Annotated in this window: 77 protein-coding genes, 5 pseudogenes and 1 riboswitch (1 of these 83 cut by a window edge); of the genes and pseudogenes, 38 read left to right on the plus strand and 44 right to left on the minus strand. The window is 71.1% G+C overall.

The genetic code is table 11. The features are described from left to right. Window positions 1–325, plus strand: the 3' end of a protein-coding gene (locus tag AB0M26_RS07730) for an anthranilate synthase family protein (RefSeq protein WP_365256149.1). It extends 1604 nt beyond the left edge of the window; 325 of the gene's 1929 nt are visible here — the last part of the coding sequence; the start codon falls outside the window, past its left edge; its stop codon occupies window positions 323–325. Window positions 326–508: 183 nt separating this feature from the next. Here AB0M26_RS07730 and AB0M26_RS07735 read toward each other — a convergent pair whose 3' ends face one another. From AB0M26_RS07735 to AB0M26_RS07750, 4 genes are all read right to left on the minus strand, one after another. Continuing rightward, window positions 509–1537 carry a 6-phosphofructokinase gene (locus AB0M26_RS07735; protein ID WP_365256152.1) on the minus strand — a complete coding sequence of 343 codons (1029 nt, stop codon included), beginning with the start codon at window positions 1535–1537 and terminating at the stop codon, window positions 509–511. A 252-nt stretch (window positions 1538–1789) separates the two neighbouring features. After that, entirely contained in the window at window positions 1790–2434 is a 645-nt protein-coding gene (locus tag AB0M26_RS07740) for a response regulator transcription factor (RefSeq protein ID WP_365256384.1), read from the minus strand. Between the two features lie 53 nt (window positions 2435–2487). Continuing rightward, window positions 2488–3759: a DUF5931 domain-containing protein gene (locus AB0M26_RS07745; RefSeq protein WP_365256387.1), complete on the minus strand. Its 1272-nt coding sequence runs from the start codon at window positions 3757–3759 to the stop codon at window positions 2488–2490. A 53-nt stretch (window positions 3760–3812) separates the two neighbouring features. Beyond that, entirely contained in the window at window positions 3813–4619 is an 807-nt protein-coding gene (locus AB0M26_RS07750) for a lysophospholipid acyltransferase family protein (RefSeq protein ID WP_365256153.1), read from the minus strand. Window positions 4620–4802: 183 nt separating this feature from the next. Here AB0M26_RS07750 and AB0M26_RS07755 point away from each other — a divergent pair, with 183 nt between their 5' ends. Further along, entirely contained in the window at window positions 4803–5588 is a 786-nt protein-coding gene (locus tag AB0M26_RS07755; protein ID WP_365256156.1) for an alpha/beta fold hydrolase, read from the plus strand. Next, on the plus strand, window positions 5581–6327 hold the full coding sequence (locus tag AB0M26_RS07760; protein ID WP_365256159.1) for a hypothetical protein: 747 nt from the start codon (window positions 5581–5583) through the stop codon (window positions 6325–6327). The genes AB0M26_RS07755 and AB0M26_RS07760 overlap by 8 nt, the downstream gene beginning before the upstream one ends. A gap of 72 nt (window positions 6328–6399) precedes the next feature. Here AB0M26_RS07760 and AB0M26_RS07765 read toward each other — a convergent pair whose 3' ends face one another. The 6 genes from AB0M26_RS07765 to AB0M26_RS07790 form a co-directional block, all read right to left on the minus strand. Then, complete coding sequence (locus tag AB0M26_RS07765; RefSeq protein ID WP_365256161.1) at window positions 6400–7167, minus strand: endonuclease/exonuclease/phosphatase family protein; 768 nt, start codon at window positions 7165–7167, stop codon at window positions 6400–6402. A 384-nt stretch (window positions 7168–7551) separates the two neighbouring features. Continuing rightward, a complete protein-coding gene (locus AB0M26_RS07770) occupies window positions 7552–8493 on the minus strand; it encodes an ROK family glucokinase (protein WP_365256164.1) in 942 nt (313 codons plus the stop codon). 108 nt (window positions 8494–8601) lie between these two features. Further along, entirely contained in the window at window positions 8602–9081 is a 480-nt protein-coding gene (locus tag AB0M26_RS07775) for a DUF5304 domain-containing protein (RefSeq protein WP_365256167.1), read from the minus strand. Window positions 9082–9142: 61 nt separating this feature from the next. Further along, window positions 9143–10669 carry an ArsA-related P-loop ATPase gene (locus tag AB0M26_RS07780; protein ID WP_365256169.1) on the minus strand — a complete coding sequence of 509 codons (1527 nt, stop codon included), beginning with the start codon at window positions 10667–10669 and terminating at the stop codon, window positions 9143–9145. 2 nt (window positions 10670–10671) lie between these two features. Beyond that, window positions 10672–11121 carry an SRPBCC family protein gene (locus AB0M26_RS07785; RefSeq protein WP_365256172.1) on the minus strand — a complete coding sequence of 150 codons (450 nt, stop codon included), beginning with the start codon at window positions 11119–11121 and terminating at the stop codon, window positions 10672–10674. A 248-nt stretch (window positions 11122–11369) separates the two neighbouring features. Further along, window positions 11370–12158, minus strand: coding sequence for a metallophosphoesterase (locus AB0M26_RS07790; protein WP_365256175.1), 789 nt, complete (start codon window positions 12156–12158; stop codon window positions 11370–11372). Window positions 12159–12418: 260 nt separating this feature from the next. Between AB0M26_RS07790 and AB0M26_RS07795 the strand changes: the two genes are divergently transcribed. Further along, entirely contained in the window at window positions 12419–14215 is a 1797-nt protein-coding gene (locus tag AB0M26_RS07795; RefSeq protein ID WP_365256178.1) for an AMP-dependent synthetase/ligase, read from the plus strand. 112 nt (window positions 14216–14327) lie between these two features. Here AB0M26_RS07795 and AB0M26_RS07800 read toward each other — a convergent pair whose 3' ends face one another. Both AB0M26_RS07800 and AB0M26_RS07805 read right to left on the minus strand, forming a co-directional pair. Next, window positions 14328–15953 (minus strand): GMC oxidoreductase, encoded by a 1626-nt coding sequence (locus tag AB0M26_RS07800; protein ID WP_365256181.1) that lies wholly within the window; start codon window positions 15951–15953, stop codon window positions 14328–14330. Between the two features lie 276 nt (window positions 15954–16229). Beyond that, window positions 16230–17372 (minus strand): glycosyltransferase family 4 protein, encoded by a 1143-nt coding sequence (locus AB0M26_RS07805; protein WP_365256184.1) that lies wholly within the window; start codon window positions 17370–17372, stop codon window positions 16230–16232. A 106-nt stretch (window positions 17373–17478) separates the two neighbouring features. Here AB0M26_RS07805 and AB0M26_RS07810 point away from each other — a divergent pair, with 106 nt between their 5' ends. Beyond that, window positions 17479–18756, plus strand: a complete 1278-nt coding sequence (locus AB0M26_RS07810) for a glycosyltransferase 87 family protein (protein ID WP_365256186.1) — start codon at window positions 17479–17481, stop codon at window positions 18754–18756. A 50-nt stretch (window positions 18757–18806) separates the two neighbouring features. Here AB0M26_RS07810 and AB0M26_RS07815 read toward each other — a convergent pair whose 3' ends face one another. From AB0M26_RS07815 to AB0M26_RS07830, 4 genes are all read right to left on the minus strand, one after another. Next, a complete protein-coding gene (locus AB0M26_RS07815; protein WP_365256189.1) occupies window positions 18807–20102 on the minus strand; it encodes a hypothetical protein in 1296 nt (431 codons plus the stop codon). A 62-nt stretch (window positions 20103–20164) separates the two neighbouring features. After that, the gene (locus AB0M26_RS07820; RefSeq protein ID WP_365256192.1) at window positions 20165–21214 is read right to left on the minus strand and encodes an NlpC/P60 family protein; all 1050 of its coding nucleotides are present in this window, start codon (window positions 21212–21214) and stop codon (window positions 20165–20167) included. A gap of 287 nt (window positions 21215–21501) precedes the next feature. Then, complete coding sequence (locus AB0M26_RS07825; protein WP_365256195.1) at window positions 21502–22530, minus strand: NlpC/P60 family protein; 1029 nt, start codon at window positions 22528–22530, stop codon at window positions 21502–21504. Window positions 22531–22807: 277 nt separating this feature from the next. Further along, window positions 22808–24169, minus strand: coding sequence for an NYN domain-containing protein (locus tag AB0M26_RS07830; RefSeq protein ID WP_365256389.1), 1362 nt, complete (start codon window positions 24167–24169; stop codon window positions 22808–22810). A gap of 391 nt (window positions 24170–24560) precedes the next feature. Between AB0M26_RS07830 and AB0M26_RS07835 the strand changes: the two genes are divergently transcribed. Together AB0M26_RS07835 and AB0M26_RS07840 are read left to right on the plus strand one after the other, a co-directional pair. Then, window positions 24561–25370 (plus strand): rhomboid family intramembrane serine protease, encoded by an 810-nt coding sequence (locus AB0M26_RS07835; RefSeq protein WP_365256198.1) that lies wholly within the window; start codon window positions 24561–24563, stop codon window positions 25368–25370. Next, a complete protein-coding gene (locus AB0M26_RS07840; RefSeq protein WP_365256201.1) occupies window positions 25367–25648 on the plus strand; it encodes an Lrp/AsnC ligand binding domain-containing protein in 282 nt (93 codons plus the stop codon). Before AB0M26_RS07835 ends, AB0M26_RS07840 begins: the two co-directional genes overlap by 4 nt. 433 nt (window positions 25649–26081) lie before the next feature. Here the strand turns inward: AB0M26_RS07840 and AB0M26_RS07845 are convergent, their stop codons facing one another. The 6 genes from AB0M26_RS07845 to AB0M26_RS07870 form a co-directional block, all read right to left on the minus strand. Further along, entirely contained in the window at window positions 26082–27509 is a 1428-nt protein-coding gene (locus AB0M26_RS07845) for an aminotransferase class V-fold PLP-dependent enzyme (protein ID WP_365256204.1), read from the minus strand. Window positions 27510–27864: 355 nt separating this feature from the next. Continuing rightward, window positions 27865–27982: riboswitch (SAM riboswitch) on the minus strand. 130 nt (window positions 27983–28112) lie between these two features. Continuing rightward, the gene (gene trpD / locus AB0M26_RS07850) at window positions 28113–29180 is read right to left on the minus strand and encodes an anthranilate phosphoribosyltransferase (RefSeq protein ID WP_365256207.1); all 1068 of its coding nucleotides are present in this window, start codon (window positions 29178–29180) and stop codon (window positions 28113–28115) included. A gap of 351 nt (window positions 29181–29531) precedes the next feature. Continuing rightward, on the minus strand, window positions 29532–31157 hold the full coding sequence (locus tag AB0M26_RS07855) for a cytochrome bc complex cytochrome b subunit (protein ID WP_365256210.1): 1626 nt from the start codon (window positions 31155–31157) through the stop codon (window positions 29532–29534). Further along, window positions 31154–32221 (minus strand): Rieske 2Fe-2S domain-containing protein, encoded by a 1068-nt coding sequence (locus AB0M26_RS07860; RefSeq protein ID WP_365256212.1) that lies wholly within the window; start codon window positions 32219–32221, stop codon window positions 31154–31156. Before AB0M26_RS07860 ends, AB0M26_RS07855 begins: the two co-directional genes overlap by 4 nt. Further along, window positions 32218–33027, minus strand: coding sequence for a c-type cytochrome (locus AB0M26_RS07865; protein WP_365256215.1), 810 nt, complete (start codon window positions 33025–33027; stop codon window positions 32218–32220). The genes AB0M26_RS07860 and AB0M26_RS07865 overlap by 4 nt, the downstream gene beginning before the upstream one ends. An 85-nt stretch (window positions 33028–33112) precedes the next feature. After that, a complete protein-coding gene (locus AB0M26_RS07870) occupies window positions 33113–33733 on the minus strand; it encodes a heme-copper oxidase subunit III (RefSeq protein ID WP_365256218.1) in 621 nt (206 codons plus the stop codon). A gap of 135 nt (window positions 33734–33868) precedes the next feature. Here AB0M26_RS07870 and AB0M26_RS07875 point away from each other — a divergent pair, with 135 nt between their 5' ends. After that, complete coding sequence (locus AB0M26_RS07875) at window positions 33869–34270, plus strand: hypothetical protein (protein ID WP_365256221.1); 402 nt, start codon at window positions 33869–33871, stop codon at window positions 34268–34270. Between the two features lie 47 nt (window positions 34271–34317). On the opposite strand, the gene AB0M26_RS07880 is transcribed toward AB0M26_RS07875, so the two are convergent. From AB0M26_RS07880 to coxB, 4 genes are all read right to left on the minus strand, one after another. Beyond that, entirely contained in the window at window positions 34318–35550 is a 1233-nt protein-coding gene (locus AB0M26_RS07880) for an Ig-like domain-containing protein (RefSeq protein WP_365256223.1), read from the minus strand. A gap of 114 nt (window positions 35551–35664) precedes the next feature. Then, window positions 35665–36063 (minus strand): cytochrome c oxidase subunit 4, encoded by a 399-nt coding sequence (locus tag AB0M26_RS07885; RefSeq protein WP_365256226.1) that lies wholly within the window; start codon window positions 36061–36063, stop codon window positions 35665–35667. Further along, window positions 36060–37790, minus strand: coding sequence for a cytochrome c oxidase subunit I (gene ctaD, locus AB0M26_RS07890; RefSeq protein ID WP_365256229.1), 1731 nt, complete (start codon window positions 37788–37790; stop codon window positions 36060–36062). The genes AB0M26_RS07885 and ctaD overlap by 4 nt, the downstream gene beginning before the upstream one ends. Beyond that, on the minus strand, window positions 37787–38749 hold the full coding sequence (gene coxB, locus AB0M26_RS07895; RefSeq protein WP_365256232.1) for a cytochrome c oxidase subunit II: 963 nt from the start codon (window positions 38747–38749) through the stop codon (window positions 37787–37789). The genes ctaD and coxB overlap by 4 nt, the downstream gene beginning before the upstream one ends. A gap of 601 nt (window positions 38750–39350) precedes the next feature. On the opposite strand from coxB, the gene AB0M26_RS07900 reads away from it, so the two are divergent. Beyond that, window positions 39351–40883 carry an aminotransferase class V-fold PLP-dependent enzyme gene (locus tag AB0M26_RS07900; protein WP_365256235.1) on the plus strand — a complete coding sequence of 511 codons (1533 nt, stop codon included), beginning with the start codon at window positions 39351–39353 and terminating at the stop codon, window positions 40881–40883. Window positions 40884–41046: 163 nt separating this feature from the next. Here AB0M26_RS07900 and AB0M26_RS07905 read toward each other — a convergent pair whose 3' ends face one another. Further along, window positions 41047–42021, minus strand: coding sequence for a carbohydrate kinase family protein (locus AB0M26_RS07905; protein WP_365256238.1), 975 nt, complete (start codon window positions 42019–42021; stop codon window positions 41047–41049). Between the two features lie 215 nt (window positions 42022–42236). Here AB0M26_RS07905 and AB0M26_RS07910 point away from each other — a divergent pair, with 215 nt between their 5' ends. Both AB0M26_RS07910 and AB0M26_RS07915 read left to right on the plus strand, forming a co-directional pair. After that, complete coding sequence (locus AB0M26_RS07910) at window positions 42237–42452, plus strand: hypothetical protein (RefSeq protein WP_365256241.1); 216 nt, start codon at window positions 42237–42239, stop codon at window positions 42450–42452. Between the two features lie 93 nt (window positions 42453–42545). Then, window positions 42546–44183, plus strand: coding sequence for a hypothetical protein (locus tag AB0M26_RS07915; RefSeq protein WP_365256244.1), 1638 nt, complete (start codon window positions 42546–42548; stop codon window positions 44181–44183). Between the two features lie 154 nt (window positions 44184–44337). On the opposite strand, the gene AB0M26_RS07920 is transcribed toward AB0M26_RS07915, so the two are convergent. Beyond that, entirely contained in the window at window positions 44338–44694 is a 357-nt protein-coding gene (locus AB0M26_RS07920; RefSeq protein WP_365256247.1) for an iron-sulfur cluster assembly accessory protein, read from the minus strand. A gap of 293 nt (window positions 44695–44987) precedes the next feature. Between AB0M26_RS07920 and nadA the strand changes: the two genes are divergently transcribed. Then, entirely contained in the window at window positions 44988–46166 is a 1179-nt protein-coding gene (nadA, locus tag AB0M26_RS07925) for a quinolinate synthase NadA (RefSeq protein ID WP_365256250.1), read from the plus strand. A gap of 189 nt (window positions 46167–46355) precedes the next feature. Here nadA and AB0M26_RS07930 read toward each other — a convergent pair whose 3' ends face one another. The 6 genes from AB0M26_RS07930 to AB0M26_RS07955 all read right to left on the minus strand — a co-directional run bounded on the left by AB0M26_RS07930 (window position 46356) and on the right by AB0M26_RS07955 (window position 54119). Beyond that, window positions 46356–49595 carry an efflux RND transporter permease subunit gene (locus AB0M26_RS07930; RefSeq protein WP_365256253.1) on the minus strand — a complete coding sequence of 1080 codons (3240 nt, stop codon included), beginning with the start codon at window positions 49593–49595 and terminating at the stop codon, window positions 46356–46358. Between the two features lie 302 nt (window positions 49596–49897). Then, window positions 49898–50365 (minus strand): Pycsar system effector family protein, encoded by a 468-nt coding sequence (locus AB0M26_RS07935; protein ID WP_365256256.1) that lies wholly within the window; start codon window positions 50363–50365, stop codon window positions 49898–49900. A 45-nt stretch (window positions 50366–50410) separates the two neighbouring features. Beyond that, window positions 50411–51097 (minus strand): response regulator transcription factor, encoded by a 687-nt coding sequence (locus AB0M26_RS07940; RefSeq protein ID WP_365256259.1) that lies wholly within the window; start codon window positions 51095–51097, stop codon window positions 50411–50413. Then, window positions 51094–52650: a histidine kinase gene (locus AB0M26_RS07945; protein WP_365256262.1), complete on the minus strand. Its 1557-nt coding sequence runs from the start codon at window positions 52648–52650 to the stop codon at window positions 51094–51096. The genes AB0M26_RS07940 and AB0M26_RS07945 overlap by 4 nt, the downstream gene beginning before the upstream one ends. Before the next feature lie 342 nt (window positions 52651–52992). After that, window positions 52993–53271 (minus strand): hypothetical protein, encoded by a 279-nt coding sequence (locus AB0M26_RS07950; RefSeq protein WP_365256265.1) that lies wholly within the window; start codon window positions 53269–53271, stop codon window positions 52993–52995. A gap of 62 nt (window positions 53272–53333) precedes the next feature. Then, the gene (locus AB0M26_RS07955; RefSeq protein WP_365256392.1) at window positions 53334–54119 is read right to left on the minus strand and encodes a PspA/IM30 family protein; all 786 of its coding nucleotides are present in this window, start codon (window positions 54117–54119) and stop codon (window positions 53334–53336) included. A gap of 266 nt (window positions 54120–54385) precedes the next feature. Here AB0M26_RS07955 and AB0M26_RS07960 point away from each other — a divergent pair, with 266 nt between their 5' ends. Both AB0M26_RS07960 and AB0M26_RS07965 read left to right on the plus strand, forming a co-directional pair. After that, on the plus strand, window positions 54386–54982 hold the full coding sequence (locus AB0M26_RS07960) for a DUF3043 domain-containing protein (protein ID WP_365256268.1): 597 nt from the start codon (window positions 54386–54388) through the stop codon (window positions 54980–54982). Between the two features lie 38 nt (window positions 54983–55020). Further along, window positions 55021–55851, plus strand: coding sequence for a methyltransferase domain-containing protein (locus AB0M26_RS07965; RefSeq protein ID WP_365256395.1), 831 nt, complete (start codon window positions 55021–55023; stop codon window positions 55849–55851). A gap of 154 nt (window positions 55852–56005) precedes the next feature. Here the strand turns inward: AB0M26_RS07965 and AB0M26_RS07970 are convergent, their stop codons facing one another. Next, window positions 56006–56242 (minus strand): hypothetical protein, encoded by a 237-nt coding sequence (locus AB0M26_RS07970; protein ID WP_365256271.1) that lies wholly within the window; start codon window positions 56240–56242, stop codon window positions 56006–56008. A gap of 136 nt (window positions 56243–56378) precedes the next feature. Between AB0M26_RS07970 and AB0M26_RS07975 the strand changes: the two genes are divergently transcribed. The 3 genes and pseudogenes from AB0M26_RS07975 to AB0M26_RS07985 form a co-directional block, all read left to right on the plus strand. Then, entirely contained in the window at window positions 56379–57584 is a 1206-nt protein-coding gene (locus AB0M26_RS07975; RefSeq protein WP_365256274.1) for a bifunctional adenosylcobinamide kinase/adenosylcobinamide-phosphate guanylyltransferase, read from the plus strand. Between the two features lie 141 nt (window positions 57585–57725). Next, window positions 57726–58814 carry a nicotinate-nucleotide--dimethylbenzimidazole phosphoribosyltransferase gene (gene cobT / locus AB0M26_RS07980; protein WP_365256276.1) on the plus strand — a complete coding sequence of 363 codons (1089 nt, stop codon included), beginning with the start codon at window positions 57726–57728 and terminating at the stop codon, window positions 58812–58814. Window positions 58815–59308: 494 nt separating this feature from the next. Then, window positions 59309–59554 (plus strand): annotated as a pseudogene (locus AB0M26_RS07985) (hypothetical protein); the annotation flags it as partial. A 26-nt stretch (window positions 59555–59580) separates the two neighbouring features. Here the strand turns inward: AB0M26_RS07985 and AB0M26_RS07990 are convergent. Further along, a pseudogene (locus tag AB0M26_RS07990) lies at window positions 59581–59679 on the minus strand (bifunctional ornithine acetyltransferase/N-acetylglutamate synthase); the annotation flags it as partial. 3 nt (window positions 59680–59682) lie between these two features. On the opposite strand from AB0M26_RS07990, the pseudogene AB0M26_RS07995 reads away from it, so the two are divergent. Beyond that, a pseudogene (locus tag AB0M26_RS07995) lies at window positions 59683–60003 on the plus strand (hypothetical protein); the annotation flags it as partial. A gap of 77 nt (window positions 60004–60080) precedes the next feature. Here AB0M26_RS07995 and AB0M26_RS08000 read toward each other — a convergent pair. Further along, complete coding sequence (locus AB0M26_RS08000) at window positions 60081–60818, minus strand: hypothetical protein (protein WP_365256279.1); 738 nt, start codon at window positions 60816–60818, stop codon at window positions 60081–60083. A gap of 170 nt (window positions 60819–60988) precedes the next feature. On the opposite strand from AB0M26_RS08000, the gene AB0M26_RS08005 reads away from it, so the two are divergent. From AB0M26_RS08005 to AB0M26_RS08025, 5 genes are all read left to right on the plus strand, one after another. Next, on the plus strand, window positions 60989–61837 hold the full coding sequence (locus AB0M26_RS08005; RefSeq protein ID WP_365256282.1) for an adenosylcobinamide-GDP ribazoletransferase: 849 nt from the start codon (window positions 60989–60991) through the stop codon (window positions 61835–61837). A 507-nt stretch (window positions 61838–62344) separates the two neighbouring features. Then, a complete protein-coding gene (locus AB0M26_RS08010; protein WP_365256285.1) occupies window positions 62345–63889 on the plus strand; it encodes a leucyl aminopeptidase in 1545 nt (514 codons plus the stop codon). A 389-nt stretch (window positions 63890–64278) separates the two neighbouring features. After that, window positions 64279–65667, plus strand: a complete 1389-nt coding sequence (lpdA, locus tag AB0M26_RS08015) for a dihydrolipoyl dehydrogenase (protein ID WP_365256288.1) — start codon at window positions 64279–64281, stop codon at window positions 65665–65667. Between the two features lie 49 nt (window positions 65668–65716). Further along, the gene (sucB, locus tag AB0M26_RS08020) at window positions 65717–67471 is read left to right on the plus strand and encodes a 2-oxoglutarate dehydrogenase, E2 component, dihydrolipoamide succinyltransferase (protein ID WP_365256291.1); all 1755 of its coding nucleotides are present in this window, start codon (window positions 65717–65719) and stop codon (window positions 67469–67471) included. 241 nt (window positions 67472–67712) lie between these two features. After that, window positions 67713–68819, plus strand: coding sequence for a WYL domain-containing protein (locus tag AB0M26_RS08025; protein WP_365256294.1), 1107 nt, complete (start codon window positions 67713–67715; stop codon window positions 68817–68819). 191 nt (window positions 68820–69010) lie between these two features. Here the strand turns inward: AB0M26_RS08025 and AB0M26_RS08030 are convergent, their stop codons facing one another. Continuing rightward, window positions 69011–69940, minus strand: a complete 930-nt coding sequence (locus AB0M26_RS08030) for an SDR family oxidoreductase (protein WP_365256296.1) — start codon at window positions 69938–69940, stop codon at window positions 69011–69013. Between the two features lie 270 nt (window positions 69941–70210). On the opposite strand from AB0M26_RS08030, the gene AB0M26_RS08035 reads away from it, so the two are divergent. Beyond that, window positions 70211–70729: a DUF4240 domain-containing protein gene (locus AB0M26_RS08035; RefSeq protein ID WP_365256398.1), complete on the plus strand. Its 519-nt coding sequence runs from the start codon at window positions 70211–70213 to the stop codon at window positions 70727–70729. A gap of 21 nt (window positions 70730–70750) precedes the next feature. Here AB0M26_RS08035 and AB0M26_RS08040 read toward each other — a convergent pair whose 3' ends face one another. Further along, window positions 70751–71254 (minus strand): GNAT family N-acetyltransferase, encoded by a 504-nt coding sequence (locus AB0M26_RS08040; protein ID WP_365256299.1) that lies wholly within the window; start codon window positions 71252–71254, stop codon window positions 70751–70753. A gap of 60 nt (window positions 71255–71314) precedes the next feature. Here AB0M26_RS08040 and AB0M26_RS08045 point away from each other — a divergent pair, with 60 nt between their 5' ends. Beyond that, complete coding sequence (locus AB0M26_RS08045) at window positions 71315–72220, plus strand: TIGR01777 family oxidoreductase (protein ID WP_365256302.1); 906 nt, start codon at window positions 71315–71317, stop codon at window positions 72218–72220. Between the two features lie 282 nt (window positions 72221–72502). Then, the gene (locus AB0M26_RS08050) at window positions 72503–73834 is read left to right on the plus strand and encodes an NAD(P)/FAD-dependent oxidoreductase (RefSeq protein ID WP_365256305.1); all 1332 of its coding nucleotides are present in this window, start codon (window positions 72503–72505) and stop codon (window positions 73832–73834) included. Between the two features lie 283 nt (window positions 73835–74117). Here the strand turns inward: AB0M26_RS08050 and AB0M26_RS08055 are convergent, their stop codons facing one another. Then, entirely contained in the window at window positions 74118–75584 is a 1467-nt protein-coding gene (locus AB0M26_RS08055; protein ID WP_365256308.1) for a regulator, read from the minus strand. 375 nt (window positions 75585–75959) lie between these two features. Between AB0M26_RS08055 and lipB the strand changes: the two genes are divergently transcribed. From lipB to AB0M26_RS08075, 4 genes are all read left to right on the plus strand, one after another. Beyond that, complete coding sequence (lipB, locus tag AB0M26_RS08060; RefSeq protein WP_365256311.1) at window positions 75960–76796, plus strand: lipoyl(octanoyl) transferase LipB; 837 nt, start codon at window positions 75960–75962, stop codon at window positions 76794–76796. Window positions 76797–76929: 133 nt separating this feature from the next. Then, window positions 76930–77898, plus strand: coding sequence for a lipoyl synthase (gene lipA, locus AB0M26_RS08065; RefSeq protein WP_365256314.1), 969 nt, complete (start codon window positions 76930–76932; stop codon window positions 77896–77898). A gap of 395 nt (window positions 77899–78293) precedes the next feature. Then, complete coding sequence (locus AB0M26_RS08070; RefSeq protein ID WP_365256317.1) at window positions 78294–78503, plus strand: hypothetical protein; 210 nt, start codon at window positions 78294–78296, stop codon at window positions 78501–78503. A gap of 10 nt (window positions 78504–78513) precedes the next feature. Next, entirely contained in the window at window positions 78514–79203 is a 690-nt protein-coding gene (locus AB0M26_RS08075; protein ID WP_365256320.1) for a DUF4191 domain-containing protein, read from the plus strand. A gap of 219 nt (window positions 79204–79422) precedes the next feature. On the opposite strand, the gene AB0M26_RS08080 is transcribed toward AB0M26_RS08075, so the two are convergent. Continuing rightward, window positions 79423–79890, minus strand: coding sequence for an RDD family protein (locus AB0M26_RS08080; protein WP_365256323.1), 468 nt, complete (start codon window positions 79888–79890; stop codon window positions 79423–79425). A gap of 246 nt (window positions 79891–80136) precedes the next feature. Here AB0M26_RS08080 and glnA point away from each other — a divergent pair, with 246 nt between their 5' ends. Next, a complete protein-coding gene (glnA, locus tag AB0M26_RS08085) occupies window positions 80137–81546 on the plus strand; it encodes a type I glutamate--ammonia ligase (protein WP_365256326.1) in 1410 nt (469 codons plus the stop codon). A gap of 212 nt (window positions 81547–81758) precedes the next feature. Here glnA and AB0M26_RS08090 read toward each other — a convergent pair. Together AB0M26_RS08090 and AB0M26_RS08095 are read right to left on the minus strand one after the other, a co-directional pair. After that, window positions 81759–81887, minus strand: a pseudogene (locus tag AB0M26_RS08090) (site-specific integrase); the annotation flags it as partial. 40 nt (window positions 81888–81927) lie between these two features. Continuing rightward, window positions 81928–82026 (minus strand): annotated as a pseudogene (locus AB0M26_RS08095) (IS5/IS1182 family transposase); the annotation flags it as partial. Between the two features lie 217 nt (window positions 82027–82243). Here AB0M26_RS08095 and AB0M26_RS08100 point away from each other — a divergent pair. Next, the gene (locus AB0M26_RS08100) at window positions 82244–84094 is read left to right on the plus strand and encodes a hypothetical protein (protein ID WP_365256329.1); all 1851 of its coding nucleotides are present in this window, start codon (window positions 82244–82246) and stop codon (window positions 84092–84094) included. A 536-nt stretch (window positions 84095–84630) separates the two neighbouring features. Here AB0M26_RS08100 and AB0M26_RS08105 read toward each other — a convergent pair. Further along, window positions 84631–85587, minus strand: coding sequence for a GNAT family N-acetyltransferase (locus tag AB0M26_RS08105; protein WP_365256332.1), 957 nt, complete (start codon window positions 85585–85587; stop codon window positions 84631–84633). 385 nt (window positions 85588–85972) lie between these two features. Here AB0M26_RS08105 and AB0M26_RS08110 point away from each other — a divergent pair, with 385 nt between their 5' ends. The 6 genes from AB0M26_RS08110 (at window position 85973) to AB0M26_RS08135 (ending at window position 93365) form a co-directional block, all read left to right on the plus strand. Next, on the plus strand, window positions 85973–86347 hold the full coding sequence (locus AB0M26_RS08110) for a VOC family protein (protein WP_365256334.1): 375 nt from the start codon (window positions 85973–85975) through the stop codon (window positions 86345–86347). A gap of 252 nt (window positions 86348–86599) precedes the next feature. Further along, complete coding sequence (gene glnII, locus AB0M26_RS08115) at window positions 86600–87619, plus strand: glutamine synthetase (protein ID WP_365256337.1); 1020 nt, start codon at window positions 86600–86602, stop codon at window positions 87617–87619. Between the two features lie 564 nt (window positions 87620–88183). Continuing rightward, window positions 88184–88918, plus strand: coding sequence for a winged helix-turn-helix domain-containing protein (locus tag AB0M26_RS08120; RefSeq protein ID WP_365256340.1), 735 nt, complete (start codon window positions 88184–88186; stop codon window positions 88916–88918). 407 nt (window positions 88919–89325) lie between these two features. Then, entirely contained in the window at window positions 89326–90588 is a 1263-nt protein-coding gene (locus tag AB0M26_RS08125) for a sensor domain-containing protein (RefSeq protein ID WP_365256342.1), read from the plus strand. A 171-nt stretch (window positions 90589–90759) separates the two neighbouring features. Beyond that, complete coding sequence (locus tag AB0M26_RS08130) at window positions 90760–91407, plus strand: response regulator transcription factor (RefSeq protein ID WP_365256345.1); 648 nt, start codon at window positions 90760–90762, stop codon at window positions 91405–91407. A gap of 158 nt (window positions 91408–91565) precedes the next feature. Further along, window positions 91566–93365, plus strand: coding sequence for a DUF1996 domain-containing protein (locus tag AB0M26_RS08135; RefSeq protein ID WP_365256348.1), 1800 nt, complete (start codon window positions 91566–91568; stop codon window positions 93363–93365). The last annotated feature ends 111 nt before the right edge of the window (window positions 93366–93476 follow it).

The following is a 93476-nucleotide window of genomic DNA, read 5'->3' on the forward strand; positions in this document are numbered from 1 at the left end:
CCTGGGGCACGAACTGATCGCGGCAGAGCTGGGGATGGACGTCGTCCGCAAGGATGTGCCGCACCAGGGCGCGCAGGAGCGGATCGACTACTTCGGGCGCGAGGAGGTCGTGGGCTTCTACAACACCTTCACCGCGCGCTGCGACGCCGCGGCGGAGCCCGAACTGGCCATGCACCGGGTCGAGTTGAGCCGGGATCCGGTCTCCGGTGATGTGCATGCGCTGCGCGGCCCCGGCTTCGCGGGGGTGCAGTTCCACCCGGAGTCGGTGCTGACGCTGGACGGTGTGTCGATCACCGCTGCGCTGCTGGCCGCCGTCCTGGTCTGAGGCCGCCCGTTCGCCGCGTGCTGCACGGGTGCCGCCCGTCCCGGAGGACCGGAAGAGTCCGGTCCTCCGGTGTGACCGGAGTGGGGCGAAGAGGGCCGCCGACGGGCGGAGGCGGCTGCCCGACGGGCCGGGCGGAGGCTGCTGCCTACGTGCGGGGGCAGGAGGGTCGACAGCCGAAGACGATCAGCCGAAGAAGACGCCGATCTCCTTGTAGAGCTCGGGGTCGACGGTCTTGAGCTTCGCCGTTGCGTCGGCGATCGGAACCCGGACGATGTCCGTGCCGCGCAGCGCGACCATCTTGCCGAAGTCCCCGTCGCGTACGGCATCGATCGCGTGCAGGCCGAACCGCGTCGCGAGCCAGCGGTCGAACGCGCTCGGGGTGCCGCCGCGCTGCACATGGCCCAGTACGGTCGTCCGGGCCTCCTTGCCGGTCCGGCTCTCGATCTCCTTGGCCAGCCACTCGCCGATCCCGGAGAGCCTGACGTGCCCGAACGAGTCCAGCGAGCCGTCCTTCAGCACCATGTCGCCGTCCTTGGGCATGGCGCCCTCGGCGATCACCACGATCGGTGCGTAACGGATCTTGAAGCGGGACTCGACCCAGGCGCAGACCTCGTCGAGGTCGAAGCGCTGCTCGGGGATGAGGATGGCGTTGGCGCCGCCGGCCAGGCCCGAGTGCACGGCGATCCAGCCCGCGTGCCGGCCCATGACCTCGACTACGAGCACGCGCATATGGGATTCGGCCGTGGTGTGCAGACGGTCGATGGCCTCGGTCGCGATGTTGACGGCCGTGTCGAAGCCGAAGGTGTAGTCGGTGGCCGAGAGGTCGTTGTCGATCGTCTTGGGCACGCCGACGCACGCGATGCCGTAGTCGTCGGACAGGCGCGCGGCGACGCCGAGGGTGTCCTCGCCGCCGATCGCGATCAGCGCGCCGACCTCGTACTTCTTGAGGTTCTCCTTGATGCGGCGGATGCCGTCCTCGGCCTTGAGCGGATTGGTGCGCGACGATCCGAGGATCGTGCCGCCGCGCGGCAGGATGCCGCGAACGGCCGGGATGTCGAGCTGGACGGTGTCGGCCTCGAGCGGGCCGCGCCAGCCGTCGCGGAACCCGATGAAGTCGTAGCCGTACTCCTGGACGCCCTTGCGGACGATGCCGCGGATGACCGCGTTGAGCCCGGGGCAGTCGCCGCCACCGGTCAGAACTCCGACCTTCATGGATCCTTCCCTTCTCCCTCGAAGACCCGCTCGCGGCACACGCTAACGGTGATCCAGCTCACGACGGGATGGGGCGAACCGACGAATCCGGTGAATTCCGTGTGACCGTGTGGACGGCGTATCACTCGTACGAGGGCCGGGACGTACGAGGCGGATGTGACATACGTGACAGCATTCACGGCAGTGCCGTGGCTCAGCGACGCCCGGAGTGCGCCTGGGTCGGCGCCCTTGGCGGGGGCGCCACCAGCGGCGTCAGTCGTCGTCCAGACCGCGCTCGATGGCGTACCGCACCAGCTCGACGCGGTTGTGGAGCTGCAGCTTCCCCAGGGTGTTCTGGACGTGGTTCTGCACGGTGCGGTGCGAGATGACGAGGCGCTCGGCGATCTGCTTGTACGAGAGCCCCTTGGCGACCAGGCGCAGCACCTCGGTCTCGCGGTCGGTGAGCCGGGGCGCGCCCGGCTCGTCCGGTGCCGAGGGCGGCGAGTCGGAGGCCAGCCTGCGGTACTCGCCGAGCACCAGGCCCGCGAGACCCGGGGTGAAGACGGGATCGCCGACGGCCGTCCGGCCCACGGCGTCCAGCAGTTCCTCGGTGCTGGCGGACTTCAGGAGATAGCCGGTGGCACCGGACTTGACCGCCTCCAGGACATCGGCGTGCTCACCGCTCGCGGACAGAACGAGCACGCGCAGGGTCGGGTCGGCGCCCACGAGTTCCTTGCAGACCTGAACTCCCGGCTTTCCGGGGAGGTTGAGGTCGAGGACCAGAACGTCGGGTGCCGCGGCCGTGGCCCTGCGCACCGCCTGCGGGCCGTCGCCCGCGGTCGCCACCACATCGAACCCCGCCGCGGCCAGGTCCCGGGCCACCGCGTCCCGCCACATCGGGTGGTCGTCGACCACCATCACCTTGACGGCCGCGCCGCCTTCCTCCCCGGCCGTCGCCTCCTTCTGATCATTCACCGCTTCGCCTCGCTCCCCCGGGAAGCCACCGGCTCCCTTGGAACCCTCAACTCGACCTCCGTGCCCTGGCCTGGGACGGACACCAACTCGGCGGCCCCGCCCAGCTCCCGCAACCGGCCACGGATGGACAGCGCGACACCGAGGCGGCCTTCGCGCTCGGCCGCCGCGAGCCGGCCCTCCGGTATGCCGGGACCGTCGTCCCGTACGGTCACGAGCACCGCATCCGCCTCGTCCTCCACCAGGATCCACGCCTGCGCACCGTCGCCCGCGTGCCTGCGCACATTGTCCAGAGCGGCACCGACGGCGGCCGCCAACTCCCCTGCCACCGCGGCCGGGAGAAGAACCGGAGCCCCGGGCTGGGCCAGGGACACCCGGGCTCCGGCGTACGGCGCGAGCAGGGCGCGTACGTCGCACACACCCCTCGCGTCCCGCGGGCCGCCGTCGCCCGGAACCGTGTCCACCGGCGGCGGAACCGGGCCGTCGAACTCGTCGGCTCCGGCCACTGCGGCGCTCTCCGTACCTCCGGCGGCGCTGCGCGCAGCGGGGACCGGTCCTCCCGTCACCAGGGTGCGCAGCGCGATCTCCTGCTCCCCCGCCATCCTGCCGAGTTCGTCCGCCTCGCCGCCGATCTCCGCCCCGCGCCGCTGCACCATCGCGAGCACCTGGAGGACGCTGTCGTGGATGTCACGGGCGAGCCGCTCGCGTTCGCGGGTGGCGGCGTCGACCTGGAGGGCGCGGGCGAGGGTGCGTTCACTGGCCCGCGCCACCTCGACGACGTAGCCGATGGCGACGCTCGCCACCCACACCAGCAGGACGTTGTGGACGGTGTCACGGGCGAAACTGCCGCGCTCGACGACGTTGGCCACCGCCACGAGCGCCGAAGCCACGGCCGCCCAGCGCCAACCGCCCTTGATCGCGAAGCCCAGCACGGCCCCCGCCGTCCAGATCGACGGCAGGGTGGCGGCGCCGTCGGCGATACGGGCCTGGGTGTCGACGAGGGGCGTGAGGAGGATGCCGGTCAGCGCGATGGTGAGGTCGGCGATCAGGAAGCGCTTGGTGCACCGCTCGGGCGAGGTCACCCGGTTCCAGGTCAGCAGCATCCAGGCCACGAGCACGGCCGTGTAGGCCCAGGCCCCGATCGGACGGGCGTAGTGGTCGCGGGCGAGAACGACGAGGGTGACCGCGTAGACGCAGGTGAGGATGCGGTATCCGGTCAGAGCACGCCAGAGCGGCAACTCGACCGACATGCGCAGGACTTTCCCTCCCATGTGCGGCTCGCGCTTCTGCTGCGCCATTCCCCCCGACTCCCTCCCCGCGGTGGCTAGGCCCCGTCGCTCCGGTTGCCCTTGCCCGTGTCCTCGCCGCCCTCGGCCGCTACCGTGCCACCGCTGCCCGCCTTTTCGTCGTCGGCCTGCCGCTTGGCGTCCTCAGCCTGCCGCTTGGCGGTCTCGGCGATCCTTCGCTTGGCCGCGGTCGCGTAGATGTCGACGTACTCCTGACCGGAAAGCTTCATGATCTCGTACATGACCTCGTCGGTCACGGAGCGGAGGATGAAGCGATCGTGCTCCATCCCCAGGTAGCGCGTGAAGTCCAGGGGCTTCCCGATGCGGATGCCGGGCCTGATCATCTTCGGAACGACCTGGCCGGGCGGCTGGACCTTCTCGGTGTCGATCATCGCTACGGGGATCACCGGGGCGCCGGTGGCGAGCGCGACGCGCGCGAGGCCGCCGGGCTTGCCCCGGTAGAGGCGGCCGTCGGGCGAGCGGGTGCCCTCGGGGTAGATGCCGAACAGCTCGCCGCGCTCCAGCACCGCGATACCGCTCTTGACCGCCGCTTCCCCGGCGCCGCGCGCACCGGAGCGGTCCACCGGGAGCTGGCCGACACCCTTGAAGAAGGCTGCGGTGAGCTTGCCCTTGACCCCGGGTGAGGTGAAGTACTCGGACTTGGCGATGAAGGTGACCTTGCGGTCGAGCACCGCGGGCAGGAAGAAGGAGTCCGAGAACGAGAGGTGGTTGCTGGCCAGGATCGCCGGACCCTCCGCGGGGACGTTCTCCAGCCCCTCCACCCAGGGTCTGAAGGCGAGCTTCAGCGCACCCCCCACGGACAGCTTCATCGCGCCGTACAGCAACCGAGGACCTCCTAGTCCGACGAACAGACCTTAACCTGCTGCGACCTGCCGCGGCGCTGGTCCCACCCCCCGAGTGCGGCCTCCGGACCTACCCGGGTGTCGGTCCCGTCGCGTACGGTGAATGCCACACCGAGACTCACACCGGACATCCACGTTCCCACCACGACGAATGGAGACCCGAAGGTGCCGGTCCTCCCCGGAGCCGAGCCGTTCCGCCACGAGGGCGGAGAGGTCGGCGTCCTCCTGTGCCACGGTTTCACCGGCTCACCGCAGTCGCTGCGCCCCTGGGCCGGGTTCCTGGCCGAGCGCGGGCTGACCGTTTCGCTGCCGCTGCTGCCCGGGCACGGCACGCGCTGGCAGGACATGCAGCTCACCAGCTGGCAGGACTGGTATGCCGAGGTGGACCGCGAGTTGCGCCTGCTGTCCGAGCGGTGCCGGCAGGTCTTCGTCCTCGGTCTCTCGATGGGCGGGGCGCTCGCACTGCGGCTCGCCGCGAAGCACGGTGACGCGATCAGTGGCGTCGTGGTCGTCAACCCGGCGAACAAGATGCACGGCCTGGCACCGCATGCGCTGCCCGTCGTGCGGTATCTGGTGCGGTCGACCAAGGGGCTGGCGAACGATGTCGCGAAGGAGGGCGTGGACGAGATCGGCTACGATCGCGTGCCACTCCACGCGGCGCATTCGCTCCGCCGGTTCTTCCGTGTCGTGGACTCCGAACTGCCGCAGGTCACCCAGCCGTTGCTGCTGCTGCGCAGCCCGCAGGACCACGTCGTGCCGCCCGCCGACTCCGCCCGCATCCTGAGCCGGGTCTCGTCGAGGGACGTCACCGAGACGGTGCTGGAGCGGAGTTACCACGTGGCGACGCTGGACCACGACGCCGAGCGGATCTTCCGGGACTCCTACGAGTTCATCGGGCGGCTCGCGCCCGACGCCGGTGAGAAGAGCAAGGAGACTGCGAGCGGTGGCTGAGCGGGACGCCGGGCCGGGGCGCGACGAGGAAGGTCGCGAACCGCTCGACGAAGACGCCGCGTGGGCGGCGATTGTGGCGGCCTACGGCGAGGAACCGCCCGACCCGGACATGTCCGCGGATCCCGGGGACGGCCCGGGCGGGGGCCACTCCGGCAAGGACGGCTCGGGCACGGCCGGACCGGGCCGGGACCGTACGAGCAGTGGCCTGGGCAGAGGTGATGACCTGGGCAGAGGTGATGACCTCAGTGCGGGTCTTGACCCAGGGGCACGTACGGACACCGGAGCGAACCGGGGAGGCGACGGGGACTCCGCCGGAGACGGGGAGGACGCCGAGGCCTCGTCCGGAACCGGCAAGGAAGCCGAGGAGACCGGGAAGGCTCCACGGCCGGGCACGGGCCGGCCACTGGGTTCCAGTGTCACCATCCACCCCGCGATCGGGCCGCGCGACTGGTCGGCGGCCGGGCCCAACGACGACGACGAGAGCGACGAGGGGCACTTCGTTCCGCCGGAGCCGCCGCCGCTTCCCGAGGCGGACACCACGGCCAAGTTCGCCTGGCTCGCCGTCATCGGCGGCCCGTTGCTCCTGCTGCTCACTGTGCTGCTGCAGTGGAACATGACGTGGTGGATCACCACCCTTGGGGTGGGCGGATTCCTCGGTGGCTTCGCGACGCTGGTCATTCGTATGGGTGACAGTGACGAGGACGACGATGACGATCCGGGGCGCGGCGCGGTCGTCTGACCGTCGCACGACGCCGGAGGTGCTCTCATCCGGCGAAGCCTCAGCCGACGGTGCCGCAGAGGCGCAGGTCCGTCAGGCAGGAGTCGCGGGGACGCGAACCGCGGCCAGCACCGGCAGGTGATCGGTCGCGGCCCGCAGGTCCGACTCGGTGACGCCGGGCAGCCCCCGTGGCACCCCGCAGCCCAGCATCTCCGTACCGCGCGTGGCGAAGATCGCGTCGATGCGCTGCGGCGGGTCACCGGGACGGGTGGTGTGCTCCCCGCCCCAGGGCTGGACCGACCAGCCGTCCTGCAGTTCGGCGGCGAGCCTGCGGAACGTACGGCCGCCGGGACGGTCGTTGAGATCCCCGGCCGCGATCGCGTGGGGCACACCGAGGTCCGCCAGGCGCTCCAGCAGCAGTCCGCCCTGCGCGAAGCGCTCGTCCGCCCGCATGCTCAAATGGCAGCTGAGAACGCCGAGCCGGGCGGTGCCGAACCGCAGGACGGCGGTGGCGAAGCCCCGTTGGTGCAGTCCGGGCGTCCGTGGCAACAGGACGTCCTCCGCGCCCTGCACATGGGCACGCAGCGAGGCCAGGATCATCGATCCGGCAGCGGTCGCCCCGCCGGTGACGCGGACCAGGGCCGACTCATGGGCGAGCCAGGCGGCATGCTTGCGCCAGCGGAAGAACCGCGGTGCCTCCTGGACGCAGACGACATCGGGGGCACAGCCACGGATGACACGGGCGAGCGCGGCCCGGTCGTCGCGCATCGAGCGGACGTTGTAGCTGAGTACGCGGACCACGGCGGAGCCATCCGGCTCGGTGCGGGACGCCGGGAGGTCCGGCAGCACGGAGGAACTCATGCGCCCTCCCTACCCCGTTACGCCCGGAAACCGCGCCAGGCACGGAGGGATCCGCGCCCGACGGGCGGAAGGGCCGCGGTCACGACACCTCCGGGCGCACGGACCAGTGCAGCGCACGGACCAGTGCAGCGTACGGAGCGGCGTACGACCCCGTGCGGCGACCGGCGACCGCGTACGGACCGGGAGCCGGTACCGACCGGGAGCCGGTACGGCCAGGAAGCGCATGCAGCGCGACCGATGCGTACGACCCGGCTGGTTCGTACGGCCGGGCAGAGCAGCACACGCCAACGGGGCCCTCGGCGCCCCACCTGGTGCCCTGTGGCACCGGGGTCACGACCGCGCCGGCGGACCGTGCGGCCGTGACCCCGGCGACCGCGGCATGGATCAGCCCTGGCGGGCCAGGTCGGCCGCGCCCACCAGTCCGGCCTTGCCGCCGAGCTGGGCGGCGAGCACCTGGGCGTGCGGCCGGTACTGGCCGCCGACCAGCCAGCGGCGGAAGGACTTGCGGATCGGGTCGAGCACGAGGTCGCCCTCGTCGGAGACACCGCCACCGACGATGAACGCCGACGGGTCGAACAGCGAGGCCAGATCGGCCAGGCCCGCGCCCGCCCAGCGGGCCAGTTCCCGGAAGGAGTCGACGGCCACCGGGCATCCCAGACGCGCGGCCTCGCTCACGTGCTTGCCCTCGATACCGGCGGGAGTGCCGTCTCCCATACCGAGCAGAAGCGTGGCGTTCTCGGGGGTGGCCTGGGCGCGCTGCTTGGCGTACCGGACGAGGGCGCGCCCCGAGGCGTACTGTTCCCAGCAGCCCTGGCTGCCGCAGCCGCACAGCAGACCGTCCGGCACGACGCGGATGTGGCCGAACTCGCCCGCGACGCCGAAGCGCCCGCGCCGCAGCTTGTTGCCGATGATGATGCCGCCGCCGAGCCCGGTGCCGAGGGTGATGCAGATGACGTCGTCGTGGCCCTGGCCCGCGCCGAACCTGTACTCGCCCCAGGCAGCGGCGTTGGCGTCGTTCTCGACGACGACCGGGAGGCTGACGCGCTTCTCGACCTTGTCCTTGAGCGCTTCCTGACGCCAGTTGATGTTGGGCGCGAAGAGTACGGTGGCCCGCTTGTCGTCCACGTACCCGGCGGCGCCGATGCCGACGGCCTCGACCTGGTGCCCCCGGCCGACCCGGCGGACCGCGTCCGCGATGGCGTCGACGACTCCTTCGGGCGTGGGCGGGGTCGGTACCGTGCACGTCTCGAGAATCGAGCCCTCTTCGTCGACCACGCCGGCCGCGATCTTCGTGCCGCCGATGTCGACGCCGATGGTGAGTCCCATGTGTCCCTCAGTTATTCGGTCGATCCCCGCCGCGACCAACCGTACCGGAGGGCAACGGGTGGAGGATTTCCGTGCCGATCCGCGAGACGGCCCCATGGACCGGTCGCGTCAGTCGAGGTCGATGCGCTCAGTGCCGGAGGGTCCCTCGGGGCCGTCGGGGCCGTCGGGGCCGGTGGTGCCACGGGGGCCCTCCGGGGTGCCCGCGGAACGGGTCCAGCGGCGCTCCTGCCCCTCGACGACGGCGCGGTAGGCCGCGAGCAGTTCCGATCCGGCCGCGGCGAGGTGGTCGAAGACCTGCGGGTTCCGCTCGACGACCGGCTCCACGGCGGCCTTGGCCTGCGCGATGAGCTGCTGTACGGCACCGGCCGCGGTGGCTCCGGCGTTCGGGACCTGAATGGAGGAGAGCCTTTCTGCGACCGCGTCGGCCAGCTTCCGCAGTTCGTCGGCGGCGCTGCCGGTCGGAGCCCCGTACTGCGCGCGCCGCCGCGCGCGCTCGGCGGCGAGGTCCTCGGCGCAGGCCTTCGCCCACGCGTCGGCCTGGGGTGCTTCGGCTGGGTCGGCGCCAGGGCGCTTGGTGGCATCGCTCATCGCGGGCTCCTGCATACGGCTCGGGAGGTACCTCGACGTTACCCGAACAGAGGGCCGCCGTTCACGGGCCGTCGGGCATGCGTGGCCAAAGGGCGGGATCCGGCGTGAAGCGGATCCGCAGGGCACCGTCGGTGAGCCCCGCGCCGAACACCGAGCACCGACGCAACGCGGACGGGAGCGGAAGGATGCGGCGGAACGGGCCCACACCGAGGACGAGTTCGTCACCGCGCCGTACGAGCTCCAGCTCGTCCCGCCGTGCCCCGGGCAGCGGCACGCTCCATACGAGAACGCCCTGGTCGGCGAGGTGGTCCTCGACGGATCCGAGGGTGGGGGCGGGGGCGACGCCGGACGCCCCCTCGGCCCGTTCTCTCGCGGCCTCCCGAGAAGCGCCGTCCGGAGGGCCGACCGGACAGCCGTCCGGAGAGCTTCCCCGAGCACGGCCCGCAGTGCCGCTCGTTGCGCCCCGCCCGGCGCCACGTACGGCGTTCCGCCGCGCGTACTGCTCCGCGAGCTGCTCGGCCAGCGTGCCGAGATCGTCGCAGCCACGGGGTTCACGGCCCAGATGGGGCAGCTCGCACACTGCCGCCTCGCCCGCCTGCTCCTCGTGCAGCGCCTTGAGCGCGGCCTGCTGGCGGCCGGAGGCACCGGCCAGCCAGGGGTCGGTCGAGCCGGTGGGCAGCAGCCGGTTGGCGATCACGGCGTCGATGGGCAGCCCGTGCAGCGCGAGCCCGGCGCGGGCGATGCGCAGCGCGCCGGCCGCCGCCGGGCCGGGCTCGATCACCAGACGAACGCACGTCGCGACATCGTCGAACACGGCCTGGGCGGTGGCGAGTTCGTCCGCGCAGCGGTCCGCGACCTCGTACAGCAGCTCGGCGGGCATCGGCACACCGGCGAGCTGGGCGAGCACCGGCCGCAGGGCCCGGGCCGCCTGCCGCTCGGGCGGCAGCAGTCGGCGCAGATAGCGCCGGAGCTGCTCGGGCAGGGCGACCAGGGCCACGGCCTCCGTCACCGGCGGCAGGTCGACGACCACCACGTCCCAGCCTGCGCCCGGGTCCGTACGGTCCGGGCGGGCGCTCTCGGCGGCGCCTTCGTGGAGGTACTTCAGGGCGTGGAGCAGGGCGAGTTGAGGGGCGCCGGGGAGTTCGGTGAGTTCGTCACGGTCGAGCGGACGGGCCCCGAGCAGTCCGAGCAGGGTCGCGCAGCGCTCCTGCAGGGCGAGCAGTTCGGTGCGGAAGTGCTCGCCGGAGTCGACGCGGGCCGCCCACAGCCCGGGTGCCGCCTCGACGGGCGGGGTCCACGGACGGGAGGAGCCCGGCGCGAGCGGCTGGTCGTCGGGGTCGCGGCGGGGCGCGGGGACAGAGGGGGCGGTGTGTGCCGTGTGTGCCGTGTGGGCGATGTGTGCCGTGTGGGCCGTGTGGGCGGCCCCGCCTCGTGGCGCGACCACGCCGAGCGCCGCTTCCGCCGAGCCCAGGCGGTCGGTGGTCAGCAGCAGGGTTCGCCGCCCGCTCCTGGCTTCGGCGAGGGCGGTCGCGGCGGCGACCGTCGTGCGCCCGGCGCCACCGGCGCCGGTGACCAGGACGGTGCGCACGCTCAGGACTGGATCTCGCTCTCGACCCGCTTCTTCAGACCGGCGAGCGCCCGGTCGATGATGACCTTCTCCGCCTTGCGCTTGATCATCCCGAGCATCGGGATCTTTACGTCCACGGTGAGCTGGTAGGTCACCTCGGTACGGGCGCCGTCCTGCACCGGGGCCAGGCTGTACGAGCCGTCGAGGGCGCGCAGCATCTGGGACTTGACCAGCGTCCAGCTCACATCGTTCTCGCCGGTCCAGGTGTACGACAGCGTGTGGTCGTCCTTGATCGCGCCGGCGTCCAGCAGCAGCCGGACCTGCTCGGCCCGGCCCTGCTCGTCCTTGGCGAGGACCTCGGCCTCCTTGACCTCACCGGTCCACTCCGGATAGCGGTCGAAGTCGGCGATGACCGACATCACCTCGGAGGGTGCCGCGTCGATCGTGATGCTCGAGCTGGTGTGTTCCGCCATCGCCGTGGCTCCTCCACTACGGTCCGGTCCGCGGCCTGTGTGCCTGCGGCTGAAGGCTACCGCGCGCAGGTGGGAGGCAGGAGCACGCCCTGCGTCACCTTTTCACCGGCCGTCACCGCCGGGCGCGCGTCCCGGCCGGCGCGCGCCGGCGCCCGAGAGAGCCCCGGCCGCGTTCAGCATGGAAAGGCCCCTTCACCGGGGAAAGGCACGGTCACCACGGAAGGCGCGTCCACCGCTGATGGGCACGTTCACCACTCAAGGACCCACGGACTGCCGGTCGTGGCGAAGTGCCCGACGTTCACGCACTCGGTGGCGCCGATCCGCATCCGCTGCGTCAACGGCTGGTGAACATGACCGAAAAGGGCGTATCGCGGCCGGGTTGCGCGGATCACCTCCAGCAGTGCGGAGCTGCCCCGCTCGAAGCGGCGCGCCACCGTGTCGTAGCAGAGCTCGGGCACATCGGGCGGAATGTGGGTGCAGAGGACGTCCACCTCGCCGAGCGCGGCGATCTTCGCGGCGTAGGCCTCGTCGTCGATCTCGTACGGGGTACGCATCGGGGAGCGGAGTCCGCCACCGACGAAGCCGAAGACGCGGCCGCCGATCTCCACGCGCTCGCCGTCGAGGACCGTGATGCCCTCATGGGCGTACTCGGGCCACAGATGCGGGATGTCGACATTGCCGTAGGTGGCGTACGTCGGCCGGGGGAAGGCGGCGAAGAGTTCGCCGTACTGCTTGCGTACCGCTTCCTCGATGGTGGCCGCGCGGTCGAAGTGCTCCTCCCCCGCGGCGCGGGCGACGCGGGTCCAGAGTTCCGCTCCGAACGCACGAGCCTCCTCGAAGCGCCGCGCGGTGCGCAGTTCGACGATGCGGTCGGCGTTCTCCGCGCCGAAGAGATCGGGGAAGATGCCGCGGGTGTGGTCGGCGTAGTCGAGGAAGAGGACCAGGTCGCCTAGGCAGACCAGAGCGTCGGCGCCGTCCCCTGCCCGCGCGAGGTCCCGGCTGTTGCCGTGCACGTCACTGACCACATGGACTCGCATGGCCAGACCCTACGCCGTGGCTCCGGATCCTGGGAGGCTGCCCCCACCTGCGGTTACTTCCGAGTCCCCGAAAGCTGGACTAACCTGCGCTGAGCCACACGCAGCGGTATGTGACGCATGGAACATCTGACCGGACCCCCCTACCGGGAAGCCAGTACCGATGGGTAACGTCCGGGCAGTCCACACCCCCTGCCTGACACGGACCGCAGTCGGCGCACCTCCACACGACCCATGCCGCCGGCGCCCGACGAGGAGCAGTCTTGCGCGAGTTCAGCCTTCCGGCCCTGTACGAGGTCCCCGCGGACGGCAATCTGACGGATCTGATCCACCGTAATGCCGCGCAGCATCCGGACGTTCCGGTCATCGCTCGCAAGCGCGGGAGCCACTGGGAGGACGTGACCGCGACCGCCTTCCTCGCCGAGGTCCGTGCCGCCGCCAAGGGCCTGATCGCGGCCGGCGTGCAGCCGGGCGACCGCATCGGACTGATCTCGCGCACGCGCTACGAGTGGACGTTGTTGGACTTCGCGATCTGGAGCGCGGGCGCGGTCACCGTGCCCGTCTACGAGACGAGTTCGCCGGAGCAGATCGCCTGGATACTGGGCGACTCGGGCGCGGTGGGCTGCTTCGGCGAGACCTCGGTCCACGAGGCGGCCGTCGAGTCGGTGCGCGACCGGCTGCCTGAGCTCAAGAACATCTGGCAGATCGAGGACGGCGCCATCGAGCAGCTGCGGAGCGAGGGCGCGCACCTCACGGACGGGGAGGTCGACGAGCGCAGCGCGATGGCGAACGCCGACTCGCCCGCGACGATCGTCTACACCTCCGGCACCACGGGCCGCCCCAAGGGCTGTGTCCTCACCCACCGCAACTTCTTCGCCGAGTGCGGCAACATCGTCGAGCGGCTGCGTCCCCTCTTCCGCACCGGCGACGCGTCCGTGCTGCTCTTCCTGCCCGTCGCGCATGTCTTCGGGCGTCTGGTCGAGGTCGCCTCCGTGCTGGCGCCGATCAAGCTCGGCCATGTGGCGGACATCAAGAACCTCACGGACGAACTCGCCTCGTTCCGGCCGACCACGGTGCTCGGCGTGCCCCGCGTCTTCGAGAAGGTCTACAACTCGGCGCGGGCCAAGGCACAGGCGGACGGCAAGGGAAAGATCTTCGACAAGGCGGCGGACACGGCCATCGCGTACAGCCGCGCGCTGGACGCCCCCTCGGGTCCGTCGCTGGGCCTGAAGTTCAAGCACAAGGTCTTCGACCGTCTGGTCTTCAGCAGACTGCGGACGGTGCTCGGCGGCCGCGGCGAGTACGCGATCTCCGGCGGCGCTCCGCTCGGCGAACGCCTCGGCCACTTCTACCGCGGCATCGGGTTCACGGTGCTGGAGGGCTACGGGCTGACCGAGTCCTGCGCCGCCACGTCCTTCAACCCCTGGGACCGCCAGAAGATCGGCACGGTCGGCCAGCCGCTGCCCGGCTCGGTGGTGCGGATCGCCGACGACGGCGAGGTGCTGCTGCACGGCGAGCACCTCTTCGCGGGCTACTGGGGCAACGAGGCCGCGACCGCCGAAGCGATGTCGGACGGCTGGTTCCACACCGGTGACATCGGCACGTTGGATGAGGACGGCTACCTCGCGATCACCGGCCGCAAGAAGGAGATCATCGTGACCGCGGGCGGCAAGAACGTCGCCCCGGCCATGATCGAGGACCGAATCCGCGCCCACGCGCTGATCGCAGAGTGCATGGTGGTCGGCGACGGGCGGCCGTTCATCGGCGCGCTGATCACCCTGGACGAGGAGTTCCTGCCGCGCTGGGCCGAGGACCACGGCAAGCCGGCCGGTGTCACCCCGGCCGAGCTGCGCAACGACCCGGATCTGCTGGCCGCGGTCCAGCAGGCGGTCGAGGACGGCAACGCCGCGGTGTCGAAGGCGGAGTCGGTGCGCAAGTTCCGCATCCTGCCCGCCGCGTTCACGGAGGAGTCCGGGCACGTCACGCCGTCCCTGAAGCTCAAGCGCAATGTGGTGGCCAAGGACTTCGCGCACGAGATCGAGGCCATCTACACCGCCTGACCACCACTGCCCGACAACCCCGCCTGACCACCACTGCCGCCTGATCACCACCGCTTGATCACCGAATCCGACCTGACCGGGCCGGGGATGCTGCTCTCCGGCCGGGACGCGTTCAGGAACCGACACCGTCCTCGGCGAGTACGCGCGCGAGATTGCGCTCGGCGAGAGCGGTGATCGTCACGAACGGGTTGACGCCGATGGAGCCGGGGATCAGCGCTCCGTCCGTGACATAGAGCCCGGGGTGGCCGCGCACCCGCCCGTAGTCGTCGGTGGCCTCCCCGAGTACGCAGCCGCCCAGCGGGTGGTAGCAGAAGTCGTCGGCGAAGGCCTTGTTGCCGCCGAAGAGATCGTGGCGGTAGACGGTGGCGTTCCGCCGGTTGATGCGGTCGAAGAGGTTCCTTGCCGCGGCGACCGAGGGCTCGTTCTGCTCGCGCCGCCAGTTCAGCCGGGCGCTGTCGGTGGCGCTGTCGTAGGTGAATGTCGCGCGCTCCCGGCTCCGGGTGATCGCCAGGTAGAGACTGATCCAGTGCTCGAACCCCATGGGCAGGGGTGCGATCTCGGCGAACACGGGATTGTCCGGGTTGTTCCAGTCGTCGATGGCCAGCGCCGGGATCGTCGACTGCTGCGCGCCCGTGGTGTCCCAGATGTGGTTGGCACGCGCCGTCATGATGTTGCCGTTCGTGCCCCAGCCGGTGCCGACGCGCGGGTCGAGCCCGGGCAGGGTGCCGGTCTCGCGGGCGCGCACGAGCAGTTCGGTGGTGCCCAGGCTCCCGGCGCCGAGGAAGAGATGGCGGCAGCCGATCTCGCGGGTCTCGATCACCCTGCCGGTCTCGTCGGTACGGTCGGCGGTCAGGACGTAACGGCCGTCCGGCTCGCGGCGGATGGCCCTCACCCGGCAGAGGGTCTCGATGGTGACGCGGCCCGTGCCGAGGGCGTCGGCCAGATAGGTGCGGTCGAGGGTGCGCTTGCCGTGGTTGTTCCCGTAGATGACCTCGCCGTCGAGCGCGGACCGGGCGACCTCGCCCGCGTCCTCGCGCCGCATGTACGCGAAGTCGTACACGTTGGGCACGAACGTCGTCCGCAGTCCTGTCCGTTGGGCGTGGGTGCGCGAGACCCGGGCGAAGCGGTACCAGGGCGTGGACTCGAACCAGTCGGGTGGCACGTTGTTGACGCCCAGCGTGCGGACGGCGAGCGGGAAGTACCTGTCGTACATCTCGGCCGCGTCCACGCGCGGAAGGACCTCGGAGAAGTACGCGCGCGCCGGCGTCACCGCCATGCCGCCGTTGACGAGTGAGCCGCCGCCGACGCCACGGCCGACGTAGACGGACATGGCGTCGAACCGGATCCGGTCCAGGACGCCGGGGTACGGATCGATGTCGCGGTTGACCACGTCCAGCCAGAGGAAGGTGGCCAGCGGCGCCTCGGTGCGGGTGCGGAACCACATGGACCGGCGGTCCGGGGTCCGGGTGGAACAGAAGATCCGGCCGTCCGGGGCGGGTTCGTGCCAGAGCCGCCCCATCTCCAGGACCAGGGTGCGTACCCCGGCCTCGCCGAGCCGGAGCGCTGCCACGGCGGCGCCGTAGCCGGAGCCGATGACGACGGCCGGGGCGTAGTCCGGCGGCGCGGCCGTCGAGGAGAGCGCCGCGGCGGGGGCGGCGATACGGGTGAGCCCGAGGGCGGCAGCCGTCTGGAGGGCGGCGAGTCCGAGAAAATGACGACGCGTCAGATATGAGGTCATGCGCGCATGATGAGCGGGAAACCGTGAATCGCCCATAGCCATGCACATGACCTTTTCGAGCACGCGTGAATACGCGATGTCGGGCCCGTCCTCCGGGGTCGGCCGGGACAAACAGCACGTTCGCACCGTGGCGCCGCCCGGGACAGCAGCGCCGCCCCAAAAGCGGTGCCGCCCCAAGAGCGGTGCCGCCCCGACAGCAGCGCTGCCCCTAAGGCGGTGCCGGCCCAACAACACCGCCGTCCCAACAACACCCCCGTCCCAACAACACCCCCGCCGCTACAGCAGCGCCGTCAGCCGCTCCGCGAGGATGTCCCAGCGCCAGCGCTCCTCCACCCAGGCGCGGCCCCGCTCCCCCATGCGGCGGCGCAGTCCGGCGTCCCGCAGGAGTGCCGCGACGCGCTCGGCCGTCTCCTCGGCCGAGCCGCCGCGGACCACCCATCCCGTCTCGCCGTCGAGCACCGCGTCCGGTGCGCCGCCCGAGTCCCCGGCGACCACCGGCAGTCCGGTCGCGGACGCCTCCAGATAGACGATGCCGAGGCCCTCCACGTCGAGGCCCCCGCGCCGCGTACGGCACGGCATGGCGAAGACGTCCCCGGCCCCGTAGTGCGCGGGCAGTTCCTCCCACGGGACGGGCCGGGTGAAGCGTACGGAGCCCACCACCCCCGTCTTCCGCGCCAGCTTCTCCAGGTCCTTCGCGTACGGGCCTCCGCCGACGATCAGCAGCACTGCGTCCGGCACCGCGGCAAGCACCCGGGGCATCGCCCTGATCAGAGTGTCCTGCCCCTTGCGCGGCACCAACCGCGAGACGCAGACGACGACGGGGCGCTGGGCCAGTCCCAGCCGGGCCCGGATCTCGTCACCGCCGGAGGCGGGGTGGAAGGTCTTCTCGTCGACGCCGGGCGGGAGTTGGACCATGCGCCCGGCGGCTTCCGCCGTCAGTGCCGGGGCGATCCGCGAGCGGGTGTACTCGCCGAGGTAGGTCAGTGTGTCGGTGGACTCCCCGATCCGCCGCAGCAGTTGACGCGCGACGGGGAGCTGCGCCCACCCGGCCTCGTGTCCATGTGTCGTCGCGACCAGTCGCCGGGCGCCCGCCTTCCGCAGCGCCGGGGCCATCAGCCCGAGCGGTGCCGCCGCCCCGAACCAGACCGAGGTGCAGCCGTGCTCGCGCAGCAGCTCCGCCGCCCGCCGGGTCACGCGCGGGGTGGGCAGCAGCATGGTCGTACGGTCTCGGACGACGGTGAAGGGCTGCTCGGCGTCGAAGCGGGCCGTGGCCTCCAGGCCCTCGCGGTCACGCTTCCAGGTGGAGGCGTAGACGACGACCCGTGCCGGGTCCAGACGCAACGCGATGTTGTGCAGGAACGCCTGGATGCCGCCCGGCCGGGGCGGGAAGTCGTTGGTGACGATCAGGGTCTTGTCCATCGCATGCCGACAGTAGCGGGTCCGCGCGGGTCGCCCGCCCGCAGCCCGTCCCGTACGTCATGATGCACCGAACAGTGCCGAATACGACAGAACGGGACGAGGCTCCATGGAGCAGGCGACCGTGACCCCGGGCAGACGGCAGGCGCTCACGGCACCGCTGGTGGTCTGGGCGGCGACCCGGGCCCTCCTGCTGCTGTACGTGTTCAAGGTGCTGGTCCTCCCGGGCCCCGACCTGACCAGTGACGTCTCGGTGATCTACCGCGGCTGGTTCGAGGTGCTGCGCTCCGGCAGCTTCCCTGTGGACGACGTGACATGGCAGTACCCGCCCGCGGCCGCTCTCGCGATCCTCTCCCCGTCCCTGCTGCCGTTCCTCGGCTATGCCTCCGCGTTCTTCGTCCTGGCCTGGCTGACCGATGCCGTGGTCCTGGCCCTGCTGCTGCGTGCAGGCCGGGCACCGGGCCGCCAACTGGCCGGAGCCTGGGTCTGGGTGGCGGGTGTCCCGCTGCTCGGCCCCACCGCGTACGCCCGTTACGACGTGATGGTGACGACGGTCGCCGTGGCAGCGCTTCTCGTCCTGCCACGCAGTCCGCGCGCGGCGGGTGCGCTCGCGGCTCTCGGAGCGCTGCTCAAGGTCTGGCCGGTCCTGCTGCTCGTCGGCCTGCGGCGGGGCCGCGTCGCCCGGATGTGCTGGACGGCGGCCGCGGTGACGGCGGCCTGCGTCACCGTGCTCTTCTCCGCGGCGATGCCGGGCGCCCTGGCGTTCCTCACCTTCCAGCGCGACCGCGGCACGGAGATCGAGTCGCTGGGCGCGCTGGTCTTCCACGCGGCGCGGCACGTCGGCTGGGAGGGCCGGGTGCTCCTCAACTACGGCTCCGTGGAGTTCCTCGGCCCGTATGTGCAGGAGGTGAGCCGTCTCGCGCTCGTGCTCACCGTCCTCGCGCTGATCTGGCTGCTGGTCCGGCGCCGGCTGGCGGCGGAGGCCGGTCCGGGCACGCCCTGCGACGCCGCGCTCGCGGCCGTGCTGCTGTTCACCACGACGAGCCGGGTCATCAGTCCGCAGTACCTGCTCTGGCTCCTCGGCCTCGCGGCGGTGTGCCTGACGCTACGGGGCAGCCGTCAGTGGCCGACCGCGCTGCTGGTGCTCGCGGCGACTGCCGTCACACAACTCGTCTTTCCCGTCTGGTTTTCGCATGTGGTCGTGAGCGACCCGCTGGGCATCGCCGTTCTGGCGGTCCGCAACGGGCTGCTCGTCGCCGCGACCCTGGTCTGCTGCCGCCGCCTCTGGCGGCAGACTGTGACCGAACCCAGGCTGCGTGCCACCACCGGCAGAACCGTGCTCCCGCGCCCCGCCGGGGCGGGCGCGTCCGAGAAGGTCCCCCGCTGAGCCCCTGAGCCGCCCGCCCCCACACTGCCGAGCCCGGCTCCGCGCACTCCCTACGCCGTGCGCCCGCCCGCGGCCAGCTCCTTCTGGACGTAGACGCGCCACCGGGCCGTGAACGCCTCGGGGCCGATGCCCAGCACGTCGTGGAGCGCCCGCTCCACCGCGCCCTGACGCGTCTTCTGCGCGCCCACGGCCCGGTAGAACTGGCGGAGTTTCTCCTCGCCCCACTGACCGGCGACCATCCGGCAGGCCAGCCACCCGCCTTCGTACGCCGCCGCGAGCCGGCCGTCTCCCCCTCCGAAGCCGAAGTCGTCGTCGCCGGGCAGCTCCCGGGGCAGCCGGCCCTCGGCCGCGTCGCGGCTCAGCTCGGACGCGATCTCCTGCACCGTGCGGCCCGTACCGCGGTAGCCCGCCCAGTCGGCGAAGCCCTCCGACAGCCACAGCGGCGTGGCCGCCGAGGTGCCCTCCCTCGTCGCCACGTGCGCCGTCTCGTGGGTGATCACGACGCCCTGTCCGGTGTCGCCGAGCAGCCCGTACGCATCGGGGTTGACGACCACGCGGTCCGCGGGCGCGCGCCGGCCGCCGCCCGCTTCGCCGGTGGTCACCGCCGCTATCCCCCGGTACGCGGTGGCGGGCGCGCCCAGCAGCGCGCTCATCCCCTTCAGCGACCCGGGGACGAGGACCACCACGCGCCGCGCCCATCGCCCCCGCCAGGCGTCGTCCACCGCGGGTACCGCCCCGTCCGCAGTCCGTGCCACGCGCCGCAGCAGCCGCTCGTCCTGGCCGACCCCCAGCAGCAGGCTGCTTCTCCCGCGGACGACCGTGACGTCGCCCTGCTCCCACAGCGGGCGCGCACGGAGCTTGCCGGTGGCGGTGCGCGAGTCTTCGGCGGCGACGTACCAGCGGCCGTCCCGCTCGGTGAGGGTCAGCCGCTGCACGGACTCCACGGGCGCCGTGTCGTAGTCCTCAAGCCGGTAGTCCAGCCGGACTTCGGCGGCGACCCGGTGCCCGTCGCCCGCCGCGGGGCGGAACCCGCCGGTGCGAACGAGGCGGTAGCGCCAGCCGTCCAGCGGTACGTCGGCGAGATTGCGGAAGACCTTGCGCTGCTGTGCGCGGTAACCGGTGGCGCGGGGATCGACGGAGGCGAGGAAACCGCGCCCGTCCCGGTCCAGGAGCGCTTCGGCCCGCCGGTCCAGCATCCGCTGGATGCCGCGGCTGTCGGGTGCGCGGGAGTCGGTGGTGCCGGTCGATCCGCAGCCGGCCAGCGCTCCGGGGCCGGACAGCAGGACCACCACCAGTGCCACGCACCGTGCGGCCCGCCGCCTCGCCCCTGTTACCTGCCCTGCCACGCCCTCGATCGTACGAGCCCGGCTCGGCTCCCGGGCCCGGGCGTCCGGTATCGGACCGGGGCTCAGACACGGGTCACGGTGGGGCCGGGGATCATGCCGACGGGGTCGTAGCGCACCCGCGCCCCCGGGTAAGGCGCGTGCACCACCTGCCCGTTGCCGACGTACATCCCGACATGGCTGGCGTCGGAGCGGTAGGTGACCAGATCACCTGGCCTGGCCTGGCTCAGCGGCACTTGCTGCCCGGCGACGCGCTGCCCCTGCGAGGTCCGCGGAATGGCCATCCCCGCCTGCCCGTACGCCCAGTAGGTCAGACCCGAGCAGTCGAAGCCGCCCGGCCCGGCCATGCCCCAGATGTACGGTGCGCCGACCGCACGCCGGACGGCCGCGACAGCCGCGGCGGCACGGGAGGAGGAGGGCGCCGCCTCCCCCCACGACCCGCCCGGGAGGCCGTCGGTGCGGCCGCCGGAGCGCGACGCCCTGGTGTACGCGGCCCGCTGGTCGAAGGGCAGGGAGTTGAGGAGTGTCCGCGCCACCGCGAGCTTGCGCTCGACGGCCTTCTTGCCGCGGGCCACATCGGCGCGGCTGCGCTCGAGTTCGGCGAGTTTCCTGCTCGCCTCCTGACGCTCCTGCTGCAGGAGTCGCTGGGCCTCACGGAGGGCGCGCAGCCGGCCGGCCTGACGGTTGCCGATCCGGTCGAGCGTGGACGCCTTGTCGAGATAGCTCTCCGGGTCCTCGGAAAGGATCAGTGAGAGGGCGGGGGCGATGCCCCCGGAGCGGTACTGGGCTCCGGCGAGCGTCGCCAGCCCGTCCCGCAGGCGGTTGACCCGCTCCTGGCCGCGGGCCACGCGGTCGCGCAACCGCTCGGTCTGTTCGCTCAGCCTGTCATGGTGCTCGTCAGCCGCGTTGAAACGCTCCGTGGCGAGCTCCGCCTCCTCGTAGAGGCGGTCCACCCGCGACGTCACATCGGTCGGAGTGTCGCGCGGGTCCGCGTCGGCGGATCCGGCGGAGAGCGCCGCGGCGGCGGTGGCCGCGGCGGCGGACAGGACGGAGACCCTGCTGGTCCGGGAGGTCCGGTCGGAACCGGACCGTGGGGGACGGCGATGGGAGGCCACTGCGGCCGCTCTCCCTTCCGCTGATGGCCCCGCCGCCCGGTGGGCGGAGCTGGGGCCGACGACTGGCGGGCAGAGAGTAGCCGCATGATCGCGCAGCGTTCAAAATCGGGAAGCGGCACGGAACGTGACACTCCGCCGGACAACGCAGGTCACCGGCGGGGCGCGGAAACTTCTCGGGGGCGCCGATTCCCCCGGATGGGCGGTGTGCGGACGCGGCGCACCAGGGGTGCACGGCGACGGCGGACGATGATGAACCACCCGCCGTCGGCGGGGGATTCGCGCCGGGATCAGACGCGTACGCCGAACTGGAACGGCATGTTGTTGATCGACTCGTACCGCACAGTGGCACCCGGCTTCGGGGCGTGCAGGATCTGGCCGTTGCCGGCGTAGAGACCTATGTGGTGCAGGTCGCCGTAGAAGAGCACCAGGTCGCCCTTCTTCAGGGCGCTCTGGCTGGAGATCCGCTGGCCTGCGTTGGCCTGCGACTGCGAGGTGCGCGGCAGGGAGACACCGGCCTGCGAGTAGGCCCACGAGGTGAGGCCGGAGCAGTCGAAGGAGTTCGGTCCGGTGGCGCCCCAGACGTACGGGGAGCCGATCTTGGACTGGGCGGCGGAGAACGCCGCGCCGGCGCGCTGCGAGGACGGCAGGGCGTTGCCGAGGTCCGCACGGCTGCTGGCACGGTTGGCGCGCTCGGCCTCAGCGGCGGCGAGCGCCGCACGCTCCTTGGCGGTCAGGGAGTTGAGGAGGGCCTGCGCCTTGGAGAGCTTGCCCTGGATCTCTTTCTTGTTCTCCCCGAGCGCCTTACGGGTCTCCGCCAGCTCCTCGAGCTTGGTGGAGGCCTCCTGGCGCTGCTGCTTGAGCGTGCGCTGCTTGTCCGCGATCTTGCGGAGCGCCTCGGCCTGCTTGGTGCTGAGCTGGTCGAGCGTGGACGCCTTGTCGAGGTAGGAGTCCGGGTCCGAGGAGAGCATGAGCTGCACGGACGGGTCGATGCCGCCGGTGCGGTACTGGGCCGTGGCCATCGAACCGAGGCCGTTGCGAAGCTCGTTGAGCTCACCCTGCCCGCGGGCGACCTTGTCCTGGAGTTCGCCGACCTGCTTCTCGAGCCTGTCCTGCTTCTCCTTGACCCCGTTGAACTTCTCGGTCGCGTGCTCGGCCTCTTCGTAGAGCTTGTCAACCTTGGCCTTGACCTCTTTCTTGGTCGGCTTCGGGTCGGCCTGCGCGGCCTGGGTGGTCAGGGCGACGGCCGCGGCGGCGGTCGCGGTGAGCACGGTCACGCGCGTGCGGCTCGGCTGCTTGGGTCGACGGTGGGACGCCACGGAGGCGAGCTCCTTCTTCCTCAGCCGCCTGCCGGGTGAGTGGGGAGTGGAGCGCTGACGCGTGCCCCGGACTCGGCGGTTCCTCCACGGTCATCCCGGATGGACGATCGACCGCGCGGAGGTTCGAGCCAGACCATAGTGACCTTCCTGTGATCGCTTCAAATCCTCATCGGAAAAAAGTCTGGGGCCACGCCCATTCTTTACACACGCCACACGGGCAGTAACGGGCACCTGACGCACCGCTGTCCCCAATTCGGGCAATGAGCCCAGGAGTTGCTCAGGTACGCGAAAGCCGTTTGAGCAGCAGAGCGGAAGCAACGGGGCGCGCGCCCGCGCGTGCGACCCCGTCGGCGACCTCGCGGTCGGTCGACACCACGACGACCGGACGGCCCGGCGGTTCCGCGCGGACGAGGCGGCGGATCAACTCATCCGCGGTTTGCCCCGGTTTGCTGAACAGCACGCGAACTCCGCGCGGTGGTGCGAGAAGCACCGGTGCGGCAAGTTCCGCGCCGTCGAACACACAGGTCATCTCGGCACCGGTCTGTGCCGCGAGCCCCGCGAGCCCGCCGAGCAGCCGCAACCGCTGCTTCTCCAGCGGCATCGTGGGATAGCCGGTCTTGGTGACGTTGTACCCGTCCACCACCAAGTGGGCCTGGGGCAGGGCGAGGAGCTGGTCCAGCAGCGCGGGGTCGGTGTCCGACAGCGCGCGGCTGGCCACGTCCTTGGGCGTCATCCGGCCCGGCTCGACCGCGTCGACGGTGTCGGCCGGGTGCATCGACGCGGGCGGAAGCGCCAGCTCGCGCCGCAGCCCCTGCGCCGCGTCCAGCACCGTGTCCAGCAGCAGCCGCACCCGCATGTCCTCGACGCTGCGGCCCTCCCGCGCCGCCCGCCGGCTCGCCTCCAGCGCGGACTCCGTCTCGGCCAGCCGCGCCTTCAGCCGTCTGGCCTCGGTCTCGGCGGCGGACTTCTCCGTCGCCGCGGCCTCCCGTACGGAGTCCAGCTCCACGGCGGCCTTGCGCAGCGCCGCCTCGCCGCGCCGTACGTCGTTCTCCACGCTGCGGAGCTTGCGCTGCAGCCGGTCGGCCTCCTTGCGCGACGCATCCAGCTCGGTGCGCATGCGCTCCGTCTCCTCGCGCGCGGCCGAGCGCGCAGCGGTCAGCTCCTCGCGCAGCCGCTGCAGTTCCCGGGCCGTGTCCTCCTCCGCCTTCTCGGCCTGCGCGCGCTGCACCTCCTCGCCCGCGGCGGCGACCAGCTTCACCCAACCGGGGGGACGCAGCACGTACGCCGCGGCCGCCACGTCCAGCGGATCGGCGGCCGCCGGTACGGACCCCGCGTCCAGTGCCTCGGTCAGCTCCGGCTGCGCCTCGCGGACCAGCTCGCCGACCCGCTGCCGGAAGAGCGTGTGGCTCTCCAGCGCGGAGGCCATCGCGTTGCCCGCGAACTTCGCACGCCGGGTGGGGGTGAAACGGGCGTACTGCCGCAGCTGCGTCGGGAGTTCCGCCACGGTGAGGTCGCCGAAGGCATCCGCGACCAGGCCGATCACCTTCCGCCGTACGCCCTCGGGCAGGGGGCGGTCGAGCACCTCGGCGGCACCGGCGGCCTCGTCGGCCCCGGCAGCGCCGCCTTCGCTACGCTCCACCACCTGTCACCGCTCCGTTCTCAGGCACTCACGCCCGGGCGGTCCACCAGTCCGGTCCGGTCCACCGCGTCGCATCAGCGGCAGCGCACCGTTCCGATGGTCCCACCGACGACGTCACTCTCCCCGGCCCCGCTCTCACCTGCCGGGCCGAGGTGAACGTACCGGACCGCCCGGGTCGTACGGGGGACGCCGGAACACGTGCGAACGCCGCTCGGGGTGCGGTGCCGGCGGGTTCCGGCCGCCTGCTGCGGAACGCCCATGGATGTCGTCCTTCTCCGGGTGCTTTCCGTCACCCTACGACCTGGCGGGCAGGGGACGCCGAGGCCGGGCGGCGAACGGGGCACGGCGAGGCGCTCTGGGCAGTTCGGCCCGGTTGCGCCATGCTCAGTTCATGATCAGCAAGGCGATCGCGGTGCAGCGGGCCCGGGTGGCATCCGCCCGACGGCTCCTCCCCCGGGCGCGGCGCGGGCCCGAGCCCGTCGTGACGTACGCCCTGATCGTCGTGTGCTTCGTGATCTTCGTCGCGGGGCCCTGCTCCGGGCTGAACCCCGCGTACGGCAGGGGGGCAGATCTGCATGCGGCCCAGGTGGCGTACTTCGAACGGTGGGGCGTCGTCCCCCGCGACCTGTGGACGGGCTCCGCCCGCGCGCTGCTCGCCCCTTTGACGGCCCTGTTCGTGCACGGCAGCTGGCTTCATCTGCTGGGCAATCTGCTGTTCCTCTTCGTCTTCGGCGGAATGGTGGAGCAGCGTATGGGGAGGGCCGGGTACGCGCTCTTCTACCTCGCGACCGGCTGTCTGGCGCTCGCCGGGTTCGCGATCGCGTACTCCGGCTCGACCCAGACCCTGGTCGGGGCGTCGGGCGCGATCGCGGCGGTGCTGGGTGCATTCCTCTATCTGCTGCCGACGGCCCGGGTGACGAGTCTCTTCCCCTTCCTCTTCTTCCTCCCTCTGCGCTTCCCCGCCTGGATGGTGCTGATCTTCTGGTTCGTCCTCCAGTGGCTGGCCGCGCGCACCTCCACGACCCGGCCCGGCGTCGCTTACCTGGCCCATCTGATCGGCTTCTGCCTGGGCTTCCTCTACGCCTGGGCGCGTTACGGACGCGGGCCGAGCGGGGGCGGGGCCGCGGGGCGTGGGAGCGAGGACGGTGAGGCTAGAGTGAGCAGCGCAGCCAGGGCGACCGAGGGAGAGAGCCAGCCGTGATCACCGCGATCGTGCTCATCAAGACCAGCGTGGACCGGATTCCCGAGATCGCCGAGACGATCGCCGCTCTGGAGAGCGTCAGCGAGGTCTACTCGGTCACGGGGAACTACGACCTGGTGGCGATGGTCCGCGTGGGTGAGCACGACGATCTGGCGGACATCATCCCGGGGCGGATCAGCAAGATCCCGGGCGTCGAGGTCACGGACACGCATGTGGCGTTCCGGACGTACTCCCAGCACGACCTGGAGGCGGCGTTCGCGATCGGCCTCGACGCGTAGCGGCTGGAAGACCTCGTCCCGCGGCGCGCAGCGGCTCGGGGTCTGACTCGCCGCGCGGTGGCTCATGGTCTCCGGCCGTCCGCAGGGCCGCAGCCTCGGCGCGGGTGGTCGTGCAACCCTCGGTGCGAGGTTCGTCGCCTCGTCACGCGGCGCGGGACCGGCAGCGGGGCGGGCGCCCCGGGCTCCCCTCCGGCCGGCAGCCCCGCGGGACGCGGCGGCCCCGCCGAACGCGGCACCTCGCCGAGCGGCGGCGCGGTGCCATCTCCGCCGCCGCCGGACGAGCCCTCGCGCGCCCGTCTCACCCCAGCATTCCGCGCGCCACGAGCACCGCGGTCGGCGGGCGTGATCCTGCCGCTGCACCCCGTGGCCGCCGCCCCGCCCCCCGCTCCCGCCCCCACCGGACGAATGCCCGCGGGGGCGGACGCCCGCCTCGTCACGCGTCGCGGTCCGGGACGCAGCGGCCGTCCTCCGTGCGGTACGTCCACTGCGCGCCGTTCGCGACCAGTTCCTTCACCGCCGCGACGAAGCGGTCCACATGCTCGTCCGGCGTGCCCGCTCCGAAGCTGACGCGAATCGCGTTGAGCGACCTCTCCCCCGGTGCCGCCTCCGGCGCCCCGCACTCGCCCGGCTCGTCCGCCTGGCTGCCCAGCAGCGTCCTGACCAGTGGGTGTGCGCAGAAGAGCCCGTCCCGTACGCCGATGCCGTACTCGGCGGACAGCACCGCGGCGACATGCGAGCTGTTCCAGCCGTCGACGACGAAGGACAGGACGCCGACCCGGGGGGCGTCGTCGCCGAACAGCGACAGCACCCGCACCTCCGGCACCTCCGCCAGACCTTCCCGAACCCGCGCGACCAGCGCCTGCTCGCGTTCCACGAGGGCGTCGAAACCCGCCTCGGTCAGCGCCTTGCAGGCCGAGGCGATCGCGTAGGCGCCGATGACGTTGGGCGAACCGGCCTCGTGCCGCGCCGCCGTCGTGTGCCACTCCACGTCGACGCCACCGTCCGAGCGGCGGGCGACCGTACGGCTCGCGCCACCACCCGCGAGGTACGGCTCGGCCTCCCGCAGCCAGTCGGCCCGCCCGGCGAGGACGCCCGAGCCGAACGGCGCGTACAGCTTGTGCCCGGAGAAGGCCACCCAGTCCACGTCCGACTCCGCGATGTCCACGGGGTGGTGGGGGGCGAGCTGGGCGGCGTCGAGCACGATGCGCGCGCCATGGGCGTGAGCGGCGGCGGTCAACTCCCGTACGGGCCACAGCTCGCCGGTGACGTTCGACGCACCCGTCACGCACACCAGCGCCGGGCCATGCGGCTCCCTGGCCGCGAGGGCCCGCTCCAGCGTCTCGACGGCCTGCCGGGGCGTGCGCGGCGCGTCGAGGACGGAGACCTCGTCACCCGAGGCCTGCTGCCAGGGGAGCAGGGACGCGTGGTGCTCGGTTTCGAAGACGAACACCTGCGTGCCCTGCGGGAGCACGGATGCCAGCAGGTTGAGCGAGTCGGTGGTGGAGCGGGTGAAGACCACCTGGTCGTCCGCCCGGCAGCCGAGGAACTCGGCGACGGCGGCACGGCTGTTCTCGAAGAGGTCGGTGGACAGCTGCGACAGATAGCCGGCGCCGCGATGGACGCTGCCGTAGTACGGGGCGTAGGCGGCGACGTCGTCCCACACCCGCTGCAGTGCGGGTGCGCTGGCCGCGTAATCCAGGGCGGCGTAGCTGACTTCGCCGCCGGTGACGAGCGGCACCAGGACGTCCCGTCCGAGCACGGGCAGCGGGGCACCCACGGTGGGCGCGGGACAGCAGGCCTCGGAGGCGGGGTCATCGGCGGCAACGGCGGTAGGGGTGGCGGCAGCAGGGCGCACGGACATGGCGGAATCTCCCGGTGGAAAAGGTGAAAGGCTTCAAGGACGCACGCGTCGGGCAGAACAGGCGCCGGCGTACGGAATGCGCCTCGACGCGCGGACGATCACCGCACGGAGGCAGAGAGAACGGGCCGCAGCCCTCGTGCCGGCCCCTCCAGGGTTTGCCCGCTCGCCGTCCTGGTACGGCCGTCTGCTGCGTGGCCGGATCAGCCGAGTAGGCGCAACCACGAGGCAGATCCGGCGCCTTGCATCCGACCGCACCAGGACGCCTCGCTACCGGGCAGACCTTGGCGGGGGCGGCACTAGCGCATTCGCTGATTCACGGAAGATCTCCCTCGACAACCCAGGATCCCTGGCGAGGGATCCGCGCTTGCCGCAGACCTCGCTGCCTGCGGCCCGGTCATCACCCGGGGCACCCCGCCACGGAAGGAGGGTTGCCGGACAGCGGGCCGGGGCCTGTGTCGCTGTCACTCGTGACCTGCCGAGCATCATGCCACAGGGACGCGATCGCGCAGGCCGCTGTCCGATACGTGGACAGCGGCCCGCGTCGCCAGCCTGTGACGTCGGCTTGCATCACACCATTCGCGGAGCCGAACTGCCCCGCGCCGCTCAGCCGTTGGTGGCCCCGACCCAGCGCTCCAGCGTCCGCCGCGCCGCACCGGAGTCGATGGACTCGGCGGCCCGCCCCATCGCGTCCGCGATCTGGTCGTTGAGCGGCGCGTCCTGCGGATGCAGGGCGACCAGCGCCGCGGCCGAGTTGAGCAGCACCGCGTCCCGTACGGGCCCGGTCTCGCCCGCCAGCAGCCGCCTGGCGACATCGGCGTTGTACGAGGCGTCGGCGCCGCGCAGAGCCTCCACGGGCACCAGGTCGATCCCGATGTCGCGGGGGTCGAAGGTCTCCTGCCGGACGATCCCGTCCCGGACCACCCACACCTGTGACGTGGCGGTGGTGGTCAGCTCGTCCAGCCCGTCGTCGCCGCGGAAGACGAGCGCCGACGAGCCGCGTTCGGCCAGGACGCCCGCCACGATGGGCGCCATGCGCTGGTCGGCCACTCCGGTGGCCTGCGCACGGACCTTGGCCGGATTGGTCAGCGGACCGAGGAAGTTGAACGTCGTGGCGATCCCCAGTTCGCGCCGCGCGGGGGCCACATGGCGCAGCGCGGGGTGAAACTTCACCGCGAAGCAGAAGGTGATCCCGGCCTCGCCTGCGACCTCGACCACGCGCTGCGGCGACAGATCGAGGTTGACGCCCAGCTTCTCCAGGACGTCGGAGGCCCCGCTCGCGGACGAGGCGGCGCGATTGCCGTGCTTGACGACCCGCGCGCCCGTCCCGGCCACGACGACGGCCGCCATCGTCGAGATGTTCACGGTCTTGGCCCGATCACCGCCGGTGCCGACGATGTCCACGCTCGGGCCCGGTACGTCGATGACATTGGCGTGCTCGTACATCGTCCGGACGAGGCCGGACACCTCCTCGACCGTCTCGCCCTTGGCTCGCAGCGCGACGGCGAAGCCCGCGATCTGCACGTCCGTGGCCTCACCGCGCATGATCAGGTCCATGGCCCAGGCCGTGTCCTCCGCCGTCAGGTTCCGGCCCGCGAGGAGGGAGGTCAGGACATCCGGCCAGGTGCGGGCCGCCGCGGGGCTGTCAGCTCCGGCTGGGGTCACACGGTCCATGGTCCGCTCCTGGATGTCGGATGGGGCAGGCGGCGGCCGCCACCTGCGGTCTTGCGGCAAGCCTATCGGCGCGGCGCATCCGAGCGGCGTCCGAGCCCGGAGTCCGGACACGGCGGGCCCCCGGGCCGTACGGAGGCCCCCCACTGCCCACAGGTGCCACCGACGCAACACCCGTACGCTCCAGGGCCCAGCGCCCCGCATGACCGAAAGCCCCGCCTGGCCGAAAGCCCCGCTGACGGCCCAGCATGACCAAGAGCCCGCATGATCGAGGCCCCGGGCCGCTTCCCGAAGGGAGGCGGCCCGGGGCCCTCGCATGGCTCCGGCGGAGTCCGGCAGGCCGGCGGTCTCGGGTCAGTGGTGACCGTGGCCGCTGGTGATCTCCCGGTACTCCTCGACCGTCGGCTTGGAAATCTGGTTGTCCCGGCCGTAGAAGCCCCGCGACAGCAGGGCGCGCAGCTTCTGCGTGCGCTTGAATCTGCGCCGTACGCCGTTCTCGTCGACCTCCGGGCCGAGTTCGAGCGCTTCGTACTGGTGGTGCTGCGTGAGGGTGTGGAGCTGCTGCTGCGACAGCGGCTCGTGCACCTCGATGAACTCACCGTGCGGCAGCCGCTTGATGATGCCGGTCTCCCGGCCGTGCAGCACCTTGTCCCGGTCACGCCGCTGCAGACCCAGGCAGATCCGTTTCGTGACGACGAACGTGAGCACCGGCAGCACGAAGAAGCCGATCCGACCGAACCAGGTGATCGCGTTGATCGACAGATGGAAGTGCGTGGCCCAGATGTCGTTGCCACCACCGACGAGCAGGATGAAGTACACGCTCAGCCAGGCAGCACCGAAGGCGGTACGGGTCGGGGCGTTGCGCGGGCGGTCCAGGATGTGGTGCTCGCGCTTGTCCCCGGTCACCCAGGACTCGATGAACGGCCAGACGGCGATGGCGACCAGCACCAACGGGAAGATCATCAGCGGGATGAAGACACCCAGCGCGAGCGTATGGCCGGCGAAGTTGATCTCCCAGCCGGGCATCAGACGGATGAGGCCCTCGGAGAAGCCCATGTACCAGTCGGGCTGGGCGCCGGTGGACACCTGGTCCGGGACATAGGGCCCCAGAGACCAGATCGGGTTGATGCTCGCGATCGCCGCGACGACCGCGGTCAGACCGAACACCAGGAAGAAGAAACCGCCCGCCTTGGCCATGTACACCGGCAGCAGCGGCATACCCACGACGTTCTTGTTCGTCTTTCCGGGTCCCGGGAACTGCGTGTGCTTGTGGTAGAAGACCAGAATCAGATGCGCCACCAGCAGGCCGAGCATCAGACCGGGCAGCAGCAGGACGTGCACCGAGAAGAACCGCGGCACGAAGTCCGATCCCGGGAACTCCCCGCCGAAGAGGAAGAACGACAGATACGTGCCCACGATCGGCACGGAGAGAATCGCACCCTCCATGAACCGCACTCCCGTACCGGACAGCAGGTCGTCCGGCAGCGAGTAACCGGTGAACCCGGTGAACATGCCCAGCACCAGCAGCAGGAAGCCGAACAGCCAGTTCACCTCACGCGGCTTGCGGAACGCACCGGTGAAGAACACCCGCATCATGTGCACGAACATCGCCGCAATGAAGATCAGCGCGCCCCAGTGGTGGATCTGCCGGATCAGCAGACCGCCCCGGACGTCGAAGCTGATGTCCAGCGTCGAGGCGTACGCCTCCGACATCCGCACACCCTGCAGCGGCACATAACTGCCGTGATACTCCACCTCGTTCATCGCCGGGTGGAAGAACAGCGTCAGATACACACCGGTCAGAATGATGATGATGAAGCTGTAGAGCGCGACCTCGCCCAGCATGAACGACCAGTGGTCCGGGAAGATCTTGCGCATATTGGTCTTGGCCAGGCCATAGATCCCCAGCCGGCCGTCCGCCCAGTCCGCAAGCCTCTCGCCACGGGGCGCCTGACGACGCTTGTCGGTTGCCGTACTCATCCGCGCTCCCAGAAGCTCGGGCCGACCGGCTCCTCGAAGTCGCCGAGCGCCTCGAGGTAACCGTCCTTGTTCACACCGATCCGCAGCTGAGGCAGCGCGTGACCGGCAGGGCCGAAGATCACTCGGCCGCCGTCCGCGAGGTCGAAGGTGGACTGGTGGCACGGGCAGAGCACGTGGTGCGTCTGCTGCTCGTACAGGCTGATCGGGCAACCGACGTGGGTGCAGATCTTCGAGTACGCCACGATGCCCTGGTGGGACCAGTCGAGCTCGCGCTTGTCCTTGATGTTCTCCGGCTGCAGCCGGACGATCATCAGCGCCGCCTTGGCGATCTGGGACTGATAGTCGTGCGCGTCCTCCTCCAGGCCCTCGGGCTTGGCAAAGGTCAGCGATCCGACCATCACGTCCTCGGGACGCAGCGGCTCATCGGTGTTCTGGTTGATGAGCAACTTGCCCTTGGACCACAGCGTGTGGCGGAGCTTGTCCTCGGGCAGCGGGCCGAGATCGCGCAGCAGCACCACGCCGGAGAGCGGCACCATGGCCAGCGCGCCGAACATGGTGTTGCGGATCAGCTTGCGGCGGCCGATGCCCGACTCCTTGGCGCCCTGCTGGAAGTCGGACATCACCTTGGCCTTGACCTCGGACGGCGCCTCGATCGGGTGGCGCTCGTCCGCGGTCTCGACGTCCGACATCAGGGTGCGGGCCCAGTGCACCGCACCGGCGCCGATGCAGAACAGGGCCACGCCGAGGGTGGTGCCGAGCGCGACGTTGAGCGCGCTGATGTGGCCGATCGGCCACACGTACACGATGTCTTCGATCCCGATGCTCACATACGACGCGATGAAAGCGATGGTGGCCAGCATCGAGATGGTGAACAGAAGCGCGACGGTGCGCTCGGACCGCCTGGCGGCCCGCTCGTCGATGTCCTGGATGCGCGGCTGGTGGGGCGGCAGCCCGGGATCGGCGAACGGGTCTTCCGCGGGGGCCAGCGTGCCGGCCCCGGCCGATGCCTGCTCACTCGGCAGGTGTTCTTCGGACACGTCTTTGTTGGATCCAGTCTCACTCATGACTTCTTGGCCTTTGCGGTGTGCGCGGCGACCCAGACGGCGGCGGCGATCATCACGCCCAGGCCGAAGATCCAGCCGAACAGGCCCTCGCTGACCGGGCCGAGCCCGCCCAGCTCGAAGCCACCGGGAGACGGGGAGTCGTCCTCACCCACTGCCCTGAGGTACGCGATGATGTCGCGCTTGTCCTGCTCGGGCATCGTGGTGTCCGGGAAGGACGGCATCTGCTGCGGGCCCGTCTGCATGGCCTCGTAGACGTGCTTGGGGTCGACGCCTTCCAGCTCCGGGGCGTACTTTCCACCTGTCAGGGCCCCGCCCTTGCCGGTGAAGTTGTGGCACTGCGCGCAGTTGGTCCGGAAGAGCTGGCCGCCGTTGGCGATGTCCGCACCGCTCGGGTCGTACTGTTCCTTGGTCGGAGCGATCGGTCCTGCTCCGAGCGAGGCGACGTACGCGGCGAGCTGGTCGATCTCCGCCTGGCTGTAGACCTTCGGCTTCTCCGGCACCTGAGCACCGGGCTGCTGCGCGGGCATACGGCCGGTGCCGACCTGGAAGTCGACGGCGGCGGAGCCGACACCGACCAGGCTCGGGCCGTCAGAGGAACCCTGACCGCCGGTGCCGTGGCAACTCGCGCAGCCGACGGCGTAGAGCTTCTTGCCCTCCTCGATGGCAAGGGACTGGGCGGTGTCTTGCGCCTGCGCCTTGTCCGCGGGCGCGAACGCTGCGTACAGCCCCCCGGTGACCGCCAGCGCGAAGAGTAGGACGACGAGCGCCGCCAGCGGATGGCGCCGTCGTGCGGAGAGCTTTTTCACGGATTACCCCGGTGTCAGGATCTTCTGCGTCGATGCTTTGGGTATGTCTGTGCGGTAACGCGAGTCCGGTGGACCGGACGGCCGGTTACTTGATCATGTAGATCGTGGCGAAGAGGCCGATCCAGACGACATCGACGAAGTGCCAGTAGTAGGACACGACGATGGCCGCCGTGGCCTGTTCGTGCGTGAACCTCCTGGCCGCGTACGTCCTGCCGAGGACCAGGAGGAAGGCGAACAGACCGCCGGTCACGTGCAGTCCGTGGAATCCGGTGGTCAGGTAGAACACCGAGCCGTACGGGTCGGACGAGAGCGACAGGCCCTCGTGCTTGACCAACTCGGTGTACTCGAAGATCTGACCGCCGATGAAGACCGCACCCATGATGAAGGTGATCACGAACCACATGCGCAGCTTCTTCACGTCACCGCGCTCGGCGGCGAAGACACCGAGCTGGCAGGTGAGGGAAGAGAGCACCAGGATCGTGGTGTTGGTCGCCGAGAACGGGAAGTTCAGGGCGTCCGCCATGTCCTTCCAGTGCTCGGATCCGGTCACCGATCGCAGGGTGAAGTACATCGCGAAGAGGGCCGCGAAGAACATCAGCTCGGAACTCAGCCAGATGATGGTTCCGACGCTGGTGAGGTTCGGCCGGTTGACCGACGGGTGCGCGTGCCCGGTGTCTACTGTCGTTGCTGTCGCCACGACCGACATTATGTCGGTCGCTTATCCCGCCCTCACTCCGGGGGGTACCGTTCGGTGTGTCAGCAGTTCGGACCCCTCCTCGGCAGGGCCTTCGGCGGAGTAGGCTCCGCCAGGCGGACCCAACCTCGACGACGCGGAGGAACGATGCAGCCGACTGCCACGGTGCTGGTCTACAGCGATGACGCGGGCACCCGCGAGCAGGTACGGCTGGCGACAGGGCGCCGCCCCGCTCCCGGTCTCCCCGAGGTCGAATTCGTCGAGTGCGCGACCCAGCCGGCCGTCCTGGAGGCCCTGGAGGCCGGCGGGATCGACGTCTGTGTTCTGGACGGCGAGGCGACGCCCTCGGGCGGCATGGGCATCTGCCGGCAGATCAAGGACGAGATCTTCCGCTGCCCGCCCGTCCTGCTGCTGATCGGGCGCCCGCAGGACGCCTGGCTGGCGACCTGGAGCCGGGCGGACGCGGCGGTCACGCACCCGATCGACCCGGTGGAGTTCGCCGAGGCGCTGGCCGGGCTGCTGCGGACGCGCCTCGCCGTCGAGGCCTGACCCTTTGGCCTGTGCCGTCGCGGCCTTGAGGCTGCGGGCCCCGGCACTCAGACAGACGGCCGCAGTCGGGCGGAGTCGGCGGGAGTGCTGTCGACGTGGCTCCCCGCGGGAACCACGGCGCTGCCCTTGCGCCACTTCGCCCAGTCCACGTTCCAGTCGCCGAAGCCGTTGTCGAACGGCGTCATCATGTCGCCGTTGCTGCCGACCACTTGGACGATGTCCCCGACCTTGACGGTGTCGAAGAACCACTTCGCGGCCTCGGTGCTCATGCCGGTGCAGCCGTGGCTGACGTTGGCGGCGCCCTGCGAGCCGGTGGACCAGGGGGCGGCGTGCAGATACTCGCCGCTCCAGGTGACGCGGGTCGCCCAGTAGACCGGGAGATCGTAGAAGTCCGCGGCACCGATGCTCGCGCTGGTCATCCGAACGAAGGATTCCTTGGCGAGGATGACCTTGACCCCGTTGCGGGTGTCGTAGCCGGGCTTGCCGGTGGTCACCGGGATCGTACGGATGACCTTGCCGTTGCGCTTGACCGTCAGCGTGTGGGCGCCGGCGTCGGTGATCGCCTCGACGCGGTCGCCGATGGTCAGCTTGAGGGGTTTGGCCGAGCCGCCGTAGCGCTTTCCGACCTTGATGCCGTCGAGCCGGCTGTGCACCTCGACCGTGGCCCCGGCGGGCCAGTACTCGCGGGGGCGGAAGTGCAGCGTCTTGTTGTTGGCCCAGGTCCAGCCGCCCTCGACGTGGGGCTGGGAGTCGACCTTCAGCGCGCGCTCGACGGTCGCGCGCTCCTCGGGGCTCTTGACGGAGTGGCTCAGCTCCGCGGTGATGGGCTGGCCCACGCCGTACTCGCCGCTGTCCGGGCCAAGAGTGACCTTCAGCAGCTTGCCGGCGGGCTTGGTGTCGAAGCCGACCGTCCGCCGGCCGGGAGCGCCGTCCTCGTCCTCGGTGCTCACCCGGACGGTGTAGTGGGCGCCTGCGGCCAGCGGGGAGGTGCTGCGCCAGCGGGTGCCGTCGGCGGAGAGTTCGCCGCGCACGTAGCGCCCTGCGGCGTCCGTGGCGGTCACGTCGGTGATCCTGCCGTCGTCGTCCTTGGCGGATATCTCCAGCGGCTTGTCGGGGTCTATCTTGCCGCCGTCATCCGCGTTGAAGGCTATCTGGTCGGCCGCGTCGTAGGGCGTGGCCGAGAGCGGGTGGCCGTCGTCGCAGGCGCCGGCGAATATCGCCAGCGGGGCTATCAGCAGGGCGCAGCCTGCTGCCGTCCGGATTCGAGAGGTGTGACTCATGGTCACAAAATAAAAAAAACGGGACGAATCGGCGCGTCGGATGACTGCAAACGGGTTGGGCCCGGGCAACCTGAGAGGTTGCCCGGGCCCGGTGCGCCAGGTGCGCGAGGTGCGCTATTGGGTGCGATTCTCGCCCCGGTAGTACTCGAAGACCCAGCCCCACAGGCCCACGAGGACGACCGGCAGCGAGAAGTACAGCAGCCACCAGCCGAAAACGATGCCCATGAAGGCCAGCGCGCCGCCGACGGCCAGGGAGAGCGGCTGCCAGCTGTGCGGGCTGAAGAAGCCCAGGTCGCCGGCGTCGTCGGCGACGTCCGCCTCCTTGTTGTCCTGCGCTCCGGTGTCCACCCGGCGGGCCGTGAAGGCCAGGTAGTAGCCGATCATGACGGACAGGCCGAACGCGAGGAAGAGCGCCGTGGTGCCCACCGGCTCCTTCGACCACACGCCGTAGACGATGGCCATGGCCAGGATGAAGACGGCCAGCCAGATGAACATGCGTCCCTGGATCTTCACTTCCCGGCCTCCTTGCCGCCCGCGAGCTCCTTCTCACCCGCGTGGAACTGGAGCTCGTCCAGCGCCGCGATTTCGGGGTGATGCAGGTCGAACGCCGGGGATTCGGAACGGATCCGCGGCAGGGTGAGGAAGTTGTGGCGCGGCGGCGGGCAGGAGGTCGCCCACTCCAGCGAGCGGCCGTAGCCCCACGGGTCGTCGACCTCGACCTTCTTGCCGTACTTGGCCGTCTTCCAGACGTTGTAGAGGAACGGCACGACGGAGAGGCCGAGCAGGAAGGAGCTGATCGTCGAGATCGTGTTCAGCGTGGTGAAACCGTCCGCGGCGAGGTAGTCCGCGTACCGCCGCGGCATGCCCTCGGCGCCCAGCCAGTGCTGCACCAGGAACGTGCCGTGGAAGCCGATGAAAAGCGTCCAGAACGTGATCTTGCCGATCCGCTCGTCCAGCATCTTGCCGGTCCACTTCGGCCACCAGAAGTGGAAGCCGGCGAACATCGCGAAGACGACGGTGCCGAACACCACGTAGTGGAAGTGGGCGACGACGAAGTACGAGTCCGAGACGTGGAAGTCCAGCGGCGGCGAGGCCAGGATGACGCCCGTCAGACCACCGAAGAGGAAGGTGATCAGGAAGCCCACGGACCACAGCATCGGGGTCTCGAAACTGAGACTGCCCTTCCACATGGTGCCGATCCAGTTGAAGAACTTCACTCCGGTCGGGACCGCGATCAGGAAGGTCATGAACGAGAAGAACGGCAGGAGCACGCCGCCCGTGACGTACATGTGGTGCGCCCACACCGTCACCGAGAGACCGGCGATCGAGATGGTGGCGGCGATCAGGCCGATGTAGCCGAACATCGGCTTGCGGCTGAAGACCGGGATGACCTCGGAGATGATGCCGAAGAACGGCAGCGCGATGATGTACACCTCGGGGTGGCCGAAGAACCAGAAGAGGTGCTGCCACAGCAGCGCTCCACCGTTCGCCGCGTCGAAGACTTGCGCCCCGAACTTCCGGTCCGCCTCCAGCGCCAGCAGCGCGGCGGCCAGGACAGGGAACGCGATGAGCACCAGCACACCGGTGAGCAGCACGTTCCAGCAGAAGATCGGCATCCGGAACATCGTCATGCCGGGGGCGCGCATGCAGATGATGGTGGTGATGAAGTTGACCGAGCCGAGGATCGTGCCGAAGCCGGAGAGGGCCAGGCCCATGATCCACATGTCGGCGCCCACACCGGGCGAGCGGATCGCGTCCGAGAGCGGCGAGTAGGCGAACCAGCCGAAGTCCGCGGCTCCTTGCGGGGTGAGGAAACCACCGACCGCGATGATCGAGCCGAAGAGGTAGAGCCAGTACGCGAACATGTTCAGCCGCGGGAACGCCACATCCGGGGCACCGATCTGCAGCGGCATGATCCAGTTCGCGAAACCGGCGAACAGCGGCGTCGCGAACATCAGCAGCATCACAGTGCCGTGCATCGTGAATGCCTGGTTGAACTGCTCGTTCGACATGATGTCCGTGCCGGGACGGGCGAGTTCGGCGCGCATCAGCAGCGCCATCACGCCGCCGATCAGGAAGAAGACGAACGACGTGGAGAGGTAGAGCGTGCCGATCGTCTTGTGGTCGGTGGTCGTCAGCCACTTGACCACGACGTTGCCGGGCTCCCTGCGGCGCAGCGGCAGCTCGTCCTCGTAGGACTCCGTCTCGGCGGCACCCTGGGATTCGTTGAGGATGCTCATTCTTCGTTCGTCTCCGCATTCTTGGCGGCATCAGTCTGGGGAATGCCGGACTTGATGTAGCCGGTCTGGCCCTGCTCCGCCAGGTCCTTCAGGTGCGCCCGGTACCGCTCGGGAGAGACGACCTTGACGTTGAAGAGCATGCGTGCATGGTCGACACCGCAGAGCTCGGCGCACTTGCCCCGGAACGTGCCTTCCCTGTCCGGGGTGACCTGGAAGACGTTGGTGTGCCCCGGGATGACGTCCTGCTTGAACAGGAACGGCAGCACCCAGAAGGAGTGGATGACGTCACGCGAGGTCAGGATGAACTGGACCGTCTCGCCCTTCGGCAGCCACAGGGTCGGGCCCGGGCTCGGGTTGCCCTTCGTCCACTCGCCCGGCGTGCCCGTGTCGTAGACACCCTCGGCGCCCTTGGGGACGGCCGCGAGCCTCTTGTCCGGGATGGTGTTGACCGCCGTGGGGACCTTCGCAGGAGTGCTGAGGTCGCCGTCGACGTTCTCCATGTAGTTGAAGCCCCAGCTCCACTGGTAGCCCACGACGTTGATGACGTGGTCCGGCTTCTTGGAGGTCTTCAGCAGCTCGCTCTCATCGCGTGCGGTGAAGTAGAAGAGCACCGCGACGATGATGATCGGGACCACCGTGTAGAGGGCCTCGATCGGCATGTTGTACCGCGTCTGCGGAGGAACCTCGACCTTGGTCCTGGACCTCCTGTGGAAGACGACGCTCCACAGGATCAGACCCCACACCAGCACGCCCGTGGCGAGCGCAGCCGCCCATGAGCCCTGCCAGAGGAAGAGGATCCGCGGTGCCTCCTCCGTGACGGGGGTTGGCATACCGAGGCGGGGAAAGTCCTTATATGTGCAACCGGTGGCGGTCGCAAGGACCAGGCCCGCGGCCAGCGCCTGCGGCAGCTTCCGCCGCATCGGGCGCCGCGACGAGCGGTCGGAGCCGTTGGGACTCACGTAGCGCCTTCCCGAGAGTCTCGCCCGCGCGGCCGGCTGCGGCCGTCTCGCTGGTCGGTCGCCGGCCCTGGCGCGGGCAGGGGTTTGATGTTTATGCGGACCAAACCCTACTGGACGCAATTTGGGGTCGCGCGGGGAGGGTGCCCAACGCGGCGTGCCGCACCCCGAAGGGGTGGAACGGGCCGCACCGCGCGCCTTCTGACGCACCTTCGCATACGCCGTGAGCAGGGTAGTTCGGCGAGCGGGGGCACCGGGGAACGGATGGTGGCTCCCGGTCCTGGCCGCTGTGCGCGCCGTCTCCCGTACCGGCCTCCGGACACCGTACGGGGACGGGACGACCCTCCCCGTACGCAACCACGGCTGCACGGGCGGGGCGGCTCCGCGCGGCCGGGCCGGCGCGACCACCGCCCTTCCGCGCCGCGGCAGCGGCAGGTGTGCGCCCCGTCGCGTGATGCGGCGTGATGCCGCGAACACCATGAGCGCCGGGCCGCTGTGCCCGCGCGCCTGGTGGCGCATGGTCCGGGGCCGGCCTGGGGGCCGGTCCGGGGGCAGGGACGGGACGGCCGGGCGGACCCCGCCCGGACCGCGTTAGCGTTCATACGTGGTCTACTTCGATTCGGCGTCGTCCTCTCCGCTCCATCCCGTCGCCCGCCAGGCGCTGGCGGCCTCGCTCGACGAGGGGTGGGCCGACCCTGCCAGGCTGTACCGGGAAGGGCGACGTGCGCGGCTGCTGCTTGACGCGGCGCGGGAGGCCGCGGCCGATGCCGTCGGCTGCCGGCCCGACGAACTGGTCTTCACTTCCTCCGGCACCCGCGCCGTGCACAGCGGGATCGCGGGCACCCTGGCCGGCCGGCGCCGTACGGGCCGGCATCTGGTCGTCTCCGCCGTCGAGCACTCCTCCGTCCTGCACGCCGCCGAGGCGCACCGCGCAGCCGGCGGCGAGAGCGGCGAGGTCGCCGTGGACCGCGCGGGCCGTGTGGACCCGCAGGCGTACGCCGCGGCGCTGCGCTCCGGGACCGCACTGGCCTGCCTGCAGTCCGCCAACCACGAGGTGGGCACCGAGCAGCCGGTGGCCGAGGTCGCCCGGGTGTGTGGGGAGGCGGGGGTGCCGCTGCTGGTGGACGCCGCGCAGTCGCTGCCGTGGGGACAGGTCGCGGGCGACTGGTCGCTCCTGACCGCAAGTGCCCATAAATGGGGAGGGCCTCCCGGTGTCGGCCTGCTCGCCGTACGCAAAGGCGTACGGTTCGCGGCTCAAGGGCCCGCGGACGAACGGGAGTCGGGGCGCGCTCCCGGCTTCGAGAACGTTCCGGCGATCGTGGCCGCGGCCGCCTCGCTGCGGGCCGTACGGCAGGAGGCTGCCGTGGAGGCGGACCGACTTCGCGGGCTGGTGGAACGGATCCGGCAGCGGGTTCCCGAACTGGTGCCGGACGTCGAGGTCGTCGGCGATCCGGTACGGAGGCTGCCGCATCTGGTCACCTTCTCCTGTCTCTATGTCGACGGAGAGACGTTGCTGCACGAGCTGGACCGGGCGGGCTTCTCGGTGTCGTCGGGATCGTCGTGCACCTCCAGCACCCTCATCCCGAGCCATGTGCTCAAGGCCATGGGCGTGCTCTCGGAGGGCAACGTCCGGCTGTCGCTGCCCTCCGGCACATCGGAGGAGGACGTGGAACGCTTCCTCGCCGTGCTGCCTGACGCCGTGCGGAGCGTGCGCGAGAAGCTCGGCGCCCCGTCGGGACGGCCCCGGCCCGCCGATGCGCTACGGGCGACGGTCGCGGAGGCGGGAGCGGCATCCGTGTCCGGGCCCGCGAACGATGACACGTACGCGAACGGGGCCGATGCCACGTATGCGAACGGGGCCGCGGACGAGGGCGAGAACGGGGCCGAGGGTGTATCCGAGGGCGACGAGAAGCCCGCCCTCACCGTCGACTCCCTCGGCAAGCGCTGTCCGGTCCCGGTGATCGAACTCGCCAAGGTGATCGGGGACATCGGGATCGGCGAGATCGTGGCCGTCCTCTCGGACGACGAGGCGGCGCGGCTGGACTTCCCCGCCTGGTGCGCGATGCGGGACCAGGAGTACGTGGGCGAGCGCCCGGCCGACCGCGGCACGGCCTACCTGGTGCGCCGCCGCCCCTGAGGCCACCCGTACCGGGCCGCGGCTCGGACACCACGGACCACGGACCACGGACCACGGACCACGGGCCCCGGCCTCCGGAAGCACCGCCGCCCACCCGCCTCGTCACAGGCGGGTGGGCGTACGGATCACCGCGGGCCCGGCGGCCCGGCGCAGGCCAGGAGCGTCAGGAGAGGTGCGCTTGGACCTCGGCGGCTGCCTCATGGCCGTACGCCTTGGTGAAGCGGTCCATGAAGTGGCCGCGCCGCAGCTCGTACTCCTGCGTCCCGATCGTCTCGATCACCAGCGTCGCCAGCATGCAGCCGAGCTGGGCCGACCGCTCCAGCGGCAGCTTCCAGGAGACACCCGCCAGGAAGCCTGCGCGGAAGGCGTCGCCGACGCCGGTCGGGTCGGCCTTGCTCTCCTCCTCCGGGCAGCCGACCTCGATGGGCTGCTCGCCGTGGCGCTCGATGCGCACACCCTTGGCGCCGAGCGTCGTGATGCGCGTGCCGACCTTGGTGAGGATCTCGTCCGCCGACCAGCCGGTCTTGGACTCGATCAGGGCCTTCTCGTACTCGTTGGTGAAGAGGTACGCCGCGCCTTCGACCAGGACGCGGATGTCGTCGCCCTCCATGCGCGCGAGCTGCTGGGATGGGTCCGCGGCGAAGGGGACGCCGCGCGAGCGGCACTCCTCGGTGTGGCGGATCATCGCCTCGGGGTCGTCTGCGCCGATGAGCACCAGCTCGAGGCCGCCGACGCGGTCCGCGACCGGCTTGAGCTCGATGTTGCGGGCCTCGCTCATCGCGCCGGTGTAGAAGGACGCGATCTGGTTGTGGTCGGCGTCGGTGGTGCAGACGAATCGCGCCGTGTGCAGCATCTCGGAGATGTGGACCGAGGAGGTGTCGACGCCGTGGCGGTCCAGCCAGGCGCGGTACTCGGCGAAGTCGTCGCCCGCGGCGCCGACGAGGATGGGGCGCAGGCCGAGCAGGCCCATGCCGTAGCAGATGTTGGGCCCGACGCCGCCCCGGCGCACGTCGAGGGTGTCGACCAGGAAGGAGAGCGAGACCGTATGCAGCTGGTCCGCGACCAATTGGTCGGCGAATCGGCCGGGAAAGGTCATCAGATGGTCGGTGGCGATGGAGCCGGTGACAGCGATGCGCACGACGGATCTGCTCCTGCGGCGAGTGAAGGGATGAGTGGACGATCGCGCTGTTCGAACGAGCGGTGAAAGACCGGCATCCACGCTACCGGCTCCCCACGCTCCGTTCCGACGCGGCAAAACTACCCGATAGTAGGTCTTTCTCGGTCCCGCGGGCCTGCTTACCGTTCATGGTGTCGGGGTCTGCGACGTTGCGGCCCCCCGGACCGGGAGTGTCCATGACCAAGCACGCCGATTCCTCCGCTCAGCCCGTACCCGCCGAACCGGAGTCGATGGCCGAGCTGCGCGGCGACTGCGCGCGTATGGCACCGCACTGGGCGTCGAAGGCCCGCCCCGCCCCCGCCGAGCATGTGTCTCCTTCGCGGATCCAAGGGGTCAAGGTGCCGCCCCGGTCGGCCCATCTGCTGGACGGTATGTCCGAGTACGGCGACTGACGGGAACCACACGCTCCTCCGCTCCGTCCAATCCGCGTCCCCGGATGAGGGACCCGACATGGAAGTGTCGAGCGGAGCCGAAGGAGCTGAACGGTGAGCACCGAGAACACTCCCCCCGCCTCCGGCGGAGGGGACCGGACCGAGGACGCCTCGAAGAGCGCCACGGCCCCCGAGACCCGTACGCCCGCGCCGTGGCACCGTCGCCCCGGGCTGGTGGCCGCCTCGGTGGCGGCGGCGGTACTGCTGGCCGGTGGCGGCGGCGCGTACTGGGCCTCGACCGCTTCGGACGGCGGAGGCGACGACACAGCGGCCGCGGGCGAGGGCGAGCCGCCGCCCCTACGGCTGGACGGTTTCGGACAGGCCTCCGCCGAGGACGGCCGCGGGATCGCCCCCGGGGAGCCCAATCCGAACGGCACGCGCTACCGCGCCTTGGGCGACCTGCCCGACGGCCCGGGCTCGGCGCCGGTCTACGAGGCGCGGAGCGGTGTGACACGGGCACAGGCCGAGAAGCTGGCCGAGGCGCTGGGCGTCAAGGGAGCTCCGCGGGACGTCAGCGGGTCGTGGAAGTTCGGACTGACGCGTGACGCCTCCGGGCCCACGCTGAGCGTCAGCAAGCAGGCCCCGGGCACCTGGACGTTCCTGCGGTACGGCAAGCCGGGCGACCCCGGGTGCGTCGAGCCGCCGAAGACGCTTCCGGTCCCCCAGGACGCGGGCGCCGCCACGGACGGATCCGCTCCCCCGCGCTGCCCCGCCCCGGGCGACGGGCAGGACGGCACCGAGGGCCACGGCAAGGACCCCGTCTCCGAGGACCGGGCGAAGTCGGTGGTCCAGCCCGTGCTGAAACGTGCCGGGCTGAGCGGGGCGAAGCTGGACGCGAGCCGTACGACGGGTGCCCTACGCGAGGTGAACGCGAACCCGGTGAAGGACGGCCTGCCCACGTACGGCTGGCAGACCGGTCTGCAGGTCGGTGCGGACGGCCAGATCGTCGCCGGAAACGGCCGCCTCGCGGAGCTGACCAAGGGCGCCGACTACCCGGTGCTCACTGCCGAGGACACGCTGAAGCGGCTGAACAGGGGCACGAGCGGAGTGGTCGACATCCCCGAGTGCGCCTCGGCCGTCCCCCACAAGGCCGGTGAGGCGAAGACGCTTCCGTGTGCCGAGCCGAAGGGCAAGCCGGGCGGCAAGCCTGCGGCGCCGGCCAAGCCGCTGGAGGTCAGCGACGCCGTCTTCGGTCTCGCGGTCCAGTTCGTGGACGGGCGCGAGACGCTGGTGCCGTCGTGGATGTTCGAGGTCCGGCCGGCGGGTGCCGCGGAGGACTCGGCGACGTACACGGTCACGCACCCCGCCGTGAAGGACAAGTACATCGAGAAGCCCACCCCGTCGCCGTCCCGGCCGGGCGGTGACGAGCCGACGGCCGAGCCCGGCAGGCCGGGCGGCGAGTCCCCGCGCGTCACGTCGTACAGCGCCGACGGCACCACCGTCACGCTGCGCTTCTGGGGCGGGGTGTGCCACACCTACACCGCCAAGGCCGACACCTCGCTGTCCGACAAGGTGGTGGTCCGGGTGACGGGCAAGGAGAAGAAGCCGGGCCAGGTGTGCGTGAAGATGGCCAAGGAGTACGAGGAGAAGGTCACGTTGGACAAGCCGCTGGGCGACCGTGAGCTCATGGACGCGTCGACCGGCAAGGCCGTGGCGAAGGGACCCGGCAAGGCCGGGCCGGACGCCCGGTGACCGGCACGGCCGCCGTGCATCACCCCATATGCCTCATCAGCAACACGCCGAAGGCGGCGGACCGGGAAAGGTCCGCCGCCTTCGGCGTGTGCGCCGGTACGGCGTGCGCACTGGGCGTCCGCTCCGCCCGGGCTCCGGGCGGAACCCGGGACTCCTAGTGGAAGGAGTCGCCGCAGGCGCAGGAGCCGGTCGCGTTCGGGTTGTCGATGGTGAAGCCCTGCTTCTCGATGGTGTCGACGAAGTCGATGGAGGCGCCGCCCAGGTACGGGGAGCTCATCCGATCGGTGACGACCTTCACGCCGTCGAAGTCCTTCACGACATCGCCGTCGAGCGAGCGCTCGTCGAAGAAGAGCTGGTAACGCAGGCCGGAGCAGCCACCGGGCTGGACGGCGACGCGCAGCGCGAGGTCGTCGCGGCCTTCCTGCTCCAGCAGGCTCTTGACCTTCGCCGCGGCGGCGTCGGACAGAATGATGCCGTCGCTCACGCTGGTCTTGTCGTCCTGAACGGACATCTGCTCTCTCCCGGGTTGTTCGGACTGCTTGCCGTCGGCTGAAACCGACGGGGCCGCGGATTCATTCCGGGCCCGGCACGTTCTCTTCCGTGCACTTCCGAGTTCATGCTCGCACACCTCGCGGCGTACGGTCGCGACGCTGCGCACCGGATCCCGGAGGCGCCGTGCGTGCGCCCCGGGAATGCGTCACATCGACGCGATGCCCTTCGTCAAACTGACACGAAGCAGTTATGATAGATAGCGTCAATCAGACGAAAAGGTGCGTCTGCGGAACACAGAAAGGGTGCGTGTCAGTGACCACCGCCCAACCCCTCGATGTCCAGCCGACGCCGCTCGCCCTGCTCCTGCTCGGCCGCGAGGCCGACCCGAAGAGCGAGCGCGGTGTCGAGTGCCCCGGCGACCTGCCCTCCCCTTCCGACCCGGACCTGGTGGAGCGCGCCCGGGCGGCCAAGGCTCGGCTCGGGGACAAGGTCTTCGTGCTCGGCCATCACTACCAGCGTGACGAGGTCATCCAGTTCGCGGACGTCACCGGTGACTCCTTCAAGCTCGCGCGGGAGGCCGCGGCGCGCCCGGAGGCCGAGTACATCGTCTTCTGCGGTGTGCACTTCATGGCCGAGTCCGCGGACATCCTGACCGCCGACAACCAGCAGGTCGTCCTCCCCGACCTCGCCGCCGGGTGTTCGATGGCCGACATGGCCACGGCCGAGCAGGTCGCCGAGTGCTGGGACGTGCTGACCGAGGCCGGGGTGGCCGAGGCGACGGTCCCGGTCTCGTACATGAACTCCTCCGCGGACATCAAGGCGTTCACCGGCAGGCACGGCGGCACCATCTGCACCTCCTCCAACGCCAAGCGTGCGCTGGACTGGGCGTTCGAGCAGGGAGAGAAGGTCCTCTTCCTCCCCGACCAGCACCTGGGGCGGAACACGGCGGTCCGCGACATGGGGATGTCGCTGGAGGACTGCGTCGTCTACAACCCGCACAAGCCGGGCGGCGGTGTGAGCATCGAGGAGCTGCGCGCCGCGAAGATGATCCTCTGGCGCGGCCACTGCTCCGTGCACGGGCGCTTCTCGCTGGACTCGGTGCGCGACGTACGGGAGCGGATCCCGGGGGTGAACGTGCTGGTGCACCCCGAGTGCAAGCACGAGGTCGTCGCGGCCGCGGACCACGTCGGCTCGACGGAGTACATCATCAAGGCCCTGGAAGCGGCGCCCGCCGGGTCGAAGTGGGCGGTCGGCACGGAGCTCAACCTCGTACGGCGCCTGGCGAACCGTTTTGCCGACGAGGACAAGGAGATCGTCTTCCTCGATCGCACGGTGTGCTTCTGCTCGACGATGAACCGGATCGACCTGCCGCACCTGGTCTGGGCGCTGGAGTCGCTGGCGGACGGCAAGACGGTCAACCGGATCCAAGTGGACCCGGAGACCGAGAAGTTCGCCAAGCTGGCGCTGGAGCGGATGCTGGCGCTGCCGTAGCGGACAGCATGACGCACGGCGTGGCCCGGGGCGTCCTCGAGGGCTCCCCGGGCCGGTGCCTGTCCTGGCCAGAGCCTGCTGATGCCTCACGTACGGGATCACGGGGCCCGTACGCGTGCAGAGGCGGTCCCCACGGCCACAACAGGGCCGTGGGGACCGCCCGTTGGACGGCTCGGGCGCCTCGCGGGGTCAGACCCCGGCCGGCTCCGACTCCCGCTCCTCCGCGGCCGGGCCGCGGCCTTCCGCCTTCGCCCGCTTGGCGGCGCGCTTGGTGCGGCGGCGCTCCTTGCGGAGCTCGACCATCGCGTACAGCGTCGGCACCAACAGCAGCGTGAGCAGGGTGGAGGTGACCAGACCGCCGATCACCACGACCGCCAGCGGCTGCGAAATGAAGCCGCCGTCACCGGTGATCGCCAGCGCCATCGGCAGCAGCGCGCAGATCGTCGCCAGCGCGGTCATCAGGATCGGCCGCAGGCGGTGCCGGCCGCCCTCGACGACGGCCTCGACGACGCCGTAGCCCTGCGCCCGGTACTGGTTGATGAGGTCGATCAGCACGATCGCGTTGGTCACCACGATGCCAATCAGCATCAGCATGCCGACCAGGGCCGGAACGCCCATCGGCGTGCCCGTCGCGACGAGCAGGCCGATCGCGCCCGTCGCCGCGAACGGAATGGAGATCAGCAGGATCAGCGGCTGCACCAGCGACTTGAAGGTCGCGACCAGCAGCATGAACACGATCGCGATGGCAGCCAGCATGGCCAGACCGAGCGAGGAGAACGCCTCGTCCTGGTCCTGGGAGACACCGCCGATGTCCGCGGTGGCGCCGTCCGGAAGCTTCAGCTCGTCGATCTTCGACTGGAGTTCGGTGCTCACCTCGCCGGTGTTGTCGCCCGTCGCCTTGGCCGTGATCGTCGCCGCCCGCGATCCGTCGATCCGGGTCATCTGGACCGGCCCGGGGACGGACTTCACATCGGCGATCTCACCGAGCTTCACCGTACCGGCAGGCGTGGCCAGTTCGAGCTTCTCGAGCTGGGCCTCGGTCCTCGCCGGCTTCTCCGCCTTCAGGACCACATCGCGCTCGGTCTCGCCGAGTACCGCCTTGCCGGTGGTGGTGCCGCGCACGGCCTGGGTGACGGCCTGGCCGAGGGTGGCGTCGGAGTAGCCGTAGCCGGCCGCCTTCGCGTTGGCCGTGACGGCGATGCGCGGGACGCTCTGCGACAGGTCGCTCTGGACGTCGGTGACGTCGTCGAGCTTCGCGACCTCGGCGCGCACCTGCTCGGACGCCTTCTTCAGCACATCGGCGTCCGCGGCCTTGACCACGACGCTGAGGTCCTGGCTGCCGAAGCCGTCCCCCGCCTGAACGGTGGTCTGGCCGGCGTCCTTGCCGAGCCTGTCCAGTCCGTCGCGGATCTTCTCGATGACCGCGTCGGAGTCGTCGGAGTCCGCCAACTTCACCTGGTAGTTGGCCTGGTTGGCACCCGTACCCCCGCCGAAGGCCGCCATCAGACCGGACGAACCGACCGTGACCTGGTAGTCCTTGACCTCGCGGATATCGTCGAGCATCTTCTCGACCTGCCGAGCGGAGGCGTTGGCCGCGTCCAGGCTGGTGCCCGCCTCGAGCTCCTGCCGGATCGAGAGCGTGTCCTGGTCCCCCGCGTCGAAGAAGTTGGTCTTCAGCAGCGGCGCCATGGCGAGCGTGCCGATGAAGACGACGACCGCGATCACCAGGCTGGTGAACCGGCGGCGGGTGGCGAACCGCAGCACAGGCACGTACATCCGCTGGAGCGGACTGCGCGACTCCTTCTCCTCCGAGACGCGGCGCAGTTCCTCGGGGTCCATGCCCGCCGAGCCCTTGGGGGCGCGCAGGAACCAGTACGAGAGCACCGGCACGACGGTGAGCGACACGATCAGCGAGGCCAGCAACGCGACCGTGACGGTCAGCGAGAAGGGGCCGAACAGGGCGCCGGTCATGCCGCCGACCACACCGATCGGCAGGAAGACGGCGACCGTGGTCAGCGTCGAGGAGGTGATCGCGCCGGAGACCTCCTTGACGGCGTCGAGGATGGCCTTCTGCCGCTCCTCCCCGTACGAGAGGTGCCGCTTGATGTTCTCCAGGACCACGATGGAGTCGTCGACGACACGGCCGATCGCGATCGTCAGCGCGCCGAGCGTGAGCATGTTGAGCGAGAGGTCACGGGTCCACAGCACGATCAGGGTGATCACGACCGACAGCGGGATGGACACCGCGGTCACCAGCGTGGAGCGCAGCGAGACCAGGAAGATCAGGATCACCACGACGGCCATCAGCAGGCCGAGCATGCCCTCGGTGGTGAGGCTGTCGATGGACTTCGAGACCGCGGGGCCCTGGTCGCTGACGACGGTCAGCTCGGCCTCGGAGCCGAGGTCCTTGCGCAGCTGGGGCAGCTTGTCCTCGACGGCCTCGGAGATGTCGACGGCGCTGCCGTCCTGACCCATCGTCAGGACGACGCCGAGGCTTGGCTCGCCGTTGGTCCGGGTGATCGAGACGGGGGTCGCGGACTCGTCCTCGACCTCGGCGATGTCACCGAGGCGTACGGCCTTGGGAGCCGCGCCGGTGCCGGCGCCCTGGCCATCGGCGCCCGCGGCCTGACCGCCCTGACGGTCCTGGCCGCCACCATGGCCGCCCCTCTGTCCGCCGGCCGCGGCGGCCGCCGGGGAGACCCGCAGGTTCTCGATCTGGCGCACCGAGGTGAACCCGATGCCGACCTGTACGGTCCTGCTCTTGCCGTCCTCGGCGAACGAACCGGCGGGCACCGAGGCGCCGCCCGCCTCCAGCGCCTGGCCGAGGGCGGCCGGGGACAGTCCAGCGCGGGCCATCTTCCCCTCGTCCGGAGTGACCGAGACGATGCGGTCCTGGACGCCGTCGATCGTGACCTGCCCGACACCCTCGATGTCCTTGAGGACCGGCACGACCGATCGGTCGAGCTGGTCGGCGAGCGCCTGCTGGTCCTTGTCGGAGGTGACGGCGAGGACGACGGCGGGCATGTCGTCCGTCGAGCCCGCGACGACCTGCGGGTCGACATCGTCCGGCAGTTCGGCGCGCGCCCGGTTCACGGCCTGCTGGACGTCGGCCACGAGCTGCTTGGAGCCGTTGCCGTAGTCGAACTGGGCCATGATCACGGCTGAGCCCTCGCTCGCCGTCGCCGTGATGCCGGTGATGCCGTCGACGGACTCGATGCTGTCCTCGAGCGGCTGGACGACCTGCTTCTCGACGACATCGGGGGACGCACCCTGGTACGGGGCCAGCACCGACACCATCGGCAGTTCGATGGAGGGCAGCAGCTGCTGCTTGAGCTGGGGTATCGCAACCGCTCCGAAGGCGATCGCGATGAGCGCCATCAGGGCGATCAAACCCCTTTGTACGAGGCTGATTCTGGACAGCCAGGACATGGGTGAAGGTCTCTCTTCTGTTGCCGGTCGCGAAGCGGCCTTATGCCGCACTTATACGATCAGCCACGGAAGAGGCCGGTTTCCTCGCTCCCAGGTCGGTTCTCACCCGACGCGCGTACCACGGACGCAGTACGCCCCTCTCCCCCGTCGGTCCACCCTGCGACGCACCGTCCCTCCGCCCTCTGGGACGAGGTCGAGCCGGAATACGCAGTCCCGGTGATCGACCGTGCGACAAGGGAGGTTCACGCCAGGGCGTTGACGCATGCCATGGCTCGCCACACGGCTCGGCACACGGCTTCGAGTCACGCCGTGACGACGAGGACGGCCGCCAGGACCAGCAGGCCGATCCCGGCGAGCAGGGAGTCGACCGCCGCCCGGATGAGCCGGAACTTCCGTATGGCGAGTGCGGCCATGAACCTGAGATGGTCAGGTTGGTATCCGGATGCGAGCTGATCACGCAATTGCTCGGCGCTCAACCGCGGCCAGCTCGTCCAGCCGTTTCCCCCGAGTTCAGGTCGGACCGCAAGTAACAGCAGCAGTGTCGCGGACAGCAGCGCAGCGGCGCCCAATGCCCCGGCAACAGCGGCCGGAAGGGGCGGATGGAGGTTCGTGGCGGTCGATACGAGCGCCACAAGTGCCGCTCCGGACAAGGCCAGGAGCAGGCTCGCTTTGCCTTCGGAGCGGACCAGGTCCCCCTGAAGCGCGGCCACCGTCGCGGCCATTCGGTCCCGCGCCCCGTCGTGCCGCGGGTCGGGTGCGGTGGTTGACATGAGCGTCGCCTTCTTCCGCTTCATCGGTCGCTCGGGACGGAGCCGTCAGTCGGCCCTCGGGCGGACCAGCCCGGTCTCGTAGGCGATCACCACGAGCTGGGCGCGGTCGCGGGCACCGAGTTTGGCCATCGCCCGGTTCACATGCGTCTTCACGGTCAGCGGGCTCACGACCAGTCGCTCGGCGATCTCGTCGTTGGAGAGCCCGCCCGCGACGAGGACGAGGACCTCGCGCTCGCGCCCGGTCAGTGCCGCAAGACGCTCGGCGCCGCCGCCCCGCTCCTCGCCGGGGTCCGAACCATCGGGCTGCGCCAGGAACTTGGCGATCAGCCCCTTGGTGGCTGCCGGCGAGAGCAGGGCCTCGCCCGCGGCCGCGACACGGATGGCCGAGAGCATCTCCTCCGGCTCCGCGCCCTTGCCGAGGAAGCCCGAGGCTCCGGCGCGCAGCGACTTCACCACGTACTCGTCGACCTCGAACGTCGTCAGCATCACCACTCGGACGCCGTCGAGCGCCGGGTCCGAGCTGATCTCCCGGGTGGCAGCCATGCCGTCCGTGCCGGGCATGCGGATGTCCATGAGGACGACGTCCGCTCCGCGTTCGCGCACCACTCGTACCGCCTCGGCCCCGTCGGAAGCCTCTCCCACGACCTCCATGTCGGGTTCGGAGTCGACGAGGATGCGGAACGCGCTGCGCAGCAGCGCCTGGTCGTCCGCGAGCACCACCCGGATCGTCACATGGCCCCCTTCCGCACGGCCTCCCCGGCCTGCGTGTCCCTGAGCGGCAAGCGTACGTGGACGCGGAATCCGCCCCCGTAGCGCGGGCCGGTCTCGCACACGCCGCCCAGAACGGCCGCCCGTTCCCGCATGCCCAGGAGGCCGTGGCCGCCGCCCGTGCCGAGGTCGGCCTCCGCTCCGTCCGCGCTCATCACGTCGGGCGCGGAGCGGCCGCCCACCGTACGGTCCGGGGTCGGGCGGTCCGCCGTCGTCCGGCCCGGGGCCGGGCTCTTCGGGTTCGGGCTTCTCGGGGCCGGGCTCTTCGGATTCGGGCTTCTCGGGGCCGGGCTCTTCGGGTTCGCGCTCGTCGGGTTCACCCCGCCCGCGCGGGTCTCGGCCCGGCCGGACCGCTCCGGCTTGGCCCCCGGTGCCGTGCTCTGCGCCAGCGCCCCGGCTCCGTCGTCCAGGACCGTGATCTCCAGGGACTGGCGGGCCCGGGCGATACGGACGACCGCGCGCACCGATTCGCCCGCGTGCTTGTGGGTGTTGGTGAGGGCCTCCTGCACCACCCGGTACGCCGTCAGATCGACACCCTTCGGCAGGTCGCCGATGACTTCGGCCGCATCCTCGGCCCGGCGACTGTGCCACGGCTGCCGGCCGACGGTCGAGGACACCTCGACGTCGACCGGCAGTCCGGCGAGCGCGAAGGAGTCGATGAGCTGGTCGAGGAGGCCGAGCCCCGGGGCGGGTTCGGTGGGGGCCTCGGGGTCGCCGAACTGGCGCAACAGCCCGACCGTGGCGCGCAGTTCATTCAGCGCGGAGCGGCTGGCCTCCCGTACGTGCGCCAGTGCCTCCTTGGCCTGGTCGGGGCGGTTGTCCATGACGTGGGCCGCGACCCCGGCCTGCACGTTGACCAGCGCGATGTGGTGGGCCACGACATCGTGCAGCTCGCGGGCGATCCGCATGCGCTCCTCGGCGACGCGACGGCGGGCCTCCTCCTCGCGGGTCCGCTCCGCGCGCTCGGCGCGCTCCCGGATGGCGTCGACGAACGCGCGGCGGCTGCGGACGGCGTCGCCCGCGGCCGCCGCCATACCCGTCCAGGCGAAGATCCCGACGTTCTGCTGGACGTACCAGGGCCGAGCACCGAAGAGCATGGCGGTGGCCGTGAGCCCCACCGCCGTGAGCAGCCCGACCCGCCAGGTCGTGGAGCGGTCGGTCCTGGACGCCACGGTGTAGACGGCGACGGCAGCCGTGATGGCCACGGGCGAGGTGTCGTCACCGCGGACCACCACCAGCTCGGCCAGGGACAGCACGCCGGTGACGGCGAGGACCCGGTGCGGCATACGGCGGCGCAGCACGAGCGCACCGGAGGCGAGCACGGCGAGGACGACACTCGCCGCCTGGGGGCTGCGCTCCCCGTACTGCCGGCCGTGAGGGCCGTGCGGCTCGGTCACCATGCCGACGAGGATGAGCGCGAGGACGACCGCGGCCACGGCGGCGTCGAGGGCCAGCGGGTGGGCCCGCAGCCAGCGCTGGGGACGGGCCAGGCCTTGTCCGACGGCGAGGGAGGTCACGAGAGGCAACGGTAAGCGGTGCCCGGGTCGGCCCGACAGCGGGCGTGGGTGCTCGGGCCCCCGCCGGAGGGCGGAGGGCGGCAGGGGCGTTCAACTCGCCGCCCGTACGACCCGGTTGATCCGCCGCGAGCGTGTGCCCTCGTCTCCGCCGCCCCGCGAGGCGGCGACGGCCCGCGAGGCGGCGACGGCCCGTCCCCCTTCAGGAGGCCGGGCCATCGAGTGTGCTGCTGTGCGCTTGCCCCTGTGTGCGGGCTCGCAGGGGCGTGTGTTCGAGGACGTGGGCCCGTGCGTACGAGGTCGGCAGGGGTGCGCGGAGGTCGGACCGGCCGGAAGGACCATCCGTCAGCCGGGGATCAGCCCGTCCTCGCTGAGCGTCTCCCTGACCTCCTCCAGCGTGGCGTCCGGAGCCGGAAGGATCAGTTCGGACGGTTCGAGGGAGTCGTCGGGAAGTGGCTCGCCGAGCTCGCGGACCTCGTTGAGCAGCGCGGTCAGGGTCCGCCGGAAGCCCGCCTCGTCGCCGCTCTCCATCTCGGCGAGCAGTTCGTCGTCCAGCTTGTTGAGCTCGGCGAAGTGACGGTCCGCCAGCTCCACCTGGCCCTCTCCCATGATCCGCACGATCATGACGACCTCCAGATACGTCCGGTGCGCGATGACGCCCGGCCACGGCTCGCGGGGCGGGGGGCCTAGCTCTTGTCGAACCTGGGCCGTTCCTCGGACTGCTGCGGCGCCGCCTGCTGCTCCTTGGAACCTCCCTCAATAGCCTGCTGCGAACCGCTGCCGCCCGCCAGCTCGGCCTTCATCCGCTGCAGCTCCAGCTCGACGTCCGTACCGCCCGAGAGGCGGTCCAGCTCGGCCGCGATGTCGTCCTTGGCCATCCCGCTGGGGTCGTCGAGCGCGCCGGAGGCGAGCAGCTCGTCGATTGCGCCCGCGCGCGCCTGCAGCTGGGCGGTCTTGTCCTCGGCCCGCTGGATCGCCATGCCGACGTCGCCCATCTCCTCGGAAATGCCGGAGAAGGCCTCACCGATGCGGGTCTGCGCCTGCGCCGCGGTGTAGGTGGCTTTGATCGTCTCCTTCTTGGTGCGGAAGGCGTCCACCTTGGCCTGGAGCCGCTGCGCCGCCAGCGTCAGCTTCTCCTCCTCGCCCGTCAGCGTCTGGTGCTGCGTCTCGAGGTCGGTGACCTGCTGCTGAAGCGCGGCCCGCCGGGAGAGGGCCTCGCGTGCCAGGTCCTCGCGGCCCAGGGCGAGCGCCTTGCGGCCCTGGTCCTCGAGCTTTGCGGACTGTCCCTGGAGCTGCCCGAGCTGGAGCTCGAGCCGCTTGCGGGAGGTGGCCACGTCCGCCACGCCCCGGCGGACCTTCTGAAGCAGTTCGAGCTGCTTCTGGTACGAGTAGTCGAGGGTCTCGCGCGGGTCCTCGGCCCGGTCCAGGGCTTTGTTGGCCTTCGCGCGGAAGATCATCCCCATCCGCTTCATGACACCGCTCATGGGCCTCGCGCGCCCCCTTCTTCCGGGCTCGGACTGCAGCACGTCTCTAGACCCAACAGTACGGGTCCTGCCTCTATTACCGCACTGTTCCGCCCCCGATGCGCTCCTCCTGCAGGACGATCACGCCACTGTCGTCTCCGGCGCAAGGAGTAGGTGGGGCGGGGATGCGACCGCCGTAAGTCACCCGTGCCGTTGCCGGATCGTGCCCGTGGGGCCTGTGGGTCCCGGCGGCGGAACCCGTACCCTTGGGCTTTGTGTTCCGAAGCCGTTCCAAGGATGAGCAGGCCGCCGTCACCAGAATGACCGCGGACCAGCCGCAGCAGCCCCGTGACCCGCAGGCACCCAAGGGTCGCCCCACCCCCAAGCGCAGCGAGGCGCAGTCCCAGCGGCGGAGCCTGGCGTCGACGCCGGCCGGCCGCAAGGACTCCGCCAAGCGCACCCGCGAGGCGCGCCGGGCCGACCTGGCCCGCCAGCGCGAGGCGCTGGCCAGCGGCGACGAGCGCTATCTACCGGTCCGGGACAAGGGTCCGGTCAGGCGCTTCGCCCGAGACTTCGTCGACTCGCGCTTCGCGGTCGCCGAGTTCTTCCTGCCACTCGCCGTGCTCATCCTGGTGCTGAGCATGCTGCCCTCGCCGGCCATCAAGAACATCTCGCTGCTCCTGTGGTTGGGCGTCATCGTGATGATCGTCATCGACTCGATCGGCGTCGCCTTCCGCCTGAAGAAGCAGCTCCGCACCCGCTTCCCGAACGAGAACCTGCGCGGCGCCGTGCCGTACGCGCTGATGCGCACCCTGCAGATGCGCCGACTGCGCCTGCCGAAGCCGCAGGTCAAGCGCGGAGAGCGGCCCTGAGCGCTCCGCCCGCCCCCAGCGAGGCCGCGGCCGGCGGGCTGGAGGATCTGTCCGACCCGGACGCCGCCGTCCAGCACGAGCTGGTGGCCCGCCAGCTCGACGAGCAGATAGCGGGCCGCTTCTCGGTGGGGCAACGGCTGCGCGTCCTCGACGTGGGGCTCGGCCCGGGGGCACCGGAGCCGGCGACCCGGGGCGGTTCGCAGGCGCTGCGCCTGGCTCGCGCGGGCCACAGGATCACGGTTCTGGAGTCCGATCCGCGGACCCTCGGCATGCTCCGCGCCGCCTTGGTGACGGAGCCCGAGGGCATACGGGAGCGGGTGCGGTTCATCGAGGGAGCCGGCCGCGACACGGGCGTCCACTTTCTGCCGGGCAGCTTCGACGTCGTGCTGTGCCACGGCGTCCTGATGTACATAGCGGAGCCCGACGCGATGCTGGCGGGTCTGGCCCGCGTGCTCGCCCCCGGCGGGCTGCTGTCGCTGCTGGTGCGCAACGCGGACGCGCTGGCCATGCGGCCCGGAATCGCGGGGGACTGGGCGGGCGCCCTGAGCGCGTTCGACTCCCCCGTATCCACCGGCCTCGGCGGTCTGAAGCTGCGGGCCGACCGGCTCGGCGCCCTCACCGCCACTCTCGCCGGGATCGGCGCGCCGCTGCATGCCTGGTACGGGATACGGGTCTTCACCGGCGCCGCCGGGGACGGCGAACGGCCGCCGCACGTCTTCGCCGGCCCGGTCGGGGACGGCGAACGGCCGCCGCACGCGCCGCCCGCCGCAGGACTCCAGGCGCGGCTCGCCGCGGAGGAGCGGGCCGGGCGCACCGATCCGTACCGCGCCGTGGCTGCGCTGCTGCATCTGTGCGGCGTACGGGGCTGAGCGCGGCGTACGGGTCGGGCCCCCGAGCGAGGGCGCGGCCGCAACGGCGGCCGCGCCATGACCCCTCAGCACGCGGTGGACGGCACGACTCACCGCCCGATGGGCGGCAGACCCACCGCCCGATGGACGGCAGGACCCACCGCCCGATGGACGGTCAGATCTCGGAGGTCTCCGGCTCCTGCGGCGCCTCCTCCGCGTGCAGGCTCATCGGGCCGTAGACCTTGGTGCCGTCCTCGAAGAGCGTCACCCGGTCCGCACCGCCGTCCGCCAAGTCCTTCCACACCTCGCCGATCCAGGACTCCGCGTCCCCCTGGGTGCTGAACTCCTCGGGCTCGACCGCGGGCACGGTCTCGGTGCCGTCGGCTTTCTCGAACCGCCACGTCCACGCCATGTGCGCCTCCCTGCGTCCCTCTGAGTCCCTCCGGATGCATGCCTGACGCAGCCTAACGGGCCGGACGGGGCTGCCGCCGGGACGTACCGGGGTGCCCCGGCGCGCCCGGTGCGCACCGACGCGAGACGATCGGGGCGTGGAACTCACTCTGCTCGGGACCGGAACGCCCGGCGGGCTGCCCCGCCCCGGCTGCCCGTGCGCGGCTTGCGCCATGGCGGTCGGCGACGAGGCGCGGGCACCGACCGCGCTCCTCGTGGACGGCTCACTGCTGCTCGATCTCACACCGGGCGCCGCGCTGGCCGCCGCCCGCGCCGGGCAGACCCTGACCGGCGTACGGCAGGTGCTGCTGTCCCACCCGCACAACGGGCCGGCAGTCGAGGCACCGGCCGGTCTGCCGGCGCCGGAGCGCGTGCCGGACGGGCGCGAGATCACCTTGATCAGCGGGCACCGGGTGCAGGCCGTCGCCGTGGACGTGCCGGGCACGGGCTACGCGGTGACGTGCCCCGACGGCGACCGGCTGCTCTATCTGCCACCGGCGGCGGCGTCCGCGGGCCGGTCCGAGGGCCACGATCCGTACGACCTGGCCGTCCTCGACGTCACCGGGCGGCCCGACGCGCTGGCCCGGCTGCGCGCGGCGGGTGCGGTCGCGGCGACCACCGACGTGGTCTCGGTCCACCTCGACCACGGCGTGCCGCCGGGGGCCGAGCTGCACCGCAGGCTGGCGGCGGCGGGAGCGCGGGCCGTACCGGACGGGGAGACGCTGGTGGCCGGCGACTTCCACGCCGTCCCCGACCTTCCGCGCCGCACACTGGTCCTCGGGGGCGCCCGTTCGGGCAAGTCGGTCGAGGCGGAGCGCCGCCTGGAGTCGTTCCCGGACGTGGTGTACGTGGCGACGGGCGGCTCGCGGGAGGGCGACGGCGACTGGGCGGAGCGGGTCGCTCTGCACCGCGAGCGCCGCCCCGGTTCCTGGCGCACCGTCGAGACCTGCGACCTGGTCCCGCTCCTGGCCGAGGAGGGGCCGCCGCTGCTCATCGACTGTCTGGCGCTCTGGCTGACGGACGCGATGGACCGGGCCGGGGCGTGGGACGACGAGCGGTGGGCCTCCGGCGTGGCGCGGCGCGAACTGCACGAGCGGACGGACGCGCTGGCGAAGGCGGTACGGAGCACACGGCGCAGGCTCGTCGCCGTAACGAACGAAGTGGGCTCCGGGGTGCACCCGGCCACCTCCGCCGGACGGCGGTTCCGCGACGAACTCGGGCGCCTGAACGCGGCGTTCGGGGCCGAGTGCGAACATCTCGTGCTCGTCGTGGCGGGCCAGCCGTTCCCGCTCCGTCCGCGCTGACGCCGGCGGCGCGAGCACGGCGAGCACGGCGGCCGACGGATCGTCACACGGACGGAGAGATGCAGGAGTCGGGGCGCTCGGGCCGGCCGCGGGCGCACCCGGCCCGGCGTCGGCCCGTTCGGCGACGGTAGGGTTCAGCACGTGAGCGGCCTGAATCTCGACGACTTCGGCAATCTGATCGAACGACCCGACGGCGGGGTGCGGCGGGACGCCGAGGAGCGGCGCGAGCGCCTGGTCGTGCGCCCGGGTGCCCTGGGACGCCTGGACGAGCTGGGCGACTGGCTGTCCGCCGCACAGAGCGCGGTGCCGGTGAAGCCGGTCGAGCAGCCTCGCGTCGTCCTGTTCGCCGGTGACCACGGGGTCGCCGGTCTCGGGGTCTCCGCCCGCCCGGCCGGGACCGCCGGGGACCTCGTGCGCTCGGTACTGGCCGGGGCGAGCCCCGTGGCCGTACTGGCCCGCCGGTTCGGGGTCGCCGTCCGTGTGGTGGACATGGCCGTGGACTGTGATCCGGACGAGCTGCCCGAGGACGTCGTACGGCACCGCGTCCGCCGGAGCTCCGGCCGCATCGACATCGAGGACGCCCTCACCGCCGAGGAGGCGGAGCAGGCGGTGCGCGCCGGTATGGCGGTGGCGGACGAGGAGGCGGACTCGGGCACCGACCTCGTCGTGCTCGGCGATCTGAGCATCGGCGGAACCACCGTCGCGGGCGCGCTGATCGCCGCACTCTGCGGCACCGACGCCTCGGTCGTCACCGGCCGGGGCGGGGGCGGGATCGACGATCTGGCATGGATGCGCAAGTGCGCCGCGATCCGCGACGCGCTGCGCCGGGCCCGCCCTGTGCTGGGCGATCAGCTCGAACTGCTGGCCGCGACGGGCGGTGCCGACATCGCCGCGACGACGGGCTTCCTGCTGCAGTGCGCGGTGCGCCGCACGCCTGTGATCCTCGACGGTGTGGTGTCCGCGGCCTGCGCGCTGGTCGCGCAGCGCGTGGCGTTCCGGGCACCGGACTGGTGGCTGGCGGGCCAGGCGAGCGGCGAACCGGGCCAGGCGAAGGCTCTCGACCGGATGGCACTCAACCCGTTGCTCGACCACGGCGTCACTGTGGGCGAGGGAACGGGGGCGCTGCTCGCTCTGCCACTCGTGCAGGCGGCGGCCTCCCTGGCGGCGGAACTGCCCGAGCACGCGGAGGCGGGCACGGACGGAGCGCCGCAGGAGTCCGAGCTCGACTGACCTGCGCCGCGGGCGGACCGGCCCGCGGTACGAGCGGAACGGCTGGGCGGACGCGGACCCGCGCCTGTGAGGGCGCGGCCGCGCCGCCGGCCACCCGGCTTCTCCCCATCGCCGATTCCATACGGTCGTTCGTCAGGTGTTCGTCAGGGGGAGAAGTCCACGTGCATCCCAACCACGCGGAATGTGCTGTTCGTTACGCACCGCACGGAGCCGAGCCGTCCACCTGGTCCACGCGCGAGCGCGGCGGCGCCTGGTGCGACACCGCGTCCCTGCCCCGGAACACGGGAGCCGGTGCCCCGGGCCTCCCTGGCCCCGGGCGCGGGGTGCAGTGGTGGGTCGAGAACGAGAGCGGCTCGGGCTCCCCCGCGGACGATGCGAGGGCGGCGGCATGGCCGGCGAGACGGGCGGTTACGGGCTCCCGGGCCGGTGCGCAGCTCCTACGCGCGGTCCGCGCCGAGTGGGACACGATCCAACGCCCGGTGCGCGAGGCGTTCGTGACCGGGCGGCCGTTCGTCGTCGGCGCGATCCCGCTGGCCGTGGCGGCCGCGTGCCTGACGGCGCTGTTCCAGCTCGTACAGTCGCAGCCGTGGGGCTTCCAGCCGGTCCAGGACATCGGTGCCGTCCGGGCCGAACTGCCGTGGTGGCTCGCCGTTCTGCGCACTCCGCTGTCGCTCTTCGTCCCCGCGCCCGATCTCCCCGTCTGGGGCGCGCTCGCCCAGGTCCTCATCGTCTTCGGCATCGGCTGCGAGTGTGAGGTGGTCGCGGTAGCGAGCTTGCCGATGGCCATCGCCACACGGCCCCAGTTCGGGTCACTGCCATGCACAGCGGCCTTCACCAGAGGGGAGTTGACCACGCTCTTACCGACCGCCAGATCTGCCTCGGGTGGCGCCGGACACTGGCGGTGGCTCTTCTGGCGACGGCGGCCGGGACGATGTACGCGCGGTACGGCGTGGCTGCCGGACCGAACGGCTTCCTCGGCCTGCCCGCCTCCGAGGGGTTCGTCACGGACACCGGTCCCTCGGCCGCCGTCGTGGGACTCGCGGTCCATCTGGCGTGGTATCTCCGGGCCTGGATCACGGGCGGCGTCGTGGTCACCGCCATGGTCGTCGAGGTGATCGTCAAGCCCAATCTGGCGGGCAAGGAGCATCTGGCAGCCATGGCCGCGGTCCTGGTGCTGTGCGCAGCGCAGTCGGCGTACCGGGCCCGGCGCGTCCGCGGTCCGCAGCACATGACCCGTCAACGCCCGCTGCTCCGGCGGCCGCTGCGTCAGCGGCTGGGGGCGCCCGCCACCAGATCCTGGAAGCGACGGCTCAGCCTGTCCCACCGCTTGTCGTGGCGGTACGCCCGGATCCGCGACCGGGCTCTGGCCCGCGGGCGGCTCCTGTAGAACCGCTTGGCCCAGGGTGACGTGGGCCGGGCGAGGCGTACGGCGCCGACGAGGGCGAAGTACGGGATGAACACGCCGATGACGGCAAGCCTCAGCTTCCCCTTCACCAGGGCGATCACGGCGACGCAGAAGTTGAGTCCCATGTTCGCGACGACGGTCAAGCGGTCCTGCGCCTCCTCGTCGGTCAAGCCGTTGACGCCGAACGGGACGAAGCCGAGGAGCAGGAGGCCGACGAGGGCCGCGGTGAGCACCACGGCCTCGACGCTCTGCCGTCCCTGCTGGGTCCAGTAGACGTCGGCGAGGTGCAGCACGAGCGCGAACTCGTCGAGGACGAGCCCCACGCCGATGCCGAAGAGGACCGCGGAGAGCCCGCTGCCGAACCCGTGGCCGTAACCGCCGATCGCCCCGAATCCGCCGATGACGGTGAGGATGACGCCGGGGACGACGTGGTGGATGTGGACCCCGCCCGGCGTGAGATTGCGGAAGGGCCCCTTCCCCGCCCTGATCATCCGCGTGATGGAGCGGGTGATCAGAAAGGTGACGACGAACGACGTGAGGGCGAGGAAGAGGGGCAGCTTGCCGGGTTCGACAATGTTGCGCTCCCACAAACCCGCCATGACATCCGCTTCCCCACGCCGAACCGACCCTTATGTGCTGCATCTACTGCTCTGCTCCGCTTTGCTCTAGAGGGCAATGTACTGCGCGCGGCCCCGTGCGGCCTGCGGGGCGGAAGGGCGGGCGGGCTCGCCGCACGGTGCCGCTCACGGGGCGGGATAGCCTGCGCGCGATGAGCGACACGACCCCGGAACCCGTCGCGTCCGGCCCGCCGGAGCCGCACGACGGCGCGGACCCCGCCTCCCCCGTCACGGCGGGCGAGGGCCTGCGCTTCGCCTTCGGCACCCTGACGGTCTTCCGCGTGACGGCGGCCCGCTGGGACCGGGCGGCCGCGCGGGCCGGAATGCTGTGCGCACCGGTGGCCGGTGCGGCCGTCGGGCTCTGCGCGGCCGTCGCGGCCGGGCTGTTGCACGCCCTGGGCGGCGGGCCGTTGCTCGCCGCGGTGGCGGCGGTGGCCGGACCGGCGGTGCTCACGCGGGGCCTGCACCTGGACGGTCTGGCCGACACCGCCGACGGGCTCGGCAGCGGCAGGCCGGCCGACGACGCCCTGCGCATCATGAAGCAGTCGGACATCGGGCCGTTCGGTGTCATCACCCTGGTCCTCGTCCTGCTGGCCCAGGTCGCGGCCCTGTACGAGCTGTTCGGGAAGGGTGCCGCGCAGGGCGTCCTCGCGGTTGTCGTCGCCGCGGTCGCGGCGCGGCTGGCGCTCACCCTCGCTTCGCGCGCCGGGGTCCCGGCCGCACGCCCCGGCGGGCTGGGCGCCGCGGTCGCGGGCACGGTCCCGTCGGGGAACGCCGCGCTCGCGGCGGGCGTCTGTGTGGCGGCGTGCGCGGCAGCGGGCACCGCCCTCGGACCGTGCAGCGCCGTGCGGCATGCGGTGGCCGTGCTGATCGCGCTCGCCACGGCCGAACTCCTGCTCCGCCACTGCAGGCGCCGCCTCGGGGGCGTGACCGGTGATGTGTTCGGCGCACTCGCCGAGACGGCGGCCACGGCCGCCCTGCTCGCGCTGGCTGTCGCCTGACGCGGACTCCGCGCGGCACGCCACCCGCACAAGGACGCACCACACTCACTCAAGGACCACCACGCACAGCACGCAGCAGGCACAGCAAGCACCACGCACCAGCATGCACCCACGCACAGCATGCACCCACGCACAGCACTGGCCACGAACAGGCAGGCACCACGCACACCACGCCCCCACCACCAGCACGCACCCGCCCCCCCCACACGCCACCAACAGCTCGCACCCGCCCACCACACGCCATCCGGAGCGCCGGAACTTCCACACCGCAAACGCACGTTCGGGATGTGACGCCCATGACGGCACAAGTCCCGTACGGGGCGCGCGGTCACCCGAGGCCCACGCCCGCATCGGGCTCCCCTGCCGGGCGGCACCCCCGCCTGGCGGTCGGAATACGATGCTCGCAGCGCCCCGGGTCGTGCGCGGCAGTGCGGTGCGGCCCCTGTGGGCTCGCGGCGGCCGGCCCACCGACTGGCCGAGGAACGCAACGGAAGAGGACCTCAACCCGTGACTGCTCTGACTATCAGCACCTCCTCAGCGGCGACGCTGCGCGCGGACGCCGTCGTCATCGGCGTGACCAAGGGCGACAAGGGCCCCGTCGTCACGCCCGGCGCCGAGGCCGTGGACAAGGCGTTCGACGGGAAGCTGGCCACCGTCCTGGAGACCCTCGGCGCCTCCGGCGGCGAGGGCGAGGTGACCAAGCTCCACGCCCCGTCGGGTCTGAAGGCCCCGGTCGTGCTGGCGGTCGGACTCGGTGAAGCCCCCGCAAAGGGAGACGGGTTCGGCACGGAGGCCCTGAGGCGCGCCGCCGGGTCCGCCGCCCGCGCCCTGGCCGGGTCGAAGAAGGGCGCGTTCGCGCTTCCCCTCGGCGGCCCCGAGGACGCCGGGGCGGTCGCCGAGGGCGCGCTGCTCGGTGCGTACGCCTTCAACACCTACCGCGGCAACGGCAGCGGCAACGGCAAGGCGGGCGCCAAGAAGAAGGACGACAAGAAGGAGCCGCTCGCCGAGATCACCCTGCTCGGCGGCAAGCCCCGTGACAAGGCCTTCAAGGCGGCCGTGGAGCGGGCCATCGCGCTCGCCGCCGAGGTGCATCGCGCCCGCGACCTCGTCAACACCCCCTCGAACGACCTGACTCCCAAGTCCTTCGCCTCCGCCGCGCAGGCCGCCGCCAAGGAGTTCGGGCTCAAGGTCGAGGTGATGGACGAGAAGGCGCTCACCAAGGGCGGGTACGGCGGCCTGATGGGCGTCGGCCAGGGCTCGGCCAACCCGCCCCGCCTGGTGCGGCTCGCGTGGACCCATCCCAAGGCGAAGAAGACCGTCGCCCTCGTCGGCAAGGGCATCACGTACGACTCGGGCGGCATCTCGCTGAAGCCGGCCGGCCACAACGAGACGATGAAGTGCGACATGAGCGGCGCTGCCGCCGTCTTCGCCACCGTCGTGGCCGCCGCCCGCCTCGGCCTTCAGACCAACGTCACCGGCTGGCTCGCGCTCGCCGAGAACATGCCGTCGGGCACCGCGACCCGCCCCGGCGACGTGCTCTCTATGTACGGCGGCAAGACGGTCGAGGTGCTCAACACCGACGCCGAGGGCAGGCTCGTCCTCGCCGACGCCATTACCCGCGCCTGCGAGGAGAAGCCGGACACGATCGTGGACGTGGCGACACTGACCGGCGCCATGGTGCTGGCCCTGGGCACCCGCACCTTCGGGATCATGGCGAACGACGAGGCGTACCGCACCGCGATCCACGAGATCGCCGAGGAGGTCGGCGAACAGTCCTGGCCGATGCCGATGCCCGCCGAACTGCGCAAGGGCATGGACTCACCCGTCGCCGACATCGCCAACATGGGAGAGCGGATGGGCGGCGGCCTGGTGGCCGGGCTGTTCCTCAAGGAGTTCGTCGCCGACGGCATCACCTGGGCCCACCTCGACATCGCGGGCCCCGCCTTCCACGAGGGCGCCCCTTACGGCTACACCCCCAAGGGCGGCACCGGCGCCTCGGTCCGCACCCTGGTGCGGCTCGTCGAGCGCACGGCGGCCGGCGACCTCACCTGAGCGAGGCACCGCGGTCACGGCAACGGCCCCGGGTCTCGCGCCCGGGGCCACGTGCGTACCGTGGGCCGCGCGCCGGGGCGCCGCCCCGTTCCGGAGTCCTCGCGTGCGTCGCCCCTGGTCGTTCCGGGCCCAATTCCGTTCGCCCTCGACGAAATCCGTCCGGCGTACGCTCGGGTAACCGAAGGCCCGGCCACCCGGGCCCGTCTCAGACCGTGGCCCCGCGTCCCGCCTCCTCCGAACAAGTGCGAAGATGTTGTGTCGGCAGGACAGGGCCCCCGGCTCACGTACCGAGCGAGCCAACCCGAGGGCCGACAGAAAAGCGGCCGAACCACAGCCGCAGCCCGGTCGCCGTAGACCGGCTCCGGCGCACCATGCATGGAGGACGTGACGTGGCGAACGACGCCAGCACCGTTTTCGACCTAGTGATCCTCGGAGGCGGCAGCGGTGGTTACGCCGCCGCTCTGCGCGGGGCACAGCTGGGCCTGGACGTCGCACTGATCGAGAAGGACAAGCTGGGCGGGACCTGCCTGCACCGCGGATGCATCCCCACGAAGGCTCTGCTCCACGCCGGCGAACTCGCGGACCAGGCTCGCGAGGGCTCCGGGTTCGGTGTGAAGACCTCTTTCGAGGGCATCGACATGCCAGGAGTCCACAAGTACAAGGACGGCGTGATCTCGGGCCTGTACAAGGGTCTGCAGGGTCTGGTCGCCTCCCGCAAGATCACTTACGTGACCGGTGAGGGCCGTCTCTCCTCGCCCACCTCGGTGGATGTGAACGGCGAGCGCTACGAGGGCCGCCACATCCTGCTCGCGACCGGCTCCGTGCCCAAGTCGCTGCCGGGCCTGGAGATCGACGGCAACCGCGTCATCTCCTCCGACCACGCCCTGGTTCTCGACCGCGTGCCGCAGTCCGCGATCGTGCTCGGTGGTGGCGTAATCGGCGTCGAGTTCGCCTCCGCCTGGAAGTCCTTCGGGGCCGACGTCACCATCGTCGAGGCGCTGCCCCACCTCGTGCCGGTCGAGGACGAGGACAGCTCCAAGCAGCTGGAGCGCGCCTTCCGCAAGCGCGGCATCAAGTTCTCCCTCGGCTCCAGGTTCCAGGGTGTGGAGTACACCGCGGACGGTGTGAAGGTCACGCTGGAGAACGGCAAGACCTTCGAGGCCGAGGTGCTGCTCGTCGCCGTCGGCCGCGGTCCGGTCTCCCAAGGCCTGGGCTACGAGGAGGCCGGGGTCGCGATGGACCGCGGCTTCGTCCTCGTCGACGAGTACATGCAGACCAACGTGGGGTCGATCTCGGCCGTCGGTGACCTCGTACCGACGCTGCAGCTCGCGCACGTGGGCTTCGCCGAGGGAATCCTCGTCGCCGAGCGGCTGGCGGGCATCAAGACCGTGCCGATCGACTACGACGGTGTGCCGCGCGTCACGTACTGCCACCCGGAGGTCGCCTCGGTGGGCATCACCGAGGCCAAGGCCAAGGAGCTCTACGGCGCGGACAAGGTCGTCGCCCTCAAGTACAGCCTGGCGGGCAACGGCAAGAGCAAGATCCTCAAGACCGCGGGCGAGATCAAGCTCGTCCAGGTGCGGGACGGCGCCGTCGTGGGCGTCCACATGGTCGGTGACCGTATGGGCGAGCAGGTCGGCGAGGCGCAACTCATCTACAACTGGGAGGCGCTGCCCGCCGAGGTCGCGCAGCTCGTCCACGCGCACCCGACGCAGAACGAGGCGCTCGGCGAGGCTCACCTCGCGCTGGCGGGCAAGCCTCTGCACTCCCACGACTAATCCTCGGGCGCGACCCATCCGCACAGATCGTTAAGGAGCAACCGAAACCATGGCGGTTTCCGTAACCCTGCCGGCGCTCGGAGAGAGCGTGACCGAGGGCACCGTCACCCGCTGGCTGAAGGCGGAGGGCGAACGCGTCGAGGCCGACGAGCCGCTGCTCGAGGTCTCGACCGACAAGGTCGACACGGAGATCCCGGCCCCCGCGGCCGGTGTGCTCTCCTCCATCAAGGTGGCCGAGGACGAGACCGTCGAGGTGGGCGCCGAGCTGGCCGTCATCGACGACGGCAGCGGGGCGCCCGCGGCGGCTCCCGCCCCGGCGGCCGAGCCGGCTCCCGAGCCGGTCCCGCAGCCCGAGGCCGCCCCCGCCCCGGCCGCTCAGGCCGAGGCACCCGCTCCGGCCCAGGCCGCCGCTCCATCGGGTGGCTCGGCCGAGGGCACCGAGGTCGTCCTGCCCGCACTGGGCGAGTCGGTGACCGAAGGCACCGTGACCCGCTGGCTGAAGCAGGTCGGCGAGTCGGTCGAGGCCGACGAGCCGCTGCTCGAGGTCTCGACCGACAAGGTCGACACCGAGATCCCGGCCCCCGTCGCGGGCACCGTGCTCGAGATCCTCGTCGGCGAGGACGAGACCGCGGAGGTCGGCGCAAAGCTGGCCGTCATCGGCGCCGCCGGTGGCGCTCCGGCCCCGGCCCCCGAGGCCCCGGCGCCCGCGCCCGCCGCGGAGGCTCCCAAGGCCGAGGCCCCGAAGGCGGAGGCTCCGGCTGCCGCCCCGGCGCGGCCGGAGCCCGCCCCCGCCCCGGCCCCCCCACCCGCCGCCGCTGCCCCCGAGGCACCAGCTCCGGCCGCGCCGTCCATCCCGGCCCCGTCCGCGCCCGCGGGCGAGAGCGCGGGCGCGTACGTGACGCCGCTCGTGCGCAAGCTCGCGGCGGAGAACGGCGTGGACCTGGCGACGGTCAAGGGCACAGGCGTCGGTGGCCGTATCCGCAAGCAGGACGTCATCGCCGCCGCCGAGGCGCAGAAGGCCGCGGTCTCGGCTCCGGCCGCCGCCCCAACCGCCAAGGCCCCCTCCGTCCAGCCGTCCCCGCTGCGCGGCCAGACGGTCAAGATGACCCGCATGCGCAAGGTCATCGGCGACAACATGATGAAGGCGCTGCACGAGCAGGCCCAGCTCACCTCGGTGGTCGAGGTGGACGTGACCCGGATCATGCGGCTGCGTTCCCGCGCGAAGGACGGCTTCGCGCAGCGCGAGGGCGTCAAGCTCTCGCCGATGCCGTTCTTCGTCAAGGCCGCTGCCCAGGCGCTGAAGGCCCACCCGGTCATCAACGCCCGGATCAACGACGCCGAGGGCACCATCACCTACTTCGACACCGAGAACATCGGTATCGCGGTGGACTCCGAGAAGGGTCTGATGACCCCGGTCATCAAGGGGGCGGGCGACCTCAACATCGCCGGTATCTCCAAGAAGACCGCAGAGTTGGCGAACAAGGTCCGTGGCAACAAGATCACCCCGGACGAGCTGTCCGGCGCGACCTTCACGATCAGCAACACCGGCTCGCGCGGTGCGCTGTTCGACACGGTCATCGTGCCGCCGAACCAGGCGGCCCTGCTCGGCATCGGTGCGACTGTCAAGCGCCCGGTGGTCGTCGACCACCCGGAGCTCGGCGAGACCATCGCCGTCCGGCACATGACGTACCTGTCGCTCTCCTACGACCACCGCCTGGTGGACGGCGCCGACGCCGCCCGCTACCTGGTGGCCGTCAAGGAGATCCTGGAGGCGGGCGAGTTCGAGGTCGACCTCGGCCTCTGACGCCCTCGGGCATCGGGCATCGGCCCCGGCCCTCCGCGGGACCGCGTACGCAGCGGCGCCCCCGTCCGGATCGCTCCGGGCGGGGGCGCCGTCGTCTCTCCCCTGGTGGATCTCTCCCTGACCTCTCGCCCTTCGTCTCCCTCCGCCTGGAACCTGTCCCCCTCGTGTGCCTCCCCCTCCCCCCGCTTGCGGAAGCGGCCGTGCCCAGCCCGCTGTCGGAGGCGCCGGGCATGATGAATCCATGCGTGCGGCACGGCTGATCAAGCTGGTGCTGCTGCTCCAGTCCCGGCCGTCCATGACGGCCGCCGAACTGGCGCAGCAGCTGGAGGTCTCGGAGCGCACCGTGGCGCGCGACGTCCTCGCCCTCTCGGAAGCCGGGGTGCCGGTGTACGCGGACCGGGGGCGCGCGGGCGGCTACCGCCTGATCGGCGGCTACCGCACACGTCTGACGGGCATGGGCCGCCGGGAGGCCGAGGCGCTCTTTCTCTCCGGGGTACCGTCGGCGCTGCGCGAACTCGGCCTCGCCGACGCGGGCTCGGCGGCGCGGCTGAAGGTGGCGGCCGCCTTGCTGCCGGAGCTGAGCGACGCGCCGACGAGCGCCGCCCAGCGCTTCCACCTCGACGCGCCCGGCTGGTGGCAGGAGCCCGACACCCCGGAACTGCTGCCGGAAATCGCGACCGCCGTCTGGGACGACCGCATGCTCAGCGCCCGTTACCGCCGGGCGGGCGGGGAGGTGGCGCGGGAGATCGAGCCGTACGGCCTCGTGCTGAAGGCCGGGGTCTGGTATCTGGCGGCCCGCCCGGCAGGGGCGCCCGCGGACGGAGAGGCGTCCGCCGGTGACGGGCTGTCGGCCGACGGCGCTGAGTCCGCCGGTGGCGGGAAGTCGGCCGACGGCGCGGAGCCCGCCGACGGCGGGACGTCCTCCCGGGCCGGTACCGGGGCGCGTTCCGCCCACCGGGTCTACCGGGTGGACCGGTTCACCGAGGTCAAGCCCGGATCCGCGCGCTTCGTGCGGGACGAGTCCTTCGATCTGGAGGCGTTCTGGGCGGAGCGCGCCGAGGCGTTCGCACGCTCCATCCTTCGGGACACGGTCGTCCTGCGGCTCTCGGAGGCAGGGGCACGGCGACTGCCCCGTGTGACCGACCGCGCGGCGGGACGGGAGGCGGTTGAGGCCGCCGAGCCGGGGGAGGACGGCTGGGTGACGGTCACCCTGCCCGTCGAGTCGCTGGACGTGGCCTTCAGCCAGCTGCTGATGCTGGGACCGGAGGCCGAGGTGATGGAACCGCAGGAGCTTCGCGAGCGGTTCGCCGACGCTGCGGCCCGCTCGGTGGCGCTGTACGGAAGCTAGTGCCGCCCCGGCACGGTGTGCCCCCCTCGCCGCCCTGGCACGGCCGTCCGCTGTGTTGCCGGATCAACCGGGCAGACCCCATACGAGGCCGATCCTGCGCCTTGCATCGGGCCGCATCAGGACGCCTCGCTACCGGGCAGACCTTGGCGGGGGCGGCACCAGCCGCCCGCCGTGAACCCCCTGAACCGGCGTCAGCGGTAGCCCGTGTCGTCGGCGTCGCGGCCGGCGCGTTCGACCTCCTCGATGTACCGCCAGGCGTCGGGGCGGGTGCCGTCGGTGTCGGTGAAGCCGTAGACCCGGGCCAGTTGCCCGCTGGAGAGCGACTGCCCGTTCCAGCGCGCGACATCGGGGTCCGAGGCGAGGGCCGCCACGGCCCGGCCGACATAGACCGGCGATTCGGAGATGCAGAAGCTGCGCACGATCCGTACGCCCTCGCGCCAGTTCTCCTCGGTGACGCCGAAGGCATCGAGCATCTGCTCGGAGCGCAGGAAGCCGGGGGTGAGGGAGACCGCGGTGCAGCCCAGCTCCTTCAGCTCCTCCGCGAGGCCGAAGGCCATCCGGATCGGGGCGTACTTGGTGAGGTCGTAGAAGAAGTTCTCCCGGTAGTCGCTGTTGGAGTCCGCGGTGCCGTCCGTCACCTCGACGACCAGTCCGCCGGGCCGCCGGACCAGGAGCGGCAGTGCGGCATGGCTGGTGATGATGTGGGTCTTCACGCCCAGCTCCAGCATCCGCAGGCCCTTGTCCAGATCGCACTCCCAGGCCTTCTTCGGCTGCTCGATGTGCTCGAGCAGGTGCTCTCCGCCCCAGATGTCGTTGACGAGGATGTCGAGCCGGCCGTGATCGCGGTCGATGCGCTCGACGAGGGCCCGTACCTGCCCGCGGTCGAGGTGGTCCGTCGGGACCGCGATGCCCTCGCCTCCCGCATCCGTGATCAGCTCTGCGGTCTCCTCGATGGTCTCCGTCGTCCGGCCGACCTCACTGACGCGGTCGCGGGTCGTACGGCCCGTGGCGTAGACCGTGGACCCGGCCCGTCCGAGCTCCACGGCCATGGCCCGCCCCGCGCCGCGGGTCGCTCCCGCGACGAGGGCGACCTTGCCGGTCAGTGCGCGCGCTGCGCTCACGTGTGCTTCCTTTCTCCGTACCTGCTGCCGTGTGCGACGACCCTGTCACTCAATCCGGACATCCTCTGTCGTGTTTCCGCACGTCGGCGCTGGGCTTTCTCGCCTCGGTGCGGCCCCGCCCGGTGGTGCGGATCCGCGGACGCCGAGCGAACGGCGACCGCGGCCCACGACACCGTGGACGACCACCGCCGCCGAGCCCGATAACGACACAGCCGCATCCGGGCGGCTCCGGGTGCGGGGCGGGAGGCGAGGGCCGATGCTGGTCGGGTGATGGACGAGACGGAGTTCTGGGAGATCATCGACAGCACCCGCCAGGCCGCCGAGGGCGACCCGGAGGAGCAGGCCGACCTGGTCATCGACAGGCTGGTGCAGTTGGACCCGGACGCCGTGCTGGACTTCGCCCGTCACTTCGAGGCCCGCTTCAACCGGGCCTACCGCTGGGACGTCTGGGGCGCCGCCTGGGTCCTCCTGGGCGGCGCCAGCGATGACGCCTTCGACAACTTCCGCTGCTGGCTGATCGGCCAGGGCCGCGAGGTCTTCGAAGGCGCGATGCACGACCCGGACACCCTGGCCGACCTGCTCGACGACTTCGACGAGGAGGTCGACGGGGACGCGGAGGAGCTGGGCTACGCGGCGGACGAGGCGTACGAGCAGCTCACCGGGATCGAGACCCCGGACCTCGGGCTGCCGCAGCCACCGCGCGAGCCGCAGGGCACGGCCCTGAACTTCGAGGACGACGGGGCGCTGGAGGGGCGGTTCCCCAAGCTGTGGGACGCGTTCCGGCCCTGAGTTCCGCCGGCACGGCAGCCGTCAGGACAGGCTGCGCCCCATGAGCACATCGTCCACGTAACGCCCGTCGATCAGGAACTCCCCCGGCAGCACGCCCTCGACGACGAAGCCCGACGACTCGTACAAGCGCCGCGCCGGGCCGTTGTGCCCGAGCACCCGCAGCGTGATACGGCTCGCGCCCTGTGCCCTCGCGTCCTCGCAGGCCGCGTCGAGCAGCCCCCGCGCGATGCCGTGCCCCCGCGCCCAGGTGTCCACGGCGAGCCCCTGGATCTGCCGGACGTGCGCGTTGGCGGGGAGCGGGGTGGGGGTCACGAGACGGAGGTAGCCGGCGACCCGCTTCTCGTACTCCGCGACCAGGAAGTGGGACGGCGGGTGCATGGCGCCGAAGAAGGGGTCGCCCGGCTCGGGGGGTCCGGGCAGCACGGCGTGCAGGGTCGACCAGGTGCGCCGGTCCAGCTCGGAGAGCGCGGGGTCATCCGCGCGGACGGCACGGCGTATGACGGGTCGTATGCCTGAGTCGGACATGGGAGACACTGTGCCATCCGCCGGTCGTCGTTCGGCATTGCGGGTACGGGTCCGGGCAGGATGTCCCGCATGCGTATCGCGATCACCGGCTCGACCGGCCTCATCGGCACCGCCCTGGTGCGGTCCCTTCGCACGGACGGGCACGAGGTGGTCCGCCTCGTGCGGCGGCAGCCGAGAGCGGCCGACGAGGCCGGCTGGGATCCGCGGAGGCAGCACGTCGACGCCTCGGGGATCGCGGGCTGCGACGCGGTGGTGCACCTGGCGGCCGCGGGAGTCGGCGACCGCTACTGGACTCCCGCCTACCGCAAGGAGATCCGCGACAGCCGGCTGCTGGGCACGGCCGCGATCGCCGAGGCCGTGGCCTCGCTCGACACCCCGCCCCGGGTGCTGGTCAGCGGCAGCGCGGTCGGCTACTACGGCGATAGGGGTGACCGCGAGGTCGATGAGAGCGCACCGCCCGGTGACGGCTTCATGGCCGATCTCTGCGTCGCCTGGGAGGAGGCGGCGGCACCGGCCGCCGAGGCGGGCATCCGTACGGTGTTCACCCGGACCGCGCCTGTCGTCTCCGCCCGGGGCGGGGCGTTCGGCCGGAGGCTGTTCCCGATCTTCAAGGTGGGACTGGGCGGACGGCTCGGCGACGGGCGGCAGTTCTGGAGCCTCATCTCGCTGGAGGACGAGGTCGCGGCGATCCGGCACATCCTGGACACCGAGGATCTGGCAGGACCCGTCAACTGCACGCTGCCGGAGCCCCTCACCAACCGCGAGGTGACGGAGTTGCTGGGACGGCTGCTGCACCGGCCGACAGCCTTCCCCGTACCGGCGCGGGTACTGCGGTTCACGCTGCGCGAGTTCTCCGAGGACATTCTCGGCAGCAAGCGGGTGCTGCCGAGGAAGCTGCTGGATTCCGGCTTCCCGTTCGCCCACCCGACGGCTGAGAGCGCGTTGCGGGCGGCCCTGGGGCGGTGAGCGTGCCGCCGGTCCGGCAAGCGGCGGACGGCGGACGGCGGACGGCGGACGGCGGACGGCGGACGGCAACGCGCTGCCCGGCACCACGGAACCGGCGGTGAAACCCGGCAGTTGGGCGACCTGCGTCACAGCAATGGACAGCGCTTTCGGGATCGGCTGGATTCCTCCGTACACCAGTCCAGAACAGGAGCATTTCCCACGGCTGTTGAGGGCATGAGGTCCCTGCGATCCTGCGACCCGCAGGTCGCCAGCGCGGGACACAGCCGACCTCGGGGAGGGGACGTGCTCAGCAGCCCAGCACGGCACAGCACAGATCGGACGGACGTCATCGTCGTGGGCGCGGGCGTGGCCGGCCTCGCCGCGGCCCGCCGTCTGACCGACGCCGGACTCGGCGTCACCGTCCTGGAAGCGGCGCCGTACGTCGGGGGGCGTATGTCCACCGACAAGGTGGACGGCTTCCGTCTCGACCGCACCGCGCACTTCCTCACCCCCTCCTCCGCGGAGCTGCGCCGTACGCCCGGCCTGGAGAAGCTGGCACTCCGGCCGCTCTCGCACGGAGTGCTGGTGCGTCAGGGCGGACGCAGCCAGCGCTTCGCCGAGAGCCGCGGCGCACGCGGCCCGCTCACCGCCGCCCGCGCCCTCGCCTCGGCCGCCAGGTCGCCGCTGGGCGGGGCGCTCGACCAGGCGCGGGTCGCCTCGTTCCTCAACCGGCTCGCCGCCATGCCCGCGGAACGGGTGCTCGCCCGGCCCGAAGTGCCCACCGCCCAGGCGCTCGGCACCCGCGGCCTGCCCTCCCGTACGGTCGAGTGCTTTCTGCGGCCGCTGCTCACGGCCCTGCTCAGCGACCCGGAGCTCACCACCTCCAGCCGCTGTGCGGACTTGGCCCTGCAGGCGTTCGCCCGGGAACGGCTCAGCGTGCCCACGGGCGGTGCCTCGACCGTGCCGGAGCTGATGGCGGCGGCCCTGCCGTCCGGCACCGTACGCACGGGGGTGCGCGCCGTATCGGCGTCCACCACGTCCGTGGATACCGCCGAGCACGGTCAACTCGCCTGCCGTGCCGTGGTGGTGGCGACGGGGGCGAGGGCAGCGGCCGACCTCCTCCCGGGGCTTCGGCTTCCGGCCTTCCATCCGACGACGGTGCTGCACCACACGGCGGACGCGCCCCCCATGGCCGAACCCGCGCTCGTGGTCGACGGGGACCGGCAGGGGCCCGTCTCGCACACGATCGTGGTGACGGCGGCCGACCGGTCGCGTGCTCCGCACGGCCGGACGCTCGTGACCTCGGTCGTCCTCGGCGACGCCGCGAGCGAACCGCTGACCACGCTCGACAAGGCGGCCCGCGCACACCTCGGCGAGTTGTACGGCACGCAGGCCGACGGCTGGCAGCTCGTGACCGCACACCACGATCCCGAAGCGGTTCCTGCCATGCGGGCACCGCACGACCGGCGGCGCCCGGTGCGGGTGCTGGCAGGGCTGTACGTGTGCGGGGACCACCGCGACACCAGCACGGTCCAGGGAGCGATCGTCTCGGGCGGGCGCGCGGCGTCCGCGGCGCTGCGCGACTTCGGGCTCCCGGACGCCGGGACACCGGCGGCTCTGCCCACGGCGGCCTGACGGAACGCCCGGCGCCGCGGCGCCGGGCGGCCCCACTCCCCCGACACGACCCCCGCCCGGGGCCCGTCGATCGCCGCCCGCTGTCCGTCGATCGCCGCCCGCCGCCTTGCCGAAGGGGCGACGCCCCTGCCCGTGCCGTACGGGCACATGAGCCCGTGCCGCTCCCGGTGCAGGCCGACCGCCGCAGGCGCCCTCCGCTGCCCGCCGGACGCCGACCGCCGACCACTGACGGCCGCAGGCGCTCTCCGCTGCCCGCCGCGGCCCAACCTCCCACCGCTCGGGCTCAGTTCAGCACGGACACCCGTTCCCGGAACGACCGCACCGCGGCAGTGTCCTTGTACGGCTCGAGCCTTCGCTCGAATTCGCGCACGTACTCCGCGGCACGGGTCGACCGCATCTCCGCCGCTTGCGCCGCGGCCTCCGCACCAAGTACGCATGCCTGGTCCAGCTCGCCGAGGCCGAGCCGCGCGGAGGCCAGCACGACGCGGCAGAACAACCGGCTCCTTGCGTAGCCCACGGCGCGCAGTTGGAGCGAGCGCTCCGCGTGCTGGGCGGCGGCACGGTACTGCTGAAGGTCGCGGTGGCAGTGGCCGAAGTCGTCGGCGAGCTGCGCCTCGTCGAAGAAGCGTGCCCAGTGCGGCACTTCGTCGCCCGGCTTGGCCTGCTCCAGGGCACGCTCGGCGCGCGCCAGCGACGCCGTGCAGGCCCGGACCTCGCCCATGACCGCATGCCCGCGCGCCTCCACGGCGTGCAGCAGCGCCTGCACCACGGGAGGGGGGCTGCTCCCGGCACCCTGCTGAGCGACGCGGGCGAGCTGCACCGCCTCCCGCCCGTGCCCCAGATAGACCGCCTGCCGGCTCATCGTCAGCAGCACATAGGCGCCGTAGTGCCGGTCGCCCGCCGCCTGCGAGAGCCGCAGGGCCTGGACGAAGTAGCGCTGGGCCAGTCCGTGCGCGGCGATGTCGTACGAGGTCCAGCCCGCCAGCCGGGTCAGGTCCGCGACCGCCGCGAAGAGCCGCCGCCCGGTCGTCTCGCCGTACGAGCCGCGCAGCATCGGCTCGGCCTCGTGCTCGAGGTAGCGCACCAGGGCCTGGCGGGCGTGGCCGCCTCCGTACGCCTGGTCCAGTGTGCGGAACAGCTCTCCGACCGAGCGGAGGGCCGCGATGTCGCCCGCGGTGACCTTCTGGCCGGGCTCGGTGGGCGCCGTCTGCCGTTGCCGCGGCACAAGGGGGCGGCCGCGTACGGGCGGCCGGGCCGCGGTCTCCGCGGGTGGTGCGGCCGGCGCGGACTCGGTGCTGCGGGCCACCTTGTCGTCGGGGCGGCCGATCAGCCAGTCCCGGCTGGGCACCACCAGACTGGCCGGAGTGAAGGCGATCTTGCGGAGTTCGGCGTGACTGCCGGAGTCCTTGCGCCACAGACCGCTGACGATGTCAACGGCCTCGGCGGGCGAGGCGGCGAACTCCAGCCCCGCGTAGACGGGTCCGCAGGCGTCGAGCCCGAGGTCCTGGGCGGACAGCCGCCGGCCCAGGCGGCGGGAGAACACCTCGGCGATCAGTGCGGGTGTCGTGCCGCGCGGCTGCTGCCCGCGCAGCCAGCGGGTCACCGAGGTCTTGTCGTAGCGCAGGTCGAGACCGTGCTCGAGGCCGAGCTGGTCGACTCTGCGGGCGAGCCCGGCGTTGGAGAACCCGGCTTCTGCGATGAACGCGGCGAGCTGACGGTTGGGAGTGCGTTGCTGGGGTCGATCCGTCATCGGCTGTGCGGTCTCCTGCCTTCCGGGCTCGGACGCCCTCGTGGAACGGCGCGAATTTAGCGGCCCGCGCAGGCGTTGCCTGCGCCGATGTCGTGCATTCATCCGATCGTGTGAGCACCTGCCGCGGGGACGACAGAGGCCTTGGTGACGCGGCCGTTCCGCCCGGGCCCTCGGCCGCAGGCGGCCCGCTCCACCGCCGCGCGAAGCCGCGGGCACGGCCTTCCGGCGCCGGATCCGCAGCCGCCTGGGGAGCGGTGGCGGGGCCGCCGTACAGTGGCATGGGCGCGTTCGCGCCCGGGAAACCCGGGAAGCCGGGAAACCCGGGAAACCCCGGAAAGCGGGATGGCGCCCGGGAAGCGGGAAAGAGGAGCTGTCGTGAGTGAGCCGCGGAGTGATGAGCCGCGCGAGCTGCGCTTTGTCCACCTTGGCTTCGGGGAGGACGCCGTCGAGTACCAGGAGGCGTGGCAGGAGCAGCGCCGTGTGCACGCGGCCCGGTTCGCCGACGAGATTCCGGACACCTGCCTGCTCCTTGAGCACCCGCCGGTCTACACGGCCGGGCGGCGTACGGAGGAAAGCGAGCGCCCTCTCGACGGGACGCCCGTCGTCGACGTGGACCGCGGCGGCAAGATCACTTGGCACGGCCCGGGCCAGCTCGTCGGCTACCCGATCCTGAAGCTGCCGCGCCCGGTGGATGTGGTCGCCCACGTACGCCGCCTCGAGGAGGCGCTCATCCGCACCTGCGCCGCGTTCGGCCTGGAGACGACCCGGATCGAAGGGCGCAGCGGCGTCTGGGTACTGGGCGACCCGGTGGAGCAGCGGACGGCCCTCGGCGGCCTGTCGCTGGACTTCGATCCCCGGTCGGGCGTTGGCCCCTCCTCGCCGAAGGCGGGCGAGGAGGGAGAATTCGACCCGCGCCTGAGCGGCCCCGAGTACGCCCCGTCCAACGCCGGACAGCGCCGCGAGGACCGCAAGCTCGCCGCGATCGGCATCCGCGTCGCCAAGGGCGTGACGATGCACGGCTTCGCGCTGAACTGCGACCCCGACAACACCTGGTTCGACCGGATCGTGCCCTGCGGCATCCGCGACGCCGGTGTGACATCGCTCTCCAACGAACTGGGGCGCCGGACCTCCGTCGCCGAGGTGTTGCCGGTGGCCGAGAAGCACCTCAGAGCGGTGCTGGAAGCGGCGGAACCGCTGCCGCGCGCGGTCTGACGTCCACCGGGCGGGCCGCGGGAATGCGCCCCCTGCCCTCGCGGTTGCACGGGCGTAAGAGCGTACGAATGACGGGCGTACCCTGGTGTTCGCCGAAGAATCGAATGCCGCGCTAGCAAAGGAAGTGCCGGACGTGTCCGCAGTCGCACCCGACGGTCGCAAGATGCTGCGCCTGGAGGTCCGGAACAGCCAGACCCCCATCGAGCGCAAGCCGGAGTGGATCAAGACCCGGGCGAAGATGGGTCCCGAGTACACCGAACTGCAGAGCCTGGTGAAGCGTGAGGGCCTGCACACCGTGTGTCAGGAGGCCGGCTGCCCCAACATCTACGAGTGCTGGGAGGACCGCGAGGCGACCTTCCTCATCGGCGGCGACCAATGCACGCGGCGCTGCGACTTCTGCCAGATCGACACCGGCAAGCCGCAGGCCCTGGACCGCGACGAGCCGCGCCGCGTCGGCGAGTCCGTCGTGACCATGGACCTCAACTACGCGACGATCACCGGCGTTGCGCGCGACGACCTCGAGGACGGCGGCGCCTGGCTTTACGCGGAGACGGTGCGGCAGATCCACTCGATGACGGCGGAGCGCGAGGCGGGCCGTACGAAGGTCGAGCTGCTGATCCCCGACTTCAACGCCGTCCCCGAGCAGCTCGCCGAGGTCTTCTCCTCCCGCCCCGAGGTGCTGGCGCACAACGTCGAGACCGTGCCGCGGATCTTCAAGCGGATCCGGCCGGCGTTCCGCTACGAGCGCTCGCTCGAGGTGATCACCAAGGCCCGTGAGGACGGTCTGGTCACCAAGTCCAACCTGATCCTGGGCATGGGCGAGGAGCGCGAGGAGATCAGCCAGGCGCTGCAGGACCTTCATGACGCGGGCTGCGAGCTGATCACCATCACCCAGTACCTGCGGCCCTCGGTCCGGCACCACCCGGTGGAGCGCTGGGTGAAGCCGCAGGAGTTCGTGGAGCTGAAGGAAGAGGCCGAGGAGATCGGCTTCTCCGGCGTGATGTCCGGGCCGCTGGTCCGTTCCTCGTACCGCGCCGGGCGCTTGTTCCAGCAGGCGATGGAGCGCCGCGAGGCCGCGGTGGCGTCCCGGCAGGCGGTCTGAGCTGTCGGTCGAGAAACCGGCCTGAAGCGGTCGGCCCGAGCGGTCGGCCGAAGCGGTCGCTGAGTGGCCGGCCTGAGTGGCCGGCCTGAAGCGGTCGGCCTGAGTGGCCGGCCTGAAGCGGTCGGTCGAGTCGGCCCGAGCGGTCAGGGGGGTTCCGATGGTGCCCGCCCAGCGATCACCGGCCACCCCGCCGGTCGCCACCCGGAGCAGCCCGCCGAGCCCTGTCGCCTCCGATCGGTTGCGGCCGTCCCCCGTTCGGAGCGCATCAGAATGTGGCGGCTCCGCGCGTGGGTTTCATTGGTGATTGACCGCTCGGTCACGTCCTGGTAACACCCATCCATGAGTCTGGTGGGAACCGTGATCCCGCCCCAAACGCCGCGAGGGGGACTGACGTCATGCAGGCCGCGCCCGTACGCGCCACCGCCATCCCGACCTTCACCGAAGCTCTGCGCGCCGTCGAAGCAGTGCTGATGCGCAACGGTCAGCGAACCGCCCGCCGCAATGCCTGGAACGCGGTCCTCGAGGACCGGCGCCGCGCCAGCGACCGCCGGGAGGCCCAGCACGTACTGGAGGCCGTGGCCCACCGCGCTCCCCGGGCCACGTAGACTCTGGGGCATGGCGAGGCAGGAATCATCCGAGAATCCCGGGCGTCTGAAGCAGATCGCCCTGACGTACCAGATGACCAAGAGGGTCGACTCCAAGGTCGGCCTTGTGGTCGCCGCTGTGGGAATCGTCACCCTCGGTGTTCTCCTCGCGATCGGGTTTGCCATCGGGCACCCGGTCTACCTGGGTCTGCTGGGCTTCCTGCTGGCCTTCCTCGCGATGGCGATCATCTTCGGACGCCGTGCCGAGCGAGCCGCCTTCGGTCAGATGGAGGGCCAGCCGGGCGCCGCGGCCGCGGTGCTGGAGAACGTGGGCCGGGGCTGGACGGTCACCCCCGCCGTCGCCATGAACCGCAGCCAGGACGTCGTTCACCGCGCCGTGGGCAAGGCGGGCATTGTGCTCGTCGGTGAGGGCAATCCGAACCGGTTGAGGAGCCTGCTGTCGTCCGAGAAGAAGAAGATGGCGCGCATCGTCGTCGACGTGCCGGTCCACGACGTGATCGTGGGCGACGGCGAGGGACAGGTGGAGCTGAAGAAGCTGCGCACCACCCTGATGAAGCTTCCCCGCGTACTGCCCGGCGGCCAGGTGACCGTCGTCACCGACCGGCTGCGGGCCATGGGCGACCTCATGAGCAACATGCCGCTGCCGAAGGGCCCGATGCCCAAAGGGATGCGGATGCCGCGGGGCGGAAGGATGCGCTGACCGCGGCGCTCGCTCAGCCACGCAAGGGCGGACGAGTCCTGCCCACGGCTCCCTGAACGTACGAGGTGGGGCGGTCCGGAACCGGGTTCCGGACCGCCCCACCTCGTCGGGTCGGAAGGACCGGAGGGAGAGACTCACCCCGCTCGCCGGAGCCGCCAGTCCCGCTCGCCGCGTCCGCCCGCCCCGGATCCGATCCGGACCTGCACGGCGCCTTCCGGATCAGATCCGGACCTGCACGGCGCGGCCCAGCCGGTCGTGCAGGCCCCGTCCGTCGCGGTCCCAGATCAGGGCCGGGATGAGCAGCACCAGGGCAACGGACCGCACGAGCACCCAACCCAGCGGCAGCCGCGCACCGTCCACGGAGATCACGCGCAGGCCGAGCAGCCGCTTGCCGGGAGTACTGCCGATGGTGCCCACGGTGAGCACACTGAGGACGAGGAAGACCAGCAGCGTCACATTGCCCGCGGTCTGCTGGTCACCGCGGGCGAACAGCCCGTACGTGATGAGGCCGCACAGAACCCAGTCGATGAAGAGGGCCCCGAAGCGCCGCCCGAGGGGCGCGATCGAGCCGGGTCCCTCCTCGGGCAGCCCGAGCCGCTTGCCCCGGTACCCGAAGTCGACGCCCATGTCCTCGGCGGCCGCGCGAGGGCCGGAGAGCCACGATCCGATTGCCTGCCTCTTGTCCACCCGACCACGGTACTGGGACCGCATACGGTCTCCCGCGCGCGGGGCAGCAGGTCAAACCGGATCGCTCGGTGTTTTATAGGGGTATACGGTCCGGCACAGGGCAGGCCCTCCGGTTAACCTCGGCGAAACAAACGGGTCATGCCCGGGAAATCCCGGAAACCTATGGTCGGGCCAGCGTGCCACCGCACTGGCCAACGCGACCGAAGCAATCCCGCCCCTCCCTGGCGGCGGGCTAGGAGGAGTTGGATGTTTCAGAACGCCGACGACGCGAAGAGGTTCATCGCGGACGAGGACATCAAGTTCGTAGACGTCCGGTTCTGCGACCTGCCCGGCATCATGCAGCACTTCACGGTGCCGGTGGAGGCGTTCGACCCGGGCGAGCAGCTGATGTTCGACGGCTCGTCGATCCGCGGCTTCCAGGCCATCCACGAGTCCGACATGGCGCTCGTACCGGACCTGTCGACGGCCCGCGTCGACCCGTTCCGCCGCGAAAAGACGCTGAACATCAACTTCTTCATCCACGACCCGATCACCGGTGAGCAGTACAGCCGCGACCCGCGCAACATCGCCAAGAAGGCCGAGGCCTACCTCGCCTCCTCCGGCATCGCGGACACCGCGTACTTCGGTCCGGAGGCCGAGTTCTACGTCTTCGACAGCGTGCGCTTCGAGACCAAGTCGAACGAGTCCTTCTACCACATCGACTCCGAGGCCGGCGCCTGGAACACCGGTGCCCTCGAGGACAACCGCGGCTACAAGGTCCGCTACAAGGGCGGCTACTTCCCGGCCCCGCCGGTCGACCACTTCGCCGACCTGCGCGCCGAGATCACCCTGGAGCTGAACAAGGCCGGCCTGCAGGTCGAGCGCCAGCACCACGAGGTCGGCACCGCGGGCCAGGCCGAGATCAACTACAAGTTCAACACGCTGCTCGCCGCCGCCGACGACCTGATGCTCTTCAAGTACATCGTGAAGAACGTCGCCTGGCGCAACGGCAAGACCGCGACGTTCATGCCGAAGCCGATCTTCGGCGACAACGGCTCGGGCATGCACTGCCACCAGTCGCTGTGGAACGGCGGCGATCCGCTCTTCTACGACGAGACGGGCTATGCGGGCCTGTCGGACACCGCCCGTTACTACATCGGCGGCATCCTCAAGCACGCGGCGTCGCTGCTGGCCTTCACCAACCCGACGGTGAACTCCTACCACCGTCTGGTCCCGGGCTTCGAGGCCCCGGTGAACCTGGTCTACTCGCAGCGCAACCGCTCCGCGGCGATCCGTATCCCGATCACGGGCGCCAACCCGAAGGCCAAGCGCATCGAGTTCCGCGCGCCGGACCCGTCCTCGAACCCGTACCTGGCCTTCTCGGCGCTGCTGCTGGCCGGTCTCGACGGCATCAAGAACAAGATCGAGCCGGCCGAGCCCGTCGACAAGGACCTCTACGAGCTGGCTCCCGAGGAGCACGCGGGCGTCCCGCAGGTCCCGACCTCCCTCCCGGCGGTGCTCGACGCCCTGGAGGAGGACAACGAGTACCTGCAGGCGGGTGGTGTCTTCACCGCCGACCTGATCGAGACCTGGATCGACTACAAGCGCACGAACGAGATCGCGCCGATGCAGCTCCGGCCGCACCCCCACGAGTTCGAGCTCTACTTCGACATCTAAGATCGCCGCAGGTCAGGGCGGGTTTTTGCTCTCCTGGGCCGTCTGTGGGCCGTCGGCCGTGTTCTTCCGCTCTTCTCGGAAGGCACGGCCGACGGCCTCTTGCGTGGGTGCCGCTCAGGCTGCGTCCGGAGCCCCGCCCCTCGTCTCCCTCCTCGCCCTCCGGGGCCGCCCCGAATGCACCAGCGATGGCCTTCCGCGCGGCAGCGTGTCCAACGACCCTGGCTGTTCGGCATCAGGTCCGTGTGCGTGCGGAGCGTGAACCCCGGATCGGAGTGACCGAGGTACTCGGCGAGAGTATTGATGTTCTTCCCGGAATCGAGCAGCGCGGGCGCGTACTGGTGTCCGTCTTCGCACTGACCTTGCCCAGAGCGCGAACGACGCAAGTGTGACCGCCGCTTCGTAGGAAGTGGCGGTCTTCTCGTATCTCGTAGCGATGTCGCGAAAGCCCCTGAGTCGCTTGAAGCAGCGTTCGACGATGTTGAGGCATTGTCCGCGATGATCCGGTCGGGTCTGCGCCCTTCTCCTAATCGCCCCAACTGAACCGGGGCGGCGAGGTCGTCACGCTCTCGGAGGGGAGAAAGGGCAGTTGGGCCATTGGGGTGAGGAACGCAGAAGGCCCCATGACGGAAAGATGCGGAGCAAGGTTGTGGAGGCGAGTAGCGGATTGGATCACTTATCAAGGCAAGGAGGTCCCAAGATGCGCGCGCCCAGAAGTGCGACAGCCACGATGCTGGTCCTGGCAGTAGGCGGATGGACAGCAGTAGTTGGCTCCGGAACGGCATTGGCCGAGACCGGCCCCACCGGCGGGAAGACAAAGGCCAGGGCGGAGGGAGGGGCCTCCACGGGCGGGGCTGTCTTCCAGCAGAACCTTGCGCAGTCGTCCCGGCAGAACAACAACTGCAACAACCCCAACGCCGAGAGTGCGCCCATCTCGCTCACCAGTAGCCGGGTAACGGGCCGGTGTGTGACCAGCGACGGCTCCCTGACCGCGTTCTCCCGCATCAACAACGGCCCCGCAGTAGCCCAAGGTGGCTCGGCGGCCATGAGCCTGGCCCAGCAGAACACCGCCCAACGCGGCAGGCAGAACAACAACTGCAACAACCCCAACGACGCGGAGATCCCGGTGACGGGCAGTCGGGTGGATGGCCACTGCGCGGACCAGGACGTCTCCTTCAGCAAGCACACTCTTGTCAAGGGTGGCGGCGCCCGCGCCGAAGGCGGCTCCAGCACAAGCGGCGAGGTGTTCCAGCAGAACGTTGCCCAGGAAGGCCGGCAGAACAACAACTGCAACAGCCCCAACCCCAACCCCAATCTGCTCGGGACGGAGGGGAGCCGGTGGGTGGGACGTTGCAAGAACAAGGACCGCTCGTTCAGCAAGCGCACCCGCATCAAAGGCGGCGGCGCCCGCGCCGAAGGCGGCTCGAGTTCAGACCTCGACGTGGGACAGCAGAACGTTGCCCAGGAAGGCCGGCAGAACAACAATTGCGCCAACGGCAACGAGGAGGCCTTCGACCCCTTCGAGGCGGGGCGGATTGATGCCGGGTGTGGAAACAACGACGACTCCGTGTCCAAGCACGCCTGGGACAAGCACAGGGGCGCCCTTGCCGAAGGCGGCTCCAGCACCGGCGCCGACGTGGCGCAGCAGAACATTGCCCAGGAAGGCCGGCAGAACAACAACTGTTCCAACTCCAACGACACGACTATCCGCGTGGATGCCAGCCGTCTGGAGGAGCGCTGCCAGAACAAGGACGGCTCCCTGGCCAACCACACCTGGAGCAAAGGCGGCGGCGCCCGAGCCGAAGGCGGCTCCAGCACCGGCGCCGACGTGGAGCAGCAGAACATCGCACAAGAAGGCCGGCAGAACAACAACTGCCACAACCCCACCAGTGACTCGGACATCGAAGTCACAGGGGGAGCCGACCGAGGTACGTGCCGGAACCACGATGTCTCGGCCGACACTCACACGCACTACCGCTGGGGCGGTGCCGAAGCCAACGGCGGCACTACCAGCGGCACCGTAAACCAACAGAACGTCGCCCAGGGGGGCCGACAGAACAACAACTGCAACAATCCAAACCTCGTCGAAGTCACCGTGACGGAGGGCCGGGTGAGGGCACGTTGCACAAACAAGGACCTCTCGCTCAACCGCGAAACGTACGTCAAGGGCGGCGGCGCCCGAGCCGAAGGCGGCTCCAGCACCGGCGCCGACGTGGAGCAGCAGAACATTGCCCAGGAAGGCCGGCAGAACAACAGTTGCAGCAACCCCAACGGGGGCAGCATCGACTTGACTGGAGGACGTCAAGGGGTGAGCTGTAAGACGGTGGACGGCTCCGCCAACCTCCACACCGCCACCATCGGCGGAGGAGCCAAGGCCAACGGCGGCACAGCCACGGGCGAGCTCTTCCAGCAGAACATCGCCCAAGAAGGCCGGCAGAACAACACCTGCAGCAACCCCAACAACCTCACCCCCACCGCCACAGGCAGCCACACGCAGGCCAAGTGCGTCGCCGTGGACCACTCGACCAACATCGCCACGATCAACCGGTAACCGCCCCGACGCAGCGGCCGCTCCACAGACCTTGACGCCTGGTGGGCGCGATGCGAGCAGCACGCCGCGCAGTCCGATCGCTTCACAGGGGCCCGCGCTGAGCGCGGGCCCCTCGTTCTTTCTGGAGAGAGATCCTCACGTAACACGTCGGCATTTGGTCCACCGCGAGCGCGTTGGCCGCCCGAAGCCCTGGGAACTGCGCCGGCAAGTCGGCGAGCGCCCCACTTCCGTAGCTTCAAGCTCAAGCCGCAAGCCGCAGGACGCCGGTCGGGGTGTCGGATTGGGTGACCGCGCTGCGCGACCACCAGCGATTCGTCGAGGAAACGGGCTTTCCCGCAGTGGAGTTGAGGTTCCTCGCACTCGCCTTTCTGTTACGCGCACGTCACTGGCTATGTGCTCATGAGGTACCCCACAGGTGGAGGTACCAGCGGGTCAGCCCGACAGATCCGGCTCAACGGCGATGGACCCTGCCTCGACCAGCACACCGTGGGCGACGAAGACGCCGCCGTGCCGAGGAGGGGCGCCGCCGTATGGACTCAGGGCCGGGTGAGGTCCCGTTGGTACTCGACCGTGTGGTGCGTCGGTACGTACCCCAATGCCTCGTTGATCGCGCGCATCGGCAGGTTGTCGTCCGCCGTGTCCGTGACCAGTCCTGCGAGGCCGGGGTGGCGGGCGCGTGCGTCGCGGATGGAGGCCGCCTTCATCCAGCGGCCGAGGCCGCGACCGCGATGCTCCGGCAGCACACCCGTGCCGTAGTGGAGGCCGTCGCCGCCGCCGTCACCTGGGACGACGAGTTCGGTGAACCCGGCGATCGAACCGTGACCGTCGCCGCTTCCGCCGCCTTCGCCGCTCTCGCCGGCGCCGCTTTCCTCGCCGCCGGAGCCGGAGGCGTCGACGACCGCCGCCACCGTGTGCAGCAGGTCGCCACGGCGGGCGACCGCCTCGGCCACCGCCCGTACGCGGTCCACGTCCCAGGTCACCGTCCCGTAGTCGGTCTCCCCCATGGGCATGTCATCCATGGCGCGGCGTGATGCGGCGAATGTCTTCGCGAGGTGGTCGGGGACGGTGCCGTGCCAGGACACCAGCCGGTAGCCGGGGCGATCCTCCCCGGCGATCGCGGTGATGACTGCCGGGTCCACGGCGGTGAGAGGGAGGCGCGCGATCGTCAGGGCCATGACCGCGCGGAAGCCGTGGGCGGCGAGGAAGCGGTCGCCGGGCGAGCCCTGTTCGGCCTGGGCGACGACCGACCGCCGGCCGTCGTCGCGGGCGGCGGTCACGGCCGCGTCGAGCAGCAAGGCACCCGCGCCCCGGCCGCGCTCGGCCGGGTGGACACGGACGTCCAGTTCGGCGAGATGGTTCTGGCCCGGCCTGGTGAACAGACGCAGGAACGCAGAGCCGACCGGCACTCCCTCGGCGTCGGAGGCGAGCCACACCAGGCGGCGGGCGGACGAGGTGCGCTCGGGGTCGGTCAGGGGGGTAATACGCAAGGACACGGTGACTCCATAAGGAGGTGGCGAATGATGTCGGAACCGGGGCTCGACAGTTCGGCACGCGTGCGCATCTGCTGCACACCTCCTCCTGACCGGGGTCCGCCGGGGTGGCGGACGGCTCGGTGACGCTAGCCCGGGCTCGTCCGCACCGGCAACGGATTTTCGGCGCTGGGCGTACGGGTCAGCCTCTGACGCCCCGCGTCCGCTTCCCGGCGACCCCCCGGCCGGACGACGTCCGGCGTGCGGGGTCCGCCCCGGCCCGTGACTGTCGTACCCCCGGTCTACGCTCGGCCGCGTCGTCGTCATCGAGACCGGACGGCTGCGACGCCGGCCGCTGACCGTGGCCGAGGCGGACGCGTCCGGCATGAGAATGGAGAGGTGAGCCGTCGTGATCGGCACATTGCAGTGCGTGGTTCTGGACTGCCCGGACCCTCAGGCGCTGGCCCGCTTCTACAAGGGCATTCTCGGCGGAGACGTGGACAAGCCCGTGCCCGGCTGGTCGCTGGACGACGACTGGTCGACTCTGCACACCGGCGGACAGGTCCTCGCCTTCCAGCGGGCGCAGGACCACCGGCCGCCTCGATGGCCGGACCCCGAGCATCCGCAGCAGTTCCACCTCGACGTCGGGGTCGCTGACCTCGACCGCGCGGAGCGGGAGGTGCTCGCCCTGGGCGCCACGCTACTGGACGCCGGGGACGGCAGCCGGAGTTGGCGGGTCTACGCGGACCCGGCGGGACACCCGTTCTGTCTCGTACGGGAGTGAGGCGGGCGGCCGCTCACCGCCCCGCTCTCGATGCACCATGTCCGGTTCCCTCCCGGCCGCGCCCCAACGGTGCACCGGGGCAAGGCTGCGACGTCGTCCCGGTACCGCCGGTTACACCGCTTCGAACAGCGCTGATCACCGGGGAAACAACCGGTTCACCTACGAGCAACCGACGGGAAATCGCGGATTGCGAAGCTGCGCCCTTACGCCCCCGAAGCCCACCGCTCGGCCTGCCGAGAGAAGGACCCGCCCGTGACCTACAAGGCCGAATACATCTGGATCGACGGCACCCGGCCGACCGCCAAGCTCCGTTCCAAGACGAAGATCCTGGCCGACGGCGCCGAGCTGCCCGTCTGGGGCTTCGACGGTTCCTCCACGAGCCAGGCCGAAGGCCGCTCCTCCGACTGTGTCCTGAGGCCCGTCTTCTCCTGCCCCGACCCGATACGCGGCGGTGACGACGTACTGGTGCTGTGCGAGGTCCTGGGTACGGACATGGAGCCGCACGTCACCAACACCCGGGCCGCGCTGCGGGAGACCGCCGAGCGCTTCGCCGCTCAGGAGCCCGTCTTCGGCATCGAGCAGGAATACACGTTCTTCCGCGGCAACCGCCCGCTCGGCTTCCCGGAGAACGGCTTCCCCGCCCCGCAGGGCGGCTACTACTGCGGTGTCGGCGCCGACGAGATCTTCGGCCGCGAGATCGTCGAGGCCCACATGGACCGCTGCCTGCGCGCCGGTCTCGGCATCTCCGGCATCAACGCCGAGGTCATGCCCGGCCAGTGGGAGTTCCAGGTCGGTCCGCTGTCCCCGCTGGAAGTCTCCGACCACCTGTGGACGGCCCGCTGGCTGCTCCAGCGTACGGCCGAGGAGTTCGGCATCACCGCCACGCTCGCCCCCAAGCCGGCTGAGGGCGACTGGAACGGCGCCGGCGCGCACACCAACTTCTCCACCCGGGCGATGCGTGAGGGGTACGACCCCATCATCACCGCCTGCAAGGCGCTGGGCGACGGGGACAAGCCGGAGCTGCACGTCCAGAACTACGGCATCGGCATCGAGTCCCGACTCACCGGCCTCCACGAGACGGCTCCGTGGAACGAGTTCAGCTACGGCGTCTCCGACCGCGGTGCCTCTGTTCGCATCCCGTGGCAGGTCGAGGCCGAGAAGAAGGGCTACATCGAGGACCGGCGCCCGAACGCGAACGTCGACCCGTACGTGGTGACGCGCCTCATCGTGGACACCTGCTGCACCGCTCTGGACAAGGCCGGACAGGTCTGACGCCTGGCTCCGGCCGGCCTCGGCGCCCGGACGTCCCTGCGGGGGCGGGCGGGCGCCCAGCCGTGCCATCACCGGACGTGGACGATCCGGGTGTCATGCTGCGCGACGACTGCCAGGTGCCGGGCGCTGCCAGGTGCGGGCGCTGCAAGGTGCCGGGCGCTCGCCGCGTGGCCGGAGCCAGGCGTCAGAGGCGGGTGGCACCAGGGTGTTCCGTATCACCACGGTTCTCCGTATCACCTGGTGGGCGACGGGCCACGTCCGGGAACCCTTCTGCTTCAATAGGGCCATGGCCACCTTTCGGAACACGTCGCCGGGGCGCAGCGACCTCGAGCCGTTCTGGCCTTCCCGGCAGAATCACGACTTCGACCGGGTGTGTTGCCGCGCGTTCTTCGCGCAGGCCCCCTTCTGCCGCTGACCCGGCGCCGCCGACGGCCCGGCTCGCGCTACCGCCGATCCGCCCGGCGCGGCTTCCCGTCAGCCGCCGGTCCTTCTGAACGCACCGGCACAAGGCCCGCGCGCACGACGTCCACCGACGACTTCTCGCGCGAAAGAGCTGAGTTCACCATGACCAACTCCCGTTCTCTGTCCGCCTCTTCCGTGGCCCGCACCACGGCCCCCGTGTCCTCCTCGCCCGTTCCCTCCGGCGCCGCTTCCGCGACACCGGGCAGGCACCGGCTCCGAGCCGTCGACCGTGACGAGGTGGTCGATCTCCCGGACTTCCTGCCGCCCGGTGCCACCTGGTTCCCGGCACCGCAGCACACGGTGCCGGCACTGCCGGGGCGGCCGCCGATGGTCGGCTATCTGGTGCTCGTACCGGCCGACGAGCCGAGCGCGCAGCTGGCTCTCGCCCCGGGGGGTACGGCATCGTCGGCGGAGGTCGACTCCGCCGACAAGGCCTTCGTCAACAGCGCCTTCGTCAACGGCGCCTTCGTCAACGGCGCCTTCGTCAACAATCCCTCCGGACCCGGCGCCAGCGGCCTCGGGCGCGGTCCCGGCACCGACGCGGCCGGCGGGCCAGTACGGATCGACGAGGAGCGGCGGACGGTTCACCTCGACGGCCGTCCGCTGGACCTGACGTACCTCGAATTCGAGCTGCTGGCCCATCTCGTCGCCCATCCGCACCGGGTGCACAGCCGCGACCACCTGGTCACCACGGTGTGGGGCTACGGCCACATCGGGGACGGCCGCACAGTGGACGTCCACGTCGCCCGCCTCCGCCGCAAGCTGGGCGCCGCCCACCGGGAAGCGATCGTGACGGTACGGCGAGTGGGTTACAAGTACGTGCCGTCCGCGGTCTGACGGCTCGCCACCCGCTCGCCCGCCCGTACGGGGTGAGCGAGCGGGTAGCCACCGAGCAGCACTCTCGGAGGGGAACCGGAGCCGCACCGCGAAGGAACTGCCTGCCGCGCGACGGGAGTTCAGGCTTGGCCCGCGGGCGTTCCAAGGCTGGGGCCCCGACACCGGACGTCGCTTCTCGCGCGCCGGCCGGCCAGGGCTCGTACCGTCCGCGCCGAAGGGCGCCCCGGCCTCCGGCCCCCCGAGGACGGCGAGGCCCGCGAGGTCGGCGACACCGGGGGCCGGGCAGAAGGTGGTGCTACCTACACCTCAGGAAGTGGGGAACGACCCCGTGACCCCGCCCTCCCCCCGCGGCCAGACTGAGGCCTGCCCGAGGTACGGGTGTACGGCGCAGTCCGGGGGTCGGTGGCATGAGGAGAGTGCGGGAGTCGCTGCTGGCAGCGGTCCAGGGACTGGTGGTCTCGATCGGGACGCTCGCCGGTTCGATCACCCTCTTCGTGCTCGCGGTCCTGTCGATCTCCTTCATCCTGCTGGGTGTCGGTGTATTCACCACACCGCCCGCGCTTGCCGCCGTACGCCTCTGGGCCAACCAGCGCCGCGTCACCGCCTACCACTGGGCCGGGATCCGCGTCCCCGCTGCGTACCGGCCGCTGCCGCCCGACCTGCGGGGCGGTGTCGTCGGGCAGGTCGAGCGGTGCATCCACCTGCTGAAGGACCCGGCGACCTGGCGGGATCTGCAGTGGCTCCTCGTCGACATGACGGCGGGATTCGTCACGGCCCTGCTCCCGGCCGCCCTGCTGTCCTACGGGGTCATGGGCTTCGTCGTGGTGGCGGGTCTCTGGCGGGTCTGGGCCGGCTGGGGCGGCAACTGGTACGGCTTCGTCCACGTCACCGACCAGACGTCCGCGGCCGGGGCGGCCACCCTGGGGGCCGGGTTCGTCGCGCTGAGCCTCCTCGTGAACCCGGTGCTGCTGCGCGTCCACTTCCGGATGTGCGCCGCACTGCTGTCGCCGACGAAGGCGTCGTTGGCCCAGCGCGTCGAGCACCTCACCGCCACCCGGCACGACGCGGTCGACAGCTCGGCGGCCGAACTGCGCCGTATCGAGCGGGATCTCCACGACGGAGCCCAGGCCCGGCTGGTCGCCATGGGCATGAGCCTGGGGACGATCGACGCGCTGCTGGAGAAGGACCCGGCCCAGGCGAAGGTATTGCTGGCCAAGGCCCGCGAGTCCTCCGCGGAGGCACTGACCGAGCTGCGCGATCTGGTGCGCGGCATCCACCCGCCGGTTCTGGCGGAACGCGGCTTGGGCGATGCCGTACGGGCCCTGGCGCTGCGCATGCCGGTCCCGGTGGAGGTGTCGGTCGAGCTGACGGGCCGGGCCGAGGCGCCGGTGGAATCAGCGGCCTACTTCGCGGTGAGCGAGGTCCTGACGAACGCGGCCAAGCACGCCGAGGCGGACCGGGTGTGGATCGACGTGCACCACGACGCCCCGTCGGGGATGCTGCGGATGGCCGTCACGGACAACGGGCGCGGCGGGGCGAGCCTGTCTCCGGACGGGGGGCTCGCCGGGGTGGAGCGGAGGCTCGGCACGTTCGACGGCGTCCTGGCGGTCAGCAGCCCGCCCGGGGGCCCGACGATGGTGACGATGGAGATCCCCTGTGAGCTGACCTGACGCGACCCCGGGTCGCCGACTGCGGGCTCACGCGAACCCGGCCCCCGGCAATGGCGTCCCCCCTTGAGTAATGCCGATTGAGTGGTTCCGGCCGAGGGCGGACGGGCCGGTGGCGGCTACGGTGGCCGCTCTGGACCAGCAGGACGAGGAACGGAACCGGGGGAGATCACCGTGCGGGTTGTCGTCGCGGAGGACCTTTTCCTGCTCAGGGACGGGCTGGTGCGCCTGCTCGAGGCGTACGGCTTCGAGATCGCCGCGGCCGTGGAGAGCGGTCCCGAGCTGGCCCGGGCCCTGGCAGAGCTCAAACCGGACGCGACCGTGGTGGACGTCAGGCTGCCGCCGTCGTTCACCGATGAAGGACTGCAATGTGCGCTGGCCGCACGGCAGAGAACCCCCGGGCTGCCGGTGCTGGTGCTCTCCCAACATGTGGAGCGGTTGTACGCACGTGAGCTTCTGGCGGATGGAAACGGCGGGGTGGGGTATCTCCTCAAGGACCGGGTGTTCGACGCGGACCAGTTCATCGACGCGGTGCGGCGGGTGGCGGCGGGCGGCACGGCGATGGATCCTCAGGTGATCTCGCAGTTGCTGTCGCGGCGCTCGCAGGACCGGCCGATCGGCGGCCTGACCCCGCGGGAGCTCGACGTCATGGAACTCATGGCGCAGGGCAGATCGAACACCGCGATCGCGACACAGCTCTTCATCACCGAGCGGGCGGTGGCCAAGCACACCTCGAACATCTTCGGAAAGCTGGGGCTGCCGCCGTCGGACGACGACAACCGCCGGGTATTGGCCGTTCTCGCATATCTCGATCAGGGGTAGGCGGGCTGCCGGGATTGACCTGACCTGCGGGCAATTGCTGTTGGCGAATCCCACGAACCTCATACGTCACTGAACACGGCGGAGCGCGGGCCCGTATGAAACGGAGCTTCTCCGAACCGGGAGGCCCCCCATCTTCCGGAACGACGTAGAGGGGTTCCATGAAACTCACATCGCACAAACGCTCCCCAGTGGCAGGAAGGGCCATCGCCGCGGCAGCCGCCCTTCTGCTGGGAGGTGGCGGACTGATCGCCGTCAATGTCTCGGCCAACGCCGGCCAGGGGGGCGACTCCGCTCAGGAACAGCCTGTCGGAAACGCCTCCACGATCGACTGTCCGGAGGTGCGGGACCAGATCACCGAAGTGCCGCAGCAGGCGCGCGAGGAAGTCGACCGCAATCTCGCGCTGATGGACCGGCAGGTCGGCGAGGCGTACCAGAAGATGGTGCAGAACCGGCAGGCTGCCCAGGAAGACCCGAACTGGGTGCAGAATTCCGTTCTCGGGCCCCTGGAGGACCAACGCTCCGCCGCGATCGACCGCATCTCGCAGGCCATGAACAATCAGGCCATAAACAACCAGGCCATGAACGACAGCGGCGACGGGGCGGACAGCGGCGACGCGACCGACAACAGCGGCGGCGCGATCGACAACGGCGACGCAGCCGACAACGGCGGCGAAACGGCCGACAACGGCGGCGCGACCGACAACGGTGATAACCCGGAGTACGGCGGCGACACGGCGGACAACGGTGAAGCCCCGGACAACGGCGGCGACACGGCCGACAACGGTGAAGCCCCGGACAACGGCGGCGACACGGCCGACAACGGTGAAGCCCCGGACAACGGCGGCGGCGCGACCGACAACAGCGGCGGCGCGACCGACAACGGCGGCGACGCGGCCGAGACCGGCGGAACCTCCGACAACGGCGGCGGCCAATGGTCCGGGGACCTCGGCGGTATGGCCGAGTGCCAGATCCAGGAGGGCGGCGCCCCGCAGGACGGCCAGGACCAGGGTCAGGACGGTGGCCAGGACCAGGGCGACGGTCAGGACCAGGGCGACGGCGGCCAGCAGGCCGGCGGGCCCTCCCCCGAGGACTTCGTCGACATCACCCAGGTCGAGCCGAACGTCCAGGAGGCGCAGGAGCAGGAAGGGGCCTCCACCGGCACGTTCACCACCGACTGCGGCGTCAATGAGAACGGGAACCGCAATTCGGACAACGTCATCGTCGCTCCCGGCGTGAGCAACGGTGCCCAGCACACGCACGACTACGTGGGCAACCAGGAGACCGGTGGCTTCGTGTCGGACGATGATCTCGCCAACGGTGAGACCAGCTGCCAGAACCAGGGCGACCAGTCCACGTACTACTGGCCCGTGCTGCGCGTGCAGAACGGCGTGGACGAGCAGGACGCGAACGCGCCCGGCGGTGGCGCGGACGGCAACATCGGCGAGATCCAGACGCCGGCCCAGGCGGACATCAAGTTCGTGGGCAGCCCTGTCGGCGATGTCGTGGAGATGCCGCGCTTCCTGCGCATCATCACCGGTGACGCGAAGGCGTTCACCAACGGTGACGCGAACGCCAACGCCTCTTGGAGCTGCACGGGCTTCGAGGACAAGGTGCAGCTCAAGGACAAGTACCCGCTGTGTCCCGAAGGCGAGCAGGTGGTGCGCACGGCCAAGTTCCAGAGCTGCTGGGACGGTCAGAACATCGACAGCGCCAACCACCGCACGCACGTCGACTTCGCCAATGAGGACGGCTCCTGCGACAACGGCTTCCAGGCGATTCCGCAGCTGCAGATCCGGCTCGTCTACGACGTCGCGCCGGAGCCCAACTTCGCGGTCGACTCCTTCCCCGACCAGCTCCACAAGCCGATCACGGACCACAACGACTTCATCAACGTCTTCTCCGAGGACCTGATGGCGGAGGCCGTGTCCTGCATCAACGAGGGCAGGGACTGCACCTGATCCCTCACCCGTGACAATCGAGTAGGAGGGCCGGGTCGCCCGGCCCTCCTCTCACACCACCGGACATGCGGGCCCGCATCCGGCGGTTCACCGAGCTGATCTCAACCGTTG

Origin of the sequence: Streptomyces sp. NPDC051776 (assembly GCF_040681345.1) — a bacterium.
Lineage (GTDB): Bacteria > Actinomycetota > Actinomycetes > Streptomycetales > Streptomycetaceae > Streptomyces.

Bases quoted from the DNA above. Each gene is read 5' to 3' on its own strand.
- trpD (WP_365256207.1), bottom strand. From the start codon at position 29,180: ATGGACCGTGTGACCCCAGCCGGAGCTGACAGCCCCGCGGCGGCCCGC.
- AB0M26_RS07785 (WP_365256172.1), bottom strand. From the start codon at position 11,121: ATGGCGGAACACACCAGCTCGAGCATCACGATCGACGCGGCACCCTCC.
- AB0M26_RS07910 (WP_365256241.1), top strand. From the start codon at position 42,237: ATGACCAAGCACGCCGATTCCTCCGCTCAGCCCGTACCCGCCGAACCG.
- ctaD (WP_365256229.1), bottom strand. From the start codon at position 37,790: ATGAGCATCCTCAACGAATCCCAGGGTGCCGCCGAGACGGAGTCCTAC.
- AB0M26_RS08075 (WP_365256320.1), top strand. From the start codon at position 78,514: ATGGCGAGGCAGGAATCATCCGAGAATCCCGGGCGTCTGAAGCAGATC.
- AB0M26_RS08045 (WP_365256302.1), top strand. From the start codon at position 71,315: ATGTCCCGCATGCGTATCGCGATCACCGGCTCGACCGGCCTCATCGGC.
- AB0M26_RS08070 (WP_365256317.1), top strand. From the start codon at position 78,294: ATGCAGGCCGCGCCCGTACGCGCCACCGCCATCCCGACCTTCACCGAA.
- AB0M26_RS08025 (WP_365256294.1), top strand. From the start codon at position 67,713: ATGCGTGCGGCACGGCTGATCAAGCTGGTGCTGCTGCTCCAGTCCCGG.
- AB0M26_RS08125 (WP_365256342.1), top strand. From the start codon at position 89,326: ATGAGGAGAGTGCGGGAGTCGCTGCTGGCAGCGGTCCAGGGACTGGTG.
- AB0M26_RS07860 (WP_365256212.1), bottom strand. From the start codon at position 32,221: ATGAGTGAGACTGGATCCAACAAAGACGTGTCCGAAGAACACCTGCCG.
- AB0M26_RS07770 (WP_365256164.1), bottom strand. From the start codon at position 8,493: ATGGGACTCACCATCGGCGTCGACATCGGCGGCACGAAGATCGCGGCC.
- AB0M26_RS07950 (WP_365256265.1), bottom strand. From the start codon at position 53,271: ATGATCGTGCGGATCATGGGAGAGGGCCAGGTGGAGCTGGCGGACCGT.
- AB0M26_RS08100 (WP_365256329.1), top strand. From the start codon at position 82,244: ATGCGCGCGCCCAGAAGTGCGACAGCCACGATGCTGGTCCTGGCAGTA.
- AB0M26_RS07800 (WP_365256181.1), bottom strand. From the start codon at position 15,953: ATGACCTCATATCTGACGCGTCGTCATTTTCTCGGACTCGCCGCCCTC.
- sucB (WP_365256291.1), top strand. From the start codon at position 65,717: ATGGCGGTTTCCGTAACCCTGCCGGCGCTCGGAGAGAGCGTGACCGAG.
- AB0M26_RS07930 (WP_365256253.1), bottom strand. From the start codon at position 49,595: ATGTCCTGGCTGTCCAGAATCAGCCTCGTACAAAGGGGTTTGATCGCC.
- glnA (WP_365256326.1), top strand. From the start codon at position 80,137: ATGTTTCAGAACGCCGACGACGCGAAGAGGTTCATCGCGGACGAGGAC.
- AB0M26_RS07790 (WP_365256175.1), bottom strand. From the start codon at position 12,158: ATGCGAGTCCATGTGGTCAGTGACGTGCACGGCAACAGCCGGGACCTC.
- AB0M26_RS07920 (WP_365256247.1), bottom strand. From the start codon at position 44,694: ATGTCCGTTCAGGACGACAAGACCAGCGTGAGCGACGGCATCATTCTG.
- AB0M26_RS07740 (WP_365256384.1), bottom strand. From the start codon at position 2,434: ATGGTGGTCGACGACCACCCGATGTGGCGGGACGCGGTGGCCCGGGAC.
- AB0M26_RS07935 (WP_365256256.1), bottom strand. From the start codon at position 50,365: ATGTCAACCACCGCACCCGACCCGCGGCACGACGGGGCGCGGGACCGA.
- AB0M26_RS08000 (WP_365256279.1), bottom strand. From the start codon at position 60,818: ATGGCGGGTTTGTGGGAGCGCAACATTGTCGAACCCGGCAAGCTGCCC.
- AB0M26_RS08035 (WP_365256398.1), top strand. From the start codon at position 70,211: ATGGACGAGACGGAGTTCTGGGAGATCATCGACAGCACCCGCCAGGCC.
- AB0M26_RS07870 (WP_365256218.1), bottom strand. From the start codon at position 33,733: ATGTCGGTCGTGGCGACAGCAACGACAGTAGACACCGGGCACGCGCAC.
- AB0M26_RS08135 (WP_365256348.1), top strand. From the start codon at position 91,566: ATGAAACTCACATCGCACAAACGCTCCCCAGTGGCAGGAAGGGCCATC.
- AB0M26_RS08005 (WP_365256282.1), top strand. From the start codon at position 60,989: ATGAGCGACACGACCCCGGAACCCGTCGCGTCCGGCCCGCCGGAGCCG.
- AB0M26_RS07875 (WP_365256221.1), top strand. From the start codon at position 33,869: ATGCAGCCGACTGCCACGGTGCTGGTCTACAGCGATGACGCGGGCACC.
- AB0M26_RS07970 (WP_365256271.1), bottom strand. From the start codon at position 56,242: ATGGCGTGGACGTGGCGGTTCGAGAAAGCCGACGGCACCGAGACCGTG.
- AB0M26_RS07735 (WP_365256152.1), bottom strand. From the start codon at position 1,537: ATGAAGGTCGGAGTTCTGACCGGTGGCGGCGACTGCCCCGGGCTCAAC.
- AB0M26_RS07855 (WP_365256210.1), bottom strand. From the start codon at position 31,157: ATGAGTACGGCAACCGACAAGCGTCGTCAGGCGCCCCGTGGCGAGAGG.
- AB0M26_RS07765 (WP_365256161.1), bottom strand. From the start codon at position 7,167: ATGAGTTCCTCCGTGCTGCCGGACCTCCCGGCGTCCCGCACCGAGCCG.
- AB0M26_RS07775 (WP_365256167.1), bottom strand. From the start codon at position 9,081: ATGAGCGATGCCACCAAGCGCCCTGGCGCCGACCCAGCCGAAGCACCC.
- AB0M26_RS07880 (WP_365256223.1), bottom strand. From the start codon at position 35,550: ATGAGTCACACCTCTCGAATCCGGACGGCAGCAGGCTGCGCCCTGCTG.
- AB0M26_RS07845 (WP_365256204.1), bottom strand. From the start codon at position 27,509: ATGTCCGTGCGCCCTGCTGCCGCCACCCCTACCGCCGTTGCCGCCGAT.
- AB0M26_RS07955 (WP_365256392.1), bottom strand. From the start codon at position 54,119: ATGAAGCGGATGGGGATGATCTTCCGCGCGAAGGCCAACAAAGCCCTG.
- AB0M26_RS07810 (WP_365256186.1), top strand. From the start codon at position 17,479: ATGGAGCAGGCGACCGTGACCCCGGGCAGACGGCAGGCGCTCACGGCA.
- AB0M26_RS07835 (WP_365256198.1), top strand. From the start codon at position 24,561: ATGATCAGCAAGGCGATCGCGGTGCAGCGGGCCCGGGTGGCATCCGCC.
- AB0M26_RS07805 (WP_365256184.1), bottom strand. From the start codon at position 17,372: ATGGACAAGACCCTGATCGTCACCAACGACTTCCCGCCCCGGCCGGGC.
- AB0M26_RS08040 (WP_365256299.1), bottom strand. From the start codon at position 71,254: ATGTCCGACTCAGGCATACGACCCGTCATACGCCGTGCCGTCCGCGCG.
- AB0M26_RS07745 (WP_365256387.1), bottom strand. From the start codon at position 3,759: ATGGGAGGGAAAGTCCTGCGCATGTCGGTCGAGTTGCCGCTCTGGCGT.
- AB0M26_RS08055 (WP_365256308.1), bottom strand. From the start codon at position 75,584: ATGACGGATCGACCCCAGCAACGCACTCCCAACCGTCAGCTCGCCGCG.
- AB0M26_RS08120 (WP_365256340.1), top strand. From the start codon at position 88,184: ATGACCAACTCCCGTTCTCTGTCCGCCTCTTCCGTGGCCCGCACCACG.